At 36.7% G+C, this 114,440-nt stretch carries 116 protein-coding genes, 1 tRNA gene, 4 pseudogenes, 1 riboswitch and 1 other annotated feature (1 of these 123 running past the window's edge); of the genes and pseudogenes, 79 read left to right on the forward strand and 42 right to left on the reverse strand.

The features are described from left to right. Positions 1-127 precede the first annotated feature (127 nt). From ACM5BR_RS01665 to ACM5BR_RS01675, 3 genes are all read right to left on the reverse strand, one after another. On the reverse strand, positions 128-1,000 hold the full coding sequence (locus ACM5BR_RS01665; protein WP_416825454.1) for a MerR family transcriptional regulator: 873 nt from the start codon (positions 998-1,000) through the stop codon (positions 128-130). Between the two features lie 75 nt (positions 1,001-1,075). Next, the gene (gene norA / locus ACM5BR_RS01670) at positions 1,076-2,248 is read right to left on the reverse strand and encodes a multidrug efflux MFS transporter NorA (RefSeq protein ID WP_416825455.1); all 1,173 of its coding nucleotides are present in this window, start codon (positions 2,246-2,248) and stop codon (positions 1,076-1,078) included. 156 nt (positions 2,249-2,404) lie between these two features. After that, complete coding sequence (locus ACM5BR_RS01675) at positions 2,405-3,139, reverse strand: ZIP family metal transporter (protein WP_416825456.1); 735 nt, start codon at positions 3,137-3,139, stop codon at positions 2,405-2,407. 235 nt (positions 3,140-3,374) lie between these two features. On the opposite strand from ACM5BR_RS01675, the gene ACM5BR_RS01680 reads away from it, so the two are divergent. The 3 genes from ACM5BR_RS01680 to ACM5BR_RS01690 all read left to right on the forward strand — a co-directional run bounded on the left by ACM5BR_RS01680 (position 3,375) and on the right by ACM5BR_RS01690 (position 6,202). Further along, positions 3,375-4,010, forward strand: coding sequence for a DUF1232 domain-containing protein (locus ACM5BR_RS01680; protein WP_416825457.1), 636 nt, complete (start codon positions 3,375-3,377; stop codon positions 4,008-4,010). Positions 4,011-4,119: 109 nt separating this feature from the next. After that, complete coding sequence (locus ACM5BR_RS01685) at positions 4,120-5,427, forward strand: NRAMP family divalent metal transporter (protein WP_416825458.1); 1,308 nt, start codon at positions 4,120-4,122, stop codon at positions 5,425-5,427. A 199-nt stretch (positions 5,428-5,626) separates the two neighbouring features. Further along, on the forward strand, positions 5,627-6,202 hold the full coding sequence (locus tag ACM5BR_RS01690; RefSeq protein ID WP_416825459.1) for an NAD(P)H-dependent oxidoreductase: 576 nt from the start codon (positions 5,627-5,629) through the stop codon (positions 6,200-6,202). Positions 6,203-6,323: 121 nt separating this feature from the next. Here ACM5BR_RS01690 and ACM5BR_RS01695 read toward each other — a convergent pair whose 3' ends face one another. Continuing rightward, the gene (locus ACM5BR_RS01695) at positions 6,324-6,794 is read right to left on the reverse strand and encodes a MarR family winged helix-turn-helix transcriptional regulator (RefSeq protein ID WP_416825460.1); all 471 of its coding nucleotides are present in this window, start codon (positions 6,792-6,794) and stop codon (positions 6,324-6,326) included. Positions 6,795-7,017: 223 nt separating this feature from the next. Between ACM5BR_RS01695 and ACM5BR_RS01700 the strand changes: the two genes are divergently transcribed. Beyond that, entirely contained in the window at positions 7,018-7,440 is a 423-nt protein-coding gene (locus ACM5BR_RS01700; protein WP_416825461.1) for a DUF1801 domain-containing protein, read from the forward strand. A gap of 112 nt (positions 7,441-7,552) precedes the next feature. On the opposite strand, the gene ACM5BR_RS01705 is transcribed toward ACM5BR_RS01700, so the two are convergent. The 6 genes from ACM5BR_RS01705 to ACM5BR_RS01730 all read right to left on the reverse strand — a co-directional run bounded on the left by ACM5BR_RS01705 (position 7,553) and on the right by ACM5BR_RS01730 (position 14,303). Beyond that, positions 7,553-8,965 carry an amino acid permease gene (locus ACM5BR_RS01705; RefSeq protein WP_416825462.1) on the reverse strand — a complete coding sequence of 471 codons (1,413 nt, stop codon included), beginning with the start codon at positions 8,963-8,965 and terminating at the stop codon, positions 7,553-7,555. A gap of 93 nt (positions 8,966-9,058) precedes the next feature. Continuing rightward, complete coding sequence (gene alr / locus ACM5BR_RS01710) at positions 9,059-10,240, reverse strand: alanine racemase (protein ID WP_416825463.1); 1,182 nt, start codon at positions 10,238-10,240, stop codon at positions 9,059-9,061. A gap of 76 nt (positions 10,241-10,316) precedes the next feature. Beyond that, on the reverse strand, positions 10,317-11,450 hold the full coding sequence (gene ald, locus ACM5BR_RS01715) for an alanine dehydrogenase (protein WP_416825464.1): 1,134 nt from the start codon (positions 11,448-11,450) through the stop codon (positions 10,317-10,319). Between the two features lie 128 nt (positions 11,451-11,578). Further along, complete coding sequence (locus tag ACM5BR_RS01720; RefSeq protein WP_416825465.1) at positions 11,579-12,805, reverse strand: PucR family transcriptional regulator; 1,227 nt, start codon at positions 12,803-12,805, stop codon at positions 11,579-11,581. Positions 12,806-13,192: 387 nt separating this feature from the next. Further along, positions 13,193-13,438: a YkuS family protein gene (locus tag ACM5BR_RS01725; protein WP_416825466.1), complete on the reverse strand. Its 246-nt coding sequence runs from the start codon at positions 13,436-13,438 to the stop codon at positions 13,193-13,195. 214 nt (positions 13,439-13,652) lie between these two features. Then, positions 13,653-14,303, reverse strand: coding sequence for a cupin domain-containing protein (locus tag ACM5BR_RS01730; protein WP_416825467.1), 651 nt, complete (start codon positions 14,301-14,303; stop codon positions 13,653-13,655). Positions 14,304-14,450: 147 nt separating this feature from the next. Here ACM5BR_RS01730 and ACM5BR_RS01735 point away from each other — a divergent pair, with 147 nt between their 5' ends. Then, on the forward strand, positions 14,451-14,696 hold the full coding sequence (locus ACM5BR_RS01735) for a hypothetical protein (protein WP_416825468.1): 246 nt from the start codon (positions 14,451-14,453) through the stop codon (positions 14,694-14,696). A gap of 79 nt (positions 14,697-14,775) precedes the next feature. Here ACM5BR_RS01735 and ACM5BR_RS01740 read toward each other — a convergent pair whose 3' ends face one another. Next, positions 14,776-15,183, reverse strand: coding sequence for a hypothetical protein (locus ACM5BR_RS01740; RefSeq protein ID WP_416825469.1), 408 nt, complete (start codon positions 15,181-15,183; stop codon positions 14,776-14,778). 557 nt (positions 15,184-15,740) lie between these two features. Then, on the reverse strand, positions 15,741-16,934 hold the full coding sequence (locus tag ACM5BR_RS01745) for a hypothetical protein (protein ID WP_416825470.1): 1,194 nt from the start codon (positions 16,932-16,934) through the stop codon (positions 15,741-15,743). A 219-nt stretch (positions 16,935-17,153) separates the two neighbouring features. Here ACM5BR_RS01745 and ACM5BR_RS01750 point away from each other — a divergent pair, with 219 nt between their 5' ends. The 3 genes and pseudogenes from ACM5BR_RS01750 to ACM5BR_RS01760 all read left to right on the forward strand — a co-directional run bounded on the left by ACM5BR_RS01750 (position 17,154) and on the right by ACM5BR_RS01760 (position 19,152). After that, entirely contained in the window at positions 17,154-17,825 is a 672-nt protein-coding gene (locus ACM5BR_RS01750; RefSeq protein WP_416825471.1) for an HAD family hydrolase, read from the forward strand. A 242-nt stretch (positions 17,826-18,067) separates the two neighbouring features. Then, positions 18,068-18,811: pseudogene (locus tag ACM5BR_RS01755) on the forward strand (lipocalin/fatty acid-binding family protein); the annotation flags it as partial. Between the two features lie 206 nt (positions 18,812-19,017). Next, positions 19,018-19,152, forward strand: a complete 135-nt coding sequence (locus ACM5BR_RS01760) for a hypothetical protein (RefSeq protein WP_416825473.1) — start codon at positions 19,018-19,020, stop codon at positions 19,150-19,152. Positions 19,153-19,820: 668 nt separating this feature from the next. Here ACM5BR_RS01760 and tatC read toward each other — a convergent pair. The 4 genes from tatC to ACM5BR_RS01780 form a co-directional block, all read right to left on the reverse strand. Next, complete coding sequence (tatC, locus tag ACM5BR_RS01765; RefSeq protein WP_416825474.1) at positions 19,821-20,576, reverse strand: twin-arginine translocase subunit TatC; 756 nt, start codon at positions 20,574-20,576, stop codon at positions 19,821-19,823. A gap of 62 nt (positions 20,577-20,638) precedes the next feature. After that, positions 20,639-20,842: a twin-arginine translocase TatA/TatE family subunit gene (locus ACM5BR_RS01770; RefSeq protein ID WP_416825475.1), complete on the reverse strand. Its 204-nt coding sequence runs from the start codon at positions 20,840-20,842 to the stop codon at positions 20,639-20,641. A 65-nt stretch (positions 20,843-20,907) separates the two neighbouring features. Beyond that, on the reverse strand, positions 20,908-22,635 hold the full coding sequence (locus ACM5BR_RS01775; RefSeq protein ID WP_416825476.1) for a metallophosphoesterase family protein: 1,728 nt from the start codon (positions 22,633-22,635) through the stop codon (positions 20,908-20,910). 555 nt (positions 22,636-23,190) lie between these two features. Then, entirely contained in the window at positions 23,191-23,982 is a 792-nt protein-coding gene (locus tag ACM5BR_RS01780) for a DeoR/GlpR family DNA-binding transcription regulator (protein WP_416825477.1), read from the reverse strand. Between the two features lie 672 nt (positions 23,983-24,654). Between ACM5BR_RS01780 and ACM5BR_RS01785 the strand changes: the two genes are divergently transcribed. The 4 genes from ACM5BR_RS01785 (at position 24,655) to ACM5BR_RS01800 (ending at position 29,445) form a co-directional block, all read left to right on the forward strand. Then, positions 24,655-26,151: a malate:quinone oxidoreductase gene (locus ACM5BR_RS01785; RefSeq protein ID WP_416825478.1), complete on the forward strand. Its 1,497-nt coding sequence runs from the start codon at positions 24,655-24,657 to the stop codon at positions 26,149-26,151. A gap of 227 nt (positions 26,152-26,378) precedes the next feature. Further along, positions 26,379-26,816: an SRPBCC family protein gene (locus ACM5BR_RS01790; RefSeq protein WP_416825479.1), complete on the forward strand. Its 438-nt coding sequence runs from the start codon at positions 26,379-26,381 to the stop codon at positions 26,814-26,816. Positions 26,817-26,961: 145 nt separating this feature from the next. After that, on the forward strand, positions 26,962-27,300 hold the full coding sequence (locus ACM5BR_RS01795; RefSeq protein ID WP_416825480.1) for a DsrE family protein: 339 nt from the start codon (positions 26,962-26,964) through the stop codon (positions 27,298-27,300). Positions 27,301-27,633: 333 nt separating this feature from the next. Further along, the gene (locus tag ACM5BR_RS01800; protein WP_416825481.1) at positions 27,634-29,445 is read left to right on the forward strand and encodes an acyltransferase family protein; all 1,812 of its coding nucleotides are present in this window, start codon (positions 27,634-27,636) and stop codon (positions 29,443-29,445) included. A gap of 129 nt (positions 29,446-29,574) precedes the next feature. On the opposite strand, the gene ACM5BR_RS01805 is transcribed toward ACM5BR_RS01800, so the two are convergent. Both ACM5BR_RS01805 and ACM5BR_RS01810 read right to left on the reverse strand, forming a co-directional pair. Beyond that, positions 29,575-29,802, reverse strand: a complete 228-nt coding sequence (locus tag ACM5BR_RS01805) for a hypothetical protein (protein ID WP_416825482.1) — start codon at positions 29,800-29,802, stop codon at positions 29,575-29,577. A gap of 351 nt (positions 29,803-30,153) precedes the next feature. After that, positions 30,154-30,804 carry a LysE family translocator gene (locus ACM5BR_RS01810; protein WP_416825483.1) on the reverse strand — a complete coding sequence of 217 codons (651 nt, stop codon included), beginning with the start codon at positions 30,802-30,804 and terminating at the stop codon, positions 30,154-30,156. A 248-nt stretch (positions 30,805-31,052) separates the two neighbouring features. On the opposite strand from ACM5BR_RS01810, the gene egtB reads away from it, so the two are divergent. The 3 genes from egtB (at position 31,053) to ACM5BR_RS01825 (ending at position 34,184) form a co-directional block, all read left to right on the forward strand. Continuing rightward, entirely contained in the window at positions 31,053-32,324 is a 1,272-nt protein-coding gene (egtB, locus tag ACM5BR_RS01815; RefSeq protein ID WP_416825484.1) for an ergothioneine biosynthesis protein EgtB, read from the forward strand. Then, positions 32,321-33,295 carry an L-histidine N(alpha)-methyltransferase gene (egtD, locus tag ACM5BR_RS01820; RefSeq protein ID WP_416825485.1) on the forward strand — a complete coding sequence of 325 codons (975 nt, stop codon included), beginning with the start codon at positions 32,321-32,323 and terminating at the stop codon, positions 33,293-33,295. Before egtB ends, egtD begins: the two co-directional genes overlap by 4 nt. A gap of 130 nt (positions 33,296-33,425) precedes the next feature. Continuing rightward, positions 33,426-34,184 carry a putative protein N(5)-glutamine methyltransferase gene (locus ACM5BR_RS01825; protein WP_416827809.1) on the forward strand — a complete coding sequence of 253 codons (759 nt, stop codon included), beginning with the start codon at positions 33,426-33,428 and terminating at the stop codon, positions 34,182-34,184. A 78-nt stretch (positions 34,185-34,262) separates the two neighbouring features. Here the strand turns inward: ACM5BR_RS01825 and ACM5BR_RS01830 are convergent, their stop codons facing one another. Continuing rightward, on the reverse strand, positions 34,263-34,892 hold the full coding sequence (locus tag ACM5BR_RS01830) for an RraA family protein (protein WP_416825486.1): 630 nt from the start codon (positions 34,890-34,892) through the stop codon (positions 34,263-34,265). Between the two features lie 463 nt (positions 34,893-35,355). On the opposite strand from ACM5BR_RS01830, the gene ACM5BR_RS01835 reads away from it, so the two are divergent. The 3 genes from ACM5BR_RS01835 to ACM5BR_RS01845 all read left to right on the forward strand — a co-directional run bounded on the left by ACM5BR_RS01835 (position 35,356) and on the right by ACM5BR_RS01845 (position 38,857). Further along, entirely contained in the window at positions 35,356-37,062 is a 1,707-nt protein-coding gene (locus tag ACM5BR_RS01835) for a histidine kinase N-terminal 7TM domain-containing diguanylate cyclase (protein ID WP_416825487.1), read from the forward strand. A 138-nt stretch (positions 37,063-37,200) separates the two neighbouring features. Next, on the forward strand, positions 37,201-38,121 hold the full coding sequence (epsC, locus tag ACM5BR_RS01840) for a serine O-acetyltransferase EpsC (RefSeq protein WP_416825488.1): 921 nt from the start codon (positions 37,201-37,203) through the stop codon (positions 38,119-38,121). Between the two features lie 205 nt (positions 38,122-38,326). Then, positions 38,327-38,857 (forward strand): dihydrofolate reductase family protein, encoded by a 531-nt coding sequence (locus ACM5BR_RS01845; protein WP_416825489.1) that lies wholly within the window; start codon positions 38,327-38,329, stop codon positions 38,855-38,857. Positions 38,858-39,159: 302 nt separating this feature from the next. Here the strand turns inward: ACM5BR_RS01845 and ACM5BR_RS01850 are convergent, their stop codons facing one another. Continuing rightward, positions 39,160-39,549 carry a DUF1259 domain-containing protein gene (locus ACM5BR_RS01850; protein WP_416825490.1) on the reverse strand — a complete coding sequence of 130 codons (390 nt, stop codon included), beginning with the start codon at positions 39,547-39,549 and terminating at the stop codon, positions 39,160-39,162. Between the two features lie 313 nt (positions 39,550-39,862). On the opposite strand from ACM5BR_RS01850, the gene ACM5BR_RS01855 reads away from it, so the two are divergent. The 3 genes from ACM5BR_RS01855 (at position 39,863) to ACM5BR_RS01865 (ending at position 41,940) form a co-directional block, all read left to right on the forward strand. Further along, complete coding sequence (locus ACM5BR_RS01855) at positions 39,863-40,846, forward strand: MBL fold metallo-hydrolase (protein ID WP_416825491.1); 984 nt, start codon at positions 39,863-39,865, stop codon at positions 40,844-40,846. A 44-nt stretch (positions 40,847-40,890) separates the two neighbouring features. Beyond that, positions 40,891-41,268 carry a hotdog domain-containing protein gene (locus ACM5BR_RS01860; protein WP_416825492.1) on the forward strand — a complete coding sequence of 126 codons (378 nt, stop codon included), beginning with the start codon at positions 40,891-40,893 and terminating at the stop codon, positions 41,266-41,268. Positions 41,269-41,409: 141 nt separating this feature from the next. Next, the gene (locus tag ACM5BR_RS01865; RefSeq protein WP_416825493.1) at positions 41,410-41,940 is read left to right on the forward strand and encodes a dihydrofolate reductase family protein; all 531 of its coding nucleotides are present in this window, start codon (positions 41,410-41,412) and stop codon (positions 41,938-41,940) included. A 77-nt stretch (positions 41,941-42,017) separates the two neighbouring features. Here ACM5BR_RS01865 and ACM5BR_RS01870 read toward each other — a convergent pair whose 3' ends face one another. Both ACM5BR_RS01870 and ACM5BR_RS01875 read right to left on the reverse strand, forming a co-directional pair. Next, positions 42,018-42,407 (reverse strand): DUF1259 domain-containing protein, encoded by a 390-nt coding sequence (locus tag ACM5BR_RS01870; RefSeq protein ID WP_416825494.1) that lies wholly within the window; start codon positions 42,405-42,407, stop codon positions 42,018-42,020. 375 nt (positions 42,408-42,782) lie between these two features. Then, positions 42,783-43,544 carry a PH domain-containing protein gene (locus ACM5BR_RS01875; protein WP_416825495.1) on the reverse strand — a complete coding sequence of 254 codons (762 nt, stop codon included), beginning with the start codon at positions 43,542-43,544 and terminating at the stop codon, positions 42,783-42,785. 206 nt (positions 43,545-43,750) lie between these two features. Between ACM5BR_RS01875 and ACM5BR_RS01880 the strand changes: the two genes are divergently transcribed. Together ACM5BR_RS01880 and ACM5BR_RS01885 are read left to right on the forward strand one after the other, a co-directional pair. Then, entirely contained in the window at positions 43,751-45,523 is a 1,773-nt protein-coding gene (locus tag ACM5BR_RS01880; RefSeq protein WP_416825496.1) for an oleate hydratase, read from the forward strand. A 17-nt stretch (positions 45,524-45,540) separates the two neighbouring features. Continuing rightward, positions 45,541-45,843, forward strand: a complete 303-nt coding sequence (locus ACM5BR_RS01885; RefSeq protein ID WP_416825497.1) for a monooxygenase — start codon at positions 45,541-45,543, stop codon at positions 45,841-45,843. Between the two features lie 212 nt (positions 45,844-46,055). Here the strand turns inward: ACM5BR_RS01885 and ACM5BR_RS01890 are convergent, their stop codons facing one another. Further along, on the reverse strand, positions 46,056-46,826 hold the full coding sequence (locus ACM5BR_RS01890; protein ID WP_416825498.1) for a sulfite exporter TauE/SafE family protein: 771 nt from the start codon (positions 46,824-46,826) through the stop codon (positions 46,056-46,058). A 98-nt stretch (positions 46,827-46,924) separates the two neighbouring features. Here ACM5BR_RS01890 and ACM5BR_RS01895 point away from each other — a divergent pair, with 98 nt between their 5' ends. The 5 genes and pseudogenes from ACM5BR_RS01895 to ACM5BR_RS01915 form a co-directional block, all read left to right on the forward strand. Beyond that, entirely contained in the window at positions 46,925-47,833 is a 909-nt protein-coding gene (locus tag ACM5BR_RS01895; protein ID WP_416825499.1) for a LysR substrate-binding domain-containing protein, read from the forward strand. 239 nt (positions 47,834-48,072) lie between these two features. After that, on the forward strand, positions 48,073-49,326 hold the full coding sequence (locus tag ACM5BR_RS01900) for a YncE family protein (RefSeq protein WP_416825500.1): 1,254 nt from the start codon (positions 48,073-48,075) through the stop codon (positions 49,324-49,326). Between the two features lie 289 nt (positions 49,327-49,615). After that, positions 49,616-49,873 (forward strand) — a binding site (T-box leader). Positions 49,874-49,984: 111 nt separating this feature from the next. Next, positions 49,985-51,418 carry an alanine/glycine:cation symporter family protein gene (locus tag ACM5BR_RS01905; protein WP_416825501.1) on the forward strand — a complete coding sequence of 478 codons (1,434 nt, stop codon included), beginning with the start codon at positions 49,985-49,987 and terminating at the stop codon, positions 51,416-51,418. 225 nt (positions 51,419-51,643) lie between these two features. Beyond that, entirely contained in the window at positions 51,644-52,492 is an 849-nt protein-coding gene (locus ACM5BR_RS01910; RefSeq protein WP_416825502.1) for a DUF2935 domain-containing protein, read from the forward strand. Positions 52,493-52,749: 257 nt separating this feature from the next. Then, positions 52,750-52,884 (forward strand): annotated as a pseudogene (locus tag ACM5BR_RS01915) (hypothetical protein); the annotation flags it as partial. Here the strand turns inward: ACM5BR_RS01915 and ACM5BR_RS01920 are convergent. Next, positions 52,884-53,045 (reverse strand): annotated as a pseudogene (locus tag ACM5BR_RS01920) (IS3-like element ISBce13 family transposase); the annotation flags it as partial. The pseudogenes ACM5BR_RS01915 and ACM5BR_RS01920 sit on opposite strands and share 1 nt — an antisense overlap. Before the next feature lie 40 nt (positions 53,046-53,085). Here ACM5BR_RS01920 and ACM5BR_RS01925 point away from each other — a divergent pair. The 3 genes from ACM5BR_RS01925 (at position 53,086) to ACM5BR_RS01935 (ending at position 55,881) form a co-directional block, all read left to right on the forward strand. Next, entirely contained in the window at positions 53,086-53,745 is a 660-nt protein-coding gene (locus ACM5BR_RS01925; protein WP_416825503.1) for a copper homeostasis protein CutC, read from the forward strand. A 1,080-nt stretch (positions 53,746-54,825) separates the two neighbouring features. Beyond that, a complete protein-coding gene (locus ACM5BR_RS01930; protein ID WP_416825504.1) occupies positions 54,826-55,404 on the forward strand; it encodes a hypothetical protein in 579 nt (192 codons plus the stop codon). Between the two features lie 15 nt (positions 55,405-55,419). Continuing rightward, on the forward strand, positions 55,420-55,881 hold the full coding sequence (locus tag ACM5BR_RS01935; protein WP_416825505.1) for a hypothetical protein: 462 nt from the start codon (positions 55,420-55,422) through the stop codon (positions 55,879-55,881). Positions 55,882-55,971: 90 nt separating this feature from the next. Here the strand turns inward: ACM5BR_RS01935 and ACM5BR_RS01940 are convergent, their stop codons facing one another. After that, on the reverse strand, positions 55,972-56,700 hold the full coding sequence (locus ACM5BR_RS01940; protein WP_416825506.1) for a S24 family peptidase: 729 nt from the start codon (positions 56,698-56,700) through the stop codon (positions 55,972-55,974). Positions 56,701-56,873: 173 nt separating this feature from the next. On the opposite strand from ACM5BR_RS01940, the gene ACM5BR_RS01945 reads away from it, so the two are divergent. The 5 genes from ACM5BR_RS01945 to ACM5BR_RS01965 all read left to right on the forward strand — a co-directional run bounded on the left by ACM5BR_RS01945 (position 56,874) and on the right by ACM5BR_RS01965 (position 60,093). Further along, on the forward strand, positions 56,874-57,065 hold the full coding sequence (locus ACM5BR_RS01945) for a hypothetical protein (RefSeq protein WP_416825507.1): 192 nt from the start codon (positions 56,874-56,876) through the stop codon (positions 57,063-57,065). 185 nt (positions 57,066-57,250) lie between these two features. Further along, complete coding sequence (locus ACM5BR_RS01950; protein ID WP_416825508.1) at positions 57,251-58,321, forward strand: replication initiation factor; 1,071 nt, start codon at positions 57,251-57,253, stop codon at positions 58,319-58,321. Positions 58,322-58,334: 13 nt separating this feature from the next. Continuing rightward, on the forward strand, positions 58,335-58,526 hold the full coding sequence (locus tag ACM5BR_RS01955) for a helix-turn-helix domain-containing protein (RefSeq protein WP_416825509.1): 192 nt from the start codon (positions 58,335-58,337) through the stop codon (positions 58,524-58,526). Between the two features lie 32 nt (positions 58,527-58,558). Continuing rightward, the gene (locus ACM5BR_RS01960; protein ID WP_416825510.1) at positions 58,559-59,671 is read left to right on the forward strand and encodes a tyrosine-type recombinase/integrase; all 1,113 of its coding nucleotides are present in this window, start codon (positions 58,559-58,561) and stop codon (positions 59,669-59,671) included. Positions 59,672-59,691: 20 nt separating this feature from the next. Further along, a complete protein-coding gene (locus tag ACM5BR_RS01965) occupies positions 59,692-60,093 on the forward strand; it encodes a hypothetical protein (protein ID WP_416825511.1) in 402 nt (133 codons plus the stop codon). 92 nt (positions 60,094-60,185) lie between these two features. Here the strand turns inward: ACM5BR_RS01965 and ACM5BR_RS01970 are convergent, their stop codons facing one another. Next, entirely contained in the window at positions 60,186-60,710 is a 525-nt protein-coding gene (locus ACM5BR_RS01970) for a hypothetical protein (protein ID WP_416825512.1), read from the reverse strand. Between the two features lie 349 nt (positions 60,711-61,059). Then, positions 61,060-61,132, reverse strand: a tRNA-Val gene (locus tag ACM5BR_RS01975). A 228-nt stretch (positions 61,133-61,360) separates the two neighbouring features. Between ACM5BR_RS01975 and ACM5BR_RS01980 the strand changes: the two genes are divergently transcribed. From ACM5BR_RS01980 to ACM5BR_RS01995, 4 genes are all read left to right on the forward strand, one after another. After that, a complete protein-coding gene (locus tag ACM5BR_RS01980; RefSeq protein WP_416827810.1) occupies positions 61,361-62,539 on the forward strand; it encodes a D-alanyl-D-alanine carboxypeptidase family protein in 1,179 nt (392 codons plus the stop codon). 728 nt (positions 62,540-63,267) lie between these two features. Further along, complete coding sequence (locus ACM5BR_RS01985) at positions 63,268-63,498, forward strand: hypothetical protein (protein WP_416825513.1); 231 nt, start codon at positions 63,268-63,270, stop codon at positions 63,496-63,498. Continuing rightward, positions 63,483-64,097, forward strand: coding sequence for a reverse transcriptase domain-containing protein (locus tag ACM5BR_RS01990; RefSeq protein WP_416827811.1), 615 nt, complete (start codon positions 63,483-63,485; stop codon positions 64,095-64,097). Before ACM5BR_RS01985 ends, ACM5BR_RS01990 begins: the two co-directional genes overlap by 16 nt. Positions 64,098-64,280: 183 nt before the next feature. Beyond that, a complete protein-coding gene (locus tag ACM5BR_RS01995; protein WP_416825514.1) occupies positions 64,281-64,808 on the forward strand; it encodes an isochorismatase family protein in 528 nt (175 codons plus the stop codon). A 67-nt stretch (positions 64,809-64,875) separates the two neighbouring features. Here ACM5BR_RS01995 and ACM5BR_RS02000 read toward each other — a convergent pair whose 3' ends face one another. Then, on the reverse strand, positions 64,876-65,205 hold the full coding sequence (locus ACM5BR_RS02000) for a helix-turn-helix domain-containing protein (RefSeq protein ID WP_416825515.1): 330 nt from the start codon (positions 65,203-65,205) through the stop codon (positions 64,876-64,878). A 531-nt stretch (positions 65,206-65,736) separates the two neighbouring features. On the opposite strand from ACM5BR_RS02000, the gene ACM5BR_RS02005 reads away from it, so the two are divergent. The 3 genes from ACM5BR_RS02005 (at position 65,737) to ACM5BR_RS02015 (ending at position 68,341) form a co-directional block, all read left to right on the forward strand. Next, entirely contained in the window at positions 65,737-67,104 is a 1,368-nt protein-coding gene (locus tag ACM5BR_RS02005) for an aldehyde dehydrogenase (protein WP_416825516.1), read from the forward strand. Positions 67,105-67,256: 152 nt separating this feature from the next. After that, the gene (locus tag ACM5BR_RS02010; RefSeq protein WP_416827812.1) at positions 67,257-67,685 is read left to right on the forward strand and encodes a histidinol dehydrogenase; all 429 of its coding nucleotides are present in this window, start codon (positions 67,257-67,259) and stop codon (positions 67,683-67,685) included. Between the two features lie 77 nt (positions 67,686-67,762). Continuing rightward, on the forward strand, positions 67,763-68,341 hold the full coding sequence (locus ACM5BR_RS02015) for a DUF6944 family repetitive protein (RefSeq protein WP_416825517.1): 579 nt from the start codon (positions 67,763-67,765) through the stop codon (positions 68,339-68,341). Between the two features lie 34 nt (positions 68,342-68,375). On the opposite strand, the gene ACM5BR_RS02020 is transcribed toward ACM5BR_RS02015, so the two are convergent. Beyond that, positions 68,376-69,047 (reverse strand): YitT family protein, encoded by a 672-nt coding sequence (locus ACM5BR_RS02020; protein WP_416825518.1) that lies wholly within the window; start codon positions 69,045-69,047, stop codon positions 68,376-68,378. A 696-nt stretch (positions 69,048-69,743) separates the two neighbouring features. Here ACM5BR_RS02020 and adhE point away from each other — a divergent pair. Beyond that, positions 69,744-72,347 carry a bifunctional acetaldehyde-CoA/alcohol dehydrogenase gene (gene adhE, locus ACM5BR_RS02025; protein WP_416825519.1) on the forward strand — a complete coding sequence of 868 codons (2,604 nt, stop codon included), beginning with the start codon at positions 69,744-69,746 and terminating at the stop codon, positions 72,345-72,347. Between the two features lie 167 nt (positions 72,348-72,514). Continuing rightward, positions 72,515-72,853 (forward strand): YmaF family protein, encoded by a 339-nt coding sequence (locus ACM5BR_RS02030; protein WP_416825520.1) that lies wholly within the window; start codon positions 72,515-72,517, stop codon positions 72,851-72,853. A gap of 313 nt (positions 72,854-73,166) precedes the next feature. On the opposite strand, the gene ACM5BR_RS02035 is transcribed toward ACM5BR_RS02030, so the two are convergent. Beyond that, positions 73,167-74,018, reverse strand: a complete 852-nt coding sequence (locus ACM5BR_RS02035) for a CAP domain-containing protein (RefSeq protein WP_416825521.1) — start codon at positions 74,016-74,018, stop codon at positions 73,167-73,169. 619 nt (positions 74,019-74,637) lie between these two features. Here ACM5BR_RS02035 and ACM5BR_RS02040 point away from each other — a divergent pair. The 8 genes from ACM5BR_RS02040 (at position 74,638) to ACM5BR_RS02075 (ending at position 83,516) form a co-directional block, all read left to right on the forward strand. Further along, positions 74,638-75,600 (forward strand): YncE family protein, encoded by a 963-nt coding sequence (locus tag ACM5BR_RS02040; protein WP_416825522.1) that lies wholly within the window; start codon positions 74,638-74,640, stop codon positions 75,598-75,600. Continuing rightward, positions 75,597-76,268, forward strand: coding sequence for a response regulator transcription factor (locus ACM5BR_RS02045; RefSeq protein ID WP_416825523.1), 672 nt, complete (start codon positions 75,597-75,599; stop codon positions 76,266-76,268). Before ACM5BR_RS02040 ends, ACM5BR_RS02045 begins: the two co-directional genes overlap by 4 nt. A gap of 10 nt (positions 76,269-76,278) precedes the next feature. Continuing rightward, positions 76,279-77,658, forward strand: coding sequence for a sensor histidine kinase (locus ACM5BR_RS02050; protein ID WP_416827813.1), 1,380 nt, complete (start codon positions 76,279-76,281; stop codon positions 77,656-77,658). 111 nt (positions 77,659-77,769) lie between these two features. After that, positions 77,770-78,492, forward strand: coding sequence for a FadR/GntR family transcriptional regulator (locus ACM5BR_RS02055; protein ID WP_416825524.1), 723 nt, complete (start codon positions 77,770-77,772; stop codon positions 78,490-78,492). Between the two features lie 162 nt (positions 78,493-78,654). After that, positions 78,655-79,371 carry a (Fe-S)-binding protein gene (locus ACM5BR_RS02060; RefSeq protein WP_416825525.1) on the forward strand — a complete coding sequence of 239 codons (717 nt, stop codon included), beginning with the start codon at positions 78,655-78,657 and terminating at the stop codon, positions 79,369-79,371. Positions 79,372-79,383: 12 nt separating this feature from the next. Next, entirely contained in the window at positions 79,384-80,808 is a 1,425-nt protein-coding gene (locus tag ACM5BR_RS02065; protein WP_416825526.1) for a LutB/LldF family L-lactate oxidation iron-sulfur protein, read from the forward strand. Then, the gene (locus ACM5BR_RS02070; protein WP_416825527.1) at positions 80,805-81,512 is read left to right on the forward strand and encodes a LutC/YkgG family protein; all 708 of its coding nucleotides are present in this window, start codon (positions 80,805-80,807) and stop codon (positions 81,510-81,512) included. Before ACM5BR_RS02065 ends, ACM5BR_RS02070 begins: the two co-directional genes overlap by 4 nt. Before the next feature lie 183 nt (positions 81,513-81,695). After that, a complete protein-coding gene (locus ACM5BR_RS02075) occupies positions 81,696-83,516 on the forward strand; it encodes an Ig-like domain-containing protein (RefSeq protein ID WP_416825528.1) in 1,821 nt (606 codons plus the stop codon). Between the two features lie 106 nt (positions 83,517-83,622). On the opposite strand, the gene ACM5BR_RS02080 is transcribed toward ACM5BR_RS02075, so the two are convergent. The 3 genes from ACM5BR_RS02080 to ACM5BR_RS02090 are packed head-to-tail and all read right to left on the reverse strand — an operon-like array spanning position 83,623 to position 86,664. Beyond that, positions 83,623-85,392 (reverse strand): hypothetical protein, encoded by a 1,770-nt coding sequence (locus ACM5BR_RS02080; RefSeq protein WP_416825529.1) that lies wholly within the window; start codon positions 85,390-85,392, stop codon positions 83,623-83,625. Positions 85,393-85,405: 13 nt separating this feature from the next. Further along, positions 85,406-86,026 carry a PilW family protein gene (locus ACM5BR_RS02085; protein WP_416825530.1) on the reverse strand — a complete coding sequence of 207 codons (621 nt, stop codon included), beginning with the start codon at positions 86,024-86,026 and terminating at the stop codon, positions 85,406-85,408. Next, positions 86,023-86,664 (reverse strand): PulJ/GspJ family protein, encoded by a 642-nt coding sequence (locus ACM5BR_RS02090; RefSeq protein WP_416825531.1) that lies wholly within the window; start codon positions 86,662-86,664, stop codon positions 86,023-86,025. Before ACM5BR_RS02090 ends, ACM5BR_RS02085 begins: the two co-directional genes overlap by 4 nt. A gap of 77 nt (positions 86,665-86,741) precedes the next feature. Here ACM5BR_RS02090 and ACM5BR_RS02095 point away from each other — a divergent pair, with 77 nt between their 5' ends. From ACM5BR_RS02095 to ACM5BR_RS02140, 10 genes are all read left to right on the forward strand, one after another. Further along, positions 86,742-87,185 carry a hypothetical protein gene (locus tag ACM5BR_RS02095; protein ID WP_416825532.1) on the forward strand — a complete coding sequence of 148 codons (444 nt, stop codon included), beginning with the start codon at positions 86,742-86,744 and terminating at the stop codon, positions 87,183-87,185. After that, positions 87,182-88,459 (forward strand): VanW family protein, encoded by a 1,278-nt coding sequence (locus tag ACM5BR_RS02100; RefSeq protein ID WP_416825533.1) that lies wholly within the window; start codon positions 87,182-87,184, stop codon positions 88,457-88,459. The genes ACM5BR_RS02095 and ACM5BR_RS02100 overlap by 4 nt, the downstream gene beginning before the upstream one ends. A gap of 18 nt (positions 88,460-88,477) precedes the next feature. Next, positions 88,478-90,139 carry a GspE/PulE family protein gene (locus ACM5BR_RS02105; RefSeq protein ID WP_416825534.1) on the forward strand — a complete coding sequence of 554 codons (1,662 nt, stop codon included), beginning with the start codon at positions 88,478-88,480 and terminating at the stop codon, positions 90,137-90,139. A gap of 18 nt (positions 90,140-90,157) precedes the next feature. Further along, positions 90,158-91,195, forward strand: a complete 1,038-nt coding sequence (locus ACM5BR_RS02110; protein WP_416825535.1) for a type IV pilus twitching motility protein PilT — start codon at positions 90,158-90,160, stop codon at positions 91,193-91,195. A 2-nt stretch (positions 91,196-91,197) separates the two neighbouring features. Beyond that, on the forward strand, positions 91,198-92,406 hold the full coding sequence (locus ACM5BR_RS02115; protein WP_416825536.1) for a type II secretion system F family protein: 1,209 nt from the start codon (positions 91,198-91,200) through the stop codon (positions 92,404-92,406). Between the two features lie 21 nt (positions 92,407-92,427). Continuing rightward, positions 92,428-92,865 (forward strand): type IV pilin protein, encoded by a 438-nt coding sequence (locus tag ACM5BR_RS02120; RefSeq protein WP_416825537.1) that lies wholly within the window; start codon positions 92,428-92,430, stop codon positions 92,863-92,865. Between the two features lie 146 nt (positions 92,866-93,011). Then, positions 93,012-93,764: a prepilin peptidase gene (locus tag ACM5BR_RS02125; protein ID WP_416825538.1), complete on the forward strand. Its 753-nt coding sequence runs from the start codon at positions 93,012-93,014 to the stop codon at positions 93,762-93,764. Positions 93,765-93,779: 15 nt separating this feature from the next. Continuing rightward, positions 93,780-94,745 carry a type IV pilus biogenesis protein PilM gene (gene pilM, locus ACM5BR_RS02130; RefSeq protein ID WP_416825539.1) on the forward strand — a complete coding sequence of 322 codons (966 nt, stop codon included), beginning with the start codon at positions 93,780-93,782 and terminating at the stop codon, positions 94,743-94,745. A 3-nt stretch (positions 94,746-94,748) separates the two neighbouring features. Next, the gene (locus tag ACM5BR_RS02135) at positions 94,749-95,321 is read left to right on the forward strand and encodes a hypothetical protein (RefSeq protein ID WP_416825540.1); all 573 of its coding nucleotides are present in this window, start codon (positions 94,749-94,751) and stop codon (positions 95,319-95,321) included. Continuing rightward, positions 95,318-96,088 (forward strand): hypothetical protein, encoded by a 771-nt coding sequence (locus tag ACM5BR_RS02140; protein WP_416825541.1) that lies wholly within the window; start codon positions 95,318-95,320, stop codon positions 96,086-96,088. Before ACM5BR_RS02135 ends, ACM5BR_RS02140 begins: the two co-directional genes overlap by 4 nt. Before the next feature lie 275 nt (positions 96,089-96,363). On the opposite strand, the gene ACM5BR_RS02145 is transcribed toward ACM5BR_RS02140, so the two are convergent. The 4 genes from ACM5BR_RS02145 to phaQ all read right to left on the reverse strand — a co-directional run bounded on the left by ACM5BR_RS02145 (position 96,364) and on the right by phaQ (position 98,199). Then, complete coding sequence (locus tag ACM5BR_RS02145; RefSeq protein WP_416825542.1) at positions 96,364-96,549, reverse strand: small, acid-soluble spore protein, alpha/beta type; 186 nt, start codon at positions 96,547-96,549, stop codon at positions 96,364-96,366. A gap of 130 nt (positions 96,550-96,679) precedes the next feature. Further along, complete coding sequence (locus ACM5BR_RS02150) at positions 96,680-97,123, reverse strand: MaoC family dehydratase (RefSeq protein WP_416825543.1); 444 nt, start codon at positions 97,121-97,123, stop codon at positions 96,680-96,682. Between the two features lie 80 nt (positions 97,124-97,203). Then, positions 97,204-97,725 (reverse strand): polyhydroxyalkanoic acid inclusion protein PhaP, encoded by a 522-nt coding sequence (gene phaP, locus ACM5BR_RS02155; protein ID WP_416825544.1) that lies wholly within the window; start codon positions 97,723-97,725, stop codon positions 97,204-97,206. Between the two features lie 39 nt (positions 97,726-97,764). Further along, positions 97,765-98,199 (reverse strand): poly-beta-hydroxybutyrate-responsive repressor, encoded by a 435-nt coding sequence (gene phaQ / locus ACM5BR_RS02160; protein ID WP_416825545.1) that lies wholly within the window; start codon positions 98,197-98,199, stop codon positions 97,765-97,767. A gap of 177 nt (positions 98,200-98,376) precedes the next feature. Here phaQ and phaR point away from each other — a divergent pair, with 177 nt between their 5' ends. The 3 genes from phaR to phaC are packed head-to-tail and all read left to right on the forward strand — an operon-like array spanning position 98,377 to position 100,800. Further along, a complete protein-coding gene (gene phaR / locus ACM5BR_RS02165) occupies positions 98,377-98,874 on the forward strand; it encodes a polyhydroxyalkanoic acid synthase subunit PhaR (RefSeq protein WP_416825546.1) in 498 nt (165 codons plus the stop codon). 47 nt (positions 98,875-98,921) lie between these two features. Next, complete coding sequence (gene phbB / locus ACM5BR_RS02170) at positions 98,922-99,662, forward strand: acetoacetyl-CoA reductase (protein ID WP_416825547.1); 741 nt, start codon at positions 98,922-98,924, stop codon at positions 99,660-99,662. Between the two features lie 52 nt (positions 99,663-99,714). Continuing rightward, complete coding sequence (gene phaC / locus ACM5BR_RS02175; RefSeq protein ID WP_416825548.1) at positions 99,715-100,800, forward strand: class III poly(R)-hydroxyalkanoic acid synthase subunit PhaC; 1,086 nt, start codon at positions 99,715-99,717, stop codon at positions 100,798-100,800. A gap of 88 nt (positions 100,801-100,888) precedes the next feature. Here phaC and ACM5BR_RS02180 read toward each other — a convergent pair whose 3' ends face one another. Next, on the reverse strand, positions 100,889-101,266 hold the full coding sequence (locus ACM5BR_RS02180) for a DUF3905 domain-containing protein (RefSeq protein WP_416825549.1): 378 nt from the start codon (positions 101,264-101,266) through the stop codon (positions 100,889-100,891). Positions 101,267-101,432: 166 nt separating this feature from the next. Between ACM5BR_RS02180 and ACM5BR_RS02185 the strand changes: the two genes are divergently transcribed. Continuing rightward, a complete protein-coding gene (locus ACM5BR_RS02185) occupies positions 101,433-101,585 on the forward strand; it encodes a hypothetical protein (protein WP_416827893.1) in 153 nt (50 codons plus the stop codon). Between the two features lie 29 nt (positions 101,586-101,614). Here the strand turns inward: ACM5BR_RS02185 and ACM5BR_RS02190 are convergent, their stop codons facing one another. Beyond that, complete coding sequence (locus ACM5BR_RS02190) at positions 101,615-103,384, reverse strand: B12-binding domain-containing radical SAM protein (protein ID WP_416825550.1); 1,770 nt, start codon at positions 103,382-103,384, stop codon at positions 101,615-101,617. 308 nt (positions 103,385-103,692) lie between these two features. Here ACM5BR_RS02190 and ACM5BR_RS02195 point away from each other — a divergent pair, with 308 nt between their 5' ends. Then, entirely contained in the window at positions 103,693-104,322 is a 630-nt protein-coding gene (locus ACM5BR_RS02195; RefSeq protein WP_416825551.1) for a class II aldolase/adducin family protein, read from the forward strand. A 153-nt stretch (positions 104,323-104,475) separates the two neighbouring features. Here the strand turns inward: ACM5BR_RS02195 and ACM5BR_RS02200 are convergent, their stop codons facing one another. Further along, positions 104,476-105,222 (reverse strand): divergent polysaccharide deacetylase family protein, encoded by a 747-nt coding sequence (locus tag ACM5BR_RS02200; protein ID WP_416825552.1) that lies wholly within the window; start codon positions 105,220-105,222, stop codon positions 104,476-104,478. 288 nt (positions 105,223-105,510) lie between these two features. Between ACM5BR_RS02200 and ACM5BR_RS02205 the strand changes: the two genes are divergently transcribed. Next, positions 105,511-105,765, forward strand: a complete 255-nt coding sequence (locus ACM5BR_RS02205) for a Spo0E family sporulation regulatory protein-aspartic acid phosphatase (RefSeq protein ID WP_416825553.1) — start codon at positions 105,511-105,513, stop codon at positions 105,763-105,765. Here ACM5BR_RS02205 and ACM5BR_RS02210 read toward each other — a convergent pair. Further along, complete coding sequence (locus tag ACM5BR_RS02210) at positions 105,746-105,928, reverse strand: ATP-binding protein (protein ID WP_416825554.1); 183 nt, start codon at positions 105,926-105,928, stop codon at positions 105,746-105,748. The genes ACM5BR_RS02205 and ACM5BR_RS02210 overlap by 20 nt on opposite strands. Positions 105,929-106,124: 196 nt before the next feature. Between ACM5BR_RS02210 and ACM5BR_RS02215 the strand changes: the two genes are divergently transcribed. The 5 genes from ACM5BR_RS02215 (at position 106,125) to ACM5BR_RS02235 (ending at position 110,140) form a co-directional block, all read left to right on the forward strand. Then, positions 106,125-106,595, forward strand: a complete 471-nt coding sequence (locus tag ACM5BR_RS02215; protein ID WP_416825555.1) for a MarR family winged helix-turn-helix transcriptional regulator — start codon at positions 106,125-106,127, stop codon at positions 106,593-106,595. Next, complete coding sequence (locus ACM5BR_RS02220) at positions 106,592-107,296, forward strand: pirin family protein (protein WP_416825556.1); 705 nt, start codon at positions 106,592-106,594, stop codon at positions 107,294-107,296. The genes ACM5BR_RS02215 and ACM5BR_RS02220 overlap by 4 nt, the downstream gene beginning before the upstream one ends. 164 nt (positions 107,297-107,460) lie before the next feature. Beyond that, positions 107,461-109,155 carry a M3 family oligoendopeptidase gene (locus tag ACM5BR_RS02225; RefSeq protein ID WP_416825557.1) on the forward strand — a complete coding sequence of 565 codons (1,695 nt, stop codon included), beginning with the start codon at positions 107,461-107,463 and terminating at the stop codon, positions 109,153-109,155. Positions 109,156-109,377: 222 nt separating this feature from the next. Next, on the forward strand, positions 109,378-109,887 hold the full coding sequence (locus tag ACM5BR_RS02230) for a DinB family protein (protein ID WP_416825558.1): 510 nt from the start codon (positions 109,378-109,380) through the stop codon (positions 109,885-109,887). Positions 109,888-110,014: 127 nt separating this feature from the next. Beyond that, a complete protein-coding gene (locus ACM5BR_RS02235) occupies positions 110,015-110,140 on the forward strand; it encodes a DUF6254 family protein (protein ID WP_416825559.1) in 126 nt (41 codons plus the stop codon). Positions 110,141-110,215: 75 nt separating this feature from the next. Here the strand turns inward: ACM5BR_RS02235 and ACM5BR_RS02240 are convergent, their stop codons facing one another. Then, entirely contained in the window at positions 110,216-111,475 is a 1,260-nt protein-coding gene (locus tag ACM5BR_RS02240) for an ATP-binding protein (protein WP_416827814.1), read from the reverse strand. A gap of 248 nt (positions 111,476-111,723) precedes the next feature. Beyond that, positions 111,724-111,767, forward strand: a riboswitch (PreQ1 riboswitch). A 90-nt stretch (positions 111,768-111,857) separates the two neighbouring features. Here ACM5BR_RS02240 and queC point away from each other — a divergent pair. The 5 genes and pseudogenes from queC to queF all read left to right on the forward strand — a co-directional run. After that, entirely contained in the window at positions 111,858-112,520 is a 663-nt protein-coding gene (gene queC / locus ACM5BR_RS02245) for a 7-cyano-7-deazaguanine synthase QueC (RefSeq protein ID WP_416825560.1), read from the forward strand. After that, positions 112,520-113,008, forward strand: coding sequence for a 6-carboxytetrahydropterin synthase QueD (queD, locus tag ACM5BR_RS02250; RefSeq protein WP_416825561.1), 489 nt, complete (start codon positions 112,520-112,522; stop codon positions 113,006-113,008). The genes queC and queD overlap by 1 nt, the downstream gene beginning before the upstream one ends. Further along, complete coding sequence (queE, locus tag ACM5BR_RS02255; protein WP_416825562.1) at positions 113,001-113,714, forward strand: 7-carboxy-7-deazaguanine synthase QueE; 714 nt, start codon at positions 113,001-113,003, stop codon at positions 113,712-113,714. The genes queD and queE overlap by 8 nt, the downstream gene beginning before the upstream one ends. Positions 113,715-113,730: 16 nt before the next feature. Then, positions 113,731-113,922 carry a hypothetical protein gene (locus ACM5BR_RS02260; protein WP_416825563.1) on the forward strand — a complete coding sequence of 64 codons (192 nt, stop codon included), beginning with the start codon at positions 113,731-113,733 and terminating at the stop codon, positions 113,920-113,922. 232 nt (positions 113,923-114,154) lie between these two features. After that, a pseudogene (gene queF, locus ACM5BR_RS02265) lies at positions 114,155-114,440 on the forward strand (preQ(1) synthase); its annotated part runs 44 nt beyond the window's last position; the annotation flags it as partial.

Here is a 114,440-nt window from a genome sequence, read left to right on the forward strand (position 1 = left end):
ATCGCCAATCTACTACTGAAGAATATTAAAGGAAGCGTTTCGTTCAAGAATAAAGTTAAAGGAAGGTTTAGTAGAGGTAAAATATGTACCTTCCTTTTACTTTCTTATATACAGTTTTCTAACGAATTCATGGGTTTAAAGCCTTCACCTTTCCTCCGCCTGTAGATTCAGCTACTCGGATTTTTATTTCGACCATAAATTCTTCTTCTTGATGCGGAGAATAATGAATGGGTACGGCTGAATCGTATACATCACTAATTACTGTTAACTGATGGTCGGTAATATACTTGATCAGCTTTTGGATGTTCGGAAAATAATGTTCGGGTGAAAAAATATACGCAATACATACGTATGTACCTTTAGGAATCGTTGTGACTTCCATATCTGGCGTGAGTGATGCAATTTGTTTATTTGTTAAAACAGGTGTAAATATATGCCGATACGTAATTTCATCAACATGGTTGTAATGCTGAAATGAGAACGTAGCACCATAACTACTATTCATAAAGCCATCTGTTGACTCGACAGTTTTCATCAGCTTACTGTACGAGGCATTAAATATATATTCAGGCGTTAATCCATCTGCCTTTGTCTGGATAATACGTATTTCTTCTTCATCTAAAAGAAACACTTCACCAAGGACAGGATATTCTTTCTGCCTTTGCATTTGCTTTTTGATATTCGTAATATTTTGTTTAATTTCCAATAAATAATCGAGTTTCTGCCTTACTCGTTTTTCTTGTTCCGTTAAAAAAACGAATAAATCATCTGTCTTTAATTCTTGCGCTTTTTTAATTTCTTCTAAAGGTGTTCCAATATATTTCAGTGATTTGATTAGGGCCAGTCGGTAAAGCTGTGAGTCATTGTAATAGCGATAGTTTGTTTCTGGATCAATATAAGCAGGTTTAAATAAGTCGATTTTATCGTAATAATGAAGAGCTTTAATTGAGACATTCGCTAGTTTTGATACTTCCCCGATCGTGTATAATGTTTCCTTCATTTCATCACTTCCTTACACTAAGTATAATAAGAAAGAGAACGCTTTGCAGCAAACAAAGAATACACTTAAGCTTACTTAATTTGCTCTAGCTTTTATATGTGCTGGCACTTTCCAAGCGAGTGCTAACCCAACACCTACTACTAAGGTAATTGTTGCAAAATAGAATGGGTAGTTTACATTCATATCGAATAAAGCTCCCCCAATAATAGGTCCAAATACGTTACCGATACTTGTAAACATCGAGTTCATGCCGCCAACAAATCCTTGTTCATCACCAGCAATTTTAGATAAATACGTTGTGACAGCTGGTCGTATTAAATCAAATCCAACAAATACAATAATTGTAACAAGTAAAATCGTATAATATGATTGCACGATTGTTACTAAAAATACAAGTACCGTCGAGAAAATTAAGCTATAACGAATTAAGCGAATTTCACCAAACCATTTCGTAAAGCGGTCAAATAAGACAACTTGTACAATTGCCCCTATAATGGCACCACCGGTAATGGCAAAAGCAATATCTTTCGGTGTGAAGCCGAATTTATGATCGACAAATAAAGCAAATAGCGATTCAAAAGCCGCTAACCCAAAAGATGAGATTAAAATAATCATAAACGCAATAAAATACATCGGTGAAAAAATACGTTTCATCCCTGTTTTTTGCTCTGCTGCTGTTTCATTTTCAGGATTTCGCTCTGGTTCACGAAGCGTGATGACAGATAAAATCGCTGAAAATAACGCGAAGGCTGCGGCAAAGAAGAATGGTAAGCGAGAATCAATCTCTGCTAAAAAACCCCCAATACCTGGTCCAACAATGAAACCTGCCGAAATAGATGCAGACATATAACCCAATGCCTTTGACCGTGTTTGAATCGTTGTAGTATCTGCGATAAATGCTGTTACAGCTGGCATGATGAACGCTGCACTAACACCGCCAAGCATTCGCGAAATAAACAGTACTCCAACATTTTCTCCGATACCGAATAAAAACTCTGACAAACTAAAGAATAATAGGCCAATAATGATCATTCTTTTACGTCCGAATCGATCCGCCCACCGGCCTGCAATAGGGGAGACAATTAATTGTGTGACAGCGAACGTTGCCACCATATATCCGACAATCGATCCAGATAAATGTAATTCATCCATGATTGTAGGTGTAACTGGAATAACAAGTCCAATTCCTAAAAAAGCAATAAACAAGTTCATCAATAATATAGCTAATGTCATGTTTGGTCTTTGCATGATGTTTCTCCTTTTTCTTACTAAACGTATAAAACACAATATAAAGTCTCCCCTTGGAGGAGAGTCAATGGGAAAGCACTTCATTTTGATCTAATGTATCTTGTACAACGAAAACCACCGGCTAGGCCGATGGTTCAATAAGCTTAATTTTCTTTTTTAGTGATGCATGAGAAATTCGAATATCTTCACAATTACTAAACCTGCTGATGCAAAAATACTGAAGGAAAACAAGGTCATATTTTGTTTAGCTTTCCACAACATCTCGCTAATAGCTATGTATCCCAACATTCCTATGGCACTACCCATAATAACACTTTCTAAATGCTTGACCTCGTTTTGCACGAATCCCCCTAACATTGTTCCTGCTCCTAATACAACAGATAATAAAAAAATCATTACAAGAAATGGTGCAAGCTTAGACTGAGTAAATAAAAATGGTACCATAAGACTTAATCCTTCTGGAATATGGTGAAAAATGATAGCGAGCAATAACGAAGATGAAACCTCATTATTACTTGTTAGAGCTGAACCAATTGCTATTCCTGTAGGTATATTATGAATACAAATGGCCAGTGATAAAAATCCAAAGGCTTGCAAGGCTTGCTGATTTTCGTCTCTTACTTTGTTTCCGTGAAAGAGAGTATGAATTAGCATCATAAACAAAAAACCGATTCCTACTCCTAACACAGGACCAATGGGAGGTTGTTCTGAAAATGTCTCGGGTATAAGTTCTAAACATAGTATTCCCGCTAACACCCCGCCACAAAATGCATACAAGCTATACATTTTTTCTTCTAACACTTGTTTCGTAACTATTCCTATCGTTCCACCTAAAAACAATCCTCCAAATGAAAATACGGTTACCATAAAGGGGATTATATAAATTTCCATTTATTCACTCTCCGTATATCTTTTCTTATACTATCCTATTCTCACTAGATGTCTGATAGTCCAAGCACTTTCTATATTGCACTTGAATGCATCAGAAATGACTGATGGTTTAGCTTTTATGTCAGTTTACAAAGATCATCTATCTACTAATTGGAATACTTTTCCTCGTTCTTTACATAAACTGTTGATAAAACCTCAACAAAATGATGAATCAGAAAATGAAAGGATGAACAGGATGTCAGAGAATCATAAAGAGAATGACCTTGGGATGCTACTAAAGTCATTATTAAAGAAACATGCGTTATCTATGCGTAAACTAAGTGCAATCACGGGAATCGACACAGCAACCATCTCACGAATCATAAACGGGAAACAACAAGCAAAATTAGAGCACTTACAACAATTTGCTTCTCACTTAAACATACCTCTTGGAAAATTAATTGAAGCTGCTGGTTTTGAGATTAGTAGAGAAGCAGATCCACAATCAGATCCTTCTAATTTAGTAGATATTCAAAAAATTCTTGCCTCCATTCAATTAGTTGATACTGAGTTTACGATAGCTCGTGTCGAACAGGAATTAGCCAAATACGAACAATATGCCCAAACGGAAGAAGGACATCAATTGATTTGTAAGGACTTTCAAACAAAAATTGAACAAAATGGTAGCGTAGGTCCATTAATTGAACAGTTAAAGCAACTATATATACAATATTGTGATGATAAGACTTCAACAAGTGAACGTACCATAATCGGAAGTGCTTTGCTATATTTTATCTTATCGGTCGATATTATTCCTGACTATATATTTCCAATTGGGTATTTGGATGATGCAATTGCTATTCAACTCGTGTTAAATCGTCTCGGACAATAACTAAAGTGTTTCTTTCTTTTCAACATTTGTTGATGATCATGCACATTCTTCAACACCTAAGAATACATTACTGATGAATTTAATAATTAGTAAGGATGTGTATTCAATTATGAGTAAATCAGTAACTGTTTCAGATACAAATCCAAAGTTTCATTCTGTTGTTACGAGTCGGAAAACAGGATGGAAACGGTATTTAATGATTATGTGGGCCCTAATGGGACCAGGATTTATCGCAGCGATGGCCGATAATGATGCGGGAGGAATCATTTCTTACACCGTAACAGGAGCAAAATTTGGTATAGGTTTGTTTATCCCCTTAATCATTTGTCTTGCACCTCTTACATTTACTATTCAAGAGATGAGCATGCGCCTTAGCGCAGTAACGCAAGAAGGCTTTTCCCGGCTGGCTTTAAAACGATATGGGAAATTCTGGGGTTATTATCACATTAGTACTCTTGCCTTCGAGAATCTATTGACATTGATTACCGAGTTTATTGGAATGACAGCTGGACTTATGATGTTAGGGATCCCTTTTTGGATTAGCGACATGATTAGTTTATTACTTATCGTTTGTTTCGTTTTATTTACCGGATACTGGACAAAAGAACGGATTGCACTAATTGTTGGCTTACTCAACATCGTTTTTCTCGTAATAGCAGCTATGACACAGCCTAGTATGGCTGAAATTGGCCACGCATTTGCTACATGGAATGTTCCTCATGATCAACAAGACGGTCTGATTTGGTTCATTATTGCAACGATCGGAAATGCGATTGCCCCGTGGATGATTTTCTTTCAAGGGAGTGGCACGATTGATAAAGGGGTTACTTCACGATACTTACGGCTAGGCCGAATTGACACAGCAATTGGTTGTATCGTTCAAGTAGTAATTGCAGCAGGAGCCATTATCATCGGTGCCTCTCTCTTTGGTCAGGTTCAAGATATAGGGAATGCAGGTCCATCTGATATTATTAGTTCCCTTGATAGTGCGGTAGGACGGTGGCCTGCTATCCTCTTTGGTCTCGGTTTATTCAATACTGGTTTTCTAGCCTCTATAACTATATCTTTGTCTTCCTCTTGGAGTATTGCTGAATTATTTGGCTGGTCTAAAAGCCTCAATGATAAAATCCATCAAGCACCGAAATTTTATGCCATCTATATTGGAAGTCTCGTTCTCGCTGCACTTTCCATCCTACTACCGAATTTACCTTTGAATCTTATTGCAGTCATCACCCAAGTAATCGGTGGAATTCTGATGGCACCGCTGCTTATTTTCTTAGTATTAATGACAAGTGATAAAAAATTGATGGGACAATACAGAAGCAGGCTGTTCGGTAGAATATGGGGATGGACGATGGTTGCATTGCTCATAGGATTGTCAATCGCTACATTCTGGCAGACGTTTACAAATCTTTAACAATCAACAACAATTGACTTGTTCTTGAAAATAGATGACACAACATTTATTATAAAAATAGATAATGTGTCATCTATTTTAATAGAGATATATCCTTATTCACTCATAAGGCCATGTAATAGAAGTGTTAGTTTTGAAAATAATTATTTCAAAATAGATGACACATCATGTATTTTGCAAAACCAAAGGAGTAGTGAAGATGAATGTACTAATCGTTTATGCGCACCCTAATCCCAAAAGTTTTAATCACGCCGTATTAGAAAAAGTAAAGCAAGGACTTCAAGAAGCTAACCATACTTTTACCGTTATCGATTTGTATGAAGATCAATTTAATCCCGTCCTAAAGTTTGATGAGAACTTTAAAAGAAGAAATTTAAAGGATGATCCGGAAACAGAATGGTATCGTACACAACTGAAACAGGCAGATCACTATATTTTTATTTATCCCATCTGGTGGTCTGGTATGCCTGCAATCCTAAAAGGCTTCTTCGACCGGGTGTTTGCATCTGGCTTTGCCTACGTCTATGAAGGGGTGATGCCAAAAGGATTGTTAGTAGGAAAATCTTCATGGGTTATCTATTCACTCGATTCTCCATCTTGGTTTGAAAGATTAATTCGCGGAAGTGTCGAATGGAAAGTAATCAAGTCTTCTATTCTCAATTTTTGCGGTATTCGTTCTGTGAAGAGAATGATGTTTGCAGGAGTAAAAGGAAGTAGTATCGATAAAAGAGAAAAGTGGTTGGAATATGTATATCGACAAGCGAAGCAGCTTTAATATTTGTAAAAGAAAGTAGTAGCTAAGAAAAACAGAAGGAGAATTTTCAGGCATCCTATTTCGAGCATACTCTCCTTTTGTCAAGCAGAAATTAGATTACATACTTATTTAGTAGTAGCATTCACATAGTATAGCCTCGTTTTATCAAGGTTTCTGAGAAAGGATGATCCTTTATGAAACGGAACAGTAGTTTACACATAAGTTCTAGTTCTTCTTCAGAATAATTTTGAATGATTTGGTCATAGAGTTGCTGTTCAATATCTCTTACAAGCTTAGCTTTTTCTTTTCCAACTGGCGTTAGTTGAAGCACAACATACCGAGAATCCTTCTTGTCCACAATTTTCTCGATTAAATCGTCTTGGACCATTCGTTCAACAAGGCGTGACGGACTTCCAGATTCACAGATTAATAACCGTCCAAGTTCTTTTAGTGAGACCTTTTCTTCTTCATGTATAACTCGTAATACCTCTGCTTTCGAAGTTGTCAGACCAACGTTCTTTAAAATCTCATTTAACACCCGATTTCCATGTCGCTGCGTAGCAAGAATGAGATAACTTAGCGACTCAGCTTTGAAATATTGGTTTCTTTCCATTTAAAATTCCTTTCATATGTGTTCAGTTTCGAATAAATAGTAAAAATATAGAGGACAAGTCACTTTAGAAGGAATAATAAATGACTCATCATCTATTGTCAAGTACAACTCTAGTCTCTATTGGAATCGAACGGAAGGATATGTCCGAGGAAATAACGTATAGTATGTAGTATCCATAGCCTGAAATATTAACATATGATTGAGATAAGGAGGGTTTCTAATCATGTATGAGCTAAAAACAAAAGAAACCGACAGCAGTGTCATTGAGTTTATTGAAAATGTCGAAAGCCCTACAAAACGGGAAGATGCATATAAATTATTAGATATTTTTACGGAAACAACAGGCTATCAAGCTAAGATGTGGGGACCAAGTATTATTGGATTTGGTACATATCATTATAAGTATAAATCAGGTCACGAAGGTGATGCCCTTTTAGTCGGCTTTTCACCACGAAAAGCAAAAATCAGTTTGTACTTTGCGACGGGTGATAGAAAACGAGAGGAATTGTTAAAGGATTTTGGAAAGCATACGACAGGAAAAGCTTGTGTGTATATTAATAAAGTAGTTGATATAGATATCAATATTTTGAAAGAATTAATTAACCGGTCTATAAAGTTTTTGAAAGAAACCTATCCAAACCAATAAGGAAGGAGAAAACAACTAACGGCTTTATCCTCTTAAGAAGGGCTAAAGCCGTTAGAATGTTTTCTTTCTACTATTCACTTGAAACCCTTACATTTTGATAGAAAGAAGAATATTATTCAACATTTACTATTCCTTGAACTGCATCGGAAGGACTAACGACATTTTTTCTATGCAATCTTTTTTGATAATATACTCCAACTAATAAGAAAATGAACAATGGTCCGATATATAAAGCAATTCTTGTATCCGCATCAAAAGCCATCACCACAAGAACAAGAGCTAAAAACGCCAACGATAAATAGGAAGTGAAAGGGAAGAGCGGTAATTTATATTTGAGTTTGCTTCTCTCTGCAGTAGTTAAACTTTTTCGATAACGAATTTGTGCAAGTAAAATGATTGCCCATGTCCAAACAGCTCCAAATGTAGAAATACTTGTGATCCAAGTGAAGACCTTTCCAGGGACAATATAATTTAAAATTACGCCAATTAGCAGTGCGGCTGCAGAAGCAATAACAGCTAAACCGGGTACACCTTTTTTTGTTATTTTTCCAAATGGTTTTGGTGCTTGGCCATTTTGTGCAAGGTTAAATAGCATTCTTCCCGTACTGAAGATCCCACTGTTGCAAGATGAGAGCGCTGCAGTTAGAACGACAAAGTTGATAATTCCAGCAGCTCCAGGGATCCCGATTTGGTTAAAGGTAAGTACAAACGGACTTCCCTTTGATCCAATTTCATTCCATGGATAAATTGACATAACAACCGTAAGGGCCCCGATATAAAAAATGAGAATCCGCCAGAACACATTATTAATCGCTTTGGCAATATTTTTTTCTGGATTTTTCGCCTCTCCAGCAGTCACGCCAATCATTTCAATACCAAGGTAAGCAAACATAACCATTTGCAGGGACATTAATAATCCCTTCATTCCGTGTGGAAACATTCCACCATGATCCCAAAGATTGTGAAATCCTGTGGCAATTCCGCCATTTCCAATTCCGAAGAAAATAATTCCGGCGCCGACAACAATCATGAGAACAATGGTCACTACCTTTATTAAAGCAAACCAAAATTCTAATTCGCCATATGCTTTCACGGTAAGAAAGTTAACGAGAGCCATCATAACGAGTGCGGCTAGTGACCAAATCCAGCGTGGAATCGTTGGAAACCAATATTCCATGTAAATACCAACAGCTGTAATTTCCGCCATACAAGTAACAACCCATAAAAACCAATAATTCCAACCCGTAATAAAACCGGCAAGCGGCCCTAAATAATCATGGGCATATTGACTAAATGAACCGGCAACAGGCTTTTGAATTGCCATTTCCCCAAGCGCTCTCATAATAAAAAACATGATAAGACCAGCAATTGCATATACTACTAATATACCTGGCCCTGCTGTTTTTATGGCTGTAGATGAGCCAAGAAATAACCCAACACCAATAGCAGCCCCTAAAGACATTAAGGAAATATGTCTTTCCTCTAAATTACGATGAAGTTCTTTGCCATGCTTATGATTACTCATCCTTACTCCCCCTTAAATTTTACTACAGATTTTTCATCCCACTCTGTTTTAAAGAAGAACGATGCTACTTTCAAAAGGGTATTGATTTTGCAATTAATTGGTAGCGCTTTCAAAATATCTTGCAAAGCATTTTTTCTGTTCTTTCAAATAAACTCTTGGAACTCGTTTGCCGATTAAACAAACTGTTTCATAATGGATCGTACCCATTAATTCTGCGATTGTATCGACGGATTGAAAAGCGGTATCGTTCTCCCCAAAAATGGTCACCATATCTCCCGTTTTGGCATTTGGAATTTCCGTAATCTCAATCATCGTTTGGTCCATGCAGACCCGTCCTCTAATTGGCGCTCTCTTTCCATGTAGTAACACATTTCCACGGTTCGAAAGGAGACGAGACAGTCCATCGGCGTACCCAATTGACAAGGTAGCAATGATACTATCTCCTCTGTTCAGCCTCCAAGTACAACCATAGCCAACAGGCTGTGAAGAGGGTACGTTTTTGATTGCCACGATTCGGGTATGAAAACTCATGGCTTGTTTTAAATGGATTGAGTGCTTTTTTAAGGAAGCATCCGGATTCAAACCGTAAAGCGCAATTCCAACTCGAACCATATCCAAATGCATTTCTGGAAATCTCAAGGTAGCTGCGCTATTACAGCAATGCCTGAAAGGGATATGAATGCCTTCTTTTTCTAAAAAGCTGGTTATTTCTATGAATTTATGAAATTGGGCGTAAGTATAACTTGGATCTTCACTATCAGAATTAGCAAAATGAGTGAAAATTCCTTCTAACTGAATATAAGGTGCTGCTAGACCCTTTCTCGCAAGTGAGAGAGTTTGATCAGCGGAAGATAGTCCAATCCTCGACATACCCGTATCTACCTTAATATGAATGACCGTTCTTTTTTGCAATTGAGAGGATTGAACGATAATTTCATCTAATACCTTATGATCAAATACGGTTATCGTCATGTTTTGTAAAATGGCTTCCCGAATCGAACGGACAGGAGTATACCCGAGAATAAGAATAGGGGATGATATTCCAACCTTCCTTAACTTGATTGCTTCATCTAAAAAAGCAACTGCCAAGTAATCTGCTCCAGTTTCAATTGCGGTTTTTGCGACTTTTTCAGCACCATGCCCGTATCCGTCAGCTTTGACGACAGCCATTATCTTTGTTTTCGGATTGATGTACTGCCGGAATTGCTGTAAATTGTAGGCAATATGGTCAAGTGAAATCTCTGCCCATGTATCCCTGTAGCTACATTCCTCCATAAGATCGTCCCCTTTGCTAAAAATCCCCCCAAAAAGCATCTCATGGGGGGATGAGTGATGAAAGGAAGAGACAGGATTATTTAATAGCTAGTTCATTTTCAAGAGCTTTTTCAACTGTTACATACTCATAGCCAAGATCTTTTGCAACTGCTTCGAACGTAATTTTGCCATTTAGAACGTTTACGCCGCGTTTTAGTGCTTCATTTTCTGTAATGGCTTTTGTTACACCTTTATTGGCAATTGCTACTGCATATGGAATCGTCACATTTGTTAAGGCAATGGTTGATGTTCTAGGAACTGCTCCAGGCATATTGGCAACAGAGTAGTGAAGCACTCCATGCTTCACAAATGTAGGATCATCATGTGTTGAGACACGGTCGCAAGTTTCAACAATTCCACCTTGATCGATGGCAACATCCACAATGACTGAACCTGGTTTCATAGATTTCACCATTTCTTCTGTCACAAGCTTAGGAGCTTTTGCACCAGGAATTAACACGGCACCGATAAGAAGATCAGCTTCAGCTACCGCTTCAGCAATATTCGATGGATTGGACATCAATGTTTTGATTTGATGACCGAAAATATCATCTAATTCACGTAAACGATCGGCGCTTAAATCAAGAATGGTAACATCTGCACCTAAACCAATCGCCATTTTTGCTGCATTTGTGCCGACCATACCGCCGCCGATAATCGCTACTTTGCCACGGCTTACACCAGGAACACCTGCAAGTAAAATGCCTTGTCCACCATAAGTTTTTTGTAAGAACTGTGCTCCGACTTGAACAGACATTCTTCCGGCTACTTCACTCATTGGGGTAAGCAATGGAAGCGTTCTGTTAACGGCAACCGTTTCATAACCAATTGCTGTAACGAAGTTATCTTTTAGCGCCTCTGTAAGTGATGGGGCAGCTGCAAGGTGTAAATAAGTAAATAATATCAAACCAGGACGGAAATATTTATATTCGCTCTCAAGGGGCTCTTTCACCTTTAGAATCATTTCAGCGTCAGCCCAAACTTGTGAAGCGCTTTCAATTATCTTTGCACCAACATTTGCATATTGTTCATCAGTGAAACCGCTTCCAATTCCAGCACCTTTTTCAACTAATACTGTATGTCCAGCATTTACGAAAGACACAACTCCGGATGGCGTAAGGGCTACTCGATTCTCGTTGTTTTTGATTTCTTTTGGTACTCCAATAAACATTTTGTTTTCCCCCTTAAATGTTGAATTACTTTTGTTACTGTGGTTATAGTATAAAATGTTTATTGTATAATTTCTTTGTTTTAAAAAGAGAAAGCAAAGCTCTCTATTTGGTGAAATTCACAAAAAGTTCATATTTTACGCAAATATTTTTCGAGCTTTGCATCAATGTATAACATCATTTTTTGGTTAGGGTCTTTAAAATCAATGTCGCCAATTTCCGTAATCCGCTTTAGACGATAGGTTAACGTGTTTGGATGAACAACTAATTCCTTCGCTGTTTCAGGAATATTAGTGTCTTTGTCAAGGTATACTTCAAGTGTTTCGACTAGATTAGAATGATTTTTTTGATCATATAAATGAAGCTTCTTTAGCGATTGATTTTCATGTCTTTCACTTTTGTATTTTTCCAAAATAATATCAAAAAGCTGATAGATTCCTAGTTTTTGATAATTAAAGATGTTTTGCGTTTCCATTGCAAATTTTTCTTTAATCGATAAAACAGTCAACGATTCTTGAAAAGCCTTCTTAATTTGTTGATAATCATCATATATGCTGCTGCCACCAACTTTAACATCTACGTTGTAGCGATCTAGCAGTTTTCTTGTGAATGTTGTAATAAAATGATCAAGTTCACTGTAGGGTTCATCCACCATCGGCAGAGCAACTAGCATGATAAGTTGGTTAAAGTCCATCGTATGGAGCATGATTTTTAAGGGTTGACTCGTTTTTAACAGATTCGAAATCTGCTGCTCTTGTTTTCGTGTTACATCATGTTGAAATTGAAAGACGATAACAGCATAACAGGGTGATGGTACGATTTTTAACGCGTGGAAATGTTCATGAATGACTTCTGGCGTTGTTACATGTCCGGTTAATAGCTGCCAAAAGAATTCTTGAAATCGATTTTCTTCTTTCCGTTTACGTACGAGCAGATGCTGTAGCTCGTTTTTGGCCGCTTCTGAAGCATATTTTAATAAATCTAATTCTTCCTCATTTAAACACTTATCAATTTCTAATGCCCAAATATAGCCGATAACTTCGTCTTGTCTCCAAATGGAAATTGCCACTCTGTTGCCAAGCCCAATTTCCTTTATATTATTAACCCGAATTGGTACCTTCGATTTCAATAACGACGGAATGGTACCTTCTTTCCATAACTGATTCACGACCTTTTCCGGTACCTTTCGGCCAATTATTGTCGCAATACGGGCTGGATCGGTTCTTTCATCATGGGTACTATAGGCAAGGAGCCGATGGCTTGCATCTTCAATCGTTATGGGGCATTGCAGCTGTTGACTAACGACGTCGGCAAACTCCTCCAGACTTTCAAAAGATATCTTAAAAGGATTTTTCAATGTGTATCCCTCCGTGTATGTATATAAAACTCGTGAAGTGTCGGAGTAACCTTAATTCTAAAAAAGCATCCTCTTGCAAGGGACATATGTACGTAATAAGTCGTCAGCCAATTAACCCTATCTCTAATGTGGCATCGAAGTTACAAATTGCATGGTAGATCATGTCCATTTTCTCCACACATTAAAATGTAGTACAACTTCTATAGAAGAGTCAATTTTAAGTGAAGGTAAGCAGTCTTTTGATGTTCTGGATATAAAATGGGATGTAGTGCCTAAGATAATTTATGTAAGCTAATTCAGAAAGGATAATATTGAAAGGAATAACGCTATCAGAAAAATATAGAAGAGCAACCGTAATAGTTACGATTGCTTTTTTCTAACCCATTTTTAACTGAAATGATAAGAATCAACTTGCTTACAAATCTCATCAGCTGTATAACCACTTGCTTCAATTACAGGACCTTTAATCGAAGTATTGCTAATACCCATAACATCTTCATTTTGCCCGGTAACAATGCAACAATCACAGCCTTTTATGTCTTGTTTCGAATGTAATGGTATAACATCATATCCTTTTTCTTGTAATGCTTGTTGTACATCTGTTAGCGATTGCTCTACTCCAATACGTGCCATTTTCTCACCTCCTACCATCAGTTAATGTGCATCATTTGTAAGAAAATATGCAGAGTAGAAAGAGTGGATGAAGAATTATGGCTTTTGAATAAAGCTTGATCTTTTTTGCTAGAGCATCAAGAGGATGTCATGTTTTATGTAGAATGACAAGAGTGAGTGGCATAGAGATATGGCATAAACATACATGGACTTTTTCTAGATCAAACGTTTTTATCTAATAGCCCCAATAGTATTGATACTGGGGAGCGTACTGAGTTTGTTGATAATGCGGTAAATATTGTGGTTGTTGATAATATTGATTTACATACTGACCAGGTGAAGTTTCATTTCTATTATTACAATGCTTGTACGGACCTATATAGGTTGAAGGTTCAATGGGTGCAACTGCTTGTTTCCATTGATTTTCATCCATGCAATACGTATGCGCCATAATATTCGCAGGAGTAAATTTTAAGATGTCAGATCCCAAAATCACTTCTGGAGTTGGTGCATCGAAAATTGCCAAAAGATGCGTGTTATCAACTGTAGCTACTTCATAGTGCCACCAACCCTGAGGTATGTTTGTTACTTGTCCAGGTGTAATCGAGTAACTGAGAATTTGTTTTGTAAATGGATTCAGCATCGATACAGTAGCTGCACCAGAAATACAATACACAAGCTCAGCTGCATTTTGATGATAGTGCGGTTCGATAACATTATTAGCACTTAGGAAAATGTCTAGAAGAGATGAATTTTCCAACGTATTCAATTGTTCTATACCTAGTACATTAATATAGTTTTTACTATCTTTTCTAAACAAAGGACTCTTATTTACGTCAAAAGTATATTGAGTTGATGGGGATGTGTAATCCATATACGAAACCATAAATATTCTTCACCTCTTTATAATAGCTAACTTTATAGGCAGATTATGCTTTTAATATGATTTTGTGTGTCGTCTTAAAAAATAAATAGTACGTAGATGGATTTTAGGAAATACTGGTCAATAAATAAATGTAAAGGGGATGTAAAGGTGAAATTAGACGAAGTTAGCAAAATCAAAGTTGCAACTGCTACTGGAAATTTAAACGTTATGGAAGTTCGCTTTTTAAACAGTAAAAAACGTTGGGTAGGCTTTAAACTCATTAATGTGGAAGATCTAAAAGCAAAAGGAATTATTAAGAAAGCGAACAGCTTTCGTAAAGCGGAATCATGGTTAAATACAGACGAGGGTCGCAAATGGGCGGTGATGGAAGCGAAACATACGAAGTTTAAGTAAAAGGACAGGATTCCTCCCTGCAACTAAAATAAACAAGGGAGGATCCTTATAAGACTTCGGTTTTTAATTTAACTTTTATCTAAGGATTTAAAGAAGAATTGCTATTTAATTCAAATTGGTCATTAAGTAAAATACCTTCTACATAAGAACCTACCTGAATACTTTCATATATAGATTTAGGAATTTCAACATCGTATATCTTCCCATCTATATCGATTTGCACCAAATAGGAGTTTGAAATAGAACCATTTGATTCTAATGATTCTGTTTTGATCTTATGCTTAACTAGGGCATTCTTAGTAGTCTGAAGTTGATTATTATCTGTTTGTATAAATCCTTTTGTACTTGCTGTATTTATATTGGCATTAGGATTAGTGTGATTAAGGGATAGATTGTTAGAATTCATATCTTTATTTAGATAAGCTATTACAAAAAAACAAATGGCGAAAATTGATACAACTGCCATGAATTTAAATTCATCCTTCATTGTGGCATTCTCCTTATATAAAATATTCATTTAATAAGATAATTAAATATTAGATATAAATCTTTATTAGGGACCCGAATGTCTGTTATTAATATTTTTTCATATCGAAAAATCCTATTTGAAATCTAATTTTATTGATATTAATAATTGATTTCAATAGACTTTTTAATTATACATTCCCATAGAATGGCACTCAAGTATCGACGAAAAGTTCTAATTTTCTGTGAAATACCTTGAAATCTGCTAGGTAATCTGCACAAGGTGAAAAGCGATATGAAAACAGAAATCAATAACGTGATATATAGAAAAACAAAAGTCGCCTGTAAAAGTTATTAGATGAAGAGAAGAAGATGTCTTAGATATACTTACAAAAGCTGAGAATGAAAAAAAAGAAATAATAATAATATATCGGTTTTAATTATTAATATCATTTTGTCAGGCTGTAGAGATTTTAGTTAAATTAGTTGAGTTGTATACAACAAATTTTATATCGAAGTAAAAGACAGTCTGAATGACTGTCTTTCAAAATTTTAATATGTAAATGATATTACCTGATATTATTCAACTACTATACTCCAATCGCCGTCTGCTTTAACAGAAAATCCGTTTAATCCATCTTCAAATTGTTCTCTTGTACTTCCGCTATATTTTCCTATTTCATTTACAATCGATGTTCCTTTTGATAAATCATGCACAATAAAGTTTGATTCACCATCATGCTTAAGTGTTAATTTATGTAAGCCAGCTTTACTAAGATCAAAGAATACAACATCATCACCATGACCATTTAATGTATATGAGCCATCTATAGTAGGTATTTTGCTAGGGTCTGGTTCTTGTGTAATCAATGCTGACCAATCACCATCTGCTTTTACGTTTAATGCATAATCGCCATCTGTTGGTATTACGGCAATGGTTTTACCACTATATTGACCTATTTCGTTTACCAATGAATCTTCTGAGTTACCTTGTAAATGAACGATAAAATTAGCTCCGCCGTCATGTTTCATATCAAATATTGCAAATCCTTTTTTTAGCTTAATAGTATCCGTAGCTGTATCTCCACTACCATTTAATTTAATTTTGGATTTTTCATATTCATCTTGTTTTGCTTTCTTTTCAGATTCCATTCTAGCTTGAGCTTGCTCTGGAGTTTCCTTTGGTGCTTCTACTGTGTTTTGAGTTTGAGTTGTCTGCGCATCAGTAGCGCTATCTGTAGAATTTGTACTAGTATCCGATGCGGAAGTACTTGGTTTGTTATTTGTCATGCCATTGAGTACAGCTGAAAGAATAAATAGATATACAAGGCTTGCAACAACCATTTTCCACTTTTTTCCTGAACGAAACCCGAGTATTTTCTTATACCATTTTCTTTCAATATTATGTATTACAATTGAAGTGTAATTTTTTATTATGGATTCTACTCCCTTGCCATTTTCTGTGGGAATGAAATAAAAGGGATTTCTTTCAGGTCCCTGGAACTTAAACTCTGATTTCATTGCAAAATGATCAACATAAACCTCTGAGTAGTCTGAAAGATTGTAAGTTCCGATTAAAGTCAATTCATTATTATTTTTATTATACTGAAATGTTTCAATGGAGTTAGAAGAAACCGCTGCAAAACCAGTTTTATTATTGGGTAGATTGGCTGAAACAATTAAGGGTGGTGATTGGCTATTATTCTTATACCTATTTTCTATTGCTTCTTTTGCTAGAGTTCTTGTACTCGGTTTTTTATCCTTTTTACTCATGTTTTATCATTCCTTGCTGTAAATTTTGCTACTGCATTGTAAGATTATATCAAAGAACTAAAGTTTTACCAATATAATATGTTCGAATTTTGAAGGTTATTAATATCTGTTATCCGTACAGATTATTGAGTTTAAAGTCCAGAGTTAATAGAGGTCGGATGTTGGTCCAAAACTTTTGGAATAATTGATACAATCTTTTGGCTAGGGGGATAAGTAAACATGATATTTTTTGATATAGATGAAACCTTACTTGACCATGACCAAGCAGAGAAAAAGGGAGCAATTGATTTTTTTAAAGAATATACAGACGAGTTACAACTGAGTGATACTGAATTCGTTCAGTTATGGTATAACCTATCAAATAAATATTTTGAAAAGTTTTTAGCGAAAGAATTATCTTTTCAAGAACAGAGGAGAATGCGTATTAAAGACTTGTTTGGTCATCATTTAAGTAACGAGCAAGCAGATAGTAGATTCAATAATTATTTATGTATATATAAAAGTAATTGGTCGGCATTTAAAGATGTCGTTCCTTGCCTAAAGCAATTAAAACAACTAGGATTTCGGCTTGGAATTATTAGTAATGGTGACTATGCTCAACAATTAGAAAAATTAAAGAGTATGGGGATAAGCAATTATTTTGAATGTATAATTACATCTAGTGAAACAGGAGTGGCTAAACCAAATGCTGCTATTTTTCTAGAAGCATGTAACCAAGCAAAGGTTCAAGTTCAAGAAAGTTATTATATAGGGGATAGACTCGAAACTGACGCAATTGGAAGTATAAATGCCGGTATGAAAGGAATATGGATTAATCGAAAAAATAAAACAACTTATCCTGATGTGAAAGTGATACATAGTCTTAGTGAGTTGATTGCGTTAGTTAATTGATATTTTTTCTTAAAGTAACGTACTTGAGTAAACAAAAAGTTGCTGTGGCAGCTCTTTTTATTGTTCAACTGAAGGTAGGGTAGTGAAAGAAGAATTTAGATTGGTGGGATAATAATGAATAGGATAGTAGTAGGAAAATACATTCCCTTACAAAATTATTTAAAAAAATTAACGTCATCACATGTTACTTTGTCTTTTAATGAAATTGAAACAATTCTAAATACTATACTCAATTACCTAACTCCGCATATAAATATCAAGCTTGGTGGGTGAACAGCCAAAAGGCTCATTCTCACGCTTCTATTTGGCTAGAAGCGGGTTACATAGTGGGAAATGTAAAATTTGGTGAATATGTAGAGTTCATTCAAAAAGAAAATGATGAAATTCCTATTCACAAGGAAGACGTAGTAATACATAAAGAAGGCAAGAACAATTTATCTAATGAAGAAATGAACTATATCGAAAGTTTATCTAAAAAAATGGATAAGGTTAAGGCCTTTCTATCAGAAGATACGTCATCAGGTATTTTCGAGGGGGATTTAATTGAACAGTACGAGGCGATGAATAGTTTTAGAAGAATCATAGGCAATATCGATAATGATTTGAGCTTTTTAGGTTGTTTGTTAATAAAAGAGTTTCTTAATCAAAGACATTCTTTTTCTGCATTAAATATGGCATTGAAGCCCCAAGGTTCCCCAGGGTTAGATGTTGATGAAACTACCATTGATGGAAAAAGGATAATAGGTGAATTAAAGACTACTTATCCCTATAAACAAAATGACCTCGGTGCTAATCAAAAAAGTAACTTTATTAAAGATTTTGAGAAGTTACAGCGAAACGTAGCTGATGATAAATACTTTTTTGTGACTGAATGCAAGACTTTTGACATTGTTCAGAGAAAATATAGCCAATACCTTAAAGGAATAAATCTTGTCTTACTCCCTCAAGCTCTTTCTAATGGTAAGTTTGTTATTACATATTCTTAGCAAAAACAATATATAGGTCGGAGTTGGGGATTACCATGTATCCGACCTATTTTTTATGTACTGATGTTATGTTTAGCTTTCCATGATAAACAGACATTGTTATCCATTCAATTGCTAAATAATACTACAAATTTATCTATTATAATAAAGTTACATAGGCTAAGAGGAGGAGATTACATATGAAAATTGAGATAGGAGAATCATTAATGCTATCGTGGCTACGTCATGTAAAAAAGTGTCAGTTAGTCCAATTAAATTGGAAGCCATTTATTAATCATTGGAAATTGTCCAATGAAGGTGAAATTGAGCGAATCATGCAAACCGTAAATACAATTTTTTGAAAAGATGTATTCGTTTATTATATTTTTAAAAAATAAATCATATATGCAACTGTTACAACAAGGGGAATTAGATGCGATAGGTTTACGAATAATTAATGGAAACATACAGGAAATTAATAATGAGGTTACTCAAGGAACAAATGATATTCCGATAGCTGATTTTGTTTTAATACGTTCACATGCTTAATTAACCAAAACAAGTGTCTAAAGATAAGATTTACCATCTATGTGATTCTCGATATAGTAAAGAGACCTTTATGCTTTCATATCCAATGTTGAAAAAGGTGACTGATGGATTGGACTTTCGATTCAAAGGAAGATAAATGGGAGGGATCGTTATTACGTAAATCCCCTAAAAATATCTGTTATGTAATCATTGGGTTGAGAAAAGCAGGCAAACATACAGATACAATTTATTGGAATAAAGAGGATATTGAATAAAATACAATATTGTTAGTCTGTGATGAGGTGAAGTATCATAAGTAAATAAGTTTTTTTGTTTAGCAATCTACCTGAATGGGATTAGCCACTGTCCATAATAATTTTTTTATTATAAACGGGTTGTCATTCTGTGGATATTAGAAAACCCGAATAAGGGCCACGACTTATTTGGTGTCCTTTATTCGGGTTATAGTTCATTAAAGGAGTTAACCGCATTTTTGCTCCTTTCAATTAGTAAAAGAAGCACTCTTCATTTCCATTTCGTTATCCAATTGTTTATTTAGTTTCTTTCGATAGGTAATTTTTGATAAATTAATACTAATTTCGTATAAAACTATAAGAGGTATTGACACTAATATTTCTGATACGAAATCAGGTGGTGTAATTATGCAAGATATAACGACAATTACAAAGTACGATATCTTTCGTGCTTTCGAAAGAATCATAGGATTAATAATTCCAATAGAAGTTAGAAACATAACCACTAGCGGAATTTCGAATAAAAACCCAAACGGTAGTGTTAAATTCATCATGAATTTGAAATACTTTTCAGATGTAAATAACGTTTCAAATTGTCCTTCAGACAAGGACATTAAAAATGTAAGAGCTGATGGAAACACAAAGAAATAACCGAAAGATAAACCAGCGATAAAAAGAATAAACAATCCGGGAATGTATGAAATCGTTGTTTTTCGTTCTTTTTCAGAAAGCGCTGGTTCGACAAATTTCCATACTTGATAAGCGGCAATTGGAATGGTAAGAGCAATAGCGATTACACCTGAAATCGAAAAGTATGCCCAAAGAATATCACTAGGCCCTAATACAGCCAATTTATGGTTAAGATTACGAATAAGCCATTTGTAAATATCCTGCACATATATGAATGATCCAACTAAAAAAATGATGAAGGCAATCAAAGTATAGATAATCCGTTTCCTAAGTTCCTCGAGGTGACCTGTCAAAGGCAACTTTTGAATAGGCATACAGTTTCTCCTTTCTTAAAAAATAAGAAGATGTAAGCTTACTACTTACATCTCCATTTCACTTACTTCGCTTTTTCTTTTTCTTTTTCTTCTTTTTCTTCTTTTTCTTCTTTTTCGTCTGACACTAATTCCTTAGTAGAGTGTTTAAATTCTCTAAGTGTGTTGCCGAAAGCACGTCCAATTTCAGGTAACTTAGATGGACCGAATACGATTAAAGCAATGATAAGAATTAATATTAATCCTGGTACGCCGATATTTTGAAGCATGGTGTCTCCTCCTTAATAAATGAATCTTTTTTATAATTGTTATAGGATCTCATCCATTTCTAGCTTTAAATACTGCTGCCAACCGTGAATGTTGCTGATGCAACAGCATCATATCCACCACCATAGAAATAAATCATTTTATACGTTGAACCTACCTTATATCTTCCTGGATAACTATTATTCTTTGGATCATAAGTAAATTTACAAGTACCATTTGTTACTGACGTGTACATCCACCATATTGCCGCGATTGGTCCCGGTGTATCATTTATTTCATATAAACCTACCCAATCACTTTTTGGCATTCTAGCATTTTCGACCGTAACTTCTACCGTATCTGTTATCCCATTTAAAACATTTTTAGATAATCTAATTGATACATCAGGTACAACACCGTCCAGTGTTTTCCCTAATACTTTTAAAGAGTCATTACTTACATTTCCGAATGCATCAATTGCTTTCACTTCAACCTCATACATTGTGTTTGGCTTCAATTCGTCAAATTGCAATGTTAATGGATTTGGTACAGGATCTTTATAGAACTCTGAGAAAGCAAGGAATTCTCTAGCTACTTCATTTGTTTCTACATTTTTTGCTACCACTTTATAGTCATGTACAAGAAGATTGTCTTTCGCTTGTGTAAACATGATCGTTAAGCCGGTAACAGTCGTTTTTTCATTCACAATGGAAAGCATCGCATCATTTGTAAAGAAAGGTGCCTTTTTGTCTCTATCTTCTGTGTATTTAAAATTATGTTTATTAGCAGGATAGCTGATTTCGAATGGTTCACCTGTCCAGTCATTGTTATGAATATCACGGCGTTTAATGATTACTTTGTTATTATAAACTTCCACAATCAGAGCTTGATTTAGGTTGCTGGCCCCTTCAGGTATTTCCCCTTGGATTCTTCCACTATCAAGCCACATATAGGCACCTGTTGAAGTTCCAATAGCAGTAAAATCTTTTTGCATTATGATTTTAGGGTCATCTAACGGATAGTGGGTATGTCCAGAAAAAGAGATAACTTGCGGATATTCTGCCAATGTATTGTAAAAAAGATCTCTATTCTGATCGAAGCCCCATTCGCTTCCATAGATGGTCCCTTTAATTGGCTGATGGTGGAAGACGAAAATCGGTTTTTTCGGATCATCATCATTTGCTAGCTTTAACTGCTCACCTAACCACTCAATTTGTTTTACTGAGAAGGTACCCGGTGTATTACCATCTTCAGTATAAAGAACGATAAAATGATAACCATTTACAATCTTATGATAGTAGATGGATTCCATCCCCGTTTTCTCAAGGAAACGTTTTTGAGCATCTACTGCCGATAAGCCATTCCAATAGTCATGGTTTCCAATCGCAAACATAGAAACAGCATGTGACTGTTTTCTCACATTATAAGCAGACATAAACTTATCATATTCTGCTACAAGTCCCAAATCCGTTAAATCTCCAACAACCACAAAAGCATCTTGCTTAGGAGCAACTGTATTTAACTGATCTAAAGTAGTAATAAACTTATTTAAAAAATCATCGCTCTGACGTTGAATATGTGTATCGCTTATAACAGGAAAAACTAGATCTGGATTATTTCCATTTGAATGCATAACAGAAGAGCTAGATGCTGCTTTAACAGGTAAACTAGTTAACGAGCCTAATAGAGTTAATCCTAAAGCAGCTCCAGCAACTTTAGTTGTCCCCTCCAAAAAGGCTCTTCGATCCATTTTCTTAGCAAAAAGATCATCGTGTAACGATTCTTCTACTTCATTGTTCAATTTATCTTTTTTCATTACAATTACTCCTCTTAAATGATAGATTCGTTAATTTCAATTCAAGGAAATAAATTACTTAATGATGTAGTATTACGGCATTCCTCTAAGTGGGGTATTCTGCTCCCAAATGAACCTGCCGTTTCGATAAACATAGATAATCAATATTCGGAATGACCTAAGGATAAGAACCAACACCTGACATATAACTTCCATATAAGTAAACGTACAGACTCCAAGTTAGAACAGTTATGATTTCGATATTAATAGGGGAAAAATGATAATAATCGATGTACACCTCCAAACAGCACAATATGTAACACATTTACACAAATTTCCTCTTACACAAAAAAATAATACACACTAAATATTGATTATCTGTAAATGATGTGTAAAATGTTGTTATTTTTATAATAAAAAAGCACGTAATGCCACAATTGTGCACATTCTTTTAGTTCATTCAGAATGATTGGATGCAAAATATTAAATAATCTATTTTGCTATGGAAATTGAGGAGAGAAGGGGGAAAGGTAAGTATGTTATATAAAAACAAATAAAAAAGAGGAAAGTAGTCGGTCACTTTTCCTCAAAAATTAATTTATTCACGATTTCAATACCTTCTTTATTATATTTCTGTAGTATTTTTTCAGAGAGTTTTGAATCAGAAATAATACGTTCGATCCTTTCAAAATGACAGACCTTCAATAATGATGCCACATCAAATTTGCTGCTATCCGCTAACACAATGCAACTTTGAGAATTCTCAAGTATTTTCTTTTTCACTTGGTATTCACCTAACCCGTAATCCGTGAGCCCTTCCGTCAAGGAAATACCACTGATGCTCATAAAAAATGTATCAATGTGAAATCCTTTAAAAAAATCTTCTGCCATAGAACCAACTAGACATAATTCTTCATTTCGGAGTACACCTCCGGGCATCATAATTGTGTAATAAGGCATTTCTGAAAGTTCTTTGGCAATGATTAAGGAATTTGTTAAAACGGTTAGTCTTTGAAATTTTCTCTTTAATTCTTTCGCAAATTCGGTATTTGTTGTGCTCACATCTAAGGCAATGGATTGGCCTTCTGTAACATATTGAGCAGCTATTTTTGCTATTTCCATCTTTTCTTCAATATTCTTAGTTTCCCGTAATGAGAAATTGATTTCTTTGCTGTTAACATTATCTAATACCGCGCCTCCGCGTACCCTTCTTAAATAGCCTTCTTTCTCGAGATATTCCAAATCCCTGCGGACTGTTTCAGTAGATACGCTAAACAATTTTGTAATCGAAGATACCTTTACTACTTTATTCTTTCGTAAGCATTCCATTATATATTCGTGACGCTCATGAGCTAACAATATTTTCACCTGCTTTAGTTATTAGGTACCACTTAGAATACTAATACTATAAATAACACAAATTCGCATAATTTCACAACAAAACGCAAATGATTTTTTGGATTTAATTACTAATGAATTGCTTAAACGTAGATACAAACTGTTAAACATTTTCTATTAAATTGGTTAGCCATAGCATAGTTGGGTCTTTAATTGAATAAAATCCTATAGTAATATGAAAAATCCCGTAATTTACAAGGCTCCAGTATGTCTCTTTCCATCGTTTTCCTATATAGTGAATCATATGCTCACAATTTAACAGACTTCATCATACCCTAGTATTAGCAAACCGTTCCATATATATAGCCACCATTAAAAGCGCCACGCAGATCAGTTCGTTGCCGTTTACGTATAAGCCGGTTCTTAGACTTATCGGCAACGAACGTAGTTTAATAATAGTGTTGGGCCCTTGATAGTTGGTCTTATCCGTATATCGAAGTTTACTAACTTTTAAATAACATATAACCATCATATAATAGTAAAAAATATTTTTAATCTATTAACAATAGTGATAAACTATGAGAAGGGTATAAATGATTTAGAAAAGGTGTGTGACTACGTTGCGCCCTAGCTTGCTGTACGCTTAAGCAGAAGCGCTTACATCTTTTCTGTAAACTTAGTAGGGTATAAGGGGAGGAAAAAATGAGTAACAGACAAACTAGAACAGACGTTATCTTAATTGGTGCTGGAATCATGAGCGCGACTTTAGGGTCACTGCTTAAAGAATTAGTGCCGGACTGGAATATTAAAGTGTTTGAGAAGCTCGATAAAGCAGGAATAGAAAGCTCTAACGAATGGAATAATGCGGGAACGGGGCACTCTGCACTATGTGAGCTTAACTATACCGTTGAAAAACAGGACGGATCTATAGATATTAACAAAGCTATAAAAATTAATGAACAATTTCAGCTTTCAAGACAGTTTTGGTCTTATCTTGTAAACAATGATTTGATACGTAATCCGCAGGACTTTATCATGCCATTGCCTCATATGAGTTTTGTACGAGGAGAAAAAAATGTAACGTTTCTAAAAAAACGTTTTGAAGCGCTTTCAAACAGTCCTCTGTTTCAAGGGATGGAATTTTCCGATGACCCAGAAAAACTGATGGAATGGATTCCGCTAATTATGAATGGCCGTGCAGCGAATGAACCTATAGCTGCAACAAAAATCGACTCTGGAACTGATTGCAACTTTGGTGCTTTAACACGCATGTTGTTTGACCACTTAAAGAGTAAAGACGTCGATATAAAATTCAACCATAAGGTTGATGATATTAAACGTGCTAGCGACGGCTTGTGGGAATTGAAAGTACGGAACGAGAGCGGTATCATTGAACGCCATACTTCAAAATTCGTCTTTATCGGCAGTGGTGGCGGAAGCCTGCCTTTACTACAAAAAACTGGTATTCCTGAAAGTAAACATATTGGAGGATTCCCAGTAAGCGGACTATTCCTAGTATGTAAAAATCAAAAGGTTGTAGAGCAGCATCATGCTAAAGTATACGGAAAAGCTGCGGTTGGTGCGCCTCCAATGTCTGTTCCGCATCTTGATACACGATATATCGACAACAAAAAATCATTGCTATTTGGACCGTTTGCCGGCTTCTCACCAAAATTCTTAAAAACGGGTTCAAATATGGATTTAATAGCTTCCGTGAAACCAAATAATGTCTTCACTATGTTAGCGGCAGGTGCAAAAAACATGCCATTAACAAAATACTTGATCCAACAACTAATGTTATCGAAAGAACAGCGTATTGAAGAGTTACGAGAGTTTATTCCAGAAGCTAAAAGCGAAGATTGGGATATTGTAGTAGCGGGCCAACGTGTACAAGTTATTAAAGACACTGAAGCTGGCGGCAAAGGAACTCTTCAATTTGGTACAGAAGTTGTAAGTAGCGCTGATGGCTCGATCGCTGCATTACTTGGCGCATCTCCAGGTGCTTCTACCGCCGTTTCCGTCATGCTTACGGTAATAAAAAAATGCTTCCCGCAACATCTAAACGAGTGGGAAACGAAAATAAAAGAAATGATTCCTTCTTATGGCGTGTCACTAGTGGAAAACCCAGAGCTTTTCAATGAAATTCATACTTCAACAGCAGAGACGCTTGGCTTAGAGCCTAAAAAGCAGTTCGCATAGAGAGCTGAATACAGGGGGACGGTTAAACCTGTAAAAATAGAAAATCAGGAATAATTGAAAAACCTATATGTGAAAGGAAGCATAAATTGCCGTTTTGGCAAATTATGCTTCCTTTTGTTTTTTCAAGGAACTTTATTGGTCTATAATGAAGTGTATGCGGAAGTGAATGGGTAATAGCTATAAAAAGTAAAGTAGTGTCAAAATTACTGAAGGAGAGCTGATTTAGTTTGAACAACCTTACGAAATTTAAAATTTTAAAACCAGCTAATGAAGTTTTTGAAGCCTTTGTAGACCCTTTAAAAATCGGGAATTTTTGGTTCTCTTCAAGTTCTGAAAGATGGGAACAGGGTAAGACGATTACATTGAGATATGATGAATACGACGCACTACTGGATATAAACGTAATAGAAGTAAAGTTGAATAAGAAGATCATGTTCAAATGGGGTCCAACTGAGGAAGAGCATATAGTTACAATTATGCTGAATGAACTAGATAATTCGAATACAATTATTGAAGTTAACGAAGAAGGGTTCAAAGAAAATGATGATGAGATCATACATAAATTGTTAGACAATAAAGAAGGATGGGTTTTTGTGTTGTCCTGTTTAAAGGGGTATTTAGAATTTGGTGTTACTAACTTGAGAACAGGTTTAGTGAAGGATTAATCTGTTAAAAGGGCCAATGGGCTCTTTTTTTATTTTTTAATTGGGTGAATCAATGTTAAAATTCAATATATGTGTAAAACAGGTGCCTGATCCATATGTTTCAAGTATGCTAACATAGCATTATTAAATCAGTGAGGTGGAGAAATTGAAAAATAAAGTAATTTTACTTGCATCAGATCAGCTTGGTAAAGGAGAAGCAGAATTGGGAGAAGGAATATTAGAAACCTTCTTTACCATTCTTAAGCAAAAGGAAGAACTACCTGTGGCTGTTTTTTGCATGAACCGCGGTGTGTTTACATTAACGGAACGCTCGCTCGTTTCTCTCCAATTAAAAGATCTGGAAGAAAAGGGTGTTGACGTTCTTGCTTGTAAAACATGTGTAGACTATTACGAGCTTAATGATAAGCTTGTAGCCGGGAAAATCAGCGGGATGGCCCAATTTATTGAGTTAGCCTCAAAATATGAAGTAATTACCTTATCTTAAGTTTGAAGAGGTGGTCCTTAAGGTGCCCATATTTTTAAAAGGAGTTACAGATAAACACTTCGGAATCTGGATAGTAACCTTAGTTCATTCAAAAAAATCTTGATTCTGAGCCTCTTCATCCCGTGTTTGAACAAATAAAAGATGAAGTATAGATAAGGATTTACAAGATGACATAACATTATTATACAAAAAAGTATGTTTTTTATGATAATATACTAATTTTGTAAAACTATTTTTCGAAATTTGGTTTATACTGGTTAAGGGTAATAGATAGAATTTTAATTAATAGTGAATCATTACACAATTTTTAGAAAGATGGGGAGGTGATTGTGAATGCCTACACCATTAAATAAAAATCGTCGTTATATGGTTGGGTTAGAAAGTCTGAGAGGCCTCGCCATACTAGGTGTTATTTTGTATCATCTCAATTCTAAGTGGCTGCCTGGAGGATTCTTAGGTGTTACTGTATTTTTTGTGCTTTCTGGCTATTTAATTACGGATCTTCTTGTTATTGAATGGAAGGAAAATAAGAGGATTGATTTGAAGAAATTCTGGTTACATAGAGCAAGGAGATTGCTTCCAGGAATGCTTGTCATGCTTGTTATAACCATAGCATGGATTACAATTTTTTATAGTTCTTTACTTGTAAAAATGTGGGGAGATTCGTTAGCAGCTTTATTCTATGTTAGTAATTGGTGGTATATATTTCACAAATTATCATACTTTGATAGTTTTGGCCAACTGTCTCCACTGAATCATTTTTGGTCATTAGCTGTTGAGGAACAGTTCTATGTAGTTTGGCCGCTCATAATTAGTTTAGGATTTTCCTTTATAAAAAAGCAGTCACGAATGACGCTACCTATTTTTCTCGGAGCGATTGCTTCAGCTGTCGCAATGGCAATGATGTATGTACCGGGCACGGATCCAAGTAGGGTTTATTATGGTACCGATACAAGAGCATTTTCCTTACTGATTGGTGCAACACTCGCTTTCATTTGGCCGAGCAGTATGCTTGCCAATAAAATTATCCCGTCAGCTCGTCTTGCTCTTGATGTAATGGGAGGAATTGCTCTTATTGCGATTCTCGTTATGTTTTGGAAGACGAATCAATATGATCCATTCCTATACCGCGGAGGAATGTTCCTTTTCTCTGTTGTTACGGCATTATTAGTAGCGAATCTTGCTCATCCAACTAGCCGAATTAGTGCATTTTTAAGGTTTAGACCACTGCGATGGCTTGGTGTCCGATCCTATGGGATATATCTCTGGCATTATCCGATTATCACATTGACAAGCCCGCAAGTAAATACGGGAGAATTTCATTTTACAAGGGCTATTTTTCAGTTGTTTCTTATTCTGTTTATAGCGCAGCTTTCATGGAAATTCATTGAAAATCCAATTCGTCAAGGTGCATTGAAGAATATTCATTTACATAATTTAAAAATAAGAAACTTAGCGTTAGGTGGTAAACTCGCTTTAGCATTTGCGCTATTGGTTTCTGTGACAGCTGGTTTTGGTTTAGTAACAGGGAGCCAAGCAAAAGTGGTTTCTACAAAAGATAGTATAGAAGCAGTCCAAACGGAACAAAAAAAGGACACAGTACAAACGGACCAAAAAGAACAGGCTGATAAGCCAGCTCAAAGTGAAGAAGAAAAAGGAACTGCTTCTGAGAAACCAAAAGAAACTCCGACAGTTACAGCCATTGGAGATTCAATTATGATAGATATATCTCCATATTTGAAAAATGATTTTCCTGATATTACGATTGATGCGAAGATTGGAAGACAAATGTCTGAAGCAACTGCCACGGTAGATCAAATGAAAAAAGATGGTAATTTAGGAGATTACGTTATTATTGGATTAGGTACAAATGGAGCATTTACTACTGATCAAATAACATCATTGATTCAATCAATAGGTAATGACCGTAAAGTTATATTAATTAATACAAGAGTGCCGCGTCCATGGGAATCATTAGTGAATGAAAGATTAAAAGAAGCAGCGAAGAATTTCTCAAATGTCACACTAGTCGATTGGTATTCAGCAAGTGCTGGGAAGCAGGAATATTTTGAACCAGATGGAGTCCATTTATCGAAAACAGGGGCAGAATCATACGCTTCGCTTGTAGTGAAGCAAATTAAGTGAGTGGAATAGAATGATAATCTATTCGCTCGCTTTCATTATTTGGACTGTTCGCTATACCACATAACAAAAACAAGCGGAAAAGAACCGCTTGTTTGAGGAAAAAACAGACAGAAAAGTAGATGACTTTCCTTAAACATAGTATGTTAAGCCAAACGGAATTGTCGAGATATGAATTGGATGTATGCCATAAAGATCCGTGATATAAGGATGTATGGCATGAGGATATATAACAGGCATGGGATGATAATGCGATGCTAACATTTGATGAATTCCATGAAATGTTGGTTGCATAGAAGCCCATGTGATAGCGGCACCGATACCTGCTTGTCGTGCGTGATTAAAGTATGGGATTATCATAATAATTTATTTTATCTCCTTTTCTCTCAGTTCTCCAAATCTATAAATGATTGGTTCGTGCTCTTTTATATGATATGTCAAGGTACTAAATAAAGAGCTTACTTAAGTCTACCTAACTATTATGGTTATCAAGTCTAAGTAAGTACAGGTAAAGAATCTGAACACAAATATTTGAAAAAACTCGGAGTCACAACGATAGTGCCTCGTGATGAGGTATATGATGGAAAAAGCCGAGCATGGAATCACCGAAAAGCCGAGCTATTGATAAACGCGGTTTTTTCTTTTTGTACCTATCTTGTTTATCCTCTAAACGGGGTAGCGTCAGGATTTGCACAATTTGGGCGGGAACTCTTAAAGGAATGCTGTAATTCTAACGATCGCCTCATAAGCGAAATGGAAACCAAATCCTAATAAAACTAGACTTGCCGTTAATGAGATGACTTTCATCATTTCCGGTTTCAACAATGTTTTACTAAAGTGAACGGTTAACGCTAAATTCAAATTCCACAACCCTATACCAATAAAAACTGCACTGCTTATGTAGAATGCTCTTATTATATTGTCGTCATGAAATGAATCACTTAACACGGATCCATAAATTCCCAACCAGAAAAGGATATTTAGGGGGCTAAAAGCTGCTAGGGATACTCCCGTAAGATAGGAGCGAATCAACCCTGTGCTTAAATGATCTCCCTTGCTACCGGGAGAAGCAACTATTGTCACTGTTCTATGAATGAAGTTCTGAACACCGGTATAGGTTAAAACGAGTGCACCAAATATCAACAATGTAAGTTGTACCCAGTTTAACGTTAGAAATTCAGAAAGTCCTTGATACATCAGGAACATTAAAATGAGGTCAGATGTCATGCCGCCTGCTCCAACAAGCAGAGAAGACCACAACCCTTGATAGATTCCTCTTCTAATAATTTCTATATTAATAGGTCCGATTGGTGCAGCAATGGATAAACCAAGAACGATTTGCCTAATTAAAAGTAAAAACATGCCTCGATCCCCCCTGTTTAAAGCTTGTCTTTAAATTAAATGAAAAGATCATGGGTATTAGAAGTTAAAGTTAGAAAATGAATGGCGCAATCATGATTTTTAACTGATACATTGGATATAATCTAGCTTCCTTATTTACCAGAACATTTTGACTATAATTTACTCATACTAAAGTGAAATTAAAATAAAGATAAATATAAGGCCGTGTGTAGAGAAATCATTTTGGTTGAGGAGGAAATGAATAACAAATGATTAAGGAGACTCATCAACATTCCAAAACAATGGAATCAAGGTTTATCCAGGTCAGGAAATTTACCGAGTATATTGTAGCCCCCCTTGAAACAGAGGATTTTATCATCCAGGCAACACCTGATGTTAGTCCTGCAAAATGGCATTTGGCGCACACTACATGGTTCTTTGAAGCTTTTGTTTTGGTCCCAAATGATCCGTTATATAAGGTGTTTCATCCCAGGTTTTGCTATCTGTTCAATTCCTATTATGAAACGATAGGAAAGTCGTTTCCGCGCTCGTCCCGGGGACTGCTTGCTCGACCGACAATAACAGAAGTCATGGATTATCGTCGTTATGTAGAAGAACGTGTTCTGAACCTGTTGAAACAAAGTGATGATGAACAGTTGTCAAAGCTTAGTCCAATTATTGAAATCGGTATAAACCACGAACAACAGCATCAGGAGCTCCTGTTTACGGATATTAAATACAATTTTTATGTTAATCCACTTCGTCCGGTTTATCGTGAAAAACTATCGCTGTCCGTTGGTGTTGAAGAGCCGTTGAATTGGGAGAGATTCGAAGGAGGAATCGTTGAAATCGGCCACGATGGAGACGAGTTTTCTTTTGACAATGAAGGTCCGCGCCACAAGGTTTGGCTCGACCCGTATCGATTGGCATCACGTCCGGTGACAAATGGAGAGTTTATTGCTTTTATCGAAGACGGCGGGTATGAAGAAGTAAAATATTGGTTATCAGACGGATGGTTAACTGTTAAAGAGGAAGGGTGGAATGCCCCTCTTTACTGGGAAAAAGCTGATGGGGTATGGCATCACTTTACACTATCGGGAATGCGTAAAGTAAATGAAAATGAACCGGTCACTCATGTCAGTTATTACGAAGCCTCTGCCTATGCAAGTTGGGCAGGCTGGCGGTTGCCGACAGAAGTGGAATGGGAGAACGCCTTTGTTAACAAAGAAATCAAGGGGAATTTTGCGGAGTCTGACTATTATCATACTGCTGGTGATACAAAGGACAAAGGCGGATTATCTAGAGGGTTCGGCGATGTGTGGGAATGGACAATGAGTCCATATATGCCGTATCCAGGCAACAAACCATTAGAAGGAGCACTTGGTGAATATAATGCCAAATTTATGGCCAATCAAATGGTGCTGCGGGGAGGTTCCTGCGTAACCCCCTCATCTCATATCCGGTTAACCTACCGTAACTTTTTCCCGCTGGAAAAACGCTGGCAGTTCAGTGGATTTCGTTTGGCAGGTGACCTGATATGAAGATATCGAAACCATCCGTTGAGGTACTTGATTTGGAACCGAATGCAGAAAACTTTTACAATGAAGTTTTTGCTGGCTTGAATAAGGAACAGAAACAACTTGATTCAAAATTGTTATATGACGAAAAAGGCTCCAACTTGTTTGAAAAAATCACAACACTGCCGGAATACTATTTGACCCGAACAGAACTTTTGATTTTAAGACGATATGCAAAAGAAATAGTCTCGTATTTTGGAGAGCATGCACTTTTAATAGACTTGGGCAGCGGAAGCAGTGAAAAGGTGAAAATTTTACTGGACAAGGTACCTAATCTTGCAGCTTATATCGCTGTAGATATTTCAAAGGTATTTTTAGAAAAATCGGCCATTGCCTTAGCCAATGAATACCCAAATCTTAAGGTAGCGGCGATGTGTGCCGATTATACTCAATCCATTGATTTACCAGACATCTATCAAGAACGTAAAAGGATCGTGTTCTTTCCAGGCTCAACGTTCGGAAATTTTGAGCCGAGTCATGCTGAGGCGTTTTTAAAACGGATTTCAAAGATGTTAACAAAAGGGGATGGTTTACTCATTGGAATCGATATGAAGAAAGACACTTCGATTCTCCATCGAGCTTATAACGATTCTCTTGGGGTCACGGCCGCTTTTAATTTGAATGTACTGGATCGAATCAATCGTGAACTACATGCTAGTTTTCAGCTTCATCAATTTAAACACGATGCTTTTTACAACGATGAACAAGAACGGATCGAAATGCATATTAAAAGTTTAGTTGATCAGGTTGTTATGATCGATAAGAAACCAATTGTGTTTAAAAAAGGGGAAACCATTCATACCGAAAACTCATATAAATACGATATTAACTCATTTCAAACGATGACTGAGAAAAATGGGTTTAAAACGAAACAAGTTTGGACGGATCCTGATTCCTTATTTAGTGTTCATTATTTAACCGTATGCTCCCCGTAGAGGTACGCGACACAAAAAGAAAAATGCATGATCAATGGCGGGGATGCTACCAGTAACGACAAGAGTATCAAAAGCGGTGAGACAAATAGGGGGGATTAATTTCTTTTTAGACAACAAAACAGAAACATGTATAGCCAACAGGCTTCGGAGTGCTGGTTGTGTTTTCGCGGAAGATGAGACCCGGTTACTCATCTTAGAGGCACGAACTTTAGAGGACCTCAAGAAAATGGTGGAATTGCGAGCTAATGGTTTACCTCTTGAATACATCATCGGATATACAGAATTCTGTGGTTTACGGATAGAAGTGGATCAGGGAGTCTTTGTGCCTCGCCAACGTACCGAGTTTCTTGTTCGCCAGGCAGAAGCCTTGTCATGTTCTGGTGATATTGTCGTTGATCTATGTTGTGGGGCGGGCGCTGTGGGTGCAGCACTGGCCACAGCTTTGGGACGGGTTTTGTTATATTCTGTTGACATTGACCCTGTCGCAGTACGATGTGCTAATCGCAACGTAACTGACTTCGGTGGTCACGTTTTTGAAGGTGACTTGTATAAGGCTTTACCCCGCGCACTCAAAGGCAATGTGAACATCCTAGTTGCGAATGTACCTTACGTTCCTACCGAGGCAATCAAGTTGCTTCCAAGGGAGGCCCGCCTGTATGAATCGAAAATGGCGCTTGACGGAGGAGAGGATGGACTTAATATTCAGCGAAGGGTAGCAGAAGAAGCCCCTCACTGGCTAGCATCTGGAGGACACCTTTTGGTAGAGACAAGCGAAATGCAGGCGCCTCAGACTATTGAAATCTTTGCTAATGCTGGGCTAATCACGAAAGTGGCCAGAGACGATGAACTAGACGCTACTGTCGTTATCGGAACCAATTCTGGCAACTAGAAGGGGTAGAAATAATCTACCCCCTTCTAGTTGCTATTTATCTACCTTTCCTTTTATGTAAACATCAATGATATGTAGTCATGAATTAAAAGATTTTGACAATAGTTTATCTAAATGTTCCATGATTGCTGCAGGATTTCCTGAAATATTATCTTCTCTCACTTGATCTTTTTTCATTTTTTCTAAGGACTTGATTAAAACCTCTTGTTCTATTGATTGTGGAATCACAACAACTCCGTCTGCATCACCGACGATGATATCTCCTGGATTTATGGATGCCCCGCCACATGAAATAGGAACATTAATCTCTCCTATACCCGTTTTTCCACTTGAGGCTACAGCAGTTCCTTTAGAGAAGACAGGAAAATTTAGTTCTTTGATCCCAATGATATCACGAATAACACCATCAACCACGATTCCGCCAACGCCTAATGTTTTTGCCATCCCCACGACAAAATCGCCAGCAATTGCCCGATATTGATCTCCTTTGGCATCGATAACTAAAATATCACCTGGTTTCGATTCTCTGATTGCTTTTAAAACAGCAAGATTATCTCCCACAGGAACTTTTACCGTTAAAGCTCTTCCGGCAAGCTTGTATTCTTCCTTAAGAGGTTTAATCTCAGGGTTCAAATTATTTAATCCATCCATCGCATCAGAAATACAGGTCGTTGGGATATTTTGAAATTCGTTTATTAGGTTGATCACACAACATTCTCCTTTCTATTAGTTGATTTGTCGAAAACATACGTAAACTCTTGGTGGGATGCTCACTAAACTATGTACAGGATCCAATACTGATGTTATATAACAATTACGATTAATTCAGTTTGTATTATATAACAAAATATTTTTAAGGTAAATCATTTTTTACATTTTCTGAGAAGAAAAGGGGGGAGTTGGTAATGGATTTGTAAAGGCTATCTTTTTGTTTCTATCAAAAAAGGCCATAGTGTATTTATAAAATGTAAAATATAGATTATTTTATTATTATAGGAATTAAGAACTAAGTAGTCCTAATTCTAGTAATAATTTGAATATTAACTGATGGAAGTGATAATACCATTATGAAGTAGGATTTATTTTAATTTATTTGTAAAAATCTGAACAAATAGTACAACCTAAAATCCAAATTCTAAAGCGGAAATATCGTATTAAAAGGAGAAGAGTTGTGAGCTTATATATTTGGTTTGATTTCTTTCTGTTCATCCTATTGTTTACTTTATTCGTTTATGTTTTTACGACCGTGACGATTACAAAATTACATAAAGTTTACTTCTTATTTCATTTCTTTATGATGCTTTGGCCTCTTTGTCAATTTGCCACAGACATCACAAACGACTGGTGGTTGCAGTTGTATTATGTGAAAATGTCTTTTGTTTCACTTTCCTTGTTGGGCGGCGGTTGGCTTCTTCTTACTGTCTTTCTCACTGGAAATGCTGATAAATTAGGGGAAAAAAGGTTACTCCTATTGTTTGTTCCAGCTATTATTGCTGCAACTGGTATTATCATGAATCCGTTTCATTCTTTTATACACCCAATGGAAGGTGGTTACATACATAGAACATACGGACCTTGGTTCTGGTTTATGATCATTATTCTATTAAGCTATTTTTTTACTTCCCTCACTTTTTTGTTTCAGGCCTTGCACTCTCCCAAAACGTCATTGACAATGAAAAGACGAGTAAAAGTAACACTATGGGGTATATTCGTTCTAGCATTTTTTGCACTACTTGACTTGCTGTTTAATGTTGGCTTGAGAAATTGGTTGCCTATCATCCCAGGTTTGACTTCTGCTGGAATTTTTCTTTCTGATCTTTTTTTTGTGTTTGCTATTAAACGGTACAATGTTTTTGAACTTGTTACCATCGCCCACGAAGATGTGATTAATACCATTCCATATGGAATACTGGTGTTGGATGAAAACGAAACGATTATTGAAGTCAACAATGCTATGCAATTTTTTGTAAATCTGAGTGTAGGCGATCATTTTGATATGGAAAAGTTTCTTGAGGCTGGTCGTATAGATGGCAATGGCAAGAGTTTTTTGGATACTTACAATCATAGAGAAAATACTTGCCATCAAATTGAAATCGTCGTCGAGCGGGATATGACGAATTATTTTATTATACAAGCCTCTCCGATTGTGATTTCTGGCCGTAATCAAATTGGTCGAACAATTACTTTTCAGGATGTTACACAAATGCGATATCTTGTTAAAGAAATAAATCAGCAAAATGAGATCTTGCAAGAGCAAAATGATTCGCTTGTCAGCATCCGTGATGAATTATCAAAAGCCAATCAAAAGCTAACGGAAATGGCTCTTACCGACAACTTGACAAAATGCTACAATCGTCATTATTTGACCCAACAGTTGACTCATGAGGTGATGATGAATATCCAATATAAAACGTCATTTTCCCTTATTCTCTTGGATGTTGATTTCTTTAAAGCGATTAACGATCGTTACGGACATGTAGTAGGAGATGAGGTTCTTTATCAGATTGCTCAAACAATTAAGCAATCCATTCGCAGTACAGATATTCTAGCAAGGTATGGCGGAGAGGAATTCATAATCTACCTCCCGCATACAAACGGTCAGTTAGCAAAACAATTAGCAGAGCGGTTGAGATTATCTGTGAATTCAAATCCAATAATAGTAGAGAAGGGAATCGCACCGCTTTCCATCACTATCAGTATCGGAGTTTTGGCTATTGAAGATTTTGATCATGACTATATTCCAGATAATCCAGAAAAGCATGTAATTCAACTTTTTGCTACAGTGGATAAGGCACTTTATCAAGCAAAGCAAAATGGACGCAATCGGATCGAATTTGCTTACATCAAAGAAAATCATAAGAAAAATCAATTCTGCTGAATGTGAGGTTTGCTGTTAAGACTATCCAAGTCTCACACAGAACACCTTACTTTTTAGGATTATCAATAGATTCTTGAAGAAAAGTAAGGCGGATCATGTAAAGATTTGATATGATTTTTTTAGAGGGGAAGGGATATTATGAAATTAAATGAATGGTTAAATAATGAAATTCCTAACATTGCAAAATCACTTGAAGATATAAATAAAAAATATTTTTTTATTGAGAAGACAATAGGGTTTGCTGGGAAAGAAACTATATACAAGATACTCCATAATTTTCGTTCTGCGCTTTTCCCAGGTGTCTATGATAAATACCCCATTGATGAAACAAGAGTTAATATTATTATTGGAAATAAATTAAGGACATCAGCTTTAGATTTAAGAGACTTGATCGAAAAAGTACTGATAAATAAAAATAGTGTAAAAGATAGTTCCTATACTATAAATACCGATTGTAAATCTGAAGCAAGTGAAATTGTAATTCGACTAATAAATAACTTTCCAGAAATACGTAAAGAGATCCAAACAGATATTCAGGCTGCCTATAATGGGGATCCTGCAGCAATATCAACTGAAGAAATACTCTTAAGTTATCCCTCGATTGAAGCAATAAGTATACATAGAATAGCTCATGAACTGTATAAATTGAGTGTACCAATCATTCCAAGAATAATGTCCGAATACGCACATCAGTTAACAGGAATCGATATTCATCCTGGTGCATCAATTGGGGAGTCTTTCTTTATCGACCACGGAACTGGAGTGGTTATTGGTGAAACATGTACGATAGGTAAAAATGTAAAGATTTATCAAGGAGTAACCTTAGGTGCTAAAAGTTTTCCACTTGATGAACAAGGAAATCCAATAAAAGGAATAAAGCGACACCCTGATATTGAAGATAATGTGGTTATCTATGCAGGAGCAACTATTCTTGGTGGAGACACAAAAATTGGACATGATTCTATGATTGGGGGAAATATATGGTTAACTCAGTCTGTACCTCCATATTCAAAGGTTTATAATTCCCAGCCAGCCCCAAAAATTAAAAATGACCATTAAAATATCAAAAATATATTTCAGAAAGTTAAACTTGATGGGAGATAATTAAAGAAGTATGGAGATTAATAAAGATTGATTGTAAATCCTGATAATAGTTACCGGTTTTAACAATTGGGCGCTTTTCTTTAAAAAGAAGGCGTCTTATTATAAAGAAGTTTTATTAAGAAACATTATTGTTTGGAATGTAAATAGGAGGCGTATTTAAATGAGCCAACGAAAGTTAGTATTATTTATTGCTCAAAGCTTGGATGGGTATATCGCAACAAAAGAAGACTCCTTAGATTGGTTATTTAAAGTTGAGGGCGAAGGAGATAATGGATATTCAGAGTTTTTGGCAAGAATAGATACCATCTTTATGGGGAAAAGAACCTACGATTGGATAATGGAAGAGGTAAAAGGTGATTTTCCTTACAAAGAACAACGCTGCTATGTTTTTACTAGAAACCCATTAGAAAATAATGAGTATGTAACATTCATTAACGAAGATATCGTGAAATTCACTTCGAAAATAAAGAAAGAAAAAGGGGAAAATATTTGGATGGTTGGAGGTGGAGATTTATTACATGCATTTTTGAAAGAAAGACTAGTCGATGAACTGTATTTGACAATTGCACCAACTATCTTGGGAGAGGGTATTCCGTTATTTAAAGAGGGAGATTATCAACTAGACCTTTCTTTAATAGGTACAAGAACCTTTAATCAATTTGTTGAATTACATTATATCGTCAAAAAATAATTACATACTATTTAACTAACGATTGCTTTTGTTTAATAAAGTCTAAATAAAGGGCGTACATATTACGACTAGTTTTTCATTCAATATTCCCGAAAAGTAAAATATATGTTTCTTATCTTAACAGGGTGAGGTCGCTGGTTCGAGAGACCAGTCCGGGTCATATTTGATGCTCCAGGAACAAGATTTAGACAAATAAATAGCTGAGGATAGGAGAAAATAAAAGCTTTCGGAGACATTTTTATAGGTGCATATGTCTCAAACGAAAAGAGAATGAGGTCCTTTAATTGGTACAAAGATTATGGTCAAATAGCTTTTAATGCTCTCCTGACTTTTCTTGCAAAAATCAATGGTTCTTCAACAGATTCGATGTTGACATAAATTAAACGTGGCTTATCGAACAACCATTCATTGTGGATAGACGAAACTATTATTTCCTGAGCACGAATTGCAGTAATAAATGGCTCCACTTCATTTTGTAAAAGTGCTACTCTTCCTAAACATAAAGCTTTGCCTTTTAAATTATTTATTGATTCGAATGAGAAAGAAGAAGTCACCCCAAATCTCTTTCCCAAAATCGTTGCACTTATTTGATCTCGCGATATTGTAGCTACACACTTTCCACCCGCAAATCCTGATTGACCGCCTATAATTCTTGCAAACTCACGACAAAGTGTTTCTTCATTGTTCACCATTTTATTTATAACCTTCTTTACACTTTATTTTGTTTTTAACAGCTGTCCTCTTATCTTTCCAAACTAAGAATAACCGTAATGAAATGTCAAGGAACGATCAAAATATCCTATTAAAATTCAACTAAAGTTGTACAGGCAGTTGCAATAGGAAAATCGTGGATTTATAATGCAAGCCGTTGTAATGGTGTGAGTTAACCTTAAAGTAACGGGTAGGTTAGTCCAAGAAGGAATATTTAAAAATAGCGTTGAATTTAGCTATGATAATGGAATTGATCAAAATTGTTTAGTCATTGAATGTAAGGAGGAAGAGCTAATGAAAAAAAGCAATATTATTTTCTTTGAAAGAAAATTTCCAAGTGCAAACATGGTCCTTATTAAGGATCAGCTCCCGATCCTTATTGATACTGGTTTTGGGAGTGATGCGAAAGATACAGAGCGATTAATTAAAGAAGTAGGTGTTTCACCAGAAGAATTACACCTTATTGTGAACACGCACTATCATAGTGATCATGTAGGAGGCAATTATTATCTTCAAAATAATTATGGTGTTCCGATTGCTGCTCATAAATGGGAAGCCGATTTAATTAATACTTGTGACCCTGAAGCTTGTTGTGCAGAATGGTTAGATCAGCCTGTAGAACCATATCGAGTCGATAGAAAGCTCACAGATAACGATGAGATTCATACAGGAAGTAGAACCTTAAAAGTCTTACACACACCGGGACATACGTTAGGGCATATTTCCTTATATGAACCTGAAGAAGAGATATTATTTTGCGGGGATCTCTTTCAAAAAAATGATATCGGATGGATAAATATTTTTCGAGAGGGCGTGTCATCGATCCAACGATCTATGGAAAGTTTAGATCGGATGTCTATGCTTCGGATCAGGCAGGCATATTCAGGACATGGACCTCAAATGGAAAATCCGATTGCTGCCATTGATGCAGCAAGGCAACGGTTTGAAAAGTGGCTCAGGATGCCAGAAAAAATTTCATGGCATGCCTGCAAGAGGATTTTTTCATTCACATTAATGATGAATAACGGATTGGCAAAAGAAGAAATAGATAACTACCTACTAAAGTGTGGTTGGTTCCAAGATTTTGCACGCTATTCTTTTCAGCTTCATCCAGAAGAGTTTATTCAAATCCTGCTCGATGAAATGATTCGTTCCGGAGCAGCAAGCTGGCAGAATAATCATTTACTCGCCACCACCCCATACCAAGCACCACAAAAGAATTGGATGAATAGGAACATAAAGCCGAAAGAGTGGAAACCTCAAGACTTTCTCATCTAACGAAAAGCCCACCCTGAAAGTAAAAAATTCGGGAGGAGATTTGTATGCCATTAAAAATAGGAGATATAATTTCGTTTGAACGGACTTTTTCAGTAAAGGATGTTGAATTATTTACAGAGATTTCAGGAGATGAAGGGATTCATCATATAACCCCAGATGAACAGGGAAGACTTGTAATTCAAGGATTATTAACGGCAACTCTACCAACAAAAGTAGGTGGAACTTATAGCGTACTGGCTCGTAGTATGAATTTTGAGTTTTTAAGACCTGTTTTTACGGGAGATACAATAGTTTGCGAAGTAACAATTGAGAAGTTTGAAAAGCAAGATAATAATAGAACAGCTATTATGGCATCTTTCTTATGCACAAATCAGAATGAGAAACAAGTATTGAGAGGAAACTTTGCTGGAGTTATTTTATAAACTTAATATGTCTTATTCAACGAAATGGTGTGATTGTCAAAAAAGACAATCGCTTTTTCACTAACGAGGCAGAATGGTTCAATAGGAAAAGAAGTTTTATTAAGATAGGTAAGAAAAAACATTAATAGGAGGCATATTTAAATGAGCCAACGAAAGTTAGTATTATTTATAGCTCAAAGCTTGGATGGGTATATCGCAACAAAAGAAGACTCCTTAGAATGGTTATTTAAAGTTGAGGGCGAAGGAGATAATGGATATTCAGAGTTTTTGTCAACAATAGATACCATCTTTATGGGGAAAAGAACCTACGATTGGATAATGAAAGAGGTAAAAGGTGATTTTCCTTACAAAGAACAACGCTGCTATGTTTTTACTAGAAACCCATTAGAAAATAATGAATATGTAACATTCATTAACGAAGATATTGTGAAATTCACTTCGAAAATAAAGAAAGAAGAAGGGGAAAATATTTGGATGGTTGGAGGTGGAGATTTATTACATGCATTTTTGAAAGAAAGACTAGTCGATGAACTGTATTTGACAATTGCACCAACAATCATAGGAGAGGGAATTCCGTTATTTAAAGAGGGAGATTATCAACTAGACCTTTCTTTAATAGGCACTAGAACCTTTAATCAATTTGTTGAATTACATTATATCGTCAAAAAATAATTACATACTATTTAACTAATGATTGCTTTTGTTTAATAAAGTCGAAAAACTAGGCGTACATATTACGACTAGTTTTCTCAAGTAGCTTTTAATGCTCTCCTGACTTTTCTTGCAAAAGTCAATGGTTCTTCAACAGATTCGATATTGACATAAATTAAACGTGGCTTATCGAACAACCATTCATTGTGGATAGATGAAACTATTACTTCCTGAGCACGAATTACAGTGATAAATGGCTCCACTTCATTTTGTAAAAGTGCTACCCTTCCTAAGCATAAAGCTTTGCCTTTTACATTATTTATTGATTCGAATGAGAAAGAAGAAGTCACCCCAAATCTCTTTCCCAAAGTCGTTGCACTTATTTGATCTCGTGATATTGTAGCTACACACTTTCCACCCGCAAATCCTGCTTGACCGCCTATAATTCTAGCAAACTCACGACAAAGTGTTTCTTCATTGTTCACCATTTTATTTATCACCTTCTTTACACTTTATTTTGTTATTTAACAACTGTCTCTTTTCTTTCCAAACTACGAAATCACCGTAAGAAATGTCAAGGAAGGATCTCTATAAATGATCTGTTGAGCTATGACATGAACTACGACTTGACATAAAATCACCTTCAACATATAACTCTTTCAAAATATCCTATTAAAATTCAACTAAAGTTGTACAGGCAGTTGAGGCTAAGGCATTAAAATATTTCTTTTAAAATGGTAGATTATCCAGTAACGAGTGCAATAGTGTTTATTAAAGTCTAAATAATAGACGTACATATTATAAATGCCTAATATGTACGCCCTTTATTTTTATAGCTTAATTTGTTTCACAAGAAACAAATTTTATATGCTTAGCAATTGTTTCTTTTTTGCATCAAATTCTTCTTGTGTGATGATACCTAAATCTAATAATTCTTTGAATTTTTTTAATTCGTCGGCAGAAGATACATTACTGGTTATTACTTGTGTATGAGTGCCGGTTTTTATCTCGTCAAGTACTTGGTGAATGTGGTTGTTTATTGATGTTGCTGATTGTTTATTTAAAGCAACATTAAACTTTTCTTGTGGTGTGTCTATGGATAAAACACCAAATACCATCCCTGTTTCAAACGTAATATCATTAATCCTTTCATGAGCAACTGCTTTAAATTTGGTGCCCATTAGTGTTTTTTGACCAAACATCAATCGTTTATCTGTGATTGCATAGGCATAATTATTATCGTGTTTTGTGTTTGATATGTAATTATGTATACCAATAAAAGTCATTAGGACTTTTTCGCCTTTCATTAAGTTGCTTTCTAGCACAGCAAAGTGTTTTACTCCCCATTTTTCATTAAAACCAGAGCCGAATTTATTATCGAGGCAATACTGATACATACCTGTTGCTGTTGACATTGGATCATCTCCAAGTCTTTCTGCCTTTGCATCAATTATAGCTTTAAGTTCTTCAATTGTACTTTTACCGACGTTAGCCGCAGCCAAGCCGCCTACTTCTTTAACGCAATCTGGACAAATCCAAGCGTTCGATTTTTTCACTTTGTATCTATTTAATCCAACCTCTCTACCGCAGACGCCACATACTACTTTTAAATCAAAAAATCCCATAATTTAATCACCCTTTTGTCTTTTCTAAAGATGTGTATATGTAAATATCATTTTACCATTTTGTATTCTTAAATCTATAGCAATTGTAATATATCAAATGAATAAAATTGTCTTTTTTGTTAATCATTTCGCTCTCCGTTATATCTGTATAAATTATTGGTATAATTTGTTTGTAATGAATTTTGCTATTTTTTGGAGGGGTATTCATGTATTATAGCAATGGTAATTATGAAGCTTTTGCACGTCCTAAGAAACCTGAAGGTGTTGATAAAAAATCAGCTTATTTGGTTGGTTCAGGTCTTGCTTCACTTTCAGCTGCATGTTTTTTAATTCGTGATGGTCAAATGAAAGGAGAAAATATTCACATTCTTGAAGAATTGAATATTTCAGGTGGGAGTCTTGATGGTATTTTAAATCCAACAAGAGGCTTTATCATTCGAGGTGGACGTGAAATGGAAGATCACTTCGAATGTTTGTGGGATTTATTTCGTTCGATTCCATCTTTAGAATTAGAAAACGCTTCTGTTTTAGATGAATTTTATTGGTTAAATAAAGAAGATCCTAATTATTCAAAATGTCGATTAATTGAAAATAGAGGACAAAGGCTTAAAGATGATGGGAGATTTACACTATCAGATAAGTCTTCTGAAGAAATGGTGAAATTATTTTTTACTCCTGAAGAAAAATTAGATGATAAAAAAATCACAGATATTTTCTCTGAAGAGTTTTTCGAATCAAATTTTTGGTTATATTGGTCTACGATGTTTGCTTTTGAAAAATGGCATTCTGCAATGGAAATGCGTCGTTATATTATGCGTTTTATTCATCATATTGGTGGACTACCTGATTTATCGGCTTTGAAATTTACAAAATATAATCAATATGAATCTTTAGTTCTTCCTATGATTAAATATTTAGAAGATAACCATGTTGATTTTCAATATGACACTGTTGTAGAGAATGTTTTAATTGATAAAGTTGGAGATAAAAAGATAGCTCATACTTTGGTTTTAAAACAAAATGGAGAGAAGAAAAATGTAGCATTAACAGAAAATGAGTTAGTTTTTGTAACGAATGGAAGTATTACAGAAAGTACAACTTATGGTGATAATCATACTCCAGCCTCTAAAAATTCGGAATTGGGCGGTAGTTGGTCTCTTTGGAAAAATATAGCCTCTCAAGGTTCAGAATTTGGTAAACCGGAAAAGTTTTGTGATAATCTTCCGAAAGAAAGTTGGTTTATTTCAGCAACATTAACTACATTAGATGATAAAGTAGCTCCATACATTGAAAAAATTAGCAAAAGAGATCCGTATGCCGGGAAGGTAGTTACTGGTGGTATTGTAACTGTACGAGATTCTAATTGGATGATGAGTTATACGTTGAATAGACAACCACATTTTAAGAATCAACCAAAAGATCAATTGACAGTTTGGATGTATGGATTGTTGTCAAATAAACCGGGGAATTTTATTAAGAAAAATATTGTTGACTGTACTGGAATTGAAATAGCACAGGAGTGGTTGTATCATATTGGAGTTCCTGCCCGCGAAATACCAGAATTAGCGCAAAATTCATGTAATACAATTCCGTGTTATATGCCTTATATAACATCTTATTTTATGCCAAGAGCATTAGGAGATCGCCCTTTAGTTGTTCCTAAAGGATCTGTTAATTTAGCTTTTATTGGAAATTTCAGTGAAACAGAACGTGATACAGTATTCACAACAGAATATTCGGTAAGAACAGCTATGGAATCCGTATATACATTATTAAATATAGATCGTGGAGTTCCTGAAGTGTTTGCTTCATCTTATGATATCCGTACTCTATTAGCTTCAACATCTCGATTGTTAGATGGGAAAAAGTTAACAGACATAGATGCTCCTTTTATATTAAAACAATTGGGGAAATTTGGAATTCACAAAACAAAAGATACTATAATATATGATTTGCTTAAAGAAAGTAAATTGATATAAAAGTAAGGAGAGGTTAAATGAAACTATTGCAAATCGACTTTAAGATGAAAGGCCCATGGGGTGAGGAAATGTCCAAAAGCTTCGAAAATCTTGCTAAAGATATTGCCAACGAAAAAGACTTGATCTGGAAAATTTGGACTGAGAATAAGGCTGCGGAAGAAGCAGGCGGAATTTATCTCTTCGAAAATGAAGAAGCACTTGACCGTTATCTAGCTAAACACACAGCTCGCTTGAATTCTTTTGGAATCACTGAAATCACTGCAAAAAAGTTTGATGTTAATGTTCCTTTAACCATGATCGACCGTGGTAGACTAAAATAGTATAGAAAATAAAAGAAGCTGACTTAATAGGTCGTTAAAAACGATTTTTGGAAGTCAGCTTCCTTATGTTTCATTCTATATCCATAAGTGAGCGATTATGTACATAAACTAGACTACATTTATAGTGAACTAGTAACTCTTTTAGAAAACAAAAAACTAGCACATAAAACTGAACTTGAAATCGAATTACAAAGAAATGACTATATTCCAAATTAGAATAATAAATGTGAAATCACTTGGAAAATGAGAGCTATAAAAATAATTGGCAATACAACTCGCACCCATTTCATTGGAATTTTCGGTATTAGTTTAATTCCTAAATGTGAACCGATAATAGAACCAATTGTAATTGGAATTGCAACACCCCAATTAATAATTCCGTGGAAAAAATACCATAAAAATGCACCGAAACAACTGGAAAATATTACAATTCTCGAAAACTCAACTGCTTTATAATAGCTATGTTTCTTTTTTAAATAATATGTAATACTCATAGAAGCAGACCCTGGACCAAATCCCCCATCATAAACACTAATAAAAAATGGAATATATAGTTGAATCGGTTGTTCTTTCTCTTGTTTTGGAGAATTATTTATATATTTTCTACTCGTCAATACTGTAATTAAGGCGACAATTAGTAAAAAGCATGCCACGATATTCATTACATTTTCCGTTAATAATGTTGCTAAATAAGCTCCAACAATACCTCCACTAAATGCAATACATACAATCAGCACTGTTTTTTTAAACGATAATTTCTTTTTTATGAAAAATGTTATAACGTTTGTGAAAGCTGATAAACCGGTTGCAAACTTATTAACCGCTACACTCGTATGAATTGGTATTCCCACTAACAGCATAGCTGGAAGAGTTACTAGTCCGGCCGCTCCAAATAAAGCTCCGACCATCGATGCAATAATTCCAATACTTAATAAAATAATGGATTCCATTGAAAACAACGATAATATAAATTCATTATTCATAATATTCACCTCACTTTAAAATTAAATGTATAATATTCATAAAACAAATATATATATTTGTATTTATCATAAATAAATTTTATAAGTGAGGGGTAAACATGAATTTGCATGCATTAAAAATTTTTGTTGCCGTCGCAAACTATAAAAGTATTACACAAGCAGCAAAACAACTTTTAATTAGTCAACCTGCTGTTACAATTCAAATACGTAATTTAGAAAAAGAATTAAATTTAAAATTAATTGAAGGAAAAGGAAGAGGGATCCAATTAACGACTGCTGGAGAATATGTTTACCAACAGGGACGGCGATTATTTCAATTAGAGCAAAATATTGAACGAAAAATTAATGAGTTTAAGCAACAAAATGAACAATTAAAAATTGCTTCAACATACTTACCAAGTAATTTTATTCTTCCTAAAATACTTGCACAATATAAACTTGAAAATCCTTCTATTTTTATCAATGTATCAGTTGGAAATGTTGAAAATGTTGAACGGAAAATTTTGGATTATGAAGCTGACGTCGGTATTGTTGTAAGAAGTGATATTGGTCATGAAGACTTAATATACGAAAAAATAATGACATTACCTTTTTGGTTTATCGTGCCTACCAATCATCGTTTTGCGAACAAAACTATTCCTTTACAGGAGATTACGAAAGAGCCGATGATTTTACGGGAGCAAGGAAGTTCTACTCGCGATCTCTTATACGCCATTTGCTATGCTAATAATTGTCCAAAACCACCAATAGGTATTCAATTACAAGGTTTACATGAATCTATTAAAGCGGTGCAAGCTGGTTATGGCACGATGTTAGCCCCTTCAATTAGCGTCGAAGATTATATTTTATCTGGCAAAGTTGCGAGAGTTTTTATTGAAGGAATTAATGTATTTCATAATATTTATATCTGTTATAGAAAGATTGAGCTTGAGCAAACGCCTTTTATACAATTTATGAAAAATAAATTAGATTGTCACTCATCAATTGATACTAAACTTTATACCTAGGAGTTCTCCTTGAGGTACTTCGACCATTGGAGTTCGTGTCGGTCCAGATTAGTTGAAGTGCTTACTTCACAATCTTTATTAATAAAAATAATAAAAAAGCGATGAGAATAATATCTCGTCGCTTTTGCTTTTTAAACCGGTTAAATCCGCAATAACACTAATTAACTTATCCAAGAAGCCTATCAATTCTTGCATAAACTATAAATAATATTCTCTCTATTGAAAGGAGGTGAACAATTTTGTCTCTTCCGATTCATCCTAATATAACACCAAACATTTCTCTTTCCTTAACTCAGTCTGGTCCACTAATTTTGAATTCAATTGCATTTGAGGAACTCGCTTCAGCACATGTAATCAATACAGAAGCTGAGAAGCTGCAGTTTGCATTGGGTACACTTACTTCTACAGCGGTAAATATTAATCCAACTACGATTACGATAGAAAATTTATTAGACATGAATTCAAGCATCCATAGAACTATGGAAAGTGTGATTATTAAAGAAGCATTACTCAATTTTCAGTTTGATAAAGTTCATGATCTCCTTACACTACTCCCCACACCAACGGCAGAGTCCAATCTAACGGAAGTGTCTAATTCAACAGAAGTGTCCAATCGCATTTTCGTAACCAATTTCGAAAGTAATACTGTATCGGTTATTGACGGAAATACCAATGCTGTTATTGCTACAGTTCAGGTTGGTAAAGGACCAATTGGAATAGAAGTAAACACAGTCACAAGACTTGTCTATGTAGCCAACTTCTCTGATAATACAGTATCTGTCATTGATGCAAACACCAATACGATTGTAGCTACAATTCCTCGTATCTATAATCCTGAATATATAGGAGTTAATCCGACTACTAACCGTATTTACGTTACTTCATTTCCTGAGACAGTATATGTTATTGATGGGAACACCAATACGGTTATGACCAGAATAGTTGGAGTAGAGAATCCATCTGGTGTTGCAGTTAATCCATTGACCAATAAAATTTATGTGGCAAACGCACTTAATACCGGAACAGTTACTGTGATCAATGGGAACAATACGATTCTGACTTCAATTTCTGTTGGTAAAACTCCTATAAGGTTAGATGTGAATCCTGTAACCAATAAAATCTACGTGGCTAATTTCTATGATAGTACCGTATCTGTGATTGATGGTGGCAGTGATACTGTTATGGCTACAATTTCGGGATTTTTATTCCCTTTTGATGTTCGTGTCAATCCCGTTACAAACCTTATTTATGTCACAAATGAAGGAGAAGGTAGAAACACCGTATCTGTATTAAATGGTAATACTAACTCGATTTCAGCCCCCATTACTGCTGGTTCAGATGTCAGGGGTGTAGAGGCTAATCCTCTTATCAACAAAATTTATGTGGCTGTTAGAAGCAGTAGCCAGTTATCAGTCATTGATGGAAGCAGTAATACTGTTGACATGAATATCCTCGTAGGTATTGAACCAGTAGAAGTAGCCGTATTACCTTAACAAATCCAGTAAAAGGAACTACTAGAATCCGTTAATGCAATAAGAAAAACTGAAATCCCTTCTATATTAAGATAAGGTATTTAGGTTCATCTTTTTTAACATATTTCCGAAAGAAGTCTCCCTCTTCAAGCGTGAAAAGGACTTAGCTAGGCGGTAGGGGGGAGATGATACGATGGCATCGTATTTAAGTGTATATTAGGTTTCCGTCTTATATTGAAATAAAATTAATATTATCTTTACAAAAGTTTAACACCCTGATATTATAATTCTTAATGTAAATTCAAAAATTGTACTTGCGATGATGAGACGAGTAAATAAAACTAATTCTTTACAGAGAGCTCCGGACGCTGAAAAGGAGTAAGAATTATTTATTGAACCAAGACTCTAAGCATTCACTTTGGAACTAATTTTGTAGGGGATAATGTGACAGGTGCTCCTGTTATAGAGCTAGGGTATGATATTTATTAAAATCGTACCTGAAGAGGTTAATATGGAGACATATTAATAAACTGGGGTGGCACCACGGATATAAAATCTCGTCCCCAAGATTGAAATAGTCTTGGGGGTGGGGTTTTTTTTATTTGGATAAAATAAACTAAAAATTTTATCGAGTTAGAATGTCGGAAAATTAAGACGAATTTATATAAGAGGTGATAAAATGCAACAAATACTACAAAATATGGTTGGTGCAACAAATGATTTTCTTTGGTCAAAGTTACTAATTATTATGCTTGTTTCTTGCGGGATTTATTTTACATATAAAACGAAATTTGTACAGTTTCGAATGTTAAAGGAAATGGTCCGTGTTTTAATGGAAGGGAGAACTGGTTCTAAAGGCAGCATTTCCCCATTTCAAGCGTTCTGTATTGGTATGGCTGCTCGTGTTGGAACAGGTAATATCACAGGAATTGCAATTGCGATTGCATTAGGCGGTCCCGGAGCGGTATTCTGGATGTGGGTTATTGCTGTGATTAGTTCAGCGTCCAGCTTTATTGAAAGTACGTTAGCGCAAGTATATAAAGTAAAAGATAAAATTGGTTTCCACGGCGGCCCATCCTATTATATGGAAAAAGGATTAAATAAACGTTGGATGGGAGTATTATTCTCCATATTAATTACGGTTTCTTTCGGACTTATATTCAATTCTGTACAATCAAATACCGTTACAATTGCTTTTGAGAACTCATTTGGTACAAATCGTTTAACTTTAGGGATTATTATGGCAATTGTTTTCGCTGTGATTATCTTTGGCGGTGTGACCCGGATTGCAAGAATAGCTGAATACAAGGTTATGGTTTTAGCAGTTTTATACATTGGTGTTGCATTATTCATCATAGCTACGAATATAACAAAAATGCCGGAAGTTCTTTCTCTTATTGTTAAAAACGCGTTTGGATTTCAACAAATAGCAGGCGGTACAATTGGTGCTGCGATCATGAATGGTGTTAAACGTGGTTTATTCTCGAATGAAGCCGGTATGGGGAGTGCGCCAAACGTTGCCGCAACGGCAACAACAAGTCATCCGGTGAAACAAGGACTTATTCAAGCATTAGGCGTATTAACGGATACACTAATTATCTGTACAAGTACTGCATTTATTATTTTACTTTCTGATGCTTACAAACAACCAGGTCTAAGTGGTATCGCACTTACACAAGCAGCATTAAGTGAACATATCGGTTCCTGGGCATCAGGCTGTCTTGCTATCTTTATTTTCTTATTTGGATTCGGTGCGTTAATTGGTAACTATTATTATGGTGAAACAAATATTCGATTTTTAAGCAAAAGTAAAGTATGGTTGATTGTATATCGAATAAGCGTAATAGCCATGATTGTATTCGGTTCGATTGCAAAGGTCCAGCTTGTATGGGATTTAGCGGATTTATTTATGGGCTTTATGTGTATCATAAACTTGATTGCTATTACATTACTATCAAAAATAGCCTTTGCTGCGTTACATGATTACATGAAACAGAAAAAAGCTGGTAAAGATCCTATTTTTTATAAAGACAGCATTAAAGGAATTGAAAACGTTGAATGTTGGGAGCATTCTCAGGATGCTTCAACTTTAAAAAAGGCAAATAACATGTAATAAACAAAGATGTTCAGATGAAGTGAACCCCCTAAGTTGGACTAGAAAAACCAACTTAGGGGGTTTTTATTTTGACTAAGTTTTCAAGTAAATTTAGAGAAGAAGTTGTATGAATATAAAAAAATAAGATTATTTTTATAGCCACACTGAATTTTATTGATGGTATGTATATATATATCTGTTCATAAGAATAGACTAGCGAAGTATTTACGGGAGGGATTGAGAATGAATAGGAATGAAGCCTCATTACATCCAGATACCGGTGTTACATCTGGAATGTTTGTTGAGCGATCATTAAATGAAATTCGTTTTTGGTCTAGAATCATGAAAGAGCATTCTTTATTTCTTCGATTGGGGTTTAGATGTGAGGATACTCAACTAATCCAAGAGGCTAATCAATTTTACCGATTGTTTGAACGCATCGAACAAATCGCACATTCCTATACAAATCAAACAGATCCTGAGCAAATAAAAAGATTTAATTCAGAAGTACAACAAGCTGCAGCTAATATTTTTGAATTTAAACGAAAAGTTCTAGGATTAATTCTCACATGTAAATTGACAGGGCAAAATAATTTCCCACTGTTAGTTGATCATACAAGTAGGGAAGCTAATTATTTTAGAAAACGATTAATTGAATTAAATGAAGGCAAATTGAAAGCTCTTCCTGATGCCATTATTAAAGAAAATGTTTTCTTCTTAAAAATTATGGCAGACCATGCTAAATTTATTGGTCATCTTCTTGATCCATCTGAAAGAAAGCTTGTAGATATGGCCCGGAATTTCAGCAATGATTTTGATCAATTGTTGTATCAAGCAATTGACTTAGAATCTATGAAACCACAATCTCAAACAGTTCCTCTTTTAGATCAATTCCTGAATCAAAATCGTGTGTCAGTCGCATCTCTTCGGGACTTTAAGAAAACGGCACGTGATTTAATTGAGCAATGTAAAATAAAGAGTATCATTCATCCCCTATTAGCAGACCATGTTTTCCGTGAAGCTGATAGATTTCTTGAAATAATTGATATGTTTGATGCTCATCTTACAGGCGTTAATCCACAATCTAGATAGTAGAAGATGGAGAAAGACACTATTTTTTCTATAAGCTGAGAAGCTAACAATTTATTGTTAGCTTCTTTATCTTTGTGATGGTATCATATTCGTTATTCAAATAATTTTTACAAACAACTTAATGACCGATTTACTTGGTGCTTTAATATACAATTAAGTAGATGGAATACAGCAGAAGAAGTGGAATTTCTATTTAAAGGCATCTTTGATAGAGTTAAATATGAAAAAAATATGAATTAAAAGCTCCAAAGTTTCCGAAAGAGTACAATTGCTTTATAAGATCACGTGTTGGAAATGATTATGATGATTGGTACAAACTTAATGAAGACACGAATGTAAAAAGCCTGAAGATTAAAATTCGAAATGACATATTCAATTCTTCATTTTGCTGATCTGTGGTCATGGAACGAGAGAAAGAGTGTCCTACGATTTTCTTAGAATGCAAGTCTAAAACAGAGGCTAAATAATACCAACCGTCTTTTAAAGTATGAATATATGTAATATCAGCGACCTATTTTTCGTTTAGAGTAGACGTCGTAAAATCTTGTTGTAATTATCAACACTTTTATATTTAAAGCAGGAAGGTGTTATGGATGTTAAAAGAGGTATGTGTTGAAAATTTCACAGTGGTTCCTGAGGCTATCTTAAAAGGAGCTGAACGCATTGAACTGTGTGACAATCTTTCCGTGGGAGGTACAACGGTTAGTCACGGAGTAGCTTTGCAAACGATTCAATACTGTAAAGGTCATAACATAAAGGTGATGGCTATCATTAGGCCGAGAGGAGGAAACTTTGTTTATACTGAAACGGAAATTAGAATTATGCAAGATGATATTGCCCATTTCAAAAGCCTGGGAGTGGATGGGGTTGTCATCGGCTGCCTAAATCAGTCTAATTGGATTGACGAAGAAACAATGCTCAACTTACTTGAAGAGGCAAAAGGGCTCGATATTACTTTCCATATGGCATTTGATCAAATAAAGCCCGAAAATCAGTTCGATGCGATGGATTGGTTGATTAAACATCAGGTGCACCGGATTCTAACACACGGGGGGCCAGGTCATACATCTATAGAATCGAATCTTGATAGGCTAAAGGAGTATGTAGATTACGCTGCTGGCAGGATTATTATTTTGCCTGGTGGTGGAATAACTGAAAAGAATCTTGAGATTGTCGTAAATAGATTAACTATTAACGAAGCCCATGGGACTAAAATAGTGGGCCCCTTAGGACTCTTTGCAGGTAAGCTTTGATTCCCATCCATTTGTTTGTAGTGGTGGTCTTTACTATATCAAAACTAAAAATAAATTTATAAGTTATTAGTAATTCAGTATTTGAGTTTCAAAATACTTCCCTCGCTTTTCTTTAATAAGAAGTCTTTTTATAATAGGTTTGATTCTAGACAACATATTTTATAGGGATTAGATTATGTTAAAGTGTAGGAGAGATTGTGAAGATTTCTACTATAAACTATAGGATGCGATTGTCAAAAAAGGCAATCGCTTTTTCACTAACGGTAAATATAGTGCAAGAAGGATATTAAGCTCAGATGTAGAATAAGGGGCTGTTATTTTTTTATCGTTTCTTTTTCTTTATGGTTAATTACTAGGAAATATCACCTATTTTTGCCCCAAATTTGCCCCAATGGACTATCAATAGACCTGTATTAGTGAAATGAATGGTCTTGTTTCATAATAAAAACCCTTTAATTAAAAGGGCTTTTATCTCTCTGTATTAATGACCCCGACTGGTCTCGAACCAGCGACCTCCACCCTGTCAAGATATTTTAATAGATTACCTACTGCTTACTGTAGGTACTATTTCTGATTAATAGTGCTGTTTGTTAATTCTGATACTTTCCTTAATTCGATCTTAATTTACTAGTATTATCTATAGTTTGTGACCAATTTTGTGACCATTAATTTTAATTGTGATATAAACAACCACAAACTTTTTTGAACAAAGTCTATAAAATCTACGGTATCATTTCTATATTAGTTACGCAACCGAGCAAACAGTAAGTAATTATAGCTAATACATATATCCTTATAGCAGATAGAAAATGGAAAGTTCTTATTTTCTTTATAAGATTAATTGGGTATTTTTAGAAATTTCAAAGAAGAAAAAATATAAATAACAATCATTTAAATAAGAGGATGTTTTATTTAATAGTTTTATAATAGCTAGAGAAGAAAATAAAAATAGAACACAAAAAGATGACTTCCTGATTTTATAATTCCTTTATTAAATAATTTATAAAAATTCTCTTCAAAAGGAAGGACTTTGAAGAGTTTGTAGCGAAGTATTAAAATACTAGAAGGAGATGGCATAAGTTGACAAGTGTAGACAAAGTTTTAGAAAACCATTCCAAAAGACAAAAATATCTCGGAATACGAGTTTTAGTAATTTTTTTGCTTGTTGTTTTTGGACTTGATTCTTTGTATAAGACGGAGAATATCAGTAATATAACCTTTTTTAATACCATGCTTTTACTATTTCTTCCACTTTTTGTGGAATATTTATATGGGATGGATACATATAGTGGTTTTACAAATACGTTTAGATGGATAGGATTATGTGTATGTGCTTTATTTGTTTTAGTTTCTTTTTTTGGTTATATGGGTAAAGATGTATTAATTAATGATAATAAATCTTATGTAATAGAACTTTTGGTTTTCCATTTACCAATATTATCTTTTCTTAAGTTTTTATCATACTATATTATAGCCAATACATTCTTTGATTATCTTTTTACCTTTAACCAAAGGGAAAAAATTTATTATAATATGATAAAGGACCTTGAAGACTTCTTAGAAGATAATTATAAGGAACTAAAAGCTAAAGGCTCTTTGGAGTTCAGAAAGAATCAATTTAAAAAAGAAATATTATCTGATCTAAAAAATAATATTTGAATGGGGGAGAAATAAATGAATCTACTATTATTTATTATAATATTTAGTTTAGTTGTTATCCCCTTAGGAATTTTCCTTCGGTTTCTTGACCTAGGGGTGGAGAAGAAGAATGCAGTTCATTTAACTTTGGTATTTCCATTTGATATATTCCGTATTCACTTGAGTATCTATAATCATTTAAAAGATAAAGATAAGAAAGCAGCTTTGAAGGCGTTAGTTTTACCAATTATTGATCTGCCGCAGGTAATTATTAGTTATGCAGAAATGCATATTAATATGCAAGCAAAGATCCTTGCAATAAAAGAATTAATGATTGAGCTAAACGATAAAGAAATAAGAAAAATGGTTCTTCAATTAAGAGAAAAAGGTTTTATAATAAAAATAAAAAAGAAAAAGGTAAAGCAAGTTGATGTAGGTGGTGACGATTTAAATTATTATTTAGGGAATTTTGACTTAGGTACAACGGTATTAAGCTAAAGTAATTCAAAATTTTCATTAGTTCTATACTTCTTTAATATATAAAATTAAATACATAGTAATTAAGAGGAGATCAACATCTCCTCTTTTTTAATTTTCTATGGTCACTGAATAACTTTTTACCTTACCTATAATATTTATTTGATCACATCTAAATTCAATTATAAAAGGACTTGGGTAATCACCCAAAAGAATAATTTTTTCATCAACCTCAAAGTATCGTCTAACTAAATAATCATTTTGATTATCTTCTGTAACAACCACAATATCTCCATTTTTAATTGACTCAGTTGTGTCTAACTCAAGTACTGCTCCTTCAGGTATTCCCGGTTGCATAGAATTATCAATCATTTTGATTGGATTCAATTCAGTAGCTTCTGCATCAATACCCATATCACGATCAGTTGCAAACAATGCTTTTAATTCTTGCATTGCAGACTGAAGTGCAGCTCTATCAGATAAACTTTCAGCTTGCTTTTTAGCTGTTAAAAACATCTCTTCTGGAATCTTCTGTTTACCTAATTTATATAATATTGTTCGAGATAGCGATATGATTTCGTTAAAAAAAGTCTTAATTTCTTCCGGTGCTTTCTCCATATAGGATTCAAATAAAAAATCATCTATAAATTCTTTAAAGTCACAAGCCATAGCAATAGCTTTATTAACTTCATCAGAAGCAGGGGGTTGCTTATTACTTCTAAGTTTACTTATATAAGAAGGATTTATTTTTACCCCGAACTCCTCACATCTGTCTGCAATTTCTTTTAATGTTAATTTGCTGTCTTCAATCATTTTATTTAGCCTTTGATAATAATCCAAAAGAATTCACTCCTTTTTTCAATCTTATAATCCTGTTTACTATTGAGTCAACGGTTTTATTACTGACTATTCATTCAAATATTATTGACAAAAAAGTAAATATAAAATATTATTCTATTGTGATGACTTTATATTCAATAATATTTTACTAAAAAGTAAAAGAAGGTGAAATTATGGATAATCAATTAGTAGTCACAATCATTAATGGATTTGAAAGTCATTTAAACTCATTAGCTAAATCTAGGGCGATTCAAATAGTTAATGAAAAAAAATTACGAAAACAGATAACAGCACTTCGGCGAAGCTTGGGTGAAAGCGAAGCCGATACCGGTACGGAGCGTAGCGGAGGGACGGCTTGGCCTTGATGTGGAGGGGCAAGCTATGCCAGGCTGTGATTAGCCGGACAGGCTCCCCTTTGGGGTGCTGGCCGCAAAGCCTGAGTAGCAGAGCTTGCAGAGGCTCCATGTCAAGGCTGAGGCATTACTTCGGGTACCCAGCAACCATATAACATGCTGGGTTCAAATTACAAATTCATGATGAGGTGAAATAATTGATAGTAAAAGGTATAGACACAATTGAATTTGGTCTTGATGTTTCTAACTATTTTAGCTCTTTTAGTGAATATTTAGAGATTTTTTCAAGTTTAAAGCAAAAAGCACATGAAGAAGGCATTGAAAGAGAGTTAGAGATAAATAATATAAGTTTTAAAGTACATAGAATTGGTATCAAATTTTATGCATTTAGGTTGTCTTGTAATGATTTCTTCATTTGCTTTATGGATAAAGAAGTTAAAAATACTCCTCCTATTAAAATACGTTTTCTAGCTTCTTATCTTTGGTCAATGGGATTTCAAGGTGCAGTAGAAAGATTTTATGAATGGTTTAAACATTTTAATTTAAATATAGAGAGTTCAAGAATATCTAGGGTTGATATTTGTGTTGATTCTGATGAATATTATTTTTGCGAAGATGATATAAACAAAATTGTTACGAGGGCAAGAGGGAAATCAAAACACTTTGTAAATGATGAGTTTTATAATGGTAGAAAATTTAGTGGACTTACTATTGGACGTGGCGATCCTATACTTGCTCGTATATATAATAAAACTCTTGAAATAAAAACATCTCAAAAGACATGGTTTCACCAGGTGTGGAAAGAAAATTCCTGGAATGATAGCGAAGAGGTTTGGAGAACTGAGTTCCAGATTAGAAGAAAAGCATTAAAGGAGTTTGGAGTCAATTCAATTGAGGATTTCTTAAGAATTGAACCGGGAATATGGCGTTATTTAACTACAAAATGGTTGATTCTAAAAAATCCAAGTTCTGATAAAAATCAGAGTAGATGGGATATTTGTGAAAAGTGGCAACTTATCCAGGATGCAAATATACATCAAACTACTTCTCCAGCTGTTAGAGAGAAAGTAAGGCTTGGAAATACTCCTCAATTATTAGATCAAGTTACTGGTTTACTAATAACGATAGGTGCATTAAATAATCTTACCAATCTTAATGAAACAACCGAATTAGTTAAGCGATGGACAGAAGCAAAATTATTTAATCGTGATACAACTTTTGATAAAGAAAAAGAACAGCGTATTAAGCGATTTTTAGTATTTAAATAATAAGGAGAGAATTATGGAAAACATTTTTGATAATTACCCACCAGTACTTAATGTAGAAGATATTCAAAAGATTCTAGGTATAGGAAGAAGACAGGCTTACGAGCTAGTAAATTCGGAAAGTTTTCATGTAGTACGTGTGGGCAGAAGAATAAAAATTCTTAAAAAGGTTTTTATTAGCTGGTTAGAAGGGAATACCCTTAATTAATCTTCATTAATTTAATGGATGGTGATTTCTAGTTGGCTGGATCGGTTAAAAAGGAAAAAAACACATGGTACTATGTGTTAGAACTTGGAAAGGTAAATGGAAAAAGAAAGCAAAAGAAAAAGAGGGGATTTAAAACTAAAAAGGAAGCACAACAGGCCTTAATTGAAGCTGAGCATTCTATTTTAAAAAATGGAATATATTATGAACCTTCCAAAACTCTTTATAAGGAGTATCTTGTTGATTGGTTGTCGGATAAAAAAACAATCATAAGGGAATCGACTTTTAAAACTTATAGTTGGCTTATTTATAAATATATTATTCCATTTTTAGGTGATTTGGAACTCTCAAAAATTAAACCTATAGATATACAAAAGATGTATAACAACTTAATTAACAATAATCAACTATCTAGAGATAATATTCAAAAAATTCATTCTTTAATAAAAGACTCATTAAATAAAGCTGAGCGTTGGGGGATGATTCAACGTAATGTAGCATCTTTAGTAGACCGACCTAAGTCATTTAGAAAAGAAATGAAAATATGGAGTGTAGAAGAGGTTAAAAAGTTTTTAGATATATCTATAGGTAGTAGATATTACGTTGCGTTTCTATTAGCTCTAACAACTGGAATGCGTCAAGGCGAGATACTTGGATTAAGATGGAAAGATATTGATTTCGAAAATAATTCCTTGTCAATAGTTCAAACATTGAGTCATGATGGTAAATCATTTAATTCTCAAGCTAAAACGAAAACAAGTTTAAGAAGTATTATTTTACCCAATGAAACATTAAAAATACTAAAAGATCATCAAAATATGGTTCTATTAGAAAAACAGCAGAATGATATTTTATACATTGATAATAACCTTGTTGTTTGCACTAATATTGGAACTCCTTGCCTTCCAAGAAATATATTAAGAACATTTTACTCTTTAATAAAAAAAGCTGAATTGCCTCGTATTAGGTTTCATGATCTAAGACATACTCATGCAACGTTATTACTAAAACAAGGTGTTAATCCTAAAATAGTGGCAGAAAGATTAGGACATTCAAATATTAAGATTACATTGGAAACATATAGTCATGTTTTACCAAGTATGCAAACTGATTCAGCAAATAAAATTAACAAATTGCTTTTTGAATAAAAAGTAAAGGAATGATTGTAATGAAGGACTTTGAATTTATTAATGGATTTTTATTTGATGGTGAAAAACGAATGAGTATGGTGAATACTGAAACAATGAGGATTCTTATTCAAGATAAAGAATTAGACAATACAGAATGGAAAACAAAAGTTAATGCTATAAAGGAAATAATTAATACTATGGATATTGGCTCTACTAGAGATTACACGGGTGATTATGATCTTGATATTAAAATCTTTTTAATGTTGCTAGATTCTGTTGGAAATTTAATTAAATTAAATAGTATAAACCCAAATCATCAAGATATGAGAAATGTTGAAGTGGCTTTTGATTTTCTAAAAATGTTCTTGAGTGATAAGATTTATGATTTAGAACAATATAGTAATATATTAGATCAGCAAGAAGATGATGAGTTTTTATGAATGAGATAAAATATTAATTATAAATTTTAAAATAAAAAACCTACACCTCCAATTGTTAGTTGTGTCTAACAATTGGGGTGCAGTTCATTTCATTATCCTTTTTTTACAAATTTAGATCGTGGCCAAAGAATCGAGTAATTAACTTTACCATTGCTACTAAAATAATTAGGTATACTTAAATATGGCCTTTTATCTTCATCATCCAAGTATAGATATCCTATTAATCCTGAATCTTGAATAGGTTGTATAATAGTTTGTATAGATGGGTGTTCAGCGGATACACTAACTGATAAAACCGTTACTGGATCAATTTGGTCAACTCCAGGAATATCTTCCCTCAGATAAATCCTATTTTTTTCATCTGGAATAGCTGAACTTGAAAAGCTGAATATAGGCGGATTGGCTTCTAGTAATTTTAATAGTCTTTTATCTAGCTCCGAATTAACCGTATAATTTACCCAGAATTTAATTAATAATGGGCCGCCAATAGCAGAGACAGCTATTAATATACCAAGAATGGTCAATAAAGTTGTTATGTCAAATTGCATATTGGAATTATTTTGTTGAATCATATCAGATAAGTCATTTATTTTTTGCACCATTTGATCTTGATTCATATCATCATCTCCTATTAGTACAAAATTCGACATATCGGAAGGTCATTCCTGCTATTTAAGCCGATAGTACTTCTGTGTCAGTCGTCAGTGGAAACTTAACAGCCCTGACCTGTTCTAGGTATTTGAATAAATATTTTATATACACAGACTTGAAATTGCTAATGGGATTGTTTTACCCTTATCCGGCGAATTTCAAATGGATTTACAAGTACACTTTAATGTGGCAGTTTTTAAATATAGGTGACCAATAAGTGACCACAATTGCTTATTATTAAAAACTTAGATTAAAGTCTAAAAGGAAAAGGCCTTAATCCCTTGAAAACAAAAGGATTAAGGCCTTATATTTGTATGACCCCGACTGGTCTCGAACCAGCGACCTCCACCCTGTCAAGGTGGCGCTCTCCCAGCTGAGCTACAGGATCAGGAAGAAATATTAGTAATACTATACAGAAGGATGAAAAAATTGTCAACAAAATCGTGTTTGTTATATTCAAGCACAGTATGATATAGTAGAAAAGGAATTTAAGAAAACGATATTTTCCAATATTACGGAAGCATTTAATCGACTCATTATGGGGAATTTACAATAAATAGATAGAGAGATACATATAAGGGAGAATTCGATGATTCGGAGAATTGCAATAGTCTTGATGGCTTTGCTGCTTGTTAGTGTGCCTTCTGTTTATGCTGAGGAGCAGCCGCATGTTGTTGGAGAGTTTGCTGTTTCAATGGATGCTAAAACGGGTGATGTTTTGTACGATAAAGAAGCATATCATCGTGCGTATCCAGCTAGTATTACGAAAGTACTAACTGCTATTTTGCTGATGGAGAATACGAAGCCTGGTGATCGTATTACGTTTTCACAAAAGGCGTTAGATCAAGAAAAGAGTAATTATCAGGTTGATTTTCATGTAGGTGATTCGGTTGATCGGGATACAGCGCTTACAATTATGATGGTGCTGAGTGCAAATGATATGGCGTATGCCATTGCAGAGCATGTTTCGGGTAGTGCGGAGAACTTCTCTAACTTAATGAATGAAAAGGCAAAAGAACTTGGTGCGAAGGATAGTCACTTTGTGACGCCAAATGGATTGCATGATCCGAATCATTATACAACACCTTATGATATGGCGCTTATTATGCGCGAGGCTAGTAAGTATCCAGAAATTATGAAGGCGATGGATACGAAGAGAACGACGATAACGACGTCACGTCAGACAATTTCTATTCTTAATAAAGCGAAGTTTTTTGATAATCCGAATGTGATTGCGGGGAAAACTGGATTTACCAATGAGGCGCATAATACACTCATACAGGTGAATGAAAAGGATGGGAATCGCATTATTAATGTTGTAATGAGTTCTCATAATCCTGCTGAATATGAGGATGTGAAGGCAATGGCTGATTATGCATTTCCGTTACTTGAGAAGCAGCAGGTGCTTGATAAAAATGATTGGACACAGAATGCTGTATTTCTAGGACAACCTGTTCCGGTTGAGCTAGAGAGAGGTTCAGACTTAACCTTGAAAAAAGGGGAAGGTAAACAAGTACAAGCAGTATTTCATCCACTTCAAATTGATAATGAAACGTTATATGATCACGGCATTGTGAAGGGGCAAAGGATTGGCCAGGTGGATCTTGTGAAAAATGGACAAGTTCTCGATTCCATTCCTGCATTTGCAAAGGATAGTGTAACATTCCAGCGGCCATCAGGCGAAACTATGTTGCAAGATGGTACCCTGCCAATAGGACTTGGGATTCTATTTATTCTCTTAATAAGTAGTGTTAGTGTCATGTTGAAAAAACGAAAACAAAATATTTCTGCATAATTGAAGGGGCTATGTGATGACATAGCCTCTTTTTTAGCTTGCGTGCCCAGAAAGCCGTTAACTGCTAATTGGTGAAAGTCCAATCTGAGTAAGTGCCAAGACGCTCAGTAGCTGACAGGCAACTGGTGAAGAAATTCTAAGGTTGAAGCCCTGTGACAAAGTAACTCTCTAGAAGAGTGCGAGCAACCTAACAGGTTGTAACATAAAGTGAATCCTGCCGTCTCGTCAAAAGAACCCACCGTAGGTGGCTGAAGAGAAGTCGAGCCTTGAGACTATGGGCGAAGACCAAGGAAGGTGTGAAGAACTTGGAACAGCAGCACCAAAGAACTCTCGGGGTAAGGGGAACGACATGTTAGGAAAGTAGATAACGGAACTGGGGATACCCTCCTCGTCACTTTATAGAAAAGTAAAGCAGAAACCTATAAGTGCAAACGAAATGGTGGATGGAGGAGAGGGAGTCGGAGGGGGTCATAGTACCAATGATGACAATGACAACACAACATTGTCTAGGGAAGGACGGCAAAAGCCAATACCCTACTTCGTTCATATGTCAGAAGGAGGTAAGAGTCAGTGAATGCCAAGAAAATGGCTAATTACACCAAACAGCAAAAGCTCAAGAACTCTGGAAGACGTTATATCTTTGTGCCAAGGAAAGTCCAACTCGTAGATTTCATGTATTATATGACAAAATCTATCGACCTGATATTCTGTGGGAAGCATGGCAACGTGTGAAACGAAAGAGAGGAAGTGGAGGTGTAGACGGACAGACAATTGAAAAGATTGTCCTGGAATATGGGGAAAAGAAATTCATGAACGAACTCTACCTAGAATTGAAGGAGAAGCGCTATCACCCAAGTCCAGTTCTAAGAACCTACATTCCAAAAGATGATGGAAAGAAACGTCCATTAGGAATCCTGTTACAGGAACTCCGCAAGGAGGTGTCATCTCTCCACTCCTAGCGAATATCTACTTGAATACAATGGATAAGCTTTGGAAAAAGAGATTTGAACATCTTGGAGAACTGATTAGGTATGCAAATGACTTCGTCATTCTATGCAAGACCAAACAACAAGCGTTAGAAAGTATTCGAGTCATTCAGACAATAATGGGAAAACTTGACCTTTCCATAAATCGAAAGAAATCAAGACTAGTCAATCTATGGAACGACACAGACGGATTTGACTTTCTAGGATTTCACAATCGAAAGTTTCCAATTAGGAGAAAAGGCGGAAACATCCTATATGTCATGTCCCACATACCGAAAAAGAACGCAATGAGGAAAATGCGAGCAAAGATAAAAGCTTACACGGAGCCAAGGAATAAACTGTATTTGGATATTCGAGATTTGGTAAAAGGGCTGAATAGGAAGCTTCAGGGTTTCAAGAACTATTACCTAATTTCCCCTATGGCGAAGAAATGGCTAAATCGAATTGATTGGTATGTCCTAGAACGCCTTACCTTGTTTTTCAACAAGAAGAGGAACAATCGTAAGAAACATGGGAATTTAAAGGATGTAAGGAAAGAGATTAAACATATTTTGGTGAAATTGGCTAGTTAAATTCCGTAAAGCCAAAGAAAGAAGAACGTCGGAAAGCCGTATGAGGGAAAACCTCACGTACGGTTTGATGAGGGGAAACTGAAAGTAAAAGAGATAGCGTAAGCTATCCCTTTGAAATCAGTTTTCTACTCTACTATAGCCTGGTGATATAATGAAAAAGAAACAATAGGATGTGAAACGCGAATGAAGCAAGCTTTAGTTATCATTGACATGCAGGAGATTTTTTTTACTGAACCGCAAAATTATTTATATAACAAGGTACATGTAGTTGAACATATAAACGAATTAATTACGAAAGCTTATGAAAAAAGGATCCCAGTTATCTTCATTCAACATACAAGTACAGAGGAAACAAATGAATTGTTTGAAGGGAAAGATGATTGGCAATTACATAAAGGATTAGTGAAAACTTCTTCAGATAAAGTGATTCAAAAAACGAAATTAGATGCTTTCTATCAAACAGAGTTACTAAACTACTTAAAAGAGAAAGAAATTGAGCAAATTATTTTTGCAGGAGCGCAAACTGAATTTTGTTTAGATACTACAATTCGAGCTGCCTATAGCTTAGGGTATCAACATAATATTCTTTATAAAAATACCCATAGTACAATATCGAGTACAGTATTAGAAGCAGAAACGATTATTAAACACCATGAAAACATTTGGCATAACCGATTTTTAAAGATTGTAGAAGGAGATATAGTTCTATAACTTGGCTAGATCTAAAAGCCTACTAATCAATCCAACGTAAAGAAGAGCAGTCACTTGACTACTCTTCTTACTTGTTACTAGCTCTCCATTTATTAAACTCTAGAAATTCCTTGAACTGCTCCTTTGATACTCCTGATTGCATTGCATCTTTGACAAGTTGCATCCATTCAGAGTCAAAGTCTAATTCCGATTGCCCTATTGTTTTATCGTGGAGAAGGGAATCGACTTGAACGTGAAGTACTCCTGCAATTTTTTCTAAGAATTGAATAGAAGGATTGTGCTGAAGATTACGTTCGATAGAACTTATGTATGATTTTGCCACTCCTGCTCGTTCCGATAGTTCTGTTAAGGAAATACCACGTTGCAGCCGTAATCGTTTGATACGTTCGCCGATCATAGAGTTAAACGCACCTTTCTTAAAGAAATCCCTTTGACATTTGCATTATAACATAATTATATTGCGATTGTTAGAGCGGCTTTGTCAGGATTATGTTCGGTTTACAAAGAACTCAAGAATTATTCACTATATAGACTGTTTTTATAATTCTATCTAATATCCCTTAAGTATTTAGATGTTGATTCCGCAGGCTTTAAGAAGCTTTTCATTCTGCTGTTTCTCAAAATTCGAATATTTAGTGAATTTTTTCTATTTTCCAATTATTTTCGTTTTATTTTTTGATAATGTAAGAAAAAAATCTAGTAATTTTCGATTTGTAAAATTTATATTAACAATGTTACAAAATGACAAACTATGTGAAAAAAAGTAAAATTTAATAGTTTTATACAATAATAATATAATTTTATTCATAAGATTGTAGAGGTGGTCTGTCATTTACATGCAGTTGACAGGTAGAATGGATAGTGGCATAGTAAAAATAAGCAAAAACCGTTTAAAAGTTTAAACATAGGGACGAAAGGTGTGATTAGTATGGATATTTCATCATTGGTACAAGAACAAAAGAACTATTTTTACAGTGGTCAAACACGCGCTCTTCCTATACGGCTTCTTCATTTAGATGCGCTATATAAAGGGATTCAGAAGTACGAAAGGGAGATCATAGATGCCCTGCAGAAAGATCTACATAAATCTGAATTTGATTCTTTCACGACTGAAATCGGTTACGTATATAAAGAAATTTCCTTTGTTAAAAAGCATCTTTCTTATTGGATGAAACCAAAGAAAGCGAAAGGTACGTTTCTTCATTTTGGCTCGAAGGGAAAAATGATAGCAGAGCCGTACGGGGTGACGCTCATTCTTGCACCGTGGAATTATCCGTTTCAATTAGCAATTGCCCCCTTGATTGGAGCGATTGCAGCAGGGAATACTGCCATAATCAAGCCTTCTGAATTAACTCCTACTGTATCAGCGGTTATAGCAAAGCTAATAGAAGACGTTTTTGAACCAACTTACATAGCGGTTGTAGAAGGCGGTATTGAGGAAAGTACAGAGCTTTTGCAGCAACCCTTTGATTTTATTTTCTTTACAGGCAGCGTAGCGGTCGGAAAAAAGATAATGGAAGCGGCCGCCAAGCAATTAATTCCAATTGTATTAGAGCTCGGGGGGAAAAGTCCTTGTATTGTTCATTATGATGCGAATTTAAAACTTGCTGCTCGGCGAATCGTATGGGGCAAGTTTTTAAATGCCGGACAAACGTGCGTAGCTCCCGATTATCTGTACGTTCATCAGGCTGCGAAGGAAGAATTGCTATCTTATATAAAGGAAGAAATAGAACTCATATATGGAAAGCAGCCGCTTCACAATGAACAATATACGCATATTGTGAGTGAACGTCATTTCCAGCGGTTAGAGGGATTTTTAACAAATGGAAACATGGTAGCAGGTGGAGAGACGGATAAAGAGCAGCTTGCCATTGCGCCTACAATTCTAGATCAAATTTCATGGGAGGATGCAGTAATGCAGGATGAGATATTTGGTCCGATCCTTCCTGTTCTCACCTATGAGGATCTAGAGGAGGTAATTACTGTGATTCAAAGTCATCCTAAGCCGCTTGCCTTGTATGCCTTCTCGGAAAGCAAAAAGTTTCAAGATGATATTGTGGAACGACTTTCTTATGGCGGCGGGTGTATCAATGATACCGTCTACCATTTAACCAATCCGTTTTTACCATTTGGAGGAGTGGGAGAAAGCGGAATAGGTGGTTATCACGGAGAACATAGCTTTTATTCTTTTTCTCATCAAAAGAGTGTCCTGTATCAAACTACGAAATTCGATTTTAAATTTCGCTATTATCCGAGTGAAAAGGGTTTAACCTTTATTAAAAAGCTGTTGAAATGAAAAATCTGAATGAAAGAAGGTGCGATCTCATGATGAGGTCGCACCTTCTTTCGCTTAGGGAACTCCTGCGAGAGTGAAATTAGATGAATAGTTTGCCGATCCTTTTGACACAGTATGTGGTAAAGAAACTTCTAGAAATGGGTGAGAGAATGATGTTTCGCTATTTCAAGTATAAGCTAAACGATAAGGTGCAATTTCAGGAAAATGATGGGCATATCTATCGGATTATTGGCTATCGTTTGGAGAAAGGCTTTGACCCAGAAAGAGAATGGACGCATATTGTTTACGAGCTATTGCGGGAATTTGACGGATATATGCTGGATGCAATAGAAGATGAAATCGTACGTGTCATTCAAGTCGAGGAGGAATACTATAAAATGTCCGATGTTTTTGGCTATCAGTATCCAGCCAAAGTGAAGCAAGCAAATCGCCCGCCTCTTGTTGAAGTAGAACATCAAGTAAACGATTTACTTGATCGGTACAATGATTACAAATGTCTTTCTGCACTCTTTCAAGATGCGAGCTATGAAGAGAAAGCAAATGTATGTATTGAGCAAATGAAGAAATTACGAAATAAATAGGAAGTGTACAAATAATGAAGTTCCTTGCAATATGATTTGCATATACTGGTTGAAAGTATACAAACGGCGGTTTACGTATGAATAATCTAATAAAGGAAACAATAGGATCTGGCATTACGGTATTGGGAACGGTTACGGCTGCGATAGGAAGTACACCGACCCGCATCCTAACAAAGGAAACGCTTCGAAACTTGAATATATATGGCAACGTCTTGCAAGCAACAGGGAATGGGCTGCAAGCAGATGCAAAGGAACCCCTTTCTTTAGGGCAAATTGGCAATCAGGTTACGGCGCTAGGAAATATTTCAGTCGTTGCCAGTTTTGTTCTGGATCTTCAGAAAATCACAGAAGGCAAGCTTTTTATTACAGGAAACTGGCTACAGGCATTAGGAGAAACGGTAGAGATTGCTGCTGCAATTGAGGACGATACGGGATTGGTTCGGTCGTTTAACGTCATAGGAAATAGCATACAAGCAATCGGTAATTCCTTGCAGGCCATTGGTAAAATTTTCGCACTGTTGGATTGTGAGAAAGAGGGGGAGTTGCTCATTTTTAAAGGAAGCTGGATTCAAGCTGTTGGTGCGTTTATTACCTTTCTAGCTGTCCTTCGTAAGGGAGCACAGCTAGAAACAAAAAACAGAGTACGACGCGGATAGCATCGTACTCTGTTTTCTCGTTATTGATAATCATTTATACATATGCTTTGGAAGCAGAATCTTGCTTATAAGCTTTGGTTGTAGTACTTTGCTTAATAGCTTTTGGAGCAGAATCTTGCTTATTATATTGCAATACGAAATCTGTCATAAAGCCGCAAATTGCAACCGATAAAATCGTGAATGCAATACTGACCCAATTCATATAGAGCGTTGATAAAGCTAAGACGAAAGTATCAAATATGATGTAAATTTTTCCGATTGAAAGACGGGAAGCTTTACTAAGCAGTATGGATAAAATATCGTCTCCACCGGTAGCACCACCGTTACGCAGAATTAAGCCAAGTGCGAATCCGACAAGTACTCCGCCTACGACAGCTGCGATAAATAAGTGCTGTGATAGGTTAATAACAAACGGTGAATAGTGCTCCATTAAAGAATAGGAGGCTGAGAAAGACGTAGCCCCAATGATCGCTTTAATAGCTAAACGCTTTCCGATAAATATGGTACCTAAAATAATTAAGGGAACATCGAGAAATAGCGTTGTAATAGAAGGGGAGATATGGAAGAAATTCTTAATAAGCAACGCAATTCCAATAAAGCCGCCTTCTGCTAAGTTATTTTGCACGTGAATGTGATAAATGGATGTTGCAAGTAAGAAAGAACCCAATATAATCATGAACACTTCTCGCCAGCGTATCGATTTCATTTTTTTATTCCTCTTTCGTAGTTAGTTTGTTTGAAAAACAAGTTTTCAGACTAACTACTCATAAATAGCAAGGAGATGTCTCCTCTATGCGTAGTTAGTTTTTGGCTAACTACGACGCTATATATAACAGAAGGAATAATAGAACTCCAACATAATTTCGCCCACTTTCGTTTTTGCTAAAGCTGCCTTAAAGTGACAAGCAAAAACGCTAAGTGTATGACATATCTTGACGCTTCCAGATGCTCCTTCGAGCAACCATGGTATCAAAGTCCTTTCTTTATTAGATTTTCTCGCTCTAACGAATGAGAAAACACTCACTTATGAAAATGAATGTTAGATCACCCGCAAGTAGTACCTAACTGCAGTTTGGCAGCGAGAGTTCCTAATGAAATATAAACCCACTTATAGTTTATCATATGAGAAGCATGTTGAGAAAAGAATAGGTCGAATTTACTAACAAATTTACTATAGGTAAGATATAATGTGAAACATTTCACAAAAATGACATGCAATTTCTTATAAATATGTCGTATAGTATTGGTGTAAGGTTTGTGAAGTAATTCACAAAAAATATACTCGAAAGTCGAACTACGGGCTTGCTTCTTGCTAGATCGGAGCGTCGTATGGATTCGAACGATCGGGACATATTACGACATCAGGGGCATCATTGGACCCTAACATAAGGAGGAAGTTCATATGGCTGTAGAAGAGAAGAAGCAAGAACAGTTACAAGACACATCCACCATGATTGATGAACTCGTAGTAAAAGCAAACAAAGCGTTAGCACAATTTGAAAACTTTACCCAAGAACAAATCGACCACATTGTGTATGAAATGGCGCTAGCTGGATTAGATCAGCATATGCCCTTAGCAAAACTTGCAAATGAAGAAACAGGTAGAGGAATTTACGAAGATAAAATTATTAAAAACATTTTTGCAACAGAATATATTTGGCACAGCATTAAAAATGATAAAACAGTCGGTATTATTCATGAAGATCCATACACAGGAATTACGGAAATTGCTGAGCCTGTAGGAGTAATTGCTGGGGTAACACCGGTAACGAATCCAACTTCAACGACGATGTTTAAAGCACTTATCGCCATTAAAACTCGTAACCCAATTATTTTTGCTTTCCATCCATCTGCCCAGGGCTGTTCTGCAAAAGCAGCTTCTGTTCTTTATGAGGCAGCTGTTAAAGCAGGTGCTCCTGAGTATTGTATTCAATGGATTGAAAAACCATCTATTGAAGGAACAAAGCTTCTAATGAATCACCCAGGTACTGCCCTTGTATTGGCTACTGGCGGAGCAGGAATGGTGAAATCTGCATATAGTACCGGAAAGCCAGCGCTAGGAGTTGGACCGGGTAACGTACCTTGTTATATGGAAAAAACAGCGAAAATCAAACGTGCCGCTAACGATTTGATTCTATCTAAATCCTTTGATAACGGTATGATTTGTGCCTCTGAGCAAGCTGTTATTATAGATACAGAAATTTATGAAGAAGTAAAGAAAGAAATGATCGCAAATCAATGCTACTTTGTAAGTGATAATGAAAAGAAGCTTCTTGAAAATCTTGTCATTCGTAAAGATACTTGCGCAGTAAATCCTGAAATCGTTGGAAAATCACCTGCATGGATTGCAAAACTGGCTGGATTTGAAGTTCCTGAAGAAACAAAAATCCTTGTAGCAGAAATTGAAGGCGCAGGAGCAGATTATCCACTTTCACGTGAAAAATTAAGTCCAGTTCTTGCTTGTATTCGTGTAAGCGGTACAGAAGAAGGTTTCAAACAATGTGAAAACATGCTAACCCTTGGCGGCCTTGGTCACTCTGCTGTTATTCACAGTACAAATGAAGACATACAAAAACAATTTGGCCTCCGCATGAAAGCATGCCGTATTATTGTAAATGCTCCTTCCTCTCAAGGCGGAATTGGAGATGTATACAATGGCTTCATTCCTTCCTTAACACTTGGATGCGGTTCATACGGTAAAAACTCTGTATCTTCTAACGTAAGTGCGATTCATCTATTAAATATAAAACGAATCGGGGAGCGTCAAAATAATATGCAATGGTTTAAGCTGCCACCGAAACTTTACTTTGAAAAAAATGCAACGCAATATTTAGCGAAAATGACAAATATTTCTCGTGCTTTCATCGTAACGGATCCTGGCATGGTGAAATTAAACTATGTAGATACAGTTGTTCATTATTTGAAACAGAACCAAAACAATGTTCAAATCGAGATCTTTTCCGATGTAGAACCAGATCCATCTGATGTTACCGTATTTAAAGGTGCAGAAATGATGCGTTCTTTCCAACCAGACGTTATTATCGCACTTGGCGGAGGATCTGCGATGGATGCAGCCAAAGGAATGTGGCTATTCTATGAGTATCCAGATGTTCAATTCTTCGGCCTAAAACAAAAGTTCTTAGATATTCGTAAGCGTACATTCAAGTTTCCAGAAATGGGACAAAAAGCGCAGTTCGTTGCCATTCCAACAACCTCTGGAACAGGCTCAGAAGTTACACCATTTGCCGTTATTACGGATAAAAAGAATAATATTAAATATCCACTTGCAGACTATGAATTAACACCAGATGTAGCGATTGTCGATCCACAATTTGTGATGACCGTGCCGCCGCGTATTACAGCAGACACTGGCTTAGACGTGTTGACACATGCAATTGAAGCATATGTATCTATTTTAGCCAATGATTATACAGATGGTCTTGCAATGAAAGCAATCGAGCTTGTATTTGAATATTTACCAAGAGCATATAAGGACGGAAGCGATGAACAAGCACGCGAGAAAATGCATAACGCTTCTGCAATGGCTGGTATGGCTTTTGCCAATGCATTTTTAGGTATTAACCATAGCCTTGCTCACAAGCTTGGACCAGAATTTCATATTTCACACGGACGCGCCAATGCCATTCTTTTGCCGCACGTAATTCGCTATAATGCGAAAAAACCGACCAAGCATGCACTGTTTCCAAAATATGAGCACTTCATCGCTGATGAACGATATGCACGAATTGCTCGCATGCTCGGCTTACCAGCTGCAACGACAGAAGAAGGAGTAGAAAGCCTTGTAAAGGCCATCATCTCCCTTGCGAAGGAATTAAATGTTCCAATGAGTATCGCAGCCCAAGGTGTAGACTGCAGAGAATTCGAAAGTAAAGTAAACTATCTAGCAGAACGTGCATTTGAAGACCAATGTACAACAGCTAATCCAAAAATGCCGCTTGTGAGAGAACTTGCGGACATATATTGGCTAGCATACGAAGGTGTGTAAAATAAGTAAGACTATGTTATTAGGAAGTTACCCATCCATGGATGGGTAACTTTTTTTGTTTTACCTGAGGATACGAAAAGCATATTCGAGGTTAAGTAGTCTTTCATCATGTTTGGCTGCATATACGTCTAATAACGAATATTTTTCAATAAAGGGGGACTCGAAAAATGCATCGTGTTGGGAAAGATGACTTTGCTTCTGGATTTGTTCCGAACCATAACCATGGTTCTGTCGATTATACATCCGTTGTAAATGGGCATGTTCATCAATGCTTAGACGTAACCTCTCCGCCTATTTCCACACCGGATGGCGGACATATTCATTATACAGAAGGCTATGTTTTATTTGAGGATTCCCATAATCATCATTATAAAGCATACTCTGGTCCAGCTATACCGCTTGGAAATGGAATGCATGTTCATTATTATGATTTTTATACAACAGAGGAAGGTGGACATAAACACCGTGTCAGGGGAGTGGATCAGGCAGCTCCCGGCGATAAATAGGGAGGGTTTATTTTGACGAGTGAGCAAGAGAAACAGAGCATTTCTTTTTCGTGATTCATGTTTTGGAAGAGCGATTGAAGCATAAGCAAATGGAGTAGAATTTTCACGGGATATAGGAATGTTACAATACTTTAGCAGGAAGGAACCTACGGTAGAAATCATTTCGCTGTGGGTTCTTGGGTTTGTTGAGGATATTTCAAACGTTGTATATATAGAAATTTTATATTTATTTTAAATAAATTTGGGACAAAATAAGAAAAAAAGAAGGTTAGCCCCAAGAGATCATCTCTTGAGGCACCTTCTATTCAAAGTCTTATTTTGAAATAAATTCTTGTGTCCAAATGTCTTTGCCTGAAACATATCCTACACCGATGTAGTTGTATGAGCTGTTTAAAATATTTGCACGGTGACCAGGGCTGTCCATCCAAGCTTGTACAACTTCTTCTGGAGTTTGTTGTCCCATTGCGATGTTTTCCCCTGCTGATGTGTACGTAACGCCAAATTGTTTCATCATATCAAATGGTGATCCGTACGTTGGACTTGTGTGATCAAAGTAGTTAAGATTATTCATATCTTGAGCTTTTGCCTTGGCTACTTTGCTTAATGTTGGATCTACTTTTAATGGGCTTAGACCATATTGTGCACGTTGTGCGTTTGTTAAGTCAACAACCTTTTGCTCATAGGCACTAAGTTGACCTTGCTGCGAAGACGCAGGTGTAGATGGTTTAGATGCAGGTGTTGACGGTTTTTGCGAAGACGCAGGTGTCGACGGTTTTGGTTGTGAAGATGCAGGTGTCGACGGTTTTGGCCCTGAAGACGCAGGTGTCGACGGATTCGGCCCTGAAGACGCAGGTGTCGACGGATTCGTTTGTGATGTCACAGGTGGTGCTGGATTAGGTTCCGAAATTTGTGGAACATACATTTGGTTGCAATTGGATGGTTGGAATTGTATCAAATTCCAAATTGATTGGTTTTTAAAGAATGTATTTAAAAAAGATTGTAAGTTTTGTTGATTCATTGGCTCAAATGAGAATTGGAAAGGTGAAGAATAAGGTACATTATTTGTATTTACAGGTTGTAGACCTTCAGCCTTTGCATCGTGTGTGGTTGCCCCAAATGTGAATGCAGCAGCTGCTGCGACAGATAATAATAAAGTTTTCTTCATGCTATCCCTCCGATGATGTAATGTAGATTCTAGTTTGCTAGGAAACAGCTAGCTTGTTTCTCTCTGACACGTTCATAGTAACATAGTTTACGAGGAGGGAAAGATGGGAAATATTGCTTGTGAATTCATATTTCCTATATGTTCCACTTACATGAACTTAGTAGATTAATAGAAAAATATTCCATGTATAGGGAGATAAGTGTAGCAGCAAGGGTTGCAATCAATAAAAGACGAAAAGCAATTGTTTTTTCAGGGATTTGAAAGACGAAAAAATTGTATAAAACTACCAAGTTGAAAGAGGGAAAATGCCTAAAAATAAGGAAAAACCAGCATTAGCGAAGGAGAAATATGGAAAGTTTTTAACAGATTTGTAATAGTATTGTTGACATTGTTACGGACGTATCGATGTGTTGTTACATTGTAATAAAGTGAATCTTCCCTCGTGGTTTTTTCTCTTGATCTTACTGCCCTTACATAGCGAGATACATGCTTCTTACTAGATAGAATCTTTGTTGTAAAAAAAATCTCTTCTATTATATAGTAGGAGATAGGAGAGCTTCACAATTTCCTCACAATTATTTGCTATCGTGTTAGAAAGAATGGGAAATGGGGTAGGTACATGAGGCGATTGGTGGTAATGTTTGTATTGGTAGGTATGCTTTGCGGTTGTAGCCAGCAAACCTATCCTCCTGTTCACAAAGGAGATATCGTAGTGACTACGAATCAAAAGGATGGAAGCGTTAGCTTTATTGATGCCCATTCAAATTCGGTGTTAACAACCTGGAAATTAAATAAAGCGATTTTAGGAAGTGTTCTGTTTCCAGATGGAGATACAATTGCTTTTTATGGGAAACAGCTGTCTCATGTTCTACTCTACTCTCTATCAACTGGTAAGCAGGTAGGACAATGGGAATGTGGAACTGGAATCGTAAATATGATGGTATCCACGCAAGGAAATGAACTTGTCCTTGCTGATCAGAATACCAATTCCATTCGAATATATAGCTTATCAGGAAATGAAGAGGCACGGATTCCCGTTGGGCAAAGTCCGTTAACTCTTGTTCAAGATGAGCAGTATTTGTATGTCGTGAATTTTAAAGATGGTAAGCTTTCTATGATAGATTGGAAAACGAATAAGGTAAGTAATACGGCTACAGTGCCAGTGTCATCCACAGGAGCTGTGCTGCAAGGAAATGAACTTTGGCTTGGCGGGCACGGAAATGGGGATCAAGTGAATGAAGCGGTCCATATTTATGATGCTCACAGCGGGGAGCTTGTTCGAAGCATACCGGCTCCGCAAATGCCAGTCAGCTTTGCTTCGGATGGAGCAAGCATCTATGTATTAAGTCATGGTTCGGCAACGCTTAGAAAAATAAATAGTAGTACGTTTGCAGAGGAGGCAGAACTTACGGTAGGCTCGAATCCGTTTGCGATTACGTTAGCTTCAGACCGTATATTCGTGGCAAGCTATGATAGCGATGAGGTGATTGTGGTCGATCCGAAAACGATGACGAAAGTAGCTACCATTTCTGTAGGCAAAGGACCGTTTCAGTTTACTGTGGTCAAGGGGGAAGGAAAATGAATAGGTATCGTATCCTTATTGTAGATGATGAAAGTGATATGCGTCAGCTTGTCGGCATGTATTTAGATAATTCCGGCTATGTATGGGATGAAGCTGAAAACGGCGTTCATGCGTTAGAAAAGATGAAGGAACATTCCTTTGATCTTATTATTTTAGATTTAATGATGCCTGAAATGGACGGGCTTACGTTTTGTAAGGAGGTTCGCAAAACTTCGGATATTCCAATCATTTTTTTAACGGCGAAAGGGGAGGAATGGAATCGTGTAAATGGACTTCGCATGGGCGGAGATGATTATATCGTAAAGCCATTTAGCCCGGGAGAGCTAATCGCACGTCTAGAGGCTGTTCTGCGCCGAAGTTCTAAAACGGATGGAATAAAGGCGGAGAATTGGGGACCTGTAACGATTGATGAAAAAGGGCATCGTGTTCTAATAGAAGGGAAAGAGGTCTCTCTAACTGTGAAAGAGTTTGATTTGCTCTACTTTTTGTGTAAACATCAGGGACAAGTGTTTAGCAGAGATCAACTCCTTGAAAAAGTGTGGGGCTATGACTATGCGGGGAGCACGCGGACGGTCGATACACATGTGAAAACCATTCGGCTTAAGTTCGGGCAGTATGCTAATACGATTCAAACAGTATGGGGCATAGGCTATAAGTTTGAGGTGTAAGATGAAAAAAATGTCGATGGTGAAAAAGCTATGGTTAACCATTATTGCAGCGGCTATTGTAACCGTTTTTTGCCTATATTTTGTATCGTTATATTCGTATGAAAAGCTCTATGTACAAAATGTAGAGGATACATTAAAGGGAGAAGGAAAGCGTTTATCCTCCCAGTATAGTCCTGCAAGCGGAACGGATGCGTTTGCCAAAAAAGTAGAAGCATACGCAAGTATATCACAGGCGAATATTTTGTTTGTAAGCAATCCGCGCGATTTAAGCGCCTGCCTGCCGTTTGATGTGCAATACAATCCCATCATAAGTGAAGAAGATCGTCAGCACTTGCTCCGCGGTGAAACGGTGGCCAAGGTTGGATTTGAACCTCGCTTTGGGAGCAACGTGATGGGGGTCGTAACGCCAGTATTAGATGAAAAAAAGCTAGTTGGTATTATTTATTCTTACATTCCCTTAAAGAGTGTGAAGGACTTCATTTTTGAACTTGGTCTAATTTTGGCACCGCTTTCTCTATTATTAATTATTGCAACGGCTTGGATTGGACGTAAAATTGTCATTGCAATTACAAAGCCATTACTGCAAATGGAGCATGTGTCAAACCGAATGTCCGAAGGCGATTTCTCTGAGCGAATTGCGATTACTTCTAACGATGAAATTGGCCGCGTTGGCACCGCTTTTAATCGGATGGCACTTACACTGCAAAAAGAAGATTTACAGCGTAAAGAATTTTTAGCTAATGTTTCACATGAGCTCCGTACACCTCTTAGTTATATGAAGGGCTATAGCGAAGCAATGCTAGATGGTGTAGTCAAACAGGAGCAGCAGCCTAAATACATTGCACTCATTCATCGAGAGGCAGGACGTATGCAGCGGCTCGTTCACGATTTACTTGACTTAGCACAGCTCGAAGGCGATTTGTTTCCGCTTCATAAACAGCCAACGGTGTTATCTCAATTAATAGAAGACGAGCTGCAAACCTATGAACCGCAGTTCTTAGAGAAAAATCTTCAACTCTTTAAAAAATTAGATCCTGACATTATCGTGAACGTCGATGAAGATCGGATGCGCCAAGTTCTGCATAACTTAATGGATAATAGTATCCGTTATACGAAGAAGGGCAGTATAACTGTACTACTATTGAAAAAGGGAAAACAATGTGAGTTTACCATTACAGATACAGGCATTGGCATTGGTGCGGAGCATCTACAGAAGCTAGGTGAACGATTCTACCGAGTAGATAAAGCACGATCTCGTGAAAATGGCGGTACGGGTCTTGGACTGGCGATTGTAAGGCAAATAGCAGAAATCCATGAAGGCAAGCTGGACATTGAAAGTGAAGAAGGAAAGGGAACAAGCATTACGATTACTTTGCCGATTATGGACTAAGTATGATAAAGCATTGAGCGATAAGATATTTGGATTTACAATATAATGTAATAGGAAAGAATTGGCTTGCTGATTTCCTATGCAAGGATTGAAGAAAGTAGGGTGATGATTTTGGGATACAAATCAATTCGACCGAAGAAAATATATGAAGAAGTGTCAGATGCTATTCTTACGATGATTAAGGATGGAACGTTAAAGCCAGGTGACCAATTGTTGCCTGTACATCAGCTAGCGGAAGAGTTTCAAGTGGGCCGATCTGCTGTTCGTGAAGCGCTTAGTGCCTTGCGGGCAATGGGACTTATTGAAATGCGTCAAGGGGAAGGAACCTATGTCAAGAGCTTCGATGCATCATCGCTGACAACGATGCTAAACAATACCATTCTCATGGATAAGCAGGATATCCTAAACCTATTTGAAGTACGTAATATTTTAGAACTCGGTGCGGTTCGCGCAGCAGCACTTAGACGAACCGATAAGGATATCAAAGAGATGAAGCACCGGATTAATGAAATGAAGAACTCGCTTGGAAATGAAGTAGTTGGACAAAAAGCGGATTATTATTTTCATATGGCCATTGCAGCAGCATCTCATAACAATATTCTCGTAGAACTTATGAATCACGTTGCAAGCACTGTCTCAGAAAGTATTGGAGAAACAAGACATCTCATCTTGTACGGCGAACATACGACAGCCGAAATTTTAGCTGAGGAACACCAGGCAATTTTCGAAGCAATTGTCGACGGTGATGGTGAAAAAGCACAACAACGAATGTATAAGCATTTAATTGGTGTAGAAAAAATGCTTTCCAGTATAAGAAACTTGGAAAATGTGTAAAATGTGTTACAATAATAAGGCAGAAATTTTTACTAGCCGATTTTTGTATGATATTTTTATAGTTATAGAAAAGAAAATGATTGCAACAAATTGTTTTCTTTTCCCTAACTCATCAGATGACCGTATGATTAAAATTGCTAGAGTTTGAGAGGAGATTAAGTGATGAAAGTTACATTGTTTGCTACTTGTTTAGTTGACATGTTTCAAACGAATGTGGGAAAGGCAACAGTCGAGATTCTTGAACGCTTAGGCTGTGAAATTGACTTTCCGGAAACACAGATTTGCTGTGGACAGCCTGCTTATAATAGCGGATATGTCGAAAAGGCAAAAGGATCAATGAAACATATGATTACAGCCTTTAAAGATGCAGAATATGTGGTAACACCATCCGGTTCATGTGCCACCATGTTTAAGGAGTACCCAAATGTTTTTAAAGGAGATCCTAAGTGGGAGCAACCAGCAAAGGATTTAGCTAATAAAACGTATGAGCTGACACAGTTTATCGTTGATGTACTAAAGATTACGGATGTAGGTGCGCGCCTAGAAGGAAAAGCAACCTATCATACATCTTGTCATATGACACGACTTCTTGGAGTTAAAGATGCTCCATTTACCTTGCTTTCTAATGTAAAAGGGCTAGAGCTTGAAAAGCTTCCAAATGCCCAAAACTGTTGCGGCTTTGGCGGTACGTTTTCAGTGAAAATGACGCCGATATCTGAGCAAATGGTCGATGAAAAGGTGAACAGCGTAATGGAAACAGGAGCTGACTACTTGATTGGAGCAGATTGCGGATGTCTCATGAATATTGGGGGACGGATCAATCGTAGAGGTAAGCCGGTACATGTGATGCACATTGCGGAAGTATTAAATAGTCGTTAAGGAGGAAGCACCATGTCAATTAAAATCGGTGATGAGCCATTTAAAGAACGAATTGATGAAGGAATACACAATACATTTATGCGAGGCGCCGTTACATCTGCGCAAAATAGCTTGTATACTAGACGTCTCGCAGCTGCAGATGAGCTCGGGAACTGGGAACAATGGCGTGAGCTAGGGGAACAAATTCGCCAGCATACACTCGAAAACCTTGACTATTATTTAATGCAGCTTAGTGAAAATGTTGCAAAGCGTGGCGGTCACGTTTTTTTCGCAAAAACGAAGGAAGAAGCAGCTAAGTACATTCAAGATGTCGCAAAGGCAAAGAACGCCAAAAAAATTGTGAAATCAAAGTCGATGGTAACCGAAGAAATTAGTATGAACCAAGCGCTCGAGGAAATTGGCTGTGAAGTAGTAGAGAGCGATCTAGGTGAGTACATTCTACAAATCGACAATGATGCGCCATCACATATTGTAACGCCTGCTCTTCATAAAAATAAGGAACAGATTCGTGACGTATTTAAAGAAAAATTAGGCTATACAAAATCTGAAGATCCGCATGAAATGGCTAAATTTGTTCGGAAAATTCTACGTGAAAAATTTATGGAAGCCGAGGTAGGCATAACGGGCTGTAATTTTGCTGTTGCTAATACAGGATCGATTGCCCTTGTTACGAATGAAGGAAACGCCGATCTTACCATAAGTATTCCGAAAACACAAATAGCCGTAATGGGAATGGAACGCCTCGTGCCAACGATGGAAGAACTAGACGTCCTTGTTGGTCTTCTTTGCCGCAGTGCGGTTGGACAGAAGCTTACAAGCTATGTGACGGTAGCAGGTCCAATGCAAGAAGGAGAAGCGGATGGCCCGGAAGAATTCCATCTCGTTATCGTGGATAATGGACGTTCTGAAATTCTGGCTTCTGCTTTCCGTCCTGTCCTTCAATGTATTCGCTGCGCAGCCTGTGTGAACGTTTGTCCAGTCTATCGCCATGTAGGGGGTCATTCCTACGGATCGATTTATTCTGGTCCAATTGGAGCAGTATTAACACCGCTTCTAGAAGGATATGACGAGTATAAAGAACTTCCATATGCGTCCAGCCTTTGCGGGGCTTGTACCGATGCATGTCCGGTTAAGATCCCACTTCATGAATTATTACTTAAGCATCGCCAAGTAATCGTGGAGCAAGAAGGACGTGCTCCAATAGCAGAAAAACTAGCGATGAAAATGTTTGAAATGGGAGCATCTTCATCCCTTCTATACAAAATTGGTTCGAAGGTAGCGCCTGCTGCGATGAGTCCATTCCAAACGGGAGATCATATTTCAAAAGGTGTTGGACCATTAAAAAATTGGACGGACATTCGTGATTTCCCAGCTCCAAGTAAAGAACGATTCCGTGATTGGTACAAAGATCGTAAGAAAGGCGGCGACAAGGAATGAAAGGAACGATAACAAATGGTGATTCGTTTTTAAATCATATTGCGAATCAGCTCGGACACCAGCGGAAAACAAGCGGCGTAACGCGCCCTGAGTGGAAGCATAAGGTGAACGAAGAAGTAATGCAGGATTGTACGCCGGAAGAACTGTTAGAAATATTTAGAAAACAGTGCAGCAGTATTCATACGACTGTTATAGAAACGAAAGATCTTGCTGCATCCATTAAGAACATCTTTGAGGAAAATGGAAAAGGCCCTGTTATCATTTCCAAGGATTCTCGTTTTGAAGAATACGGATTAACGAAATTATTCCAAGAAGAGCTACCTGCCGAGCAGGTAGACGTATATGAATGGGATGCAAATCAAAGGGAAACAAACTTTGAAAAGGCTTCTAGCGCTTCGTTTGGCATCGTATTTTCCGATTATGCACTTGCAGAGTCAGGTACCGTTGTTATGCAGTCTAATCAAGGTCAAGGTCGCTCACTTCATTTCTTACCAGAAGTTTATGTTGCTATTATAAGCAGAAGCACAATCGTTCCACGTATTACACAAGCTGTTCGAGATATGAACAAACGAGTGGAAAACGGTGAAGCAGTTGCTTCAGCTATTAATTTCATCTCTGGACCAAGTAACTCAGCAGACATTGAAATGAATCTTGTTGTTGGCGTACACGGACCACTTAAGGCTTATTACATTATCGTAGACTAACACTACTACTACTACAAAAGGGAGTAACAAACCTTTTGTAGTAGTTTTTTTGTATTCCAGATGTGTGAAGAAGGCTTTATAGAATGTCCGCAATATGGACAGAAATAGCCCGGAACCCCTTTTCTAGTAGCATGATAGCTTGTTATAATAATACTATAATATTCTGATATATAGAGGTGCTACATGAGAAAACGGGTATGGGCGAGTGCTTGTTTAGTATTGCTGCTGTTATCGGGTTGCCAGAGTTCTGATGTATCCATAGATGCGAAGCTGTCTCGTGAGTTTGCAGTCGGTCAAACGTCAAATGTTATTGCAAAGTCCGCCAGTGAAGTGGTTATGAAAACAGGAAGCCGTGTTGATATTCCGTATCACGTAAAGCCAGGAACGGTTTCCGGCTCTGATGCAAGTAATTTGAATATGAATGATACAAAGATTTCTTATCTTCGGCCGTTTGTTGTCACACAGAGTGATGTAGGGCAGGCGAATATTGGTGATGATATACCACTAATGGACATGTTTAATCAAGGTGCACGCGGATTACTGAACTATACAGGTAAGCAACAAGGTCTACATGATGAGGTACTGAATGAGGTTCGTACCGGCTATGCACCTGCAGTGTCTGTTAAAGACCTAGACAATATGTTTAAAATCGTAATACCTGGCAATAGCATTAAATACGATGAGGTTGCACAAGCAGTTCAGGATTTTATTAATAGTACGAACGATCCAACTGTTACGATTCCTGTGATGCAAACCTTTGATAAAAATAATCCGAATTTCATTGGCTTTGTCAAAATGAAACTGAAGATTGTAAACGGTACCTTGATTAGAGGAACGTATGAAGGATGGGTGGGACCAACTTCTTTTTCAGTTACGAACTTAAAGTTTCAAGAAAGCTTTCCAGCTGGGTTAGATGTTCAAACAACGGATTCTCACTTTACGAAAACGGGTACACCAAAAACGGGAGAAACCGTAACGGCAACTTTGCCTGATATTGTTTTTCAGAAAAATATGAATGGGGATTATGATGGGGGAAATGTAGATTTTACTTTAACCGTTATCGCAACTAATACTTCGCAGCCAGGTACCTCCTATTCATTAAATAATTCTACGGTTACGTATTTAAATTTGGATAATACATGGAAAACAGCAAATTTTCCTTCCTTAACCATTACTGTGAAGGATGGCTTGCAGGATATATCCATCCCTAGTTTGATTGAACGAAATGTTGGTGATCCGTCTGCACCGATCCCAATTACGGTAACGCCAGCCAGTGCAGCCTCGCAATTGCAACTGCAATATGGCGTAACGCAAGATCAAAATTTTGCAGATGTAAGTATACAAAATCAAAATCTTATCATCAATCCAAAGAATCCGGGAGAAATGAATGTCACCGTAAGTGTAAAGGATGATTTCGGAGATATGGTGCAAAAGCAAGCTCATGTTATGTTATATCAATTTATCAGTGATAGTTCCTTTACTCTGAATGAAGGGGAAACAAAGACGTTTCCGTATACGTTACTGCCAAGCACCATTGCAAATATGACATGGACGATGGCTGATACAAAAATCGCTTCTGCTTCAAATTCTCAGATAACCGGAAATCACGCAGGGCAAACGCTGCTAACTATTACCGGAATTGGTCATACAGGGACAATTTTTACGAAGCAAATTACAGTTACGGTTAAGTCTACGACAATTCCTTTACAAGCTTTATATTTTTCTCCTGCATCGGTGTCCATGAATATTGGAGATACGCTTGATGCGTCAGCGTTATTAAAATTTGTTCCGGCCAATGCAACAAATCAAACGATTACTTCATGGACGAGTAGCAATCCAGACATTGCAATGGTTGATAGCAAGGGAGTCGTTACGGCAAAGAAGGCGGGTACCATAAGTATCACGGCGCAAGCACAGGGAAACCTGAATGCTGTACTAACCATCACGGTGAATGATCCGTATAAAGCGGCATACGATCCAAACAATCCTTTATATCGGTGGTGAGAAAATAAGGCTGTCTATTTGTCGATTTAAAAGACAGCATTTCTTCCAAACAGAAACACCCACGGAGAAAATCATTTCACCGTGGGTGTTTCTGTTCATTGAGGAATTATGAACCATTTCCTTTCGTTTGTGTTCCTGCATCATCGGAGATTACATTCAACGTTGTGGCAAATGGCAATGCATCGACGTTGTTTACAAGAACGGATTTATCATAGTTTACAACGAACCTTGAAGCCTGACCGATTTGGTCGGATCTTGAATCGAAAGGTAAATTGACGACAGTATCGGTACTTGTGATGGAACCAAATGAGTTTTGGCGAATGGCATTAATCGTTAGTTCGTTTTTTGCAAAGATCCCGCCATGAATATGAAAGAGCGAGCCAACCCCATACATTTCAGCATTATGATCCGTGTAAAAGTATCCATCCATAGTTGGAACCTGGTTTGTTGCATTGGTCAGCTCATTAATACGAGTAATTAAGAGATCATCCTGGGTAAGAAGTACGAGCATTTTATTATTGCTACCAACGATATTGGTTGAGGTAATCGTCGCTTTTCCCGTTGCATAGATCGTAGTTGCAAAAGCCATCGTATCTTGGGTATGGGAAAAAGATACGGGATCGCCGTGTATCGTAATATTACCTAAGACGAGAATATTGCCTTGAATGGTTAATGGAGACTGGCTGCTGCTTAAATCTAAATTGCCATCTACCACAAGCCATTGATTTTGAGCAAGGGTTAGGTTGTTTGCAATTGTATAGGTATTCGTTCCGTTCGTTTGTGCTGTATTTGTGAGCAGTACAACTTTCTTTCCTTGAAGCGCTTGTGAAGAAAACAAATCGTTTGGGTTTTTGCTGTTATCCACTACGCACAAGGAAGGCGAATTTGTTGCTAGTATTTTTTGAACAATTGCGCTTCTTTTCTGCTGGTTTTCTGCATCCGTTCCGGTAGTAAGCGGAATATCTGTTTTCTTTATTTGTAAACCAATTCCAAGCATATTCAATTTATCAGCAACTGTTTTTGGAAAATCAACGGTAGTAAAGGTTCCCATTGATTTTTGCAGCATAGGCGGTGTGCTCTTTTCATAAAAATAATTCGCTGCCGTGTTTGCAGGTGTTGCCTGAAGCGACTGCTTGTTAATAACAGTTGATGGTAAACCGTCTTGCTTTGTCGTGTTGTTGTACACATCCATCTCGTTATCAACGACAACAGAACCTTTGATAGAAGGATACAGGGTTTCATGTAATGTAAAATAAGGCGTCGTTTGATTCGTCGTAATAAGCTGATTTGCATAGCGGGCTGCATTTGCAAGCGTTACGGTATTTCCATATACATTTCCTGTAATATCAGAGGCACCGTTTAAATTCAAGGTATGCTCAGAACCTACTGCGTACTGAAGAAAGCTTGGGGTAGGAGATAAGAGCATCGTTCGTTTACTCGTATTAGTAAGAGTAGGCTGTGCACTATTTTCGTTATTTACATATTGCAGTTGAAAGTTGTAATAGCGTGTGTAATAATCTTGCGGATTCGAAATGCCAAGCTTAGCTTGTGTGATGTCAGTAATCGTTAAAACAGTTTGGGTAGATCCTGTTGTTGTATATTTTGTTTCCAGTCCCGAAGTAATCGCTTGAAGCTTCGTTTCATAATCGCCTTTGCTCATGTCAGCTAATGAAAGTTTTGTTACGCTATCCGTAAAATCTGCAATCACTCGGTCCATTTCATCAGTCGATTGCGCTGCTGTGGATACGTCGATTCTTCGAATTTCTGCCTGCTTCGTACTTGTAATGGTCATGCTAGCAATCGTAAGTCCAATTGTTATAAATACAAGACTGATGAGGAGTACGGTAATTAACGTAGAGCCTTGTTCGTTTTTCATGGCTATCCCTCTCTTAAAATCCAATTTCGCTCTTTAATGTAAGTGGTGCAATGCTAGAATTTTTGGAATGAAATGATAATGAAAGCTGGATGATGCCGTTGCTGCAAATGGTAAAGGGATCAACGGTACCGTTAGAACGTGCGTATACGGTGTTTTGCTTTGTACATGTCATACCAATTGTTGATTCAGGAAGTATTTCAATCGTTGCATCCTGCTGATAGGAATTTGTTTTGACTATATTGCCTTGCCCATCATCTTCTTCATATATGACAGTACCGTTTTGTATGTATAAACGAGCGATTGGCTGAGCATTATTATTATAGCTAACTGTTACGTCATCCTTTGAAAATAGTGGACTTTGTTTTCTTTTGTAAAGCTCTACACTTTTCGTTGTATCGTTGTACCTCACATCATCATAGGAGGTAGCGTAAAGCTTATTCATAATCATAGATACAACGTAGTCTGCTTCATTTTGTACATGGGTTTCAGCTGTAATATTGTTATACGTTTTTAAACCCATTGTAAATACACTATATAGTGAAGTCATAATAATCGACGTAATCACAATGGTTCCAAGAAGCTCGACCAATGTAACGCCATGCTCATCTTTTCGTATAGTACTGAATCTCCTCATTGGTTTATGCTCCCCTCTAGCAGCGTCCCTTCTGTAGTATCTTTTTCATTTGAGTCCACATAGACAAAAATATGTAATGGTTTGTATGCCGGGCTATTTTGCAGGTTTGCTGTATCAGATGCCGTCATAGATCGTAATCTTGTTGGTACACTTTGCAATTTCGTAGCTGGATGGACAGCCTGGATATGTGTGAGAATGGCTTGGATATGCGCTTCCGTATATCTTGGCGGAACAATATAAATTTGCACATTGTGATTGGAATAGGTAACGTTGTTTATCGATGGTTCCATGATCTTCGTACAACTGCTCGTATCAGGAAAAATCATGAACTGAGTGTTGGAAATGGCCGAATTGATATAGGAAGTATTGCAGGAATCGGCTGTATCGAAGATGGCTACTTTTCCGTCTCCTAAGCTAGTAAGATAATTACTTAGAAGATCGTAATCTTGTTTTTCCATATAGTGCAAAGCACCATTGGCGATGTTAACAGCAACTAGTTTCGACTGGCTTTGTTTTATTGTAGAGTAAGATTTTGGAAAAACAGCAAATAATCCAACTGTAATAATTGATAGAATCGTAATAGATGCCAGTACTTCTACTAGTGTTAAACCGTTTTCACCGTTTTTTCTCATTTCCATCCTTCTTTCCTTCACTCAGTTAGTATAATATAGTGATATAACGTACATTCTTATTTTACTACAAAAGAGGTGCAAAGATGGACTACCTATTTCCAACAATATTCGCATCCATTTTGTTAATTCCAGTTTTGTATGTCTTGCAAACAGGATTAACAAAACTAGGAATTCTAGCTGTATCCCTTTTATCCTTCGTATTCATTATGCTAGTCGTTGGATTAAATGGTGTTGTGCCCCTTTGGCAAGATGGACTTGTTGTTCTCTTACTGGCGCTTGTTATTACTTATACATTGCAAACAAGATTGTATCGGTATTTTTTTGTGACAGAGCAAGAAGAGATTCCGAAACAAACAGGTAAGACTCCTCAGACAGATTCAGGACCAGTGGAAGAGACAGTACAAGAAGAAAAACAAGAGAACGAAGAGCTAGCGGTTGAAACAAAAACAAAACAATTAGAAAAGAGTTATTTCGATGAGTTATTTCAGCGTAATCAGAATGAGAAGAAGGAAGGTACGAAACTGTGAAGAATAACTTCCGCCTTTTTTTCATTGTTCTATTATGCAGTATTTTTGTGTTTGCTGTGCAGGTCGGAGCGAAAGCATTGCTTATGAAGCTGTTTGATACCTCCTATGCGTATGCAGCTAATACCTTTGTAGGACCTATTTCGCTGGAGAAGAAAGTGAAGGAGCAAGCACAAGTAGAACTGCAGCAGCAAATCACCACGTGGAAAGCATCGCCTCACGTGCAGCTTCAATATGGCGAAACAGAATTTAGCGTACCAGCTGACTTATTTTCATTTGATATTACAGATAGCGTACATAACATTAAGAACGGCCAGCATTCTTTACTTACAGTTCATATCGTACCAAATAATTTAGATATGCTATTATCCGATCAATTAAATCCAGAAATTGCAGATCAAATCGATAAAATCAAACTAGAACAAGACTTAGCACGTGCAGCAAGTTCATTAGAGTCAAAAACGACAATACAAGTGATGAAATACATAGATGTACAAAAGGCGAAGAAAACGGTTTCTCAAGCAACTGCTACATCCGTTGCTCCGTATCAAGCCGAACTGCAGCAATGGGTAAGTCAATATGCAAACCTTACCATTCCTGCTAAAAGTCAAATGTCAGTAACGGATCTTGCTACGAAAAAAGGTCTAAGCATCGATGATGATGCTCTTAGTGTCATTTCTTCACTTATTAATGAAACGATCCAACCTACGAATTTTCAAATTAGGCAGCGAAATACGAGTATAGCTTTACCAGCCTATGCGAAGCTAGGATCTGAGGCCTATATTGAAAAAGGGAAAAGTGATTTCGTCTTTTATAATCCGAATGATTCGGATTATACATTCCAATTTACGCTGCAAAACAATAGTTTAAGTCTCTCCCTACAGGGACTTCCGCTCGTTTATACATATGTAGCCAATCGAAACGAGGTACAAAGTATTTCTGCAAAAGAAATTCAGCAAATCATTATTCAGAACGAAGCGAAAAATGATGCGATTACAGCAGAACGGAAGGGACACGATGGCTATGCTGTAAACGTATATCGTGAACAATATAAAAGTGGAAATTTAATGAAGCGGGATAAAATTGCACAGGATTTTTATTTGCAAGTAAATGGGGTAAAGAATGTGCAAGTTGCAGCACCCCAACCAACGGTGCAAAATCCACCTGTAACAGATCCAGCACAAACAAATCAAACGCAGCAAAGCCAAACAAATGGTCAGACTTCTTCAACTACGAATAAGGCGCAGCAGGATCAAAGTCAGCCGAAAGGAAAATAAGGGGTAGGAGGGAAATACATGAAGCGTTTACGAATTCGTTTAGGAGACTTGCTTGTTCAAGAGGGACTTATATCGGAAGAACAGCTGCAGCAAGCATTAAAGGAAAAGGGACCGCAGCAAAAAATAGGGGATGCGTTGCTGCAACGAGGATACATTACGGAGCAGCAGCTTATGGAAGTATTAGAGGTTCAGCTAGGTATCCCGCATGTAAGCCTATTTCGTTATCCGTTCGATGAATCCCTTTTTCATCTTGTTCCAAAGGATGTGGCGAAGCGAAACATGGTCGTTCCACTTAAGAAACAAGGAGATAAGCTTTATGTAGCGATGGCAGATCCAATGGACTATGTAGTTATGAATGATCTTCGTCTTTCAACAGGATTTCAAATTGAACCGCTGATCTCCTCGAAAGATGATATTTTAAGAACGATTACGAGATATTATGACATCCAGGAATCGTTCGAAGAATGGGCATTGGAGCAAGAGCCGCTGCAGCAAGAGGAAGCACCAACTGAACAGGATGAGGACTCCCCTGCTGTTAAGCTCGTAAATCAAGTCATACAATATGCGCTTCAACAAAAGGCGAGTGATATTCATATTGATCCGCAGGAAAAAAACATTGTCATTCGTTACCGGGTAGATGGAAACTTGCATACCGAGCGGGTGCTGCCAAAGTATATGCAAGGGATGATTACTGCCCGTATCAAGATTATGGCTTCTATGGATATTACAGAGCAACGTGTTCCGCAAGACGGGCGAATTCGGTTTGAATATGAATATTATCAAATTGATTTGCGTGTTTCCTCTCTGCCAACGATTTTTGGAGAGAAGCTTGTCCTTCGTTTACTTGATCTCGGAAACTCACTTAATGATATTACGAAGCTCGGCTTTAACAGTGTAAATTTACAGCGCTTTTTAGGATTTATTAAAAATCCCCATGGCATTATCTTGATTACAGGTCCTACTGGAAGTGGGAAATCCTCTACCTTATATGCTGCGTTAAATAAAATGAACAACGAAGAAGTAAATATTATTACGATTGAAGATCCGGTGGAATACCAGCTCGAAGGTGTGAATCAAATTCAAGTAAATCCAAACACAGGAATGACATTTGCAACAGGTCTTCGTTCTATTCTGCGTCAGGATCCGGACATCATTATGGTTGGGGAAATTCGCGACCGCGAAACGGCAGAGATTGCGATTCGGGCATCTTTAACGGGGCATTTAGTGTTAAGTACAATCCATACGAATAGTGCGATTTCGACCATTTCCCGTCTTCTTGATATGGGAGTTGAATCCTTTCTTCTTGCCGCTGCTTTATCTGGGATTGTGTCCCAACGATTAATTCGAAGAGTTTGCCGAGATTGTAAGGAAGAGCATGAAGCAACTGATCGTGAGAAAGAAATTTTTGCGAGTCGCGGATTAACGATTGATAAAGTATATCGAGGAAAAGGCTGTCCAGCTTGTGACATGACAGGGTATAAGGGACGACTTGCCATTCATGAGCTGCTTGTTGTCAATGAAGAAGTACGAAATGCCATTGCGAATGGAGAAAGCTTTGCACATATTCGGGATCTTGCCGTTAAGAATAAAACGATCTTTCTATTAGATGATGGTTTATTAAAGGTTAAACAAGGCTTTACGACAACAGAAGAAGTACTGCAAGTAGCAATGGAGCAATAGAGAGGAGAGGGGTAGACCATGCAAAAATTACATCAATGGCTCTATGAAGTATGCAAAATGAAGGCCTCTGACTTACATATTACGACTGGAATGCCACCTACATTTCGTATCTATGGAGACCTTCATCGTATGCAGGAGCCCCCTCTTGGGGCAGAAGAAGTATACAATCTCGCAAGAAGTATTACGACGGAAGAACAATGGCAAGTGTTTGAGGAAAAAGGAGAGTTGGACTTCTCCTATGAAATAGAGGGTTTATCACGGTTTCGTCTCAATCTATTCCAGCAACGCGGAAATATAGCATTAGCGATTCGGGTGATCCCGAATAAAATTCCGAGTTTAGAAGAGTTATTCTTACCGCCAGTCTTAAAAAAACTTGTGAAAAAACCACAAGGCCTGTTTCTTGTTACAGGTCCGACGGGGAGTGGGAAGACTACCACACTTGCTTCGATTATTGATTATTTGAATCGAACCGAATGGAAACATATTGTAACGCTTGAGGATCCGATTGAATATGTTCACAATCACCATACTTGCATCGTGCAACAGCGAGAAGTAGGCCAGGATACAAGAAGCTTTGCAAATGGTCTGCGAGCCGCTCTACGGCAAGATCCAGATGTTATTCTTGTTGGTGAAATGCGTGATTTAGAAACGATTAGTACGGCCATTACTGCTGCGGAAACCGGCCATCTTGTACTTGCAACCCTTCATACCTCAAGCGCAGCAGCAACGATTGAACGGATTGTCGATGTATTTCCTGGAGATCAGCAAAGTAAAATACGTCTGCAGCTAGCAACCGTACTAGTTGCAACTGTTGCGCAGCGCCTATTTCCACGTATGGACGGCGGAGGCCGTATTGCAGCTACTGAAATTCTTATTAATAATACAGCGGTAGCCAATTTAATTCGCAGTGAAAAGCTGGAGCAGCTACCAAGTGTCATGCAGACTGGACGTGAGCTAGGTATGCATACATTAGATGCATCGATGAAGGACTACGTAGCGAAGGGTATCATTTCGTATGAAGTAGCACAGCCTTACTTGCAAGAAAGGGAAGTGTAAGTATGCCGCAATTTCAGTATCTGGTTCGTACGAAAAAAGGAAGGAAGCAAACGGGAAAAATTTCGGCAATTTCGAAGCGGGAAGCCTACAGTAAACTACGTAATAAAGAAATGCGTGTGTTGGAAGTAAAGGAAGTACCTGAAACGCTGTTAACGAAGGAAATTACCTTTGGAAGTCATCTTAAGCTACGTGATTTTGTTGTGTATTTGCGGCAGTTCTCAACCCTATTGAAGGCTGGGGTTACCATTGTAGATGCAACGAGTATTCTCAGAAATCAAACGGAGAGCAAAACCCTCCAAAGAGCGTTAGAAACGATTGAAGATGATCTACGTGCAGGTCGAACTTTGTCGAGTGCCTATGCCGTTCATAAAAAGATGTTTTCTCGCATGTTTATTAGCATGGTGAAGGCGGGTGAATCAACCGGACAGCTAGATGTAACCCTCGAAAACATGGCAAATTATTTCGAAAAGCAGCTTCGTACAAGACAAAAAATTCAATCGGCAATGGCATATCCGATAACAGTCGGAATCATTGCTATAGCTGTGGTTATTTTTCTTCTCGTTCAGGTTGTGCCTACATTCGTGAAAATGTTTCAAGATAACAATGCAAAGCTCCCATGGCTCACACAGATGGTTGTGGCTTCCAGTGGCTGGATGCAGCATTATTGGTGGGTATTATTATGCATAGTAATCTTCTTATATATGAATTTTATGTTAATAAACAGGAATAAACGTAGTAAATATTATGTCGATTATGCTATACTAAAACTGCCTTTATTAGGAAAAATGTCACAAAAAGCGGTAATTGCTCGAATGACGCGTACACTAAGTTCGCTTGTAGTTGGAGCCGTTCCGATTCTTCAATCGCTAACCATCGTTGAGGATGTAGTAGATAACGAGGTTATTTCGCGTGCCATTCGAAAATCACGCGAAGCACTGCAAAACGGAAAGCCACTCTCTGATCCTATGAAAAATCATTGGGTATTTCCGGCACTCGTCTCTAACATGATTGCAATTGGAGAAGAAACAGGAGCTCTCGACAGCATGCTGGAAAAGGTGGCGGATTTCTATGAAGCAGAAGTAGAAGCTGCAACTGATCGCTTTAAGGCGGTTATTGAACCGGCAATGGTAGTTTTACTCTCAATAATCGTAGGTACTATTGTTCTAGCTATTATGATCCCGTTATTCACTATTTATCAAAATATACACTAGATTGAGAGGAAGTGCATTAGCTTGTTAAAGAAGCTTATGAAAAATGAAAAAGGTCTTACACTTGTAGAATTGTTAGCCGTTATCGTTATTTTAGGTATCGTAGCTGCAATCGCAATTCCTAGTATTGGTAGTATTATTGAGAAATCAAAAGAAGATGGCATTAAAGCTGATGCGATTACGGTAATTAATGCTGCAAAAACATATGTGGCTGCAAATGGAGTACCAGCTGTTGCAAGTGGGGCTACTGAACCAACTTTATCTAAAACTGATTTAGCAAAATACGTAAGCACTGTAAAATTAGCTGATGATTTTACTGTTACTGTTAATAGTGATGGAACAGTATATAGTATTACTGGAAGCGGTACGACAGGAAACGTAACCATCACATTTACGAAGGCAACAATAGATGGTATTAACTCCGATAATGGTTATGGTGCATCCCGTTCTATCATCAAATAAATGAATAGCTAAAATACTTAATATGACAAAGGGTATGAAAAGGAGCTTTCACGTTCCCTTTCTCATACCCTTTCTTTATATAGTATTAGATACATAGATTGAGTAGAGATAGCAGAAGAGAATGATAGATAAGGAGTTTGGTAACGATGTGGTTTCTCTATGCATACATATTTCTTGTTGGTATTGTACTTGGCTCCTTCTATAACGTAGTTGGACTTCGTATTCCAGCAGGAAAATCGATTATAAGACCACGTTCTGCTTGTCCAACATGTGAGCAAACTCTTGGGGCGGCTGAGCTAGTGCCTATATTTTCATATCTATGGCAGCAGGGAAAGTGCAAGCATTGCAAAACCCCGATTTCATATATTTATGTTTGGTTTGAATTGTTAACGGGTTTATTGTTCGTTAGTACGTTTTATTTGCTACATTTTCAAGCGGAGGTTTTGGTTGGCTGGACCCTCGTTTCCCTGCTTATCATTATTGTTGTGTCAGATTTGACGTATATGTTAATTCCCAATTCCATCTTGCTTTTCTTTTTTGGGATTTTTGCAATTGAGCGATTTTTCATTCCTTTACATCCTTGGTGGAATAGCATAAGTGGTGCATGTATCGCCTTTATTCTCTTATTTCTTATTGCTGTCATCAGCAAGGGTGGAATGGGTGGAGGAGATGTGAAGCTTTTTGCCGTACTAGGATTTGTATTAGGAGGCAAGCTCGTTATCTTAGCTTTTCTTTTATCTGCATTTTTTGGAACGGTATTTGGCTTACTCGGTCTGATGACAGGCCGCTTGAAACGGAATAAGCCGATGCCGTTTGGTCCCTATATTATGATGGGTACGCTCGTTGCGTACTTTTTCGGCAATAGGATGATTCAATATTATATTTCACTTTTCTACTAAGTGGTGAGGACAACTATGACATTTTTATTTCCAACTCGAAAAAAAACAATCGGAATAGAATGTAAGGATTATGTAATTCGCTATGTGGAAGGTAGAAGTTCTTCTTCTGCACACGTTTCTTCATATGGCGAGGCGTATATTCCACCGGGTATTGTAAAAAATGGAGTTATTGTAGATACCAATTCCTTTGAACTGCTGTTACGGAGTTGTGTTAGCAAATGGGGATTGAAAAAGAAATCGATTCATTTTATCGTTCCAGATACATTTGTGGTCATTCGTAAGCAGCAAATTCCTGCTGATATTACCGAGGAAGAGATCCGCGGTTATATTCATTTAGAGCTTGGGCACAGTATCCATCTTCCATTTGAAAGTCCAACATTTGATTTTATTCCTCTCGGGCAGAAGGAGGATAAACAAGAGATATTGCTATTTGCATCACCTGATATCGTTGTTCAATCGTATGCGTCTATGTTTGAGAAAGCAAAGCTGAATCCGCTATCTGCTGATCTTTCATCGCTATCCCTTATGCGGGTCTATGAAGAGGACAAGAAGATAAGCGTCGATGAATTGATGCTTCTAAAGCTTGATGTATCCGATGCTAATATTACGATTTTTCATGAAACAACTCCTGTATTTATGCAAAATCAAAAATTTGCCTATGAAGATGCAATTGAGTTTTCACCCACCGGTATGACCGTTCGTGACAAACAATTGGTGATGACTGAAATTGATGAGCTTATGGAAGAAATCGATCGTATCCTCCATTTTTATAAATATTCGTTTATGGGCGGAGCTGGTAATATGCAAAAGCTCCTTCTTGCAGGCGACCATCCGCTTCTTGAGGAAGTGTATGGGTTGATGCGAAATCGCTTATCATTTCCTGCAGAGCTATTGTCTGCATCTTCGGCTGCAGTTGCCAATGATGAAGCCTTTCGCTTAAAATACTATCCTGCCCTTGGATTAATTGGGAAAGGGGTGTAGCCTGTGGTTGCAAATATAAACTTGCTTCCAAAGCGGGAACAAGGCACCAATCCATCTCGTATTCTAATCCTTATTGCAGTGATTCTGTTCCTTGGAATAGGAGCGACAATGTATGTAAAGATGCAGCATATATCCACGCAAACAACAGATGTAAGTAAACAGCTGGCGGTTGCTAAGGTCAAGGTTGAAACGCAGCAAAAAACAGCAGGAACAACCACTTCATCTGCTGCAGATCTAGAAAAAGAGGCCAAGAAATTAGCGGGCGGTCAGGTAAAACTTCTACCCGTTCTAACAAAAATGACGAGTTTTCTACCGGAACGAGGATTATTTCAATCCTTTACATATAAAGAGCCAAATATCATTAGTGCTGAAATACGCTTTGATAATGATCAAGATGCAGCGTACTATTTAAGCCGTTTAACAAAGGAGCCATGGATACAAGAAGCAAAACTTGTTTCTGTAAAGGCACAGGATATACCAAATCAACAGATAACAAGTAATCGTTATATTGCTCAGTATGAGGTAACGATTATACAAGACAAGGTGAAGGAACTGGATAAGGAGGGGAGCCAATGAATCTTCATTTTTCTAGAAATCAGCTCTCAATTTTCTTTTTCAGTCTACTTTTAATGATTGGTTTGTATGTCTTGGTGTACTTTGCTTGGATAAAGCCTGCTGATTTAAAGCTCTCAGAAACCGAGCAGGAGTTAAAAAGTGAACAATTGCTTCTTGCAAAAACACAGCAGCCTGTACAAACTGATAAAGGGAACACCGGAACGAGTGATATTGTGCAAAAACAGCTCCCGGTTAAGCCTTTAATGGATGAATATATGTTAGAAATTATCAAGGCAGAAGGGATTTCTGGCGTCGTCCTTCGAAATATAACATTACAGGACACCCCGCAAACGACCGGAAACAATACGAATACAAGCAATGCGAATACGAGCAGTGCGAATGGGAACAGCGGAGGGAATCAAGCTGCTCAAAGTAATACACAAAGTAATACAAATAATACAAATAATACAACGCAGAAAACGACAAGTACTCCTGTTCCCATTACTTTAAATATTGAGGTCCAATATAATGTGTATGAACAGCTGCAATCGTTTATTAAGGAATTGGAAGGGCTGCAACGTATTACGTATGTACAAGGAATTTCGTTTCAAGGCAGAGATGAAATTGTCGAACCTAATATGAAGACGAAACCCTACAATTGCATTTTACAGGTAAAAATCTATTATATGCCGTCTATGAAGGATTTAGAGCAAAGCGCGCCAAGTATACAGCTGCCACCACTTTGTAAAAATCGTACCAATCCAGTTGAACCGCAGCAATGTAAATAAGAAATGAGATGGGAGCTGACTCAAAAGGGAGAAAACCATTCCCTTTTGAGTCAGCTCACGAAATAGGCTGTCAAGAAGAATCCAGTAAAATCAGTGATTTCTTTGACAGCCTATTTCGCATGCTTCGTATTATTTTTGTTTTTAGACGCCCCTTTTTTGAAAGCTTGCAAAAGAAATAGGTGAAATTGACTCATCTATAAACGTTATAAAACGCCCTTCTTATTAGTTAAAGCGGACAGTAGTCCTGTCCGCATAGCCATTTTATCCGTATTTAATTAGCGCTTTAATTGGTTTTGTGCTAATGACACCAACCGTTTTGTTATTTCTCCTCCAACAGAACCGTTCGAACGTGCGGTTGTATCAGAGCCTAATGTAACCCCGAATTCACTTGCTATTTCATATTTAAATTGTTCTAGAACATTCTGTGCTCCAGGTACGAGTAATTTATTTGAATTTGCCATCTTTGTTTTCTCCTTTCATTCCTCCAGCAATCTGCTGGTTAAGAGTAGTTTTTGTATTTTTTTGTGTATCATACTCGGAAGGAATAGGGCAAGATAACAATTCTTAGGTAAAAAAAAAGAGCAGTCGTAACTACTCCATCTTCATAATTGCTGCTGTACCTTCTACAACCATTTGATTTTGCTGATTGTAGATGTTTGTTTGCAGCGTAATTATTTTTTTGTCATCCCTTTTCTTTATCACTTCTGCAACTACTCGAATTGTATCTCCAATCGCAACAGGTGCTTTAAAAGCGACATGTTGGGAGAGATAGATCGTATTTTTTCCCGGTAATTTTGTTCCTAATACTGTTGAGATAAAACTGGCTATGAGCATACCATGAGCGATTCTTTTTTGAAACATGGTTGTAGCTGCATACGTTTCATCCACATGCATTGGATTTACATCACCAGTGAGGGTTGCAAATGCATCAATCACTTCTTCGGTAATCGTTTTTGTAACTATAGCTTGATCACCTATGGCAATGTCATTATACCGAACTTCAGGAACGCGTTTAGACTGCTCGCGAAGATTCATGTCTTCCTCCTTTTTCTGTTTGTAGAAAAGATATAAGGAGCGAATCGGACGAGGTATACTGGTAAAACTTATTTTTCTACTTAAACAGTTGGCATTAGCTTGCTTGTATTTTCTTCGAACTTTTTCATAGTATCTAGTTGCATTGCTTGCAAGTCTTTAAAAAAGGACTCAATTTGCTCCTGTGCAGCATCACGTTGTTGTTGTTGCTGCGAAATCCACTGGGTATAAAATTCTTCAAGTTGACTGCTTGCTTGTGAAAGTAAGGATAGAGAAGTTTTAGTAGGAGCTAGTGTCATGCTTTGTACTTGGTCAGATAGTTCATTCCATTTTTCTTGCCATTGTTGAACTTGTTCTGCATAAGATGTTCCAGCAATTCCGCTTACATAATCACTATACTGAGTTTGCATCTGTAACGTGACTTGTTTCCATTCTTTTTCTACATTATCCATGCTTTCTCTTATCTTTTCAATTGCATCTTGTTGTTGTTTGAAGCTGTCTACCGTAAGTTGCTCTACTTGTTTTCCAGCTGTAGAAAGTAAAGATAGGGATTGAGTCCAGTTATTCCAAAATGCTTCTACCATTTCATTCGGTTTCATTTCCATAGTGTTTCATCCTCCTAAAAGTTTATGTGTGAATGCAGATTATTCTGCAGAATCACCTTCAGATGGTTCTGAGTCTTTCGCTTTAGGTAATGGGAAAAAAGCATTTGTGTATAATTGGAAGAACGTTCCTAACATTTGCTGATATTGCGAAAAAGAGGTAGCGGACGTTTCCAAATATTTTTCCCCATACTCTGTTAAGGAATAAATACGCTTAGCAGGGCCATCTTCACTAGTATCCCAAGTAGAGGAGATGAGATTTTCCTTTTCTAATTTGCGCAACGTTCGATACACATTGCCTTGATCAATGGATGAAAACCCCATGTCCATCAACATCTGGATCAGCTTGTAGCCGTGTAAGCTCCATCCTTTTAAACAAAGAAGTAAGAATGGAACAAGGAAATTTTTCGGCATTGCATTCAGATGTATGGTAGAGCGCTCTTCAGGTTGTTTTGGCTGACTTTGGTCTTTTGGCATACTATCACCTCGTAAAAAACATGTGTGTATCTATATGTGTAATTTACACTTAGGTGTTTAAAAAGTCAACAAAAATGTTTTTATTTGTAAAAAAATAAAAATAATTCTTGCTAGTACATATAAAATATTGGAAAATAAAGAAAACAATGTATTACCAAAAAGGAGGAGTGTGGTACGATGGCTGATCAAAACTTCGATCCGCTGAAGACGTGGAAGCAAGCGTATGACCAAACTGAAAAGCTTTGGGGAAAGACGCTGAATGAAACGATCAAAACAGAGGAATATTCCGCATGGATGGGCAGTGTATTAGATGTAAATTTGTTTTATCAAAAGGTAACGAATGATATGACAAAAGGATACTTAGAGAAGGTTAATCTTCCAACACAAGATGATATTGCTAGAGTAGCTGCACTTGTAGTGAATTTAGAAAATAAAGTCGATAACATGGAAGATCTTCTAGAAGAAAAAATTCAAGTTTTTGAACAATCCTCTGCAAAGCGGGATTTGACAAAGTTAAAAAGTGATATGCGTTCACTAGAAACCAAACTTGATAAAATAATGGAACTTCTAGAGAACCAAAAGAACCAAAATAACCAAAAGAACCAAAATAACCAAAAGAACCAAAATAACCAAAAGAACCAAAAGAATGAAAGCTTGTCGGAACAAAACAATTAATAAGCGGTAACGATAGCAATACAAGATAAAGAAAGGGGAGAAGATTTATGACATTAGAAGGCAAAGTAGCGATTATAACAGGTGGAGCAAGAGGAATAGGAGAAGCCATTACAAGAGCGCTTGCAAATGAAGGTGCAAAGGTTGTTATTAATTATAATAGCAGTAAAGAAGAAGCGGAAGAGCTTGTAAAATCCCTAGTGACTGAAGGGAAAGAAGCGATTGCAATGCAAGCTGATGTTTCAAAGGTGGAGGATGCAAATCGTCTTATTTCCTCTACATGGGAAACGTTTGGACAACTTGACATACTTGTTAATAATGCCGGTATTACAAGAGACCGTACTTTCAAAAAATTGAATCGTGAAGACTGGGATCGTGTTATTGATGTGAACCTTAGCAGTGTTTTTAATACAACGAGTGCTGTACTTCCTTACATAGCACAGTCAGAAAATGGAAGAATTATTAATATTTCATCCATCATTGGACAAGCTGGCGGTTTCGGTCAGACTAACTATGCAGCAGCAAAGGCCGGAATAATTGGATTTACGAAATCATTAGCACTTGAGCTTGCAAAAACAAATGTTACGGTAAATGCTATTTGCCCAGGATTTATTGATACGGATATGGTAGCAGAAATCCCTGATTCGGTTCGTGACCAAATTGTAGCGAAAATACCAAAAAAACGTTTTGGTATGCCAAATGAAATTGCTCAAGGGGTAGTCTTTCTTTGCAAAAATGGAGCCTATATTACTGGGCAGCAGCTTAATATTAACGGCGGTTTATATATGTGAGGATGTACTTACATCTTAAAGTGCACTCTTTTGAACAAAGGGGGAAATAAAAGTGATATCAGTAAAAGAAGAATTGGAAAAGCAGTGGGAAAATGTTCCTGAGGAATATCGAAATGTTTATAACCGTATGAAGCGTGTTTCGAATGTACTTTGGCGAGAGCCAGAACCACAAGTTGGTCTTTCTCCAAAGGAAATCATTTGGACGAAAAATAAAAGTAAATTGTATCGCTATGTTTCAAAGAATAAGGTAACGAAGAAGGTTCCAATCCTGCTTATTTATGCGCTTATTAACAAGCCATTTATTCTGGATTTAACTCCTGGTAATAGCTTAGTTGAATATTTAGTAGAACGTGGCCACGATGTCTATCTATTAGATTGGGGAACGTTTGGACCTGAGGATCGTAACCTCAAATTTGATGATTTTGTTATGGATTATATCGGGAAAGCAGTTAAAAAAGTTCTTCGGGTATCAGGTGCTAATGAAATTTCTTTGCTTGGCTATTGTATGGGTGGTACGTTGACGTCCATTTATGCAGCGCTTCATCCTCAAGTTCCAATTCGAAATATTATCTTTTTAACAAGTCCATTTGATTTTTCCGACATTGGACTATACGGTCCCTTACTGGATGAGCGTTATTTTAATTTAGATAAAGCAGTAGATACGTATGGAAATATCCCGCCGGAAATGATTGATTTCGGTAACAAAATGCTAAAGCCGATTACAAATTTTGCTGGCCCATATGTTGCACTTATGGATCGTTCTGATAACGAGCAATTTGTACAAAGCTGGAAGCTTGTGCAACGATGGGTAGGAGAGGGCATTCCATTTCCTGGTGAAGCATATCGCCAATGGATTCGGGATTTCTATCAACAAAACAAGCTGATAAAAGGGGAATTACTAATTCGAGGTCAGGAAGTAAAATTAGAAAATATTAAAGCAAATGTGTTAAATATATCTGGAAAGCGTGACCACATTGCCTTGCCATGTCAAGTAGAAGCACTTCATCAACATATTTCAAGCACAGATGCTACGTATGTATGTATTCCAACCGGACATATGAGCATCGTGTATGGACCTACGGCTATTAAGCAAACCTATCCGACAATTGGCGATTGGCTTGAGGAACATTCCTCTTAATTTCCTATTCCAAAAGGACCGTTCATAACGGTCCTTTTTTTTTTACCCTCTAGAATACGCAAAGGTGAAGTAAAAGGGGACTCTCCTCCTAGTCGTTGATACCAGCTTGCGGATGCATAAAAGTATCCGTTTCAAGTTTGCTTTTCTTAGAAGCGGTATCGTACTTACCTTCGTTTTTCCTTTTCTTTTCTTCTAGAATTTCTTGGTTTTCTCTTGAAGTCCAGCCAATGTCATTTGTCGGATGAACCCATTGGTCACCAGCCATAATAGCTGGATCCACATCGGTACTCCAGTTTTGAAGCGGACTGTTTTCGGAGTTGTAGAAACTATCTCCAATCACGACACCATGTTCATTTACAAATGGCGGTTTCATCTTTATTCCTGTGTTTTTAAAGGAAGGAAAATTCATTTGATGCGGCAATGTTTCATCCAAAATAGGGGAGTTCTTTTCGGGTTTATCCGTCATATGAACAATCTCCTCCAAACGTAAGGATCTGCATTCATAGATGCATTACGAATAGTTTGCCCGCTTTGTCCCTTATTTTTCATAATATTCTACGTTAATAATTGCCACTTGTATTTGTTACAGCTTGTTTCATACTAACAGGGAAATGAAAAAAGAGGTGATTATCTTGAAGCGAAAAGTAGCGGGGCAAGCAGCTTTAGTAAATAATTCAACGCCGAAGGAAAGTTTACCGAAAGGCGAGTTTCCTGCCAGTTATCGTAACGAAGAGGTTGCAAAGTATGCGAATCGAAATTCGAAGAAGGGTAGACAAAATTCATAAAAGGAAGCAGTGGTATGCTTCCTTTTATTCTAATTCAATATGGCATTAAACGTTTCTAGTGGCGAACTAAATAGCTCGCATTGTAAAGATTTTGGATTGTAATATGCAAGTACGATTGATGGCTCTGGAACAATAGTTTTTGTTAGTAAAAATGTATGGAAATCGAAAGGAATGAATTCCAAAATGGTATGTTTATATAGGTCTTTTTCCTTTAAGGAAAGTGTCGCAAACGTTTCTCCTAACAGATGAGGCTGAGCTTCCATTTCCTCATATAACGAAGCTACATGCTGCTTTGGAATACGCTCATCCCACCAAGGTTTTCGAGGCTTGTACTTATGACTTCGTAAATAATCTATCTTCATAAAGCCTTTTACGATAGCTAGGTCTGAAACTTGTTTCATTTCTAAAAATGCATATAGTCTTGTAAATAAATCTTCGAGTTGGTGGCCGATTCGAGACCATCCTCTTTCATCCCAATAGCTTCCGAATTCTTGAAAAAAGTCAAATGAGGAAGAATAGACTGCTGAAACGATATATTCCATTGTGTAGTCCATTCGATGATCATTCCAATATTTTTCAAGCACATCCTCAACTTGTTTAATCCGAATAATATCCTCAAACGGAAGAACGTTATTGCCAAGGATTTCGTATGGTGCTTGATCCATGTACGTATAATTATGGTCATTCGCTCGTAGGCGAAGACCCGTACCACGGAGCATTTTTAAAAAACCAAGCTGCAGCTCCTCAGGACGCATAGCAAATACATCATTAAAGGTTTTAGTAAAGGAAGTGTAGTCTTCCTCTGGTAGACCCGCAATTAAATCCAGGTGCTGATCAATTTTTTTTCCTTTTTTCACCAGCATGACCGTTCTCGTTAGTTTTTCGAAATTTTGTTTTCGCTTTACAAGCTCATTTGTTTGTTCATTGGTAGATTGAACTCCTATTTCAAAGCGGAATAAGCCAGGAGGCGCTTCTTTGTTTAGAAATTCTATAACTTCCGGCCGCATAATATCGGCTGTAATTTCAAACTGAAAGACGGTTCCAGGACGATGCTCGTCGATAAGAAATTGGAACATATCCATTGCATAGCTACGGCTTATATTGAAGGTACGGTCGACAAATTTAAATACACGTGCACCGTTTTGCATAAGGTATCGAATATCATCTTTAATTCGTTCACGATCAAAATAGCGTACACCTACTTCAATCGATGACAGACAGAATTGACAGTTGAACGGACATCCACGGCTCGTTTCAATATATGTAATACGTTTACCTAGGTGAGGCAGGTCCTCCTTAAAACGGTAAGGGGATGGCAGCTGCGATAAATTAAGCTTTTCTCGTTGCGGTTTAACGACAAATGTACCGTCTGTTTTCATGTAGGCTAGCCCATCCAATTGTTCGTAATCCTGATTCCCATCTATTTCAGATAGGAGAGATTTTACACTTGCTTCTCCTTCCCCTACAATGATGAAATCAATTTCAGGGACACGTTCAAGCCATTCTTTCACATCGTAAGAGACTTCAGGTCCACCAACAAATATGATAAGTTTTGGATTAATTTTTTTAAGCATTTTTATTACAGAAATGGTTTCTTCAATATTCCAAATGTAACAGCTGAATCCAATCACGTCTGGCTGCTTGCGAAATAGATCCGTTATAATGTTCATAGCCGGATCTTTGATTGTATATTCTGCAAGAGTAATATCATATTCTGGTGCTGCATACGCCTTTATGTATCGAATCGCTAAGTTTGTATGAATATATTTTGCGTTCAAGGTGCTAATCACAACATTCATTTTATCTACCCTCAATTTCATAGTGCTTATAGTTCTTTTCTAGTATAGGCAATTATAATCAAAAAGAGCAAGTTTATGCTTATGAATCTTAAAATCCCTTCTAAAAGGGCTTTTTTTTACACAAAATTTCCATTAAAATAAAAGGTAAATGTAGGGAATTGATATATGGATAGAGTGAAAAACGATTGACAAACAAATTTCTGCATGTGATAATTCAATTAAATTTTAAGAATTATCCAAAAATTTAAAACGAGTTGAGTTTAAATAGATGAACCCGAATTTCATAGAATAATGCGGAGGTGTACAGGATGCTATTTTTTTTACGAAAATGGCAGGAACTACGTGATGTGAAAATGGAGCTTGCCTTGCGTGATTGGTTTTATGGCACGAAAATTAGTTTGTCTATGAAAGCATCAGATGATCCGCTTACATTTTTCATTAATGTAGAGGGAAAAGATAAAGGATTGTGTGCTGAAGACGACTTTATCGTTATTAATGCTGCGTGCGAACCTGTTTTTGAAATGGATGTTAAACCAGCATCTGAAGCATTATTACATTCTATCATATATCAAAATACGAACGCTGGTTGCATTTTGCAAGTGCAGACGGTGGATTGTCATCTTGTTACTGAAATTTATGGGGAGCAAAAAGCGGTTGTTTTTGATCCGAAGAATGTTGCACGTGTTTTTGCAAAGGATGGAGTAGAAAGTATCAAAATTCCAATTGTTGAAACAAAACAAGAGTTTGAAGAGTTACTATCCAAGGATACGACTCTTTTCTCAGGTCGTAGAGGAGCATTATTAATAGAAGAGTATGGTTTGATTGTGTGGGCTAGTACACCTGAAGAAACGAGAAGATGGTTAGAAGGCATTGAATATTTAATGAATTATCATGTTAAGTTGCTCATGATTAAAGGAGCCCGAAGTTCTGTTATTTAATCCTTTTGCACTCTGAGGGTGACTTACACGTAAGTGACCTAAGTGAGTGTTTTACGATAAGTACAAATATGTAAGCGCTTTATTCACGGCGTTTAAAGATAAAGTTGCCCGTAATCGAATTCACTATGTTCAATTACGGGTCGATATTTTATCTTACTTTTGTTTTTCTGCGAGTTTGGATACAAAAACAAACGTTGCTTCTTGTTTTAAATTTGGAATGTTTGTCCGGATCACACTTGATGTAATTTCACCGGGAGGACCAACATGACCAATTATAACTGTCGTATTGGCTGTTTTTACTCTTTTCAATAGAAGAGCAGCTTGTTTTGCAATATGGGTATGGGTATATTGATCATCAAAAAACATATTGTTTTCAATAACCGGAACCCCTAGTTCTTTTGCGATAGGAAGTACCTTGCTTTTGGAATTTGTTTTGCTATCTAGATAAAAGAAGCCATGTGTTTTGCATACAGATAATACTATACGCATTACCCTCTCATCTGCAGTAGCCTTTGAGCCCATATGATTGTTCATTCCAATGGCATGAGGGACATCAGCTATCGCCATTTCTACTCTTTTTTTAATTTCTTCATCGCTTAGATCCGTTGTTATTGCATTTGGTCCAAGCCAGCTTTTTTTTCCACGAATCGGCTCCATTGGGAGATGAACCAGTACCTCATACCCTTTTTTATGTGCCATTTCCGCATCTTGTTTTGTAGAAGGTAAGAACGGCATCACGGCAATGGAGAGTGGAATGGGCAGGGAAAGCATTTTCTCAGTTCCTTTCATATTGTTGCCAAAATCATCAATAACAATGGCAATTTTCCGTTCTCCTTCCGCATGAGCCATAGCAGGAAAAATCAATAGAAAGCAAAGAAAACCTAGTACATATTTTTTCATTATCGTAATCCTCTCTTCGGTTAAAGTACGTACTTAGTTTCCACAATCCCGTCATTTGTAAACCAAAATTTATGTTGAAATATGAAGCATTATGGTAGTACTTATAAAAAATAAAAAAATTGAATAAAAATTATGTCTTTTTTTGCGATAGTATTTACAAAGCTAGAATAATTTGTAATAATTTTCAGAGTGAGAGAAAATAAATGTAAATTATAGGAATTCCAGATTGGCAAATCCAATAATCTAAATACGATACCCATAGATTGCAAATTTATGAGGGGGAGAATGATGTTTGCGGTAAGTAGAAAGCGTAGGATGGACAAGCTATTGCTTCAAATCACAGAAAAACAAAGTATAATGATTGAGCTTGGCCTGAAAACCGGATTTAATAGTTGTGAAACGATTACAGTAAGCCAAGAGTTAGATGTACTTATAGTTGCTTATCAACGTTTAAAAGAAGAGCAGCAAAGCTCTAAGACTTGTAAGACATTTTGGTGTTATATAAAGGAATTGTTTCACAAATCTATTTTTCTAAAGAAGTGATAGGAAGGAATAATTCTACGGTGGTTCCCATGCCTTCCTTGCAAGAAATGCCAATGCTTCCACCGTACAGTTCCATAATACGTTTACAAATAACGAGACCAGTACCATTTTCTTTGTTTGTGAAAAAGGGTTCAAATACCCGTTCCTGAACATGTACAGGCATCCCAACACCATTATCAATTATGAGCAATTTAGCCCAATTTTTTTTCTATTCCAATTTCAAATGTTTCATTATAAAAAGTAAATACAAAAAAGCGTCTCCTATTTAATTGACGTTTCTATTTTATTATGATATCTTAAATTCAAGATAATTTTATTTTGTTATCTTAAATTCAAGATTTTGTAGAGGATGGTTATAAATGAACCAAAATCCGAAAAGAAATGAAATTGACAAGTCATTAAAGATTTTTATTGCATTATCTCGTGTGCATCACAAGGTAATGGATGTTTCAAATACATCTATACAATCATATGGCCTAAATCCAACGGAATTTGCAGTGCTCGAGATCCTTTATCATAAAGGAAGTCTAGCCCTGCAACAAATAGGAGAAAAAATTCTTATCACAAGCGGCAGCATTACGTATGTCGTTGATAAATTAGAGAAAAAGAAGCTCGTTAAGCGAATTCCATGTCAGCAAGACCGCCGCGTTATTTTTGCTGAGCTGACTGATAACGGAAAAGGGCTGATGGATGAGATTTTTCCAAGTCATGAATTGCAGTTGCATGAGTCGCTTATGGTGCTGAGTAATGAAGAGAAAGATCAATTGTTATTGCTATTAAAAAAAGTTGGTAAGTATCCAACTGACAAAAGAGAGGAAGAGACATTATGATACAAGTATTTCCAGCTGAATCTCGTTATTCTGCAGAGCATGGTTGGCTACACAGTAGATTTAGCTTTTCATTTGCTGAATATTTTGACCCTGCTAATTTACAATTTGGTCCGATGAGAGTGCTAAACGATGATCGCGTTGAACCGCACCGAGGTTTTGGTATGCATCCTCACCAAGAAATGGAAATTGTTTCTATCGTATTAGAAGGATTTTTAAAGCACGAAGATAGCAACGGAAATACCGCTACTACGACGTTCGGCGAAATTCAACGTATGTCAGCAGGTACAGGTATTTTTCATTCAGAAATGAATCCTGCTGACGTAGAAGTGAATTTTTTGCAAATGTGGTTTTTACCGAAGGAACTTGGTACGAATCCATCCTATGAAAAGAGTTCTTTTTCTATCGAAAAGATGAAGAATGCTTTATTACCAGTGGTGTCATATCATGCATCGAATTTAGAAGATGTGGCATTCATTAATCAAGATTTAACCATTTATTTAAGTGATCTAGATGCAGAGCATAGCATTACATTTTCACAAAAGAGTGATCGTAAAACATTTCTTTTCGTTATTGAAGGAGAAGTAAAGGTAGGAGATCAATGGTTAAATAGAAGAGATTCTGCGCGTATCGAAAATGAGGAAGAACTAATTTTTACTACCAAAGAGGGCTCTCGTTTTATGGTAATTGATCTACCTTATTAATATACAATTTAGGAAGGCACCGCGTGGGTATTCGGATACTCCGCGGTTTTTTCATTTTTTTATAAGAAATAGGGAATTTGAATTTGAAATGGAATATACTTTACATATAACGCTATATTGGTACAGGCTTCTGTGCGAGATGGCGAAAAAATAGAGGTGATACGATGAGTTTTGAACAATATGAATACATAAGACCGAATATGGATGAAATTTCAACGGAAATGGCTAAAGCCATTCAGCAATTTATGACGGCTTCATCTGCAAGCGAGCAGGAAGATGCAATGATGCGGGTAAATTCTATTCGCAATGATTATAGTACGATGGCAAATTTGTGCTATATCCGTCATACGATTGATACGAATGATGAGTTTTATAAAAGCGAACAAGATTTCTTTGATGAAACGTCACCGGTTTTACAGGGGCATGTAAGCAAGTATTATGCAGCTTTGACTTCTTCTCCATATCGAGATGAACTTGAAGTGAAGTACGGACCGCAGCTATTTGCTTTAGCAGAGAGCGAACTGAAAACGTATTCTGATGAGGTAGTAGAGGATTTACAGATTGAAAACAAGCTATCCTCTTCCTATACGAAGCTAATGTCATCTGCGAAAATTCTATTTGAAGGAGAAGAGCGAAATTTATCTCAGCTTGCGCCGTTTATGCAGCAGCCAAGCCGTGAATTACGTAAGAAGGCAAGCGAAGCGTATTATGGTTTCTTAGCTGATCATGAAGACGAGCTTGATCGTATCTATGACGAGCTAGTTACAGTTCGTACGAAAATTGCTAAAAAACTTGGATTTAACAATTTTGTTGAGCTTGGCTATGCAAGAATGTATCGCACGGATTATAACGCAGAAATGGTAGCGGCCTACCGTAAGCAAGTGTTAGAACATATTGTTCCGCTTGCCACTAAGCTTCGCAGCCGTCAGCAGGTGCGTATTGGTGTAGATAAGCTCAAGTATTATGATGAAGGATTTGAGTTTAAATCTGGAAACCCTCTGCCAAAGGGAGATTCACAGTGGATTTTGGAGCAAGGAAAAGAGATGTATCGTCAGCTTTCAAAGGAAACCGATGTCTTTTTCTCTTTCATGACGAATAATCATCTGCTTGATCTTGTAGCGAAGAAGGGAAAAGCAGGAGGTGGATATTGTACGTTTATCGAAAACTACAAAGCCCCATTTATTTTTTCTAACTTTAATGGTACATCTGGTGATATTGATGTGTTAACGCACGAGGCAGGCCATGCATTCCAGGTTTATGAAAGCCGCAATGTTTCCATACCAGAGTACAATTGGCCAACCTATGAAGCATGTGAGATTCATTCTATGAGTATGGAATTTTTCACGTGGCCATGGATGCCTTTATTCTTCAAGGAAGATACGGAAAAGTATTATTTTTCTCATTTAAGCTCTGCACTCTTGTTTTTGCCATACGGAGTGAGTGTCGATGAATTCCAACATTTCGTATATGAACACCCAGATGCGTCGCCTTTAGAACGGAAACAAGCATGGCGAGCTATTGAAAAGAAATATTTGCCGCATCGTGATTATGAAGAGAATGAATTCTTAGAAAAAGGCGGTTTTTGGCAACGACAAGGACATATTTACAATTCACCATTCTATTATATTGATTATACACTTGCACAAATTTGCGCCTTCCAATTCTGGAAACGCTCACGCGCGGAACGAGAAGTGGCATGGACGGACTATGTCAATCTATGTCGCCTTGGAGGAAGTCGGTCGTTTTTACGTCTTGTAGAAGCTGCTCATTTGCAATCACCGTTTGCAGATGGATGTGTGGAATCGATTATCGGTGATATTCAAGCATATCTTGATTCCGTTGATGACACAAATATGTAAAAAAATATCAATTATTTTTGCGTTTTTCCATATTCTTTCATGAGATAATGAAAGGGAGGAAAGAACTAGTTTCCCTTTTTATTATTTGACCGGTAAGGGTGTTTCTTTCTGAGAAACGCCCTTTTTCTAACTTATTTTCTCTACTAAATACTAGCTCTTTTCATTTAAGGATATACAGGATTTTTATTGTTATATGAAGGATGGAAAGGAGAGGAATAGGGTATGAAAACAGAGAGTTTATCACATATTTTAAATGAGTTGAAAACTACAAGAGCAGCCATTTTGCGTGAAATTGAGAAGCTTCCAGATACACAGCTTAACGCAAAGCCAAAGAGGGAAATGTGGAGTATGATTCAAATTCTACATCATCTTCATTTAGTCGAACAATCTGTTACCTCTAATATTACGTATTCACTGCAAAACTGTGAACCGCAAGATGTACCCCGAAAGATGATACCTGTAACACTTGATCATATCCATATTCCTGATCAATTCATGCCGACAGAAACCATTATGAAACGTGATCAGATGATAGAGCTGTTGAAAGCATCTCGTGCTAGGCTCCTGAAAGTGTTAGGAGAGATTGAGGATGAACGGGAATTGTGGAGGAAGTCGAGTTCGCATCCTATGTTAGGGGAACTTGGACTTGGTCAATGGCTGCAGTTCTATGAACGATACGAAAGACAATATTTGTATGAAATTCAAGAGGCGAAGCGAGCATTACATCGTTAATGCAGGATAAAGAAAGCACAGTTGCTAGCAGCTATGCTTTCTTGTGTTTTTTAGAAATGCTTATGAAGAATATTTTTATTCGTATATGCCATTCTAAAACAGAGATGATGTAAAGGAGTTGATTGATATGAGTGATAAAAAAAGAGAAGAAAAACGACAATGGAAAGCACGTAAAGAAAATCAGCAGCCGCATGGAAAAGTGAAATCATTTGCAGAGCTAGCTGAGAATGAAGATACGGATGTAAAGTCATAATACGATAGAAGTAAAGGGAGCCTTAAAAGGGAGAAAACCATTTCCTTTTAAGGCTCTTTGTGAAATACATTGTTTTTATTTTTGAGACAATCCCTTTTTGGTATTAAGGATTCTTGGAAAGGATAATGTAAAGGTTGTACCGTAATCGGGTTTACTCTCAATGTGAATGGTACCATTCATTGCTTTCATAACACTAAATACGACCATCATTCCCAGGCCTGTTCCTTTTTCTTTCGTTGAGTAGAAAGGAGAGCCGAGTCGTTTTACTTGATCATCTGTCATCCCTATACCAGTATCTTCTATAATAAGCTCAATAATTTGTTCATTTATTCCTGTTGAAATCGTTAAGGTTCCACCAGCAGGCATTGCTTCAATGGAATTCTTAAGAATATTAAGCAAACATTGATGTAACTTTTGTTTCTCCCCAAGAATGAAAGAAGGAAGATGAGGAGGTGTATATTGAATAATGACATTTGCAAAATTAGCCATCGGTGTAATAAGACTAAGTACGTTCGATAATTCTTGATGTAGGTCTAATATTTGCATTTTATCGATGCTTGGTTTCGCAAACGTTAGGTAATCCGTTAGGACAATATTGGCCTGATCAATCCCATTAATTGCAATATCTAAGTAAACCTTTTGTTCATCACGTGAGCATTTCTCTGTTTGAAGAAGCTGCAAAAACCCACGTGTAGAAGTTAGGGGATTACGTATCTCATGTGAAATGGAGGCGGCCATTTCACCAATAAGATGAAACTTTTCAACATTTATAAGTTCTTCTTGGAGCTTTACTTGTGAATGTAAAATATCTATTAAATAGAGAGTTAATATCGTTCCGAATGTTTCACATAGTTGGTAAATAATAATAAAACTAGTATATTCACGCGGGCTCGGAATAATAGCAATAAAGAAAGGGATCCAACCGATTGAAAATACCATTGAAATACAAATCGCCAGCACCATTTTTTTATAAAAGGAAGCCTGGGAAGCCTGTAGGTAGTTTTTGCGCTTGTACACCAGAACTAAATATAAAATGGTTGAAGAAAGTAAAGAAGCATACGCACCTGTACCGCCGAGAAATAATCGATAAATATTCATTGCGACCCAAACGATCGCTCCTACAATTGGCCCGCCAATCCATGTACTAATAATGAGAACAATTGGTCTCATATCGAAACGAAATCCATGATATGGCCCGGCAGCGAATGTTATACAAAGAAAGACAGAAAGTACACTTAGAATAATAAATACTGCAGCATTAAGCTTCGGATAGTGCTTTCCTTTTTGTACCCAAAACAAATGATACGTTAAGGTGGATACTAAAATGATGAGCATGTTCATGAATTGGTAAACGATAAATATCTTCAATGGTGACATAACCTCATTTCAATAAGAAAAGTATTTCTAGGTATATAATACTATTACTAGAAAAAAATATAAATAGTATAATATTTTAGCTATATCATTCACATTATTTCGTTTTGTTGCGCATTCCTGTTCTTTCTATTACAATACATGGGTATGTAGGGATGATATCCGCTACATAGAAAATGAATGAAATGGAAGAAAGCCCATGCATATGCATGGGAGAGGTTCGCGAACTCCCTCTATAAAAAACTAAGAAAAACAACATCCTAAGGAGTTGTTTTGTTTTTTGATGAAGTTCAAGAATGCTCGTCTTCTAACTTTCTGACAAAGAAAAGGAGAATGAGTACGAATGAAGAAAGAAAAAGCAGTTGTAGTATTTAGCGGAGGACAAGATAGCACCACTTGCTTATTTTGGGCTCTCCAGCAGTTTAAAGAAGTAGAAGCGGTTACGTTCAATTATAATCAACGTCATCGTTTGGAAATTGAATGTGCAGCCAGTATTGCTAAGGAGCTTGGTGTGAAACATACGATTCTTGACATGGGTCTCTTAAGTCAGCTTACACCGAATGCGTTAACACGAAATGACATTGCGATTACACAGGAGGATGGTGAACTTCCATCTACGTTTGTTGAGGGACGGAATTTATTATTCTTATCCTTTGCTGCAGTGCTCGCCAAACAGGTAGGCGCGCGTCATATTATTACCGGTGTGTGTGAAACAGATTTTAGTGGGTATCCGGATTGTAGAGATGTTTTTGTGAAATCGTTGAATGTAACACTAAATTTAGCTATGGATTACGAATTTGTCATCCATACACCGCTTATGTGGTTAAACAAAGCCGGAACGTGGAAGATGGCAGATGAGTTAGGGGCTTTCGACTTTGTTCGTGAAAAGACGTTAACTTGTTACAACGGCATGATGGGAGATGGATGCGGAGAATGTCCGGCATGCAAGCTTCGAAAAGCTGGACTTGATACGTACTTGATCGAACGTAAAGGGGCGAAGGCGTAATGGAGCAAGGCTTTTTTGGATTTCGCATTGTGGAGAATTTGCAAAAACTAGACAAAGACATAAAGCGTACGCAGTTACGATATCATACAAAGCGTGTGATGGTTTGCAAAGAATTTACGTTTGATGCAGCGCATCATTTACATGCTTATGAAGGGAAATGTAAAAATTTACATGGTCATACGTACAAAGTTGTTTTCGGGATTAGCGCATATCTGAACGATATAGGGATTGCTGTTGATTTTGGAGATATTAAAGAAATATGGAAAAATGAAATCGAATTATATTTGGATCATCGCTATGTAAATGAAACGTTGCCGCCGATGAATACAACAGCAGAAAATATGGTTGTTTGGATTTACGAAAAGATGGAAGCGGCTCTTCAGCTTCGTGACCAGCTCTATAAGGGAGGACGCGTAGAGTTTGTCAAATTGTATGAAACGCCGACCAGCTACGCGGAAATGAGACGGGAGTGGATGGAAATTGACTAACATTCCAGTTCTCGAGATTTTCGGTCCGACGATACAAGGAGAAGGAATGGTCGTCGGTCAAAAGACGATGTTTGTTCGCACTGCTGGCTGTGATTATCATTGCAGTTGGTGCGACTCCGCTTTTACATGGGACGGGTCGGGCAAGAATCACATTCAACAAATGAGTGCGGAGGAGATTTGGACAGAACTAATCCGTCTTGGTGGCAATCGTTTTTCACATGTTACTCTATCAGGAGGCAATCCCGTACTAATTCCTGCGATTGGAGAGCTTATTACGATCCTGAAGCAGCATCAAATTCGCATTGCTATTGAAACACAGGGAAGCAAGTGGCAGGATTGGTTACTGGAAATTGACGATATTACGATTTCGCCAAAACCGCCAAGCTCGCAAATGGAGACGGATTTTTCTAGTCTAGATATGATAGTAGAACGATTGAAGCATCGGAACATGAGTTTAAAAGTTGTTGTATTCGATAAAAACGACTTTTTGTATGCTAGAAAGATACATGAACAGTACCCAGATGTTCCATTTTTCTTACAGGTTGGAAATGAAGATGTCCATACGGAAAATCGTGAAGCGCTTGTTTTTTCATTATTAAAGCGTTATGAATGGCTTGTTACACAAGTTATGGAATCAGATATGAATGATGTAAAGGTACTTCCGCAGCTGCATGCGCTCGTGTGGGGAAATAAGCGCGGAGTATAAGAAAGGAGAAACACAGATGGCAGGACGTAATCATGAAGATTTACAAGATATTTCGTTGTTAGGAAATCAACATACAAACTATGCATTTGACTATACACCTGAGGTATTAGAAACATTCGAAAATCAGCATATCGGCCGTGATTATTTTGTGAAATTTAATTGTCCAGAGTTTACAAGCTTGTGTCAATCGGGCACACTTCCGTGGTGACACGGTCGCTTAAACCTCGTGAATTCAGGGAAGGAAACCATTTCTAATCCTGAGCCAAGCCTATAATATAGGAAGGTGCAGAGACTATCGAAATCAAGCAAATGTGAAGCGAGAAAGGTAGCATTTGTGAGAAGAGAGTAGAGTACATCTTGATGATGGAAGCGCGAGGGTTCTTCGTACATAGCGCAGTGTACGAAGAATATGATATAGTCCACCTGCAAATTGCAGCCCGCCAAAAACCGGACAGCCTGATTTTGCTACTATTTATATTAGCTATATTCCAGAAGTGAAAATGGTTGAAAGTAAATCGCTGAAGCTTTACTTATTTAGCTTCCGAAATCATGGCGATTTTCACGAGGATTGCGTTAATATTATTATGAACGATTTGATTGCTCTTATGGATCCTCGTTACATTGAAGTATGGGGGAAATTTACGCCGCGCGGAGGTATTTCAATCGATCCATATTGTAATTATGGTCGCCCTGGAACGAAGTATGAGAAGATGGCAGAGTATCGTC

It is taken from the genome of Ectobacillus polymachus (genome assembly GCF_048159605.1).
Taxonomy (GTDB): Bacteria; Bacillota; Bacilli; order Bacillales; family Bacillaceae_G; genus Ectobacillus; species Ectobacillus polymachus.

Excerpts from the sequence above, each read along its gene's own strand:
- ACM5BR_RS02115 (WP_416825536.1), top strand. The coding sequence starts at position 91,198 with ATGCCGCAATTTCAGTATCTGGTTCGTACGAAAAAAGGAAGGAAGCAA.
- ACM5BR_RS01675 (WP_416825456.1), bottom strand. The coding sequence starts at position 3,139 with ATGGAAATTTATATAATCCCCTTTATGGTAACCGTATTTTCATTTGGA.
- ACM5BR_RS01935 (WP_416825505.1), top strand. The coding sequence starts at position 55,420 with ATGAATCTACTATTATTTATTATAATATTTAGTTTAGTTGTTATCCCC.
- ACM5BR_RS02140 (WP_416825541.1), top strand. The coding sequence starts at position 95,318 with ATGAATCTTCATTTTTCTAGAAATCAGCTCTCAATTTTCTTTTTCAGT.
- ACM5BR_RS01800 (WP_416825481.1), top strand. The coding sequence starts at position 27,634 with ATGCCTACACCATTAAATAAAAATCGTCGTTATATGGTTGGGTTAGAA.
- ACM5BR_RS01730 (WP_416825467.1), bottom strand. The coding sequence starts at position 14,303 with ATGGTTTCGTATATGGATTACACATCCCCATCAACTCAATATACTTTT.
- ACM5BR_RS02205 (WP_416825553.1), top strand. The coding sequence starts at position 105,511 with ATGTTTGCGGTAAGTAGAAAGCGTAGGATGGACAAGCTATTGCTTCAA.
- ACM5BR_RS01865 (WP_416825493.1), top strand. The coding sequence starts at position 41,410 with ATGAGCCAACGAAAGTTAGTATTATTTATAGCTCAAAGCTTGGATGGG.
- pilM (WP_416825539.1), top strand. The coding sequence starts at position 93,780 with ATGACATTTTTATTTCCAACTCGAAAAAAAACAATCGGAATAGAATGT.
- ACM5BR_RS01860 (WP_416825492.1), top strand. The coding sequence starts at position 40,891 with ATGCCATTAAAAATAGGAGATATAATTTCGTTTGAACGGACTTTTTCA.
- phaP (WP_416825544.1), bottom strand. The coding sequence starts at position 97,725 with ATGGAAATGAAACCGAATGAAATGGTAGAAGCATTTTGGAATAACTGG.
- ACM5BR_RS02235 (WP_416825559.1), top strand. The coding sequence starts at position 110,015 with ATGAGTGATAAAAAAAGAGAAGAAAAACGACAATGGAAAGCACGTAAA.
- ACM5BR_RS02260 (WP_416825563.1), top strand. The coding sequence starts at position 113,731 with ATGGCAGGACGTAATCATGAAGATTTACAAGATATTTCGTTGTTAGGA.
- ACM5BR_RS01895 (WP_416825499.1), top strand. The coding sequence starts at position 46,925 with ATGAATTTGCATGCATTAAAAATTTTTGTTGCCGTCGCAAACTATAAA.
- ACM5BR_RS02000 (WP_416825515.1), bottom strand. The coding sequence starts at position 65,205 with ATGATCGGCGAACGTATCAAACGATTACGGCTGCAACGTGGTATTTCC.
- ACM5BR_RS01700 (WP_416825461.1), top strand. The coding sequence starts at position 7,018 with ATGTATGAGCTAAAAACAAAAGAAACCGACAGCAGTGTCATTGAGTTT.
- phbB (WP_416825547.1), top strand. The coding sequence starts at position 98,922 with ATGACATTAGAAGGCAAAGTAGCGATTATAACAGGTGGAGCAAGAGGA.
- ald (WP_416825464.1), bottom strand. The coding sequence starts at position 11,450 with ATGTTTATTGGAGTACCAAAAGAAATCAAAAACAACGAGAATCGAGTA.
- ACM5BR_RS01890 (WP_416825498.1), bottom strand. The coding sequence starts at position 46,826 with ATGAATAATGAATTTATATTATCGTTGTTTTCAATGGAATCCATTATT.
- tatC (WP_416825474.1), bottom strand. The coding sequence starts at position 20,576 with ATGCCTATTCAAAAGTTGCCTTTGACAGGTCACCTCGAGGAACTTAGG.
- ACM5BR_RS01845 (WP_416825489.1), top strand. The coding sequence starts at position 38,327 with ATGAGCCAACGAAAGTTAGTATTATTTATTGCTCAAAGCTTGGATGGG.
- ACM5BR_RS02240 (WP_416827814.1), bottom strand. The coding sequence starts at position 111,475 with ATGCTCATCATTTTAGTATCCACCTTAACGTATCATTTGTTTTGGGTA.
- ACM5BR_RS02085 (WP_416825530.1), bottom strand. The coding sequence starts at position 86,026 with ATGAGGAGATTCAGTACTATACGAAAAGATGAGCATGGCGTTACATTG.
- ACM5BR_RS02110 (WP_416825535.1), top strand. The coding sequence starts at position 90,158 with ATGCAAAAATTACATCAATGGCTCTATGAAGTATGCAAAATGAAGGCC.
- ACM5BR_RS01750 (WP_416825471.1), top strand. The coding sequence starts at position 17,154 with ATGATATTTTTTGATATAGATGAAACCTTACTTGACCATGACCAAGCA.
- norA (WP_416825455.1), bottom strand. The coding sequence starts at position 2,248 with ATGCAAAGACCAAACATGACATTAGCTATATTATTGATGAACTTGTTT.
- ACM5BR_RS01945 (WP_416825507.1), top strand. The coding sequence starts at position 56,874 with ATGGATAATCAATTAGTAGTCACAATCATTAATGGATTTGAAAGTCAT.
- ACM5BR_RS01665 (WP_416825454.1), bottom strand. The coding sequence starts at position 1,000 with ATGAAGGAAACATTATACACGATCGGGGAAGTATCAAAACTAGCGAAT.
- ACM5BR_RS01880 (WP_416825496.1), top strand. The coding sequence starts at position 43,751 with ATGTATTATAGCAATGGTAATTATGAAGCTTTTGCACGTCCTAAGAAA.
- ACM5BR_RS02005 (WP_416825516.1), top strand. The coding sequence starts at position 65,737 with ATGGATATTTCATCATTGGTACAAGAACAAAAGAACTATTTTTACAGT.
- ACM5BR_RS02145 (WP_416825542.1), bottom strand. The coding sequence starts at position 96,549 with ATGGCAAATTCAAATAAATTACTCGTACCTGGAGCACAGAATGTTCTA.
- egtD (WP_416825485.1), top strand. The coding sequence starts at position 32,321 with ATGAAGATATCGAAACCATCCGTTGAGGTACTTGATTTGGAACCGAAT.
- ACM5BR_RS01810 (WP_416825483.1), bottom strand. The coding sequence starts at position 30,804 with ATGTTTTTACTTTTAATTAGGCAAATCGTTCTTGGTTTATCCATTGCT.
- ACM5BR_RS02065 (WP_416825526.1), top strand. The coding sequence starts at position 79,384 with ATGTCAATTAAAATCGGTGATGAGCCATTTAAAGAACGAATTGATGAA.
- ACM5BR_RS01680 (WP_416825457.1), top strand. The coding sequence starts at position 3,375 with ATGTCAGAGAATCATAAAGAGAATGACCTTGGGATGCTACTAAAGTCA.
- ACM5BR_RS02090 (WP_416825531.1), bottom strand. The coding sequence starts at position 86,664 with ATGGAAATGAGAAAAAACGGTGAAAACGGTTTAACACTAGTAGAAGTA.
- ACM5BR_RS02230 (WP_416825558.1), top strand. The coding sequence starts at position 109,378 with ATGAAAACAGAGAGTTTATCACATATTTTAAATGAGTTGAAAACTACA.
- ACM5BR_RS01805 (WP_416825482.1), bottom strand. The coding sequence starts at position 29,802 with ATGATAATCCCATACTTTAATCACGCACGACAAGCAGGTATCGGTGCC.
- ACM5BR_RS02030 (WP_416825520.1), top strand. The coding sequence starts at position 72,515 with ATGCATCGTGTTGGGAAAGATGACTTTGCTTCTGGATTTGTTCCGAAC.
- ACM5BR_RS01980 (WP_416827810.1), top strand. The coding sequence starts at position 61,361 with ATGGCTTTGCTGCTTGTTAGTGTGCCTTCTGTTTATGCTGAGGAGCAG.
- ACM5BR_RS01690 (WP_416825459.1), top strand. The coding sequence starts at position 5,627 with ATGAATGTACTAATCGTTTATGCGCACCCTAATCCCAAAAGTTTTAAT.
- alr (WP_416825463.1), bottom strand. The coding sequence starts at position 10,240 with ATGGAGGAATGTAGCTACAGGGATACATGGGCAGAGATTTCACTTGAC.
- ACM5BR_RS02095 (WP_416825532.1), top strand. The coding sequence starts at position 86,742 with ATGGACTACCTATTTCCAACAATATTCGCATCCATTTTGTTAATTCCA.
- ACM5BR_RS01745 (WP_416825470.1), bottom strand. The coding sequence starts at position 16,934 with ATGAGTAAAAAGGATAAAAAACCGAGTACAAGAACTCTAGCAAAAGAA.
- ACM5BR_RS01695 (WP_416825460.1), bottom strand. The coding sequence starts at position 6,794 with ATGGAAAGAAACCAATATTTCAAAGCTGAGTCGCTAAGTTATCTCATT.
- ACM5BR_RS02210 (WP_416825554.1), bottom strand. The coding sequence starts at position 105,928 with ATGCCTGTACATGTTCAGGAACGGGTATTTGAACCCTTTTTCACAAAC.
- ACM5BR_RS01785 (WP_416825478.1), top strand. The coding sequence starts at position 24,655 with ATGAGTAACAGACAAACTAGAACAGACGTTATCTTAATTGGTGCTGGA.
- ACM5BR_RS02035 (WP_416825521.1), bottom strand. The coding sequence starts at position 74,018 with ATGAAGAAAACTTTATTATTATCTGTCGCAGCAGCTGCTGCATTCACA.
- ACM5BR_RS02150 (WP_416825543.1), bottom strand. The coding sequence starts at position 97,123 with ATGAATCTTCGCGAGCAGTCTAAACGCGTTCCTGAAGTTCGGTATAAT.
- ACM5BR_RS02190 (WP_416825550.1), bottom strand. The coding sequence starts at position 103,384 with ATGAATGTTGTGATTAGCACCTTGAACGCAAAATATATTCATACAAAC.
- ACM5BR_RS02040 (WP_416825522.1), top strand. The coding sequence starts at position 74,638 with ATGAGGCGATTGGTGGTAATGTTTGTATTGGTAGGTATGCTTTGCGGT.
- ACM5BR_RS02225 (WP_416825557.1), top strand. The coding sequence starts at position 107,461 with ATGAGTTTTGAACAATATGAATACATAAGACCGAATATGGATGAAATT.
- ACM5BR_RS01855 (WP_416825491.1), top strand. The coding sequence starts at position 39,863 with ATGAAAAAAAGCAATATTATTTTCTTTGAAAGAAAATTTCCAAGTGCA.
- ACM5BR_RS02075 (WP_416825528.1), top strand. The coding sequence starts at position 81,696 with ATGAGAAAACGGGTATGGGCGAGTGCTTGTTTAGTATTGCTGCTGTTA.
- ACM5BR_RS01970 (WP_416825512.1), bottom strand. The coding sequence starts at position 60,710 with ATGAATCAAGATCAAATGGTGCAAAAAATAAATGACTTATCTGATATG.
- egtB (WP_416825484.1), top strand. The coding sequence starts at position 31,053 with ATGATTAAGGAGACTCATCAACATTCCAAAACAATGGAATCAAGGTTT.
- adhE (WP_416825519.1), top strand. The coding sequence starts at position 69,744 with ATGGCTGTAGAAGAGAAGAAGCAAGAACAGTTACAAGACACATCCACC.
- ACM5BR_RS01875 (WP_416825495.1), bottom strand. The coding sequence starts at position 43,544 with ATGGGATTTTTTGATTTAAAAGTAGTATGTGGCGTCTGCGGTAGAGAG.
- ACM5BR_RS02125 (WP_416825538.1), top strand. The coding sequence starts at position 93,012 with ATGTGGTTTCTCTATGCATACATATTTCTTGTTGGTATTGTACTTGGC.
- ACM5BR_RS01910 (WP_416825502.1), top strand. The coding sequence starts at position 51,644 with ATGAATAGGAATGAAGCCTCATTACATCCAGATACCGGTGTTACATCT.
- ACM5BR_RS02180 (WP_416825549.1), bottom strand. The coding sequence starts at position 101,266 with ATGACGGATAAACCCGAAAAGAACTCCCCTATTTTGGATGAAACATTG.
- ACM5BR_RS02015 (WP_416825517.1), top strand. The coding sequence starts at position 67,763 with ATGAATAATCTAATAAAGGAAACAATAGGATCTGGCATTACGGTATTG.
- ACM5BR_RS02060 (WP_416825525.1), top strand. The coding sequence starts at position 78,655 with ATGAAAGTTACATTGTTTGCTACTTGTTTAGTTGACATGTTTCAAACG.
- ACM5BR_RS02195 (WP_416825551.1), top strand. The coding sequence starts at position 103,693 with ATGCTATTTTTTTTACGAAAATGGCAGGAACTACGTGATGTGAAAATG.
- ACM5BR_RS01685 (WP_416825458.1), top strand. The coding sequence starts at position 4,120 with ATGAGTAAATCAGTAACTGTTTCAGATACAAATCCAAAGTTTCATTCT.
- ACM5BR_RS01905 (WP_416825501.1), top strand. The coding sequence starts at position 49,985 with ATGCAACAAATACTACAAAATATGGTTGGTGCAACAAATGATTTTCTT.
- ACM5BR_RS01955 (WP_416825509.1), top strand. The coding sequence starts at position 58,335 with ATGGAAAACATTTTTGATAATTACCCACCAGTACTTAATGTAGAAGAT.
- ACM5BR_RS02010 (WP_416827812.1), top strand. The coding sequence starts at position 67,257 with ATGTTTCGCTATTTCAAGTATAAGCTAAACGATAAGGTGCAATTTCAG.
- ACM5BR_RS01925 (WP_416825503.1), top strand. The coding sequence starts at position 53,086 with ATGTTAAAAGAGGTATGTGTTGAAAATTTCACAGTGGTTCCTGAGGCT.
- queD (WP_416825561.1), top strand. The coding sequence starts at position 112,520 with ATGGAGCAAGGCTTTTTTGGATTTCGCATTGTGGAGAATTTGCAAAAA.
- queC (WP_416825560.1), top strand. The coding sequence starts at position 111,858 with ATGAAGAAAGAAAAAGCAGTTGTAGTATTTAGCGGAGGACAAGATAGC.
- ACM5BR_RS01705 (WP_416825462.1), bottom strand. The coding sequence starts at position 8,965 with ATGAGTAATCATAAGCATGGCAAAGAACTTCATCGTAATTTAGAGGAA.
- epsC (WP_416825488.1), top strand. The coding sequence starts at position 37,201 with ATGAAATTAAATGAATGGTTAAATAATGAAATTCCTAACATTGCAAAA.
- ACM5BR_RS01885 (WP_416825497.1), top strand. The coding sequence starts at position 45,541 with ATGAAACTATTGCAAATCGACTTTAAGATGAAAGGCCCATGGGGTGAG.
- ACM5BR_RS02220 (WP_416825556.1), top strand. The coding sequence starts at position 106,592 with ATGATACAAGTATTTCCAGCTGAATCTCGTTATTCTGCAGAGCATGGT.
- ACM5BR_RS01965 (WP_416825511.1), top strand. The coding sequence starts at position 59,692 with ATGAAGGACTTTGAATTTATTAATGGATTTTTATTTGATGGTGAAAAA.
- ACM5BR_RS01725 (WP_416825466.1), bottom strand. The coding sequence starts at position 13,438 with ATGGCACGTATTGGAGTAGAGCAATCGCTAACAGATGTACAACAAGCA.
- phaR (WP_416825546.1), top strand. The coding sequence starts at position 98,377 with ATGGCTGATCAAAACTTCGATCCGCTGAAGACGTGGAAGCAAGCGTAT.
- ACM5BR_RS02105 (WP_416825534.1), top strand. The coding sequence starts at position 88,478 with ATGAAGCGTTTACGAATTCGTTTAGGAGACTTGCTTGTTCAAGAGGGA.
- ACM5BR_RS01770 (WP_416825475.1), bottom strand. The coding sequence starts at position 20,842 with ATGCTTCAAAATATCGGCGTACCAGGATTAATATTAATTCTTATCATT.
- ACM5BR_RS01995 (WP_416825514.1), top strand. The coding sequence starts at position 64,281 with ATGAAGCAAGCTTTAGTTATCATTGACATGCAGGAGATTTTTTTTACT.
- ACM5BR_RS02020 (WP_416825518.1), bottom strand. The coding sequence starts at position 69,047 with ATGAAATCGATACGCTGGCGAGAAGTGTTCATGATTATATTGGGTTCT.
- ACM5BR_RS01775 (WP_416825476.1), bottom strand. The coding sequence starts at position 22,635 with ATGAAAAAAGATAAATTGAACAATGAAGTAGAAGAATCGTTACACGAT.
- ACM5BR_RS01740 (WP_416825469.1), bottom strand. The coding sequence starts at position 15,183 with ATGAAGGATGAATTTAAATTCATGGCAGTTGTATCAATTTTCGCCATT.
- ACM5BR_RS01760 (WP_416825473.1), top strand. The coding sequence starts at position 19,018 with ATGCTATCGTGGCTACGTCATGTAAAAAAGTGTCAGTTAGTCCAATTA.
- ACM5BR_RS02050 (WP_416827813.1), top strand. The coding sequence starts at position 76,279 with ATGTCGATGGTGAAAAAGCTATGGTTAACCATTATTGCAGCGGCTATT.
- ACM5BR_RS01850 (WP_416825490.1), bottom strand. The coding sequence starts at position 39,549 with ATGGTGAACAATGAAGAAACACTTTGTCGTGAGTTTGCAAGAATTATA.
- ACM5BR_RS02070 (WP_416825527.1), top strand. The coding sequence starts at position 80,805 with ATGAAAGGAACGATAACAAATGGTGATTCGTTTTTAAATCATATTGCG.
- ACM5BR_RS02215 (WP_416825555.1), top strand. The coding sequence starts at position 106,125 with ATGAACCAAAATCCGAAAAGAAATGAAATTGACAAGTCATTAAAGATT.
- ACM5BR_RS01870 (WP_416825494.1), bottom strand. The coding sequence starts at position 42,407 with ATGGTGAACAATGAAGAAACACTTTGTCGTGAGTTTGCTAGAATTATA.
- ACM5BR_RS02080 (WP_416825529.1), bottom strand. The coding sequence starts at position 85,392 with ATGAAAAACGAACAAGGCTCTACGTTAATTACCGTACTCCTCATCAGT.
- ACM5BR_RS02045 (WP_416825523.1), top strand. The coding sequence starts at position 75,597 with ATGAATAGGTATCGTATCCTTATTGTAGATGATGAAAGTGATATGCGT.
- ACM5BR_RS02200 (WP_416825552.1), bottom strand. The coding sequence starts at position 105,222 with ATGAAAAAATATGTACTAGGTTTTCTTTGCTTTCTATTGATTTTTCCT.
- phaQ (WP_416825545.1), bottom strand. The coding sequence starts at position 98,199 with ATGCCAAAAGACCAAAGTCAGCCAAAACAACCTGAAGAGCGCTCTACC.